General features: G+C 35.8%; 111 protein-coding genes, 3 tRNA genes and 2 pseudogenes (1 of these 116 running past the window's edge). 74 read left to right on the top strand and 42 right to left on the bottom strand.

The window, feature by feature from the left end; genetic code table 11:
* Positions 1 to 451: the 5' portion of a ribosome biogenesis GTP-binding protein YihA/YsxC gene (yihA, locus tag LB452_RS08825; protein WP_224461371.1), read on the bottom strand. Its footprint begins 149 nt before the window's first position; only the first 451 of its 600 coding nucleotides appear in the window; it begins with the start codon at positions 449 to 451; its stop codon lies beyond the left edge, outside the window.
* A gap of 11 nt (positions 452 to 462) precedes the next feature.
* Positions 463 to 1,227 (bottom strand): alpha/beta fold hydrolase, encoded by a 765-nt coding sequence (locus tag LB452_RS08820; RefSeq protein ID WP_224461370.1) that lies wholly within the window; start codon positions 1,225 to 1,227, stop codon positions 463 to 465.
* Positions 1,228 to 1,573: 346 nt separating this feature from the next.
* On the opposite strand from LB452_RS08820, the gene mraZ reads away from it, so the two are divergent.
* Genes mraZ through ftsZ form a run of 13 tightly spaced genes read left to right on the top strand, consistent with a single transcriptional unit; the run spans position 1,574 to position 16,944 of the window.
* Positions 1,574 to 2,029 carry a division/cell wall cluster transcriptional repressor MraZ gene (gene mraZ, locus LB452_RS08815; RefSeq protein ID WP_224461369.1) on the top strand — a complete coding sequence of 152 codons (456 nt, stop codon included), beginning with the start codon at positions 1,574 to 1,576 and terminating at the stop codon, positions 2,027 to 2,029.
* Positions 2,022 to 2,924, top strand: coding sequence for a 16S rRNA (cytosine(1402)-N(4))-methyltransferase RsmH (gene rsmH, locus LB452_RS08810; RefSeq protein WP_224461368.1), 903 nt, complete (start codon positions 2,022 to 2,024; stop codon positions 2,922 to 2,924). Before mraZ ends, rsmH begins: the two co-directional genes overlap by 8 nt.
* Before the next feature lie 2 nt (positions 2,925 to 2,926).
* Complete coding sequence (locus tag LB452_RS08805) at positions 2,927 to 3,241, top strand: FtsL-like putative cell division protein (protein WP_224454677.1); 315 nt, start codon at positions 2,927 to 2,929, stop codon at positions 3,239 to 3,241.
* Position 3,242: 1 nt separating this feature from the next.
* The gene (locus LB452_RS08800; protein WP_224461367.1) at positions 3,243 to 5,210 is read left to right on the top strand and encodes a penicillin-binding protein; all 1,968 of its coding nucleotides are present in this window, start codon (positions 3,243 to 3,245) and stop codon (positions 5,208 to 5,210) included.
* Positions 5,207 to 6,670, top strand: a complete 1,464-nt coding sequence (locus LB452_RS08795) for a UDP-N-acetylmuramoyl-L-alanyl-D-glutamate--2,6-diaminopimelate ligase (RefSeq protein ID WP_224461366.1) — start codon at positions 5,207 to 5,209, stop codon at positions 6,668 to 6,670. The genes LB452_RS08800 and LB452_RS08795 overlap by 4 nt, the downstream gene beginning before the upstream one ends.
* Positions 6,671 to 6,673: 3 nt before the next feature.
* The gene (gene mraY, locus LB452_RS08790; RefSeq protein ID WP_224461365.1) at positions 6,674 to 7,894 is read left to right on the top strand and encodes a phospho-N-acetylmuramoyl-pentapeptide-transferase; all 1,221 of its coding nucleotides are present in this window, start codon (positions 6,674 to 6,676) and stop codon (positions 7,892 to 7,894) included.
* Positions 7,895 to 9,238 carry a UDP-N-acetylmuramoyl-L-alanine--D-glutamate ligase gene (gene murD / locus LB452_RS08785; RefSeq protein ID WP_224461364.1) on the top strand — a complete coding sequence of 448 codons (1,344 nt, stop codon included), beginning with the start codon at positions 7,895 to 7,897 and terminating at the stop codon, positions 9,236 to 9,238. It begins immediately after the preceding gene.
* A 6-nt stretch (positions 9,239 to 9,244) separates the two neighbouring features.
* Complete coding sequence (locus tag LB452_RS08780; RefSeq protein ID WP_224461363.1) at positions 9,245 to 10,486, top strand: FtsW/RodA/SpoVE family cell cycle protein; 1,242 nt, start codon at positions 9,245 to 9,247, stop codon at positions 10,484 to 10,486.
* Positions 10,483 to 11,580, top strand: a complete 1,098-nt coding sequence (gene murG, locus LB452_RS08775; protein WP_224461362.1) for an undecaprenyldiphospho-muramoylpentapeptide beta-N-acetylglucosaminyltransferase — start codon at positions 10,483 to 10,485, stop codon at positions 11,578 to 11,580. The genes LB452_RS08780 and murG overlap by 4 nt, the downstream gene beginning before the upstream one ends.
* Entirely contained in the window at positions 11,577 to 12,929 is a 1,353-nt protein-coding gene (gene murC / locus LB452_RS08770; protein WP_224461361.1) for a UDP-N-acetylmuramate--L-alanine ligase, read from the top strand. Before murG ends, murC begins: the two co-directional genes overlap by 4 nt.
* Positions 12,916 to 13,635 carry a cell division protein FtsQ/DivIB gene (locus LB452_RS08765; protein ID WP_224461360.1) on the top strand — a complete coding sequence of 240 codons (720 nt, stop codon included), beginning with the start codon at positions 12,916 to 12,918 and terminating at the stop codon, positions 13,633 to 13,635. Before murC ends, LB452_RS08765 begins: the two co-directional genes overlap by 14 nt.
* Before the next feature lie 12 nt (positions 13,636 to 13,647).
* Positions 13,648 to 15,042, top strand: coding sequence for a cell division protein FtsA (ftsA, locus tag LB452_RS08760; protein WP_224461359.1), 1,395 nt, complete (start codon positions 13,648 to 13,650; stop codon positions 15,040 to 15,042).
* A 27-nt stretch (positions 15,043 to 15,069) separates the two neighbouring features.
* Entirely contained in the window at positions 15,070 to 16,944 is a 1,875-nt protein-coding gene (gene ftsZ / locus LB452_RS08755; protein ID WP_224461358.1) for a cell division protein FtsZ, read from the top strand.
* A 150-nt stretch (positions 16,945 to 17,094) separates the two neighbouring features.
* Here the strand turns inward: ftsZ and LB452_RS08750 are convergent, their stop codons facing one another.
* The 16 genes and pseudogenes from LB452_RS08750 to LB452_RS08675 form a co-directional block, all read right to left on the bottom strand.
* Positions 17,095 to 17,259, bottom strand: coding sequence for an SHOCT domain-containing protein (locus LB452_RS08750; protein WP_224461357.1), 165 nt, complete (start codon positions 17,257 to 17,259; stop codon positions 17,095 to 17,097).
* A 24-nt stretch (positions 17,260 to 17,283) separates the two neighbouring features.
* Positions 17,284 to 17,397: pseudogene (locus LB452_RS13695) on the bottom strand (NINE protein); the annotation flags it as partial.
* A gap of 91 nt (positions 17,398 to 17,488) precedes the next feature.
* On the bottom strand, positions 17,489 to 19,195 hold the full coding sequence (locus tag LB452_RS08740) for a DUF885 domain-containing protein (RefSeq protein WP_224461356.1): 1,707 nt from the start codon (positions 19,193 to 19,195) through the stop codon (positions 17,489 to 17,491).
* A gap of 68 nt (positions 19,196 to 19,263) precedes the next feature.
* Complete coding sequence (locus LB452_RS08735; protein ID WP_224461355.1) at positions 19,264 to 19,449, bottom strand: hypothetical protein; 186 nt, start codon at positions 19,447 to 19,449, stop codon at positions 19,264 to 19,266.
* Positions 19,450 to 19,764: 315 nt separating this feature from the next.
* Complete coding sequence (locus LB452_RS08730) at positions 19,765 to 20,631, bottom strand: TraB/GumN family protein (RefSeq protein ID WP_224461354.1); 867 nt, start codon at positions 20,629 to 20,631, stop codon at positions 19,765 to 19,767.
* Between the two features lie 24 nt (positions 20,632 to 20,655).
* Positions 20,656 to 21,081, bottom strand: coding sequence for a hypothetical protein (locus LB452_RS08725; protein WP_224461353.1), 426 nt, complete (start codon positions 21,079 to 21,081; stop codon positions 20,656 to 20,658).
* A gap of 16 nt (positions 21,082 to 21,097) precedes the next feature.
* Positions 21,098 to 21,382, bottom strand: coding sequence for a hypothetical protein (locus LB452_RS08720; protein ID WP_224461352.1), 285 nt, complete (start codon positions 21,380 to 21,382; stop codon positions 21,098 to 21,100).
* A 400-nt stretch (positions 21,383 to 21,782) separates the two neighbouring features.
* Complete coding sequence (locus LB452_RS08715) at positions 21,783 to 22,346, bottom strand: hypothetical protein (RefSeq protein WP_224461351.1); 564 nt, start codon at positions 22,344 to 22,346, stop codon at positions 21,783 to 21,785.
* A gap of 70 nt (positions 22,347 to 22,416) precedes the next feature.
* Positions 22,417 to 23,274, bottom strand: a complete 858-nt coding sequence (locus LB452_RS08710; RefSeq protein ID WP_224461350.1) for a hypothetical protein — start codon at positions 23,272 to 23,274, stop codon at positions 22,417 to 22,419.
* A 90-nt stretch (positions 23,275 to 23,364) separates the two neighbouring features.
* Positions 23,365 to 23,511: a hypothetical protein gene (locus LB452_RS08705; RefSeq protein WP_224461349.1), complete on the bottom strand. Its 147-nt coding sequence runs from the start codon at positions 23,509 to 23,511 to the stop codon at positions 23,365 to 23,367.
* Between the two features lie 75 nt (positions 23,512 to 23,586).
* A complete protein-coding gene (locus tag LB452_RS08700; protein WP_224461348.1) occupies positions 23,587 to 24,051 on the bottom strand; it encodes a DUF423 domain-containing protein in 465 nt (154 codons plus the stop codon).
* An 88-nt stretch (positions 24,052 to 24,139) separates the two neighbouring features.
* Positions 24,140 to 25,003 (bottom strand): redoxin domain-containing protein, encoded by an 864-nt coding sequence (locus LB452_RS08695; protein ID WP_224461347.1) that lies wholly within the window; start codon positions 25,001 to 25,003, stop codon positions 24,140 to 24,142.
* 134 nt (positions 25,004 to 25,137) lie between these two features.
* A complete protein-coding gene (locus tag LB452_RS08690) occupies positions 25,138 to 25,356 on the bottom strand; it encodes a hypothetical protein (RefSeq protein ID WP_224461346.1) in 219 nt (72 codons plus the stop codon).
* 351 nt (positions 25,357 to 25,707) lie between these two features.
* Complete coding sequence (locus tag LB452_RS08685) at positions 25,708 to 26,463, bottom strand: TlpA family protein disulfide reductase (protein ID WP_224461345.1); 756 nt, start codon at positions 26,461 to 26,463, stop codon at positions 25,708 to 25,710.
* A 630-nt stretch (positions 26,464 to 27,093) separates the two neighbouring features.
* A complete protein-coding gene (locus LB452_RS08680) occupies positions 27,094 to 27,429 on the bottom strand; it encodes a hypothetical protein (protein WP_224461344.1) in 336 nt (111 codons plus the stop codon).
* 211 nt (positions 27,430 to 27,640) lie between these two features.
* On the bottom strand, positions 27,641 to 27,853 hold the full coding sequence (locus LB452_RS08675; RefSeq protein ID WP_224461343.1) for a hypothetical protein: 213 nt from the start codon (positions 27,851 to 27,853) through the stop codon (positions 27,641 to 27,643).
* Between the two features lie 1,027 nt (positions 27,854 to 28,880).
* Here LB452_RS08675 and ltrA point away from each other — a divergent pair.
* Positions 28,881 to 30,143, top strand: a complete 1,263-nt coding sequence (gene ltrA, locus LB452_RS08670; protein WP_224461342.1) for a group II intron reverse transcriptase/maturase — start codon at positions 28,881 to 28,883, stop codon at positions 30,141 to 30,143.
* Positions 30,144 to 30,471: 328 nt separating this feature from the next.
* Here the strand turns inward: ltrA and LB452_RS08665 are convergent, their stop codons facing one another.
* Both LB452_RS08665 and LB452_RS08660 read right to left on the bottom strand, forming a co-directional pair.
* Complete coding sequence (locus LB452_RS08665) at positions 30,472 to 30,687, bottom strand: PLD nuclease N-terminal domain-containing protein (RefSeq protein ID WP_224461341.1); 216 nt, start codon at positions 30,685 to 30,687, stop codon at positions 30,472 to 30,474.
* A gap of 538 nt (positions 30,688 to 31,225) precedes the next feature.
* On the bottom strand, positions 31,226 to 32,029 hold the full coding sequence (locus LB452_RS08660; RefSeq protein ID WP_224461340.1) for a sulfite exporter TauE/SafE family protein: 804 nt from the start codon (positions 32,027 to 32,029) through the stop codon (positions 31,226 to 31,228).
* 133 nt (positions 32,030 to 32,162) lie between these two features.
* On the opposite strand from LB452_RS08660, the gene LB452_RS08655 reads away from it, so the two are divergent.
* The 3 genes from LB452_RS08655 (at position 32,163) to LB452_RS08645 (ending at position 33,062) form a co-directional block, all read left to right on the top strand.
* Complete coding sequence (locus LB452_RS08655; RefSeq protein WP_224461339.1) at positions 32,163 to 32,612, top strand: GatB/YqeY domain-containing protein; 450 nt, start codon at positions 32,163 to 32,165, stop codon at positions 32,610 to 32,612.
* 141 nt (positions 32,613 to 32,753) lie between these two features.
* Entirely contained in the window at positions 32,754 to 33,011 is a 258-nt protein-coding gene (locus LB452_RS08650) for a GIY-YIG nuclease family protein (RefSeq protein ID WP_224461338.1), read from the top strand.
* Positions 32,989 to 33,062 (top strand) — tRNA-Arg (locus tag LB452_RS08645). Before LB452_RS08650 ends, LB452_RS08645 begins: the two co-directional genes overlap by 23 nt.
* 351 nt (positions 33,063 to 33,413) lie before the next feature.
* Here LB452_RS08645 and LB452_RS13690 read toward each other — a convergent pair.
* The gene (locus LB452_RS13690) at positions 33,414 to 33,761 is read right to left on the bottom strand and encodes a hypothetical protein (protein ID WP_224461337.1); all 348 of its coding nucleotides are present in this window, start codon (positions 33,759 to 33,761) and stop codon (positions 33,414 to 33,416) included.
* Between the two features lie 272 nt (positions 33,762 to 34,033).
* Positions 34,034 to 34,267 carry a hypothetical protein gene (locus tag LB452_RS08635; RefSeq protein ID WP_224461336.1) on the bottom strand — a complete coding sequence of 78 codons (234 nt, stop codon included), beginning with the start codon at positions 34,265 to 34,267 and terminating at the stop codon, positions 34,034 to 34,036.
* 690 nt (positions 34,268 to 34,957) lie between these two features.
* Here LB452_RS08635 and LB452_RS08630 point away from each other — a divergent pair.
* The 13 genes and pseudogenes from LB452_RS08630 (at position 34,958) to LB452_RS08565 (ending at position 47,536) form a co-directional block, all read left to right on the top strand.
* Positions 34,958 to 35,233: an acetyltransferase gene (locus LB452_RS08630; protein ID WP_224461335.1), complete on the top strand. Its 276-nt coding sequence runs from the start codon at positions 34,958 to 34,960 to the stop codon at positions 35,231 to 35,233.
* A 308-nt stretch (positions 35,234 to 35,541) separates the two neighbouring features.
* Entirely contained in the window at positions 35,542 to 35,865 is a 324-nt protein-coding gene (locus LB452_RS08625; protein WP_224461334.1) for a hypothetical protein, read from the top strand.
* Between the two features lie 58 nt (positions 35,866 to 35,923).
* Positions 35,924 to 36,280 carry a hypothetical protein gene (locus tag LB452_RS08620; RefSeq protein ID WP_224461333.1) on the top strand — a complete coding sequence of 119 codons (357 nt, stop codon included), beginning with the start codon at positions 35,924 to 35,926 and terminating at the stop codon, positions 36,278 to 36,280.
* A 116-nt stretch (positions 36,281 to 36,396) separates the two neighbouring features.
* Positions 36,397 to 36,993, top strand: coding sequence for a beta-class carbonic anhydrase (locus tag LB452_RS08615; protein ID WP_224461332.1), 597 nt, complete (start codon positions 36,397 to 36,399; stop codon positions 36,991 to 36,993).
* Positions 36,994 to 37,476: 483 nt separating this feature from the next.
* Positions 37,477 to 39,261, top strand: a complete 1,785-nt coding sequence (locus tag LB452_RS08610) for an SLC13 family permease (RefSeq protein WP_224461331.1) — start codon at positions 37,477 to 37,479, stop codon at positions 39,259 to 39,261.
* Positions 39,262 to 39,576: 315 nt separating this feature from the next.
* Complete coding sequence (locus tag LB452_RS08605) at positions 39,577 to 40,173, top strand: DNA polymerase ligase N-terminal domain-containing protein (RefSeq protein ID WP_224461330.1); 597 nt, start codon at positions 39,577 to 39,579, stop codon at positions 40,171 to 40,173.
* The gene (ligD, locus tag LB452_RS08600) at positions 40,170 to 41,177 is read left to right on the top strand and encodes a non-homologous end-joining DNA ligase (RefSeq protein WP_224461329.1); all 1,008 of its coding nucleotides are present in this window, start codon (positions 40,170 to 40,172) and stop codon (positions 41,175 to 41,177) included. The genes LB452_RS08605 and ligD (LB452_RS08600) overlap by 4 nt, the downstream gene beginning before the upstream one ends.
* A pseudogene (gene ligD / locus LB452_RS13570) lies at positions 41,174 to 41,988 on the top strand (non-homologous end-joining DNA ligase). The gene ligD (LB452_RS08600) and the pseudogene ligD (LB452_RS13570) overlap by 4 nt, the downstream one beginning before the upstream one ends.
* 205 nt (positions 41,989 to 42,193) lie before the next feature.
* Positions 42,194 to 43,357, top strand: coding sequence for a baeRF7 domain-containing protein (locus LB452_RS08585; protein ID WP_224461326.1), 1,164 nt, complete (start codon positions 42,194 to 42,196; stop codon positions 43,355 to 43,357).
* Between the two features lie 101 nt (positions 43,358 to 43,458).
* Positions 43,459 to 44,526: an AI-2E family transporter gene (locus tag LB452_RS08580; RefSeq protein ID WP_224461325.1), complete on the top strand. Its 1,068-nt coding sequence runs from the start codon at positions 43,459 to 43,461 to the stop codon at positions 44,524 to 44,526.
* Positions 44,527 to 44,558: 32 nt separating this feature from the next.
* Complete coding sequence (locus LB452_RS08575; protein WP_224461324.1) at positions 44,559 to 45,086, top strand: macro domain-containing protein; 528 nt, start codon at positions 44,559 to 44,561, stop codon at positions 45,084 to 45,086.
* A gap of 81 nt (positions 45,087 to 45,167) precedes the next feature.
* Positions 45,168 to 46,403, top strand: a complete 1,236-nt coding sequence (locus tag LB452_RS08570) for an APC family permease (RefSeq protein WP_224461323.1) — start codon at positions 45,168 to 45,170, stop codon at positions 46,401 to 46,403.
* A gap of 113 nt (positions 46,404 to 46,516) precedes the next feature.
* A complete protein-coding gene (locus tag LB452_RS08565; protein ID WP_224461322.1) occupies positions 46,517 to 47,536 on the top strand; it encodes a sodium:calcium antiporter in 1,020 nt (339 codons plus the stop codon).
* A 138-nt stretch (positions 47,537 to 47,674) separates the two neighbouring features.
* Here the strand turns inward: LB452_RS08565 and LB452_RS13630 are convergent, their stop codons facing one another.
* Both LB452_RS13630 and LB452_RS08555 read right to left on the bottom strand, forming a co-directional pair.
* Positions 47,675 to 47,860 (bottom strand): dodecin family protein, encoded by a 186-nt coding sequence (locus LB452_RS13630; RefSeq protein ID WP_323670376.1) that lies wholly within the window; start codon positions 47,858 to 47,860, stop codon positions 47,675 to 47,677.
* Positions 47,861 to 48,201: 341 nt separating this feature from the next.
* Positions 48,202 to 48,405, bottom strand: coding sequence for a hypothetical protein (locus tag LB452_RS08555; RefSeq protein WP_224461321.1), 204 nt, complete (start codon positions 48,403 to 48,405; stop codon positions 48,202 to 48,204).
* Between the two features lie 16 nt (positions 48,406 to 48,421).
* Here LB452_RS08555 and LB452_RS08550 point away from each other — a divergent pair, with 16 nt between their 5' ends.
* Together LB452_RS08550 and LB452_RS08545 are read left to right on the top strand one after the other, a co-directional pair.
* Positions 48,422 to 49,708 (top strand): APC family permease, encoded by a 1,287-nt coding sequence (locus LB452_RS08550; protein WP_262902992.1) that lies wholly within the window; start codon positions 48,422 to 48,424, stop codon positions 49,706 to 49,708.
* Entirely contained in the window at positions 49,705 to 50,334 is a 630-nt protein-coding gene (locus tag LB452_RS08545; RefSeq protein WP_224461320.1) for a hypothetical protein, read from the top strand. The genes LB452_RS08550 and LB452_RS08545 overlap by 4 nt, the downstream gene beginning before the upstream one ends.
* 186 nt (positions 50,335 to 50,520) lie before the next feature.
* Here the strand turns inward: LB452_RS08545 and LB452_RS08540 are convergent, their stop codons facing one another.
* Positions 50,521 to 51,123 carry a 3'-5' exonuclease gene (locus LB452_RS08540; protein WP_224461319.1) on the bottom strand — a complete coding sequence of 201 codons (603 nt, stop codon included), beginning with the start codon at positions 51,121 to 51,123 and terminating at the stop codon, positions 50,521 to 50,523.
* The gene (locus LB452_RS08535) at positions 51,120 to 53,039 is read right to left on the bottom strand and encodes a DUF294 nucleotidyltransferase-like domain-containing protein (protein ID WP_224461318.1); all 1,920 of its coding nucleotides are present in this window, start codon (positions 53,037 to 53,039) and stop codon (positions 51,120 to 51,122) included. The genes LB452_RS08540 and LB452_RS08535 overlap by 4 nt, the downstream gene beginning before the upstream one ends.
* A 197-nt stretch (positions 53,040 to 53,236) precedes the next feature.
* Here LB452_RS08535 and LB452_RS08530 point away from each other — a divergent pair, with 197 nt between their 5' ends.
* The 21 genes from LB452_RS08530 (at position 53,237) to LB452_RS08430 (ending at position 74,392) form a co-directional block, all read left to right on the top strand.
* Positions 53,237 to 53,410: a hypothetical protein gene (locus LB452_RS08530; RefSeq protein WP_224461317.1), complete on the top strand. Its 174-nt coding sequence runs from the start codon at positions 53,237 to 53,239 to the stop codon at positions 53,408 to 53,410.
* A 64-nt stretch (positions 53,411 to 53,474) separates the two neighbouring features.
* Entirely contained in the window at positions 53,475 to 54,323 is an 849-nt protein-coding gene (locus tag LB452_RS08525) for a TolB family protein (RefSeq protein ID WP_224461316.1), read from the top strand.
* 697 nt (positions 54,324 to 55,020) lie between these two features.
* Entirely contained in the window at positions 55,021 to 55,440 is a 420-nt protein-coding gene (locus LB452_RS08520; RefSeq protein WP_224461315.1) for a hypothetical protein, read from the top strand.
* Positions 55,441 to 56,098: 658 nt separating this feature from the next.
* The gene (locus LB452_RS08515; protein WP_224461314.1) at positions 56,099 to 56,269 is read left to right on the top strand and encodes a hypothetical protein; all 171 of its coding nucleotides are present in this window, start codon (positions 56,099 to 56,101) and stop codon (positions 56,267 to 56,269) included.
* 3 nt (positions 56,270 to 56,272) lie between these two features.
* Positions 56,273 to 56,695: a hypothetical protein gene (locus tag LB452_RS08510; protein ID WP_224461313.1), complete on the top strand. Its 423-nt coding sequence runs from the start codon at positions 56,273 to 56,275 to the stop codon at positions 56,693 to 56,695.
* Position 56,696: 1 nt separating this feature from the next.
* Complete coding sequence (locus LB452_RS08505; RefSeq protein ID WP_224461312.1) at positions 56,697 to 57,116, top strand: hypothetical protein; 420 nt, start codon at positions 56,697 to 56,699, stop codon at positions 57,114 to 57,116.
* Between the two features lie 184 nt (positions 57,117 to 57,300).
* Complete coding sequence (locus tag LB452_RS08500) at positions 57,301 to 57,972, top strand: peroxiredoxin (RefSeq protein WP_224461311.1); 672 nt, start codon at positions 57,301 to 57,303, stop codon at positions 57,970 to 57,972.
* Between the two features lie 287 nt (positions 57,973 to 58,259).
* The gene (locus tag LB452_RS08495; protein WP_224461310.1) at positions 58,260 to 59,261 is read left to right on the top strand and encodes a c-type heme family protein; all 1,002 of its coding nucleotides are present in this window, start codon (positions 58,260 to 58,262) and stop codon (positions 59,259 to 59,261) included.
* Positions 59,254 to 60,027, top strand: coding sequence for a carbonic anhydrase (locus LB452_RS08490; RefSeq protein ID WP_224461309.1), 774 nt, complete (start codon positions 59,254 to 59,256; stop codon positions 60,025 to 60,027). The genes LB452_RS08495 and LB452_RS08490 overlap by 8 nt, the downstream gene beginning before the upstream one ends.
* Before the next feature lie 80 nt (positions 60,028 to 60,107).
* Positions 60,108 to 60,467, top strand: coding sequence for a zinc ribbon domain-containing protein YjdM (locus tag LB452_RS08485; protein ID WP_224461308.1), 360 nt, complete (start codon positions 60,108 to 60,110; stop codon positions 60,465 to 60,467).
* A gap of 25 nt (positions 60,468 to 60,492) precedes the next feature.
* On the top strand, positions 60,493 to 61,170 hold the full coding sequence (locus LB452_RS08480) for an aspartate/glutamate racemase family protein (protein WP_224461307.1): 678 nt from the start codon (positions 60,493 to 60,495) through the stop codon (positions 61,168 to 61,170).
* 56 nt (positions 61,171 to 61,226) lie between these two features.
* Positions 61,227 to 61,967, top strand: a complete 741-nt coding sequence (locus tag LB452_RS08475; protein WP_224461306.1) for a ZIP family metal transporter — start codon at positions 61,227 to 61,229, stop codon at positions 61,965 to 61,967.
* A gap of 205 nt (positions 61,968 to 62,172) precedes the next feature.
* Positions 62,173 to 63,429 carry an NAD(P)/FAD-dependent oxidoreductase gene (locus tag LB452_RS08470; RefSeq protein WP_224461305.1) on the top strand — a complete coding sequence of 419 codons (1,257 nt, stop codon included), beginning with the start codon at positions 62,173 to 62,175 and terminating at the stop codon, positions 63,427 to 63,429.
* Between the two features lie 388 nt (positions 63,430 to 63,817).
* Complete coding sequence (locus LB452_RS08465) at positions 63,818 to 64,624, top strand: HAD family hydrolase (protein WP_224461304.1); 807 nt, start codon at positions 63,818 to 63,820, stop codon at positions 64,622 to 64,624.
* A 242-nt stretch (positions 64,625 to 64,866) separates the two neighbouring features.
* Positions 64,867 to 66,351: a sodium/pantothenate symporter gene (locus tag LB452_RS08460; protein ID WP_224461303.1), complete on the top strand. Its 1,485-nt coding sequence runs from the start codon at positions 64,867 to 64,869 to the stop codon at positions 66,349 to 66,351.
* Positions 66,348 to 67,877, top strand: a complete 1,530-nt coding sequence (locus LB452_RS08455) for a class I adenylate-forming enzyme family protein (protein WP_224461302.1) — start codon at positions 66,348 to 66,350, stop codon at positions 67,875 to 67,877. The genes LB452_RS08460 and LB452_RS08455 overlap by 4 nt, the downstream gene beginning before the upstream one ends.
* Positions 67,852 to 68,778, top strand: coding sequence for an alpha/beta fold hydrolase (locus LB452_RS08450; RefSeq protein WP_224461301.1), 927 nt, complete (start codon positions 67,852 to 67,854; stop codon positions 68,776 to 68,778). Before LB452_RS08455 ends, LB452_RS08450 begins: the two co-directional genes overlap by 26 nt.
* 2 nt (positions 68,779 to 68,780) lie before the next feature.
* The gene (locus LB452_RS08445) at positions 68,781 to 70,211 is read left to right on the top strand and encodes a hypothetical protein (protein WP_224461300.1); all 1,431 of its coding nucleotides are present in this window, start codon (positions 68,781 to 68,783) and stop codon (positions 70,209 to 70,211) included.
* Positions 70,212 to 70,336: 125 nt separating this feature from the next.
* On the top strand, positions 70,337 to 72,826 hold the full coding sequence (locus tag LB452_RS08440) for a TonB-dependent receptor (RefSeq protein WP_224461299.1): 2,490 nt from the start codon (positions 70,337 to 70,339) through the stop codon (positions 72,824 to 72,826).
* Between the two features lie 8 nt (positions 72,827 to 72,834).
* A complete protein-coding gene (locus LB452_RS08435) occupies positions 72,835 to 73,629 on the top strand; it encodes an alpha/beta fold hydrolase (protein ID WP_224461298.1) in 795 nt (264 codons plus the stop codon).
* Positions 73,622 to 74,392 (top strand): 3-hydroxybutyrate dehydrogenase, encoded by a 771-nt coding sequence (locus tag LB452_RS08430; protein ID WP_224461297.1) that lies wholly within the window; start codon positions 73,622 to 73,624, stop codon positions 74,390 to 74,392. Before LB452_RS08435 ends, LB452_RS08430 begins: the two co-directional genes overlap by 8 nt.
* A 390-nt stretch (positions 74,393 to 74,782) precedes the next feature.
* On the opposite strand, the gene LB452_RS08425 is transcribed toward LB452_RS08430, so the two are convergent.
* From LB452_RS08425 to LB452_RS08400, 6 genes are all read right to left on the bottom strand, one after another.
* Positions 74,783 to 78,013, bottom strand: coding sequence for an efflux RND transporter permease subunit (locus tag LB452_RS08425; protein WP_224461296.1), 3,231 nt, complete (start codon positions 78,011 to 78,013; stop codon positions 74,783 to 74,785).
* Positions 78,014 to 78,018: 5 nt separating this feature from the next.
* Positions 78,019 to 79,089 (bottom strand): efflux RND transporter periplasmic adaptor subunit, encoded by a 1,071-nt coding sequence (locus tag LB452_RS08420; protein ID WP_224461295.1) that lies wholly within the window; start codon positions 79,087 to 79,089, stop codon positions 78,019 to 78,021.
* Positions 79,079 to 80,407 (bottom strand): TolC family protein, encoded by a 1,329-nt coding sequence (locus LB452_RS08415; protein WP_224461294.1) that lies wholly within the window; start codon positions 80,405 to 80,407, stop codon positions 79,079 to 79,081. The genes LB452_RS08420 and LB452_RS08415 overlap by 11 nt, the downstream gene beginning before the upstream one ends.
* 189 nt (positions 80,408 to 80,596) lie before the next feature.
* Positions 80,597 to 81,298: a superoxide dismutase gene (locus LB452_RS08410; protein ID WP_224461293.1), complete on the bottom strand. Its 702-nt coding sequence runs from the start codon at positions 81,296 to 81,298 to the stop codon at positions 80,597 to 80,599.
* A 336-nt stretch (positions 81,299 to 81,634) separates the two neighbouring features.
* On the bottom strand, positions 81,635 to 83,932 hold the full coding sequence (locus LB452_RS08405; protein WP_224461292.1) for a TonB-dependent receptor domain-containing protein: 2,298 nt from the start codon (positions 83,930 to 83,932) through the stop codon (positions 81,635 to 81,637).
* A gap of 48 nt (positions 83,933 to 83,980) precedes the next feature.
* Positions 83,981 to 84,412, bottom strand: a complete 432-nt coding sequence (locus LB452_RS08400) for a hypothetical protein (RefSeq protein ID WP_224461291.1) — start codon at positions 84,410 to 84,412, stop codon at positions 83,981 to 83,983.
* Positions 84,413 to 84,503: 91 nt separating this feature from the next.
* Here LB452_RS08400 and LB452_RS08395 point away from each other — a divergent pair, with 91 nt between their 5' ends.
* The 3 genes from LB452_RS08395 to LB452_RS08385 all read left to right on the top strand — a co-directional run bounded on the left by LB452_RS08395 (position 84,504) and on the right by LB452_RS08385 (position 86,068).
* Positions 84,504 to 85,100: a Crp/Fnr family transcriptional regulator gene (locus tag LB452_RS08395; RefSeq protein ID WP_224461290.1), complete on the top strand. Its 597-nt coding sequence runs from the start codon at positions 84,504 to 84,506 to the stop codon at positions 85,098 to 85,100.
* Between the two features lie 77 nt (positions 85,101 to 85,177).
* On the top strand, positions 85,178 to 85,576 hold the full coding sequence (locus LB452_RS08390; protein ID WP_224461289.1) for a group III truncated hemoglobin: 399 nt from the start codon (positions 85,178 to 85,180) through the stop codon (positions 85,574 to 85,576).
* Positions 85,577 to 85,606: 30 nt separating this feature from the next.
* Positions 85,607 to 86,068 carry a hemerythrin domain-containing protein gene (locus tag LB452_RS08385; RefSeq protein WP_224461288.1) on the top strand — a complete coding sequence of 154 codons (462 nt, stop codon included), beginning with the start codon at positions 85,607 to 85,609 and terminating at the stop codon, positions 86,066 to 86,068.
* Between the two features lie 109 nt (positions 86,069 to 86,177).
* Here the strand turns inward: LB452_RS08385 and LB452_RS08380 are convergent, their stop codons facing one another.
* Complete coding sequence (locus LB452_RS08380) at positions 86,178 to 86,462, bottom strand: cupin domain-containing protein (RefSeq protein ID WP_224461287.1); 285 nt, start codon at positions 86,460 to 86,462, stop codon at positions 86,178 to 86,180.
* A 343-nt stretch (positions 86,463 to 86,805) separates the two neighbouring features.
* Here LB452_RS08380 and LB452_RS08375 point away from each other — a divergent pair, with 343 nt between their 5' ends.
* The 4 genes from LB452_RS08375 to cydB all read left to right on the top strand — a co-directional run bounded on the left by LB452_RS08375 (position 86,806) and on the right by cydB (position 90,673).
* Positions 86,806 to 87,732, top strand: a complete 927-nt coding sequence (locus tag LB452_RS08375) for a DnaJ C-terminal domain-containing protein (RefSeq protein ID WP_224461286.1) — start codon at positions 86,806 to 86,808, stop codon at positions 87,730 to 87,732.
* Complete coding sequence (locus LB452_RS08370) at positions 87,719 to 88,018, top strand: chaperone modulator CbpM (RefSeq protein ID WP_224461285.1); 300 nt, start codon at positions 87,719 to 87,721, stop codon at positions 88,016 to 88,018. Before LB452_RS08375 ends, LB452_RS08370 begins: the two co-directional genes overlap by 14 nt.
* Positions 88,019 to 88,244: 226 nt before the next feature.
* Positions 88,245 to 89,630, top strand: a complete 1,386-nt coding sequence (locus LB452_RS08365) for a cytochrome ubiquinol oxidase subunit I (protein ID WP_224461284.1) — start codon at positions 88,245 to 88,247, stop codon at positions 89,628 to 89,630.
* Between the two features lie 5 nt (positions 89,631 to 89,635).
* Positions 89,636 to 90,673 (top strand): cytochrome d ubiquinol oxidase subunit II, encoded by a 1,038-nt coding sequence (gene cydB, locus LB452_RS08360; protein ID WP_224461283.1) that lies wholly within the window; start codon positions 89,636 to 89,638, stop codon positions 90,671 to 90,673.
* Between the two features lie 273 nt (positions 90,674 to 90,946).
* Here the strand turns inward: cydB and LB452_RS08355 are convergent, their stop codons facing one another.
* Positions 90,947 to 91,831, bottom strand: coding sequence for an AraC family transcriptional regulator (locus tag LB452_RS08355; protein ID WP_224461282.1), 885 nt, complete (start codon positions 91,829 to 91,831; stop codon positions 90,947 to 90,949).
* 217 nt (positions 91,832 to 92,048) lie between these two features.
* On the opposite strand from LB452_RS08355, the gene LB452_RS08350 reads away from it, so the two are divergent.
* Positions 92,049 to 92,633, top strand: a complete 585-nt coding sequence (locus LB452_RS08350) for a T9SS type A sorting domain-containing protein (RefSeq protein WP_224461281.1) — start codon at positions 92,049 to 92,051, stop codon at positions 92,631 to 92,633.
* Between the two features lie 182 nt (positions 92,634 to 92,815).
* The gene (locus LB452_RS08345; RefSeq protein ID WP_224461280.1) at positions 92,816 to 93,541 is read left to right on the top strand and encodes an energy transducer TonB; all 726 of its coding nucleotides are present in this window, start codon (positions 92,816 to 92,818) and stop codon (positions 93,539 to 93,541) included.
* A gap of 65 nt (positions 93,542 to 93,606) precedes the next feature.
* On the opposite strand, the gene LB452_RS08340 is transcribed toward LB452_RS08345, so the two are convergent.
* Positions 93,607 to 94,005 (bottom strand): PUR family DNA/RNA-binding protein, encoded by a 399-nt coding sequence (locus LB452_RS08340; RefSeq protein WP_224461279.1) that lies wholly within the window; start codon positions 94,003 to 94,005, stop codon positions 93,607 to 93,609.
* A gap of 75 nt (positions 94,006 to 94,080) precedes the next feature.
* The gene (locus LB452_RS08335) at positions 94,081 to 95,841 is read right to left on the bottom strand and encodes an ABC transporter ATP-binding protein (RefSeq protein ID WP_224461278.1); all 1,761 of its coding nucleotides are present in this window, start codon (positions 95,839 to 95,841) and stop codon (positions 94,081 to 94,083) included.
* Positions 95,842 to 96,026: 185 nt separating this feature from the next.
* On the opposite strand from LB452_RS08335, the gene nusB reads away from it, so the two are divergent.
* The 7 genes from nusB to LB452_RS08300 all read left to right on the top strand — a co-directional run bounded on the left by nusB (position 96,027) and on the right by LB452_RS08300 (position 100,007).
* Positions 96,027 to 96,968: a transcription antitermination factor NusB gene (gene nusB, locus LB452_RS08330; protein ID WP_224461277.1), complete on the top strand. Its 942-nt coding sequence runs from the start codon at positions 96,027 to 96,029 to the stop codon at positions 96,966 to 96,968.
* A 45-nt stretch (positions 96,969 to 97,013) separates the two neighbouring features.
* Positions 97,014 to 97,487 carry a DUF1573 domain-containing protein gene (locus LB452_RS08325; RefSeq protein WP_224461276.1) on the top strand — a complete coding sequence of 158 codons (474 nt, stop codon included), beginning with the start codon at positions 97,014 to 97,016 and terminating at the stop codon, positions 97,485 to 97,487.
* Between the two features lie 5 nt (positions 97,488 to 97,492).
* Entirely contained in the window at positions 97,493 to 97,798 is a 306-nt protein-coding gene (gene yajC / locus LB452_RS08320; protein WP_224454573.1) for a preprotein translocase subunit YajC, read from the top strand.
* A gap of 80 nt (positions 97,799 to 97,878) precedes the next feature.
* Positions 97,879 to 98,439 (top strand): thioredoxin family protein, encoded by a 561-nt coding sequence (locus tag LB452_RS08315; RefSeq protein WP_224461275.1) that lies wholly within the window; start codon positions 97,879 to 97,881, stop codon positions 98,437 to 98,439.
* A 95-nt stretch (positions 98,440 to 98,534) separates the two neighbouring features.
* The gene (gene trxA / locus LB452_RS08310; protein WP_224461274.1) at positions 98,535 to 98,852 is read left to right on the top strand and encodes a thioredoxin; all 318 of its coding nucleotides are present in this window, start codon (positions 98,535 to 98,537) and stop codon (positions 98,850 to 98,852) included.
* A 67-nt stretch (positions 98,853 to 98,919) separates the two neighbouring features.
* Positions 98,920 to 99,849: a DUF58 domain-containing protein gene (locus LB452_RS08305; RefSeq protein ID WP_224461273.1), complete on the top strand. Its 930-nt coding sequence runs from the start codon at positions 98,920 to 98,922 to the stop codon at positions 99,847 to 99,849.
* Between the two features lie 84 nt (positions 99,850 to 99,933).
* Positions 99,934 to 100,007 (top strand) — tRNA-Asp (locus LB452_RS08300).
* 113 nt (positions 100,008 to 100,120) lie between these two features.
* Here the strand turns inward: LB452_RS08300 and LB452_RS08295 are convergent.
* Together LB452_RS08295 and LB452_RS08290 are read right to left on the bottom strand one after the other, a co-directional pair.
* A complete protein-coding gene (locus LB452_RS08295; protein ID WP_224461272.1) occupies positions 100,121 to 100,573 on the bottom strand; it encodes a ribonuclease H-like YkuK family protein in 453 nt (150 codons plus the stop codon).
* A 295-nt stretch (positions 100,574 to 100,868) separates the two neighbouring features.
* Positions 100,869 to 102,017, bottom strand: coding sequence for an aminotransferase class V-fold PLP-dependent enzyme (locus tag LB452_RS08290; RefSeq protein WP_224461271.1), 1,149 nt, complete (start codon positions 102,015 to 102,017; stop codon positions 100,869 to 100,871).
* A 156-nt stretch (positions 102,018 to 102,173) separates the two neighbouring features.
* On the opposite strand from LB452_RS08290, the gene LB452_RS08285 reads away from it, so the two are divergent.
* The gene (locus LB452_RS08285; RefSeq protein ID WP_224461270.1) at positions 102,174 to 103,310 is read left to right on the top strand and encodes a serine hydrolase domain-containing protein; all 1,137 of its coding nucleotides are present in this window, start codon (positions 102,174 to 102,176) and stop codon (positions 103,308 to 103,310) included.
* 309 nt (positions 103,311 to 103,619) lie between these two features.
* Here LB452_RS08285 and LB452_RS08280 read toward each other — a convergent pair whose 3' ends face one another.
* Positions 103,620 to 103,895, bottom strand: a complete 276-nt coding sequence (locus tag LB452_RS08280) for a YciI-like protein (protein WP_224461269.1) — start codon at positions 103,893 to 103,895, stop codon at positions 103,620 to 103,622.
* 211 nt (positions 103,896 to 104,106) lie between these two features.
* Here LB452_RS08280 and LB452_RS08275 point away from each other — a divergent pair, with 211 nt between their 5' ends.
* Positions 104,107 to 106,077 (top strand): hypothetical protein, encoded by a 1,971-nt coding sequence (locus LB452_RS08275; protein WP_224461268.1) that lies wholly within the window; start codon positions 104,107 to 104,109, stop codon positions 106,075 to 106,077.
* Positions 106,078 to 106,334: 257 nt separating this feature from the next.
* Here the strand turns inward: LB452_RS08275 and LB452_RS13685 are convergent, their stop codons facing one another.
* Positions 106,335 to 106,535 carry a PLDc N-terminal domain-containing protein gene (locus LB452_RS13685; protein WP_224461267.1) on the bottom strand — a complete coding sequence of 67 codons (201 nt, stop codon included), beginning with the start codon at positions 106,533 to 106,535 and terminating at the stop codon, positions 106,335 to 106,337.
* Positions 106,536 to 107,450: 915 nt separating this feature from the next.
* Here LB452_RS13685 and LB452_RS08265 point away from each other — a divergent pair.
* On the top strand, positions 107,451 to 108,047 hold the full coding sequence (locus LB452_RS08265) for a hypothetical protein (protein ID WP_224461266.1): 597 nt from the start codon (positions 107,451 to 107,453) through the stop codon (positions 108,045 to 108,047).
* Here LB452_RS08265 and LB452_RS08260 read toward each other — a convergent pair.
* Positions 108,044 to 109,210, bottom strand: a complete 1,167-nt coding sequence (locus tag LB452_RS08260) for an ATP-grasp domain-containing protein (RefSeq protein ID WP_224461265.1) — start codon at positions 109,208 to 109,210, stop codon at positions 108,044 to 108,046. The genes LB452_RS08265 and LB452_RS08260 overlap by 4 nt on opposite strands.
* A gap of 422 nt (positions 109,211 to 109,632) precedes the next feature.
* Between LB452_RS08260 and LB452_RS08255 the strand changes: the two genes are divergently transcribed.
* Entirely contained in the window at positions 109,633 to 112,917 is a 3,285-nt protein-coding gene (locus LB452_RS08255) for a PAS domain-containing protein (protein WP_224461264.1), read from the top strand.
* Positions 112,918 to 113,776: 859 nt separating this feature from the next.
* On the opposite strand, the gene LB452_RS08250 is transcribed toward LB452_RS08255, so the two are convergent.
* A tRNA-Ser gene (locus LB452_RS08250) sits at positions 113,777 to 113,861 on the bottom strand.
* A 337-nt stretch (positions 113,862 to 114,198) separates the two neighbouring features.
* On the opposite strand from LB452_RS08250, the gene LB452_RS08245 reads away from it, so the two are divergent.
* Positions 114,199 to 115,209, top strand: a complete 1,011-nt coding sequence (locus LB452_RS08245) for a M28 family metallopeptidase (protein WP_224461263.1) — start codon at positions 114,199 to 114,201, stop codon at positions 115,207 to 115,209.
* The last annotated feature ends 134 nt before the right edge of the window (positions 115,210 to 115,343 follow it).

The raw sequence follows: 115,343 nt of genomic DNA, 5'->3' as shown, positions 1-115,343 counted from the left end.
CATTGGGTTTTAATTTATCAGCTTTTGTAAATACAATTGAAAAGGGAATGGTGTTCATACCCATCCATTCTAGAAACTCTAAATCGATGGGTTGAGGCGAATGCCTGCTATCTATTAAGATAAAAGTATTGACAAGTTGTTGTCTTTTTTCAAAATAGGCCGTTATATATTTCTGAAACGTTTTTTTCTCTTTTTTGCTTACTTTAGCATAACCATATCCTGGTAAATCTACCAGATGCCAATTCTCATTAATTAGGAAATGGTTAATTAGACGTGTTTTTCCGGGCTTACCAGACACTTTGGCTAAAGCCTTTCTGCCCGTAAGCATATTGATGAGTGAAGATTTTCCAACATTACTTCTTCCAATAAATGCATATTCTGGTAATTGTGTACTCGGGCATTTAGTAACATCCGAATTACTCATCACAAACTCTGAAGTTTTAATTTTCATGGCTTGAAGTTTTATAATTTTCTTTTCTCAAGCCAGTCAAACAAGATTTGGTTGAATTGATCCGGATGTTCCATCATAGCAGCATGGCCACATTTATCTATCCAAAACAATTCGGAGTCTGGAAGTAGTTTATCGAAGTCTTTTGCAACTTGTGGAGGAGTAACTTGATCCTGTCTCCCCCAAATGATGCATGTTGGCGTTTCCATGTTTGGAAGATCTTTTGACATATTGTGTCGTATAGCACTTTTAGCGATAGAGAGAGTTCTTATCAATTTACTTCTATCATTCACAACACTGTAGACGTCGTCTATAATTTCTTGCGTAGCGACTTCAGGATCATAAAATACATCCTGGGCCTTTTTTTTGATGTATTCATAATCACCACGTTTTGGATAGCTTTCTCCCATTGCACTTTCGTAAAGACCGGAACTGCCCGTGATGACAAGCGCTTTAACAATTTCTGGGTATAATTTCGTGGTGAGTAATCCTACATGACCCCCAAGGGAATTCCCGACCAAAATCACCTTTCCATAAGATTTGAAGTCTATAAATTCCTTGATGTATTTTGTAATGTTTTTGATATTGGTCTTAAGCAATGGCAAATCGTAAAGAGGTAATTCTGGAACTACAACTTTATAACCTTTTTGAGGGAAATAAGACATAACACCATCAAAGTTGCTCAAGCCACCCATAAGTCCATGTAAAATTACAATTGGAGTGCCTTCACCTTTCTCAAAGTATTTAAACTTGCCGTCTTGCTTAATATGTTCTTCCATCAGGTTTTTTAGAATTTCAAAATTCAAATATAAAGATATTTGAATAAGAAAACCTTACAGTTTTTGGGACTTGTTAATTAAGGGTGTAAATGTTTATAAATAAGACTTTTAAAGTTGTTTTCGTCAGCTAAAATTAACAATATACCTTTCAAAGTTTATCAAATTATAGAATTATTCTCTTTATCCACAGCTATCAAGCTTATTTTAAACCACGTCAAAACTTAGGTTATTGCTGCTTTGAACAAGTCTTAAAGTGTTCTAGTGGAAAAAGTTATCCACAATGTGGTAGAAAGTGGTAAAATGTGGTAAAAATTTCGATATATTTGAAATTGAAATCAAACCTATCATGAACACCCTCATAGGATCTTACGAATGCAAAGTTGACACAAAAGGTCGACTTATGCTACCGTCTAGCTTGAAAAAGCAGATGCTTCCTATCCTTGAAGAAGGCTTTGTTTTGAAACGTTCTGTGTTTCAGCCATGTCTGGAATTGTACCCTATGAGTCAGTGGAATTTACTCATGCAGAAGATGAACGGCCTAAATCGATTCAACAAAAAGAACAATGATTTTATAAGGAAATTTTCCGCTGGAGTCAAAATGATTGAGGTTGATGCAAACGGGCGATTATTGATTCCTAAAGACCTGATCAGTTTTGCTTCTATAGATAAAGAAATAGTCGTCTCTTCTGCAATCAACATTGTAGAAATATGGGATAAAGATAAATATGAATCTGTCGTTAGTGAATCTGAGGATTTCGCAGATTTAGCTGAAGACGTAATGGGATTTGATACTGATGAGTGAAACTTACCACATTCCTGTGTTGCTTAAAGAAAGCATTGATGGTATGTCTATAAAGCCAGATGGCGTTTATGTGGATGTGACCTTTGGCGGTGGTGGGCATTCCAGAGAAATCCTATCCCGACTTGGTGAACATGGAAAACTTTACGCTTTCGATCAGGATCATGATGCTCAGCAGAATGTAATCGAAGATTCTCGATTCACACTTATTCAGGCGAATTTCAGATTTATAAAGCGTTTTTTAAAATTGGAGGGAGTCAAAGAAGTAGATGCCATACTTGGAGATTTCGGTGTTTCCTCCCATCAATTTGATGAAGGGGAGCGAGGATTCTCCATAAGGTTTGATGCTGAATTGGACATGAGGATGGATCAGCAGACAGGGATAAGTGCTTCAGAATTAATCAATACCTATTCTGAAGAGCAATTGTCTCAATTGTTATGGCAGTATGGCGAAATCAAGATGTCTAGAAAACTTGCAAAAGCCATTGTTGAAGAGAGGTCGGTTAAGCCTATTCAATCCACTTCAGAATTGAATGCTTTGCTTACGCCTTTTTTTCCACCAACCAAAGTGAACAAGTTCCTAGCTCAGGTGTACCAAGCTATTCGCATAGAAGTGAACCAAGAGATGGAAGTGCTTAAAGAGTTTTTGCTCCAAACTCCAGATTTGATCAAAAAAGGGGGAAGGCTAAGTTTAATCTCTTACCATTCATTGGAAGATAGACTGGTGAAGCGATTTATAAGAGACGGTAAATTTTCTGGAGCTCCAGAAAAAGATTTTTACGGGAATATGCTGGTGCCTTTTAAAAAAATAGGGAAACTCATTACTCCAGCTCAAACCGAAATGAAACAAAACAATAGATCCAGAAGTGCAAAATTGAGAATTGGCGAAAGGTTATAATCATGACAAATGGCTTAAGAAACATATTAAAAGGCAAATTTTTGGTAAGCGAAGGCGCTTTTACCAACTGGGCTTTTATTGTGTTTTGCGCATTGCTGGCGATTATAATGATTGCGAGTTCTCATAGTGCAGAAAGGAAAGTATATCAGGTTGCTGAACTCAATCAGCAATTGAAAGAATTGAGAAGTGAATTTGTTGACACCCGCAAAACAGTGATGCAGCAAAAAATGGAGTCCAATGTTGCGAAAAAAATGAAACAACGCTCCATCGGCTTATCGGATAAGCCGCCCTATAAAATCATAGTAAAGTCCAAATAAAATGACAACAGATAAAAGCATTTTAAGAAGGTTTTACATCATAGCTGCAATCTTCGTAGTTGTGTTTTTACTTATGGGCTATAAACTTTTTGATATTCAGGTAGTAGAAGGACAGAAATACAGGAATTTAGCACAAGAAACGGTCTACAGAAATTTCAGTATAGAGCCAAACCGTGGAAATCTCTACGATACAAACATGAATTTATTGGCGACTTCCGTGCCTAAATATGATATCAGGTTTGATGCAGTAACTGTTTCAGAAAGTAATTTTCAGAAATATGCTTCTGCATTGGCTTCAGAATTATCAAAAAAACTTGGTGGCTCCAAAAATTATCATCTTCAGAAGCTGAAGAAAGCGAGACAAATTAAAAACAGATACGTGCTTATTGCAAAACAAGTCGATTATTCAGACTATGTTGCCATAAGAGAGTTTCCGCTTTTCAATCTGGGACCCTACAAAGGAGGTTTCATAGCTGAACAATCTACAGTTCGCGAAAACCCGCTTGGAAAAATAGGAGAAAGAACGGTTGGTTTTGGAAATGTAGGCTTGGAAGGTGCTTTTGATGAATTTTTAAAGGGTAAAAAAGGAAGAAGATTAAAGCAAAAAATAGCTAAAGGTCAGTGGAAACCGATAAGCGACATCAACGAAGTTGAGCCTGAAGATGGCTATGATGTTATTTCTACAATAGATGTCAATATTCAGGATGTTGCTCATCATGCCTTGCTGGAACAGTTAGAACATTTTGAAGCCGATCATGGAAGCGTGGTGGTCATGGAAACTAAGACTGGAGAAATCAAGGCCATATCCAATTTAGGGCGTATTAAAGGCTCCAATAAATATTACGAAAAACTCAATTATGCGGTTTACGAACCCCACGAGCCAGGCTCTACATTTAAATTGATGAGTATGGCTGCTGCTTTGGAAGATAAAGTCATTGATACCAGTACAGTATTCGATACTGAAAAAGGTATGGTTCAGTTTTTTGATAGAAGAGTTTACGATTCCAAACGTGGTGGGTATGGTAAAATTTCAGCAGCAGAGGCATTTGAGGTGTCCTCAAACACGGCTTTTGCTAAAATGATTTATGAAAATTACAAGGATAAACCAGAGCGATTTGTCAATCGTCTTTACAATATGGGGCTAAATGAAAAGATAGGACTTCGAATTAAAGGAGAAGGCAAACCTCACATTCCTCATCCTCAGGATTCCAATTGGTATGGTACCACTTTGCCCTGGATGTCATTCGGCTATGGAGTTTCCTTAACCTCATTACAAACTCTGACCTTTTATAATGCTATTGCCAATGATGGGTTGAAAATCAAACCAAAATTCATTAAGCAGGTAAGAGATAAACATACACTTATTGAGTCTTATTCAGACCCAATAGTTGAAGGGAGCGTATGTTCTAAAGAAACGGCTTTAAAACTCCAGGACTTGATGAAGAGGGTTGTGGAAAAAGGAACTGGAAGCAACATCAATAATTCAAATTTTTCCATGGCAGGAAAAACAGGAACTTGTCAAACTGAATATTGGATAGAGTCCGGAAGATATGTTTCATCATTCGTTGGGTATTTTCCTGCAGATGAGCCAAAATATTCTTGTATCGTCGTCATCCATAAGCCAAATCCAAAAATCGGTTATTACGGAAGTACTGTCGCAGCACCAGTGTTTGAAAAAATTGCTCAAAAGATTTACATCGATACGCCGCTTAAAGATGAAATATCAAAGGAGGATGCGTTTAATACTAAAATCGCTAACGAAAAGTATGAGAATTATTTTGACGTTTCTCAAAACTATAAAACATTGATGCCAGATATTACGGGTTATCCAGCTATGGATGCTGTTTCGATTTTAGAGAATTTAGGATTGAAAGTGAATTTAGTGGGCAACGGTAAAGTTCAGAAGCAGTCGATCAAAAGCGGAACAAAAATTACAAATAACCAACGCGTAAATTTAATTTCAAGTTGAAAGTTTTAAAAGACATACTATATAAAGTTTCTATTGAATCTGTAAAAGGTTCATCAGCAATAGAAGTGAACCATATTCATTTTGACAGCCGTTTGGTTGCAACGCAAGATGTGTTCGTGGCCATTGGAGGTGCAGCAGCAGATGGTCATTTGTTTATTGATGCAGCAATTTCAAAAGGAGCTACGGTTGTTGTTTGTGAAGATCTTCCTTCTGAATTGGCTCCTGGAATTACTTATGTTCAGGTTAAAGATACCAGAGAGGCAATTGCCTTTATGGCGTCAAATTATTATGATAATCCTTCCTCCAATCTTAAACTGGTAGGAGTTACCGGAACTAATGGTAAGACTACAGTAAGCTCATTGCTTTATCAATTATTCAAGGCCCTTGGTTTTAAAGTGGGTTTGATTTCTACGGTAACTATCAAAGTGAATGATAAGGAGTTTGCCACCAAGTTGACAACACCAGATTCTTTGACCATTAATTCTTATTTGAAAAGGATGAATGACGTAGGTGTGGAGTTTTGTTTTATGGAAGTCAGTTCTCACGGAATTGCCCAGCATAGAACCTTAGGACTTGATTTTGTCGGCGGTATTTTTACCAATTTATCTCAGGATCACCTGGATTATCACAAATCCTTTGCTGAGTATAGAGATGTCAAAAAGAGATTCTTTGACCAGTTGTCTAAAAAAGCTTTTGCTCTAACAAATATTGATGACAAGAATGGCAACTATATGCTTCAGAACACCAAAGCTAAAACTTACGGTTATGGAGTGAAAAATCTAACAGATTATAAAGTTAGAATACTTGAGAAAAGCTTTTCAGGATTAAAACTGAATGTCAATGGTAATGAAGTTTGGTCAAGATTTATTGGTGATTTTAATGCTTATAACTTATTGGCAGTCTATGCTTCTGCCGATTTACTTGGAGTTGAGCAATTGGAGAACTTACAGATTTTAAGTCAGCTAAAACCAGTTGACGGAAGGTATCAGCATCATATTTCGGACTCAGGAATTCACGTGATTGTCGATTATGCACATACTCCAGATGCGTTGAAGAATGTGTTACAAACCACCAATGATATCAGAACTCGAAATGAAGAACTCATCACTGTTGTCGGTTGTGGAGGTGATCGCGATAAGACTAAGAGACCCTTGATGGGTAAAATTGCTGGAAACTTAAGCACTAAAGTCATTTTAACAAGTGATAATCCACGGACAGAAGATCCGGGGAATATCATAAACGATATAGAAAAAGGGGTTGAGCCACAGGATGTATATAAAACGCTGAGCATAACTTCAAGGCAACAAGCTATAAAAACGGCTTGTAGTATGGCTAACAAAGGAGACATTATTTTGATAGCTGGAAAAGGACATGAAACCTATCAGGAAGTACATGGAGTGAGATCAGATTTTGATGATTTCAAAATCGTAAAGGAACTACTAGCTCAATTTAATAAGTAAGATATGTTATACCATTTATTCGAGTTTTTGGAAAGTAACTACGATCTCCCAGGGGCGCGTTTGTTTCAGTACATATCTTTCAGGGCTGCTTTTGCTATCATTCTTTCACTATTGATTTCCACCATTTTTGGTAAGCGTATTATTTTATTTCTTCAAAGAAAACAAATCGGAGAAAGTGTAAGAGAACTTGGTTTAGAGGGCCAAAAAGAAAAGGCTGGAACCCCTACGATGGGTGGACTCATCATTATATTTTCTACATTAATCCCCGTTTTGCTGCTTTCTCAACTCAACAACATTTATGTCATTCTATTAATTGTGACTACCATTTGGATGGGAGCTATTGGATTTTTAGATGATTATATTAAAACCTTCAAAAAGAATAAAGAAGGATTGAAGGGTAGATTTAAAGTAGTTGGACAGGTAGGTCTGGGAATTTTCGTTGGCGCTGTGATGTATTTTCATCCCGATGTTACGGTGAGACCCGATAATAAAGTAACGACTACCAATAACGTGCAGGTGATTTCAGAAACCTCCCCCGAAGAAAAATCAACTACCACGACTATCCCGTTTTTCAAAAATAACGAGCTGGATTATTCTAAAGCAATTTCATGGATAGGTGAAGGTGCAGCATCTTATGCCTGGATCATATTCATTCCCATTGTGATTCTTATTGTCACAGCAGTTTCCAATGGAGCTAACCTTACCGACGGTATTGATGGGCTTGCTGCGGGAAGCTCTGCAATAATAGTGCTCACTTTAGGAATTTTTGCCTGGGTCTCTGGCAACGTCATTTTTTCAGATTATCTCAATGTGATGAATATTCCCAGATCTGGAGAAATGACAATTTTCATTACTGCATTTGCAGGGTCTCTAGTTGGATTTTTATGGTACAATACCTATCCCGCTCAAGTATTTATGGGAGATACAGGTAGTTTGACTATCGGCGGAATTATTGCTGTAATAGCCATTGCAACGCGTAAGGAACTTTTGATTCCTATCCTCTGTGGAATTTTCCTGATCGAAAATTTATCTGTCATTCTTCAGGTAGGTTGGTTCAAATTCACAAAGAAAAAGACAGGAACAGGAAAGCGTGTATTTTTAATGGCGCCATTGCATCATCATTATCAAAAACTTGGTTTTCACGAGTCAAAAATTGTAGTAAGATTCTGGATTATTGGGATCCTGCTGGCCGTTATAACCATCGTCACACTAAAAATTAGATAAATGGAAAAGCTAGTTATTTTAGGGGGTGGCGAAAGTGGAGTAGGAGCTGCAATTCTCGGAAAGGATAAGGGCTATGAAGTTTTCTTGTCAGATTTTTCTGAGATCAAGCCTAAGTTTAAAACTAAATTAAATTCAGAAGAAATTGAATTTGAAGAAGGTGGTCACACCTTATCTAGATTGGAATCTGCTAACGTAATTGTCAAGAGTCCAGGTATATCTGATGATCTACCACTGATTCAGAATTTAAGAAAAAGTGGAATTAAGGTTATTTCTGAAATTGAATTTGCTTCCTGGTTTACTGATGCTAATTTGATTGGAATAACTGGTTCCAACGGTAAGACTACCGTTACTAACATGGTGTTTTATATTTTGAAAAATGCGGGTTTATCAGTTTCAATGGCTGGAAATGTAGGCTTCAGTTTTGCAGAACAAGTAGCGAGGAAGAATGTCCATAATTATGTCCTGGAATTGAGCAGTTTCCAATTGGATGGAATCGAGACTTTTAGACCTCATATCGCTATTTTAACGACTATTACACCAGATCATTTAGACAGATATCACAATAATTTTCAAGAATATATTGAAGCGAAATTCAGAATTACATTAAATCAAACGGAAGACGACTACCTTATTTATAACAAAGACGATGAAGTGATTACAGGGTGGTTGGACAAGAATCGAATTAGATCAAAATTAATTCCATTCACCATGTCAACAATCATTGAAGACTTGTCAGCATTCATTAAAGACAACAAAATAAATATCAATTTAAATCATAATCTATTTACTATGTCAGTAACAGACTTAGCTCTAAAAGGCGATCATAATACAAGAAATGCAATGGCTGCTTCCACTGCAGCCAGATTGCTGAAAATAAGAAAGCAAACGATACGTGATAGCATGGAAAGTTTTCATGGTGTCGAGCACAGACTTGAGCAATTAAGTAAAATTAATAAGGTGAATTTCATCAACGATTCTAAAGCTACAAATGTGAATGCAACGTTCTACGCACTGGATAGCATGAATGCTCCGACAGTTTGGATCGTTGGAGGAGTAGACAAAGGCAACAAATACGAAGATTTACTTGCTTTGGTGAATGAAAAAGTGAAAGCTATCGTATGCTTGGGAATAGATAATCAAAAAATCTATGAGGTGTTTAGTAATTGTGTTGATACAATTATTGAAACTTCCAATATGGCAGATGCGGTTTCCAGAGCTTACGAGCTTACAGAGGATAACGATGCAGTTCTTTTATCTCCCGCCTGTGCTAGCTTCGATTTATTCGAAAACTACGAAGACAGAGGGAGACAATTCAAAAACGCAGTTCAAAGTCTTAAAAAATAAAAGAAAATGTCAACTGAAACAGGAATAAAACAATTTTTCAAAAGCATAAAAGGCGACAAGATGTTATGGTCTGTGGCTGCGCTTTTGGCTATTTTTTCTTTTATTCCTGTGTATAGTGCCTCTAGTAACCTTGCTTATCTCAACGGAGCAAGCGGAAGTACATTTGCTTATTTAGTTAAGCATTTCATTCATTTGGTATTAGGCTTTTCTATACTCTATGCTACACATAAAATACCGTATCGCTATTTCAGGGGGTTGTCCATTATATTACTTCCTGTAGTCATTGTGCTTCTAATTGTAACCCTGTTACAGGGTACTACCATGCAAGGAGCCAATGCCAGCCGTTGGATACACGTGCCTATTGTCAATTTTTCATTTCAAACCTCGACCTTGGCCTCTGTAGTATTATTGATATATGTTGCTCGCTATTTGTCCAAAATTAAAGATAAAGCCTACACATTCAAAGAAACAATTCTGCCACTTTGGGTTCCGGTATTTCTAGTGGTTGGACTTATTCTTCCTGCCAATCTGTCTACAGCGGCTATTATCTTTTCAATTGTATTGCTGCTTACATTTGTTGGGGGCTACACTTTCAAATACACTGCAGCAATTGTAGGTTTTGGGATGTTGGGCCTAGTTTTATTTGGTCTTACAGCAAAAGCCTTTCCGGATTTATTCCCCAACAGAGTGGATACCTGGATCAGCAGAGTAGAATCATTTACTCAGGATGAACAAACCCGTGAGCAATATCAGGTTGAAAAAGCCAAAATAGCAATCGCCACCGGCGGAATCACAGGAAATGGAATAGGAAAAAGTGTACAGCGTAACTTCTTACCTCAATCTTCTTCAGATTTTATTTATGCAATCATTGTGGAAGAGTTGGGAATGGTAGGAGGTATCGGAGTGATTCTGGCCTATTTATTTATGTTGTATAGGATAGCAATTATCGTCACAAAATCTGAAACTGCTTACGGCAGATTACTGGTTGTAGCTGCTGGAATTCCGATCATTTTACAAGCCTTTGTAAATATAGCGGTAGCTGTTGAATTCTTGCCCGTTACAGGACAAACTTTGCCTTTAGTAGGAAGTGGAGGTACTTCCATTTGGATGACCTGCCTGTCACTAGGCATCGTTATAAGCGTCAGTGCAAATAATGAAGTGAAAGCAACTGCTGAAGCCAAACAGAAAGAAAGAGATGATAACCTTGCGATAGAAAACCCACTTGAAGTCTTAAGCGAAACAATATGAGTGTGAAACGATACATGATTTCTGGAGGAGGAACCGGTGGACATATCTACCCGGCTATCGCTATTGCTGAAGAATTAAAAGAAAGAAATCCAAATGCTGAATTTCTTTTTGTTGGAGCAAAGGATAAAATGGAAATGACCAAAATCCCCGAAGCTGGTTTTAAAATTGAAGGCTTGTGGATCTCTGGTATTCAAAGAAAATTGACTTTATCCAACCTCATGTTCCCTTTCAAACTGCTCAGCTCTATGGTGAAAGCAAGAACACTGATCAAAAAATTTAAGCCTAATGTGGTTATCGGCACTGGAGGTTTTGCCAGTGGACCGCTATTGAAAATAGCGTCGATTTTAAATATTCCAACATTGATTCAGGAGCAAAATGCTTACGCTGGTATTACCAATAAATGGCTCGCTAAAGATGCCCATTCTATCTGTGTGGCTTATGAAGGCATGGAGAAGTTTTTTCCAAAGGAAAAATTAGTACTCACAGGAAATCCAATTCGTAAAGATTTACTTGAAGTGCGAAGTAAAAAGGAATTCGGACTGAAGCATTTTCAGTTAGATCCTAAGAAAAAAACACTCTTGATTGTCGGCGGTAGTTTGGGTTCGCAGCGCATCAATGAATTGATAGCTGAAAAGCTTTCATTTTTTGAAGACCAAAATCTTCAGGTTCTGTGGCAATGTGGAAAGCTGTATTACGATAGATACAAATCTTTGGAAACCAAATCTATTAAAATCCTCAAGTTCATTTCCAAAATGGATTTAGCTTACGCTGTTGCAGATGTGATTATATCGAGAGCTGGAGCAGGAGCGGTAAGTGAATTGAGTTTGGTTGGGAAACCAGTGATCTTCATTCCGTCACCAAATGTTGCTGAAGATCATCAAACCAAAAACGCTAAATCGATTGAAGATAAAGAGGCGGCGGTAATGCTAAAAGAATCAGAACTGAATGAAAAATTCGAGTCTATATTCAGTGATTTGATCACCGATGCAGAACTTCAGGAAAACTTATCAAAAAATATTTTGAAACTCGCCAAACCCATGGCTACAAAAGCCATAGTGGATGAGGTTGAGCGCATAGAAAATGAAGTAAGATGAAAGAGTTAAAGCAATATACACATGTATTCTTGATTGGTGTCGGTGGCATCGGTATGAGTGCTTTGGCTAGATACTTTAATCAAAAAGGCTTGGTAGTTTTTGGGTACGACAGAACCAAAACCGAGCTAACAAAAACTTTGTCAGAGGAAGGAATAGAAATCTCTTACTCCGAAGACATTACAAATCAAGTTCAGAAATTATCTAGAGAACAAACTCTTGTCATTTATACGCCTGCGATATCAAAGGCTTCAAAATTCTTTGAGTATTTTAAAACGAATGATTTTGAACTTTATAAGCGTTCTGTTGTTTTAGGGGAAATTACAAAACATTTACCAACTTTGGCGGTTGCGGGAACCCATGGTAAAACGACAACTTCAGCGATTCTGGTTCATATTCTTAAAGCCAGCGGTATTAACTTGACGGCCTTTTGTGGTGGAATTTTACAAAATTATAAAACCAACTATATCGGTGACGGTGAAGAGGTAGTCGTTGTGGAGGCAGATGAATTCGACAGATCTTTTCTCCAATTACATCCCTCTGCAGCGGTGATCACCTCCATGGATGCCGATCATCTGGATATTTATGAAACCTCTCAAAAGTTAGTAGATACATTTCAGGAGTTTTCAAGATTGGTGCCAAAAGGACATCTTTATGCTAAAACAGGTCTGGACCTTGAAGCGAAATTTATTGGGATAGAGATAGAAGTTGATATTCAGATTACAAATATTTCAGTTGAAGATGGTACTTATTGTTTTGATTTTCAGAAAGGAAATCTTCAGCTAAAAAATCTGAAATTTTCTCTGCCAGGACATCACAATTTATTAAATGCTGCTTCGGCCTTGAGTTTAGCAATTGATTTCAGGCCAGAGCTTGCCGAAACCTTTGGTAAAGCCTTAGCCAGTTTTAAGGGTGTGCAAAGACGTTTTAATTATATCTATAAGTCCGAAAATCTGGTGGTGATTGATGATTATGCTCACCACCCTAAGGAAATTGATGCTGTTTATCAGGCGATTTCTGAAATGCATCCAGAGAAAAAATCCGTGGTGATTTTTCAGCCTCATTTATTCTCGAGAACCAAAGATTTTGCTGAAGACTTTGCAAAAAGCTTAGCTCAATTTGATGAAGTCAATTTACTGGACATTTATCCGGCAAGAGAAGAACCTATGGCAGGAGTAACTTCAGAATTTCTTCTGAATTTGATACAGCACCCATTAAAAGAATTAATAACTAAAACTGATATTCAAGATAGAATAACGAGATCTAAAAATAAAGTCATTGTTTTGCTAGGCGCGGGAGACATAGGAGTAGAAGCTATTAAAATTTCAAATTATCTGCATGAAAGCATTTAAACTACATAACATAAGATTGGTTCTGATCCTGGGAGTGCTCTTCTTTTTGGTAGGGTTTGCTAATTATCGCCAAAACCTGAAGCCTGTAAAAACTCTGAAGGTTGAATTATTGGATGCCTCCAAAATTTTTATTACAGAGGTTGAAGTTGAAAAGTTGCTAGGTGAAGTTTTAGAAGTTAATGGTGATTCATTGATCAATGAAAATCGTTTGGCCACTTTTGAAAAGATTTTGGATGCCAACGAAATGATAAAGACCTCTGAAGTTTATTATACCCTGGATGGAACCCTTTCAGCTAAAATTATCCAAAGAGAACCCATTGCCAGAGTAACCGATAAAGGGTTTTATTACCTGGATGCGGATGGTTTGTCAATGCCATTATCTGCAAACTACTCATCTAGAGTGCCTTTGGTCTCTGGAGTTAGCCCGGATGAGCTTAAAGAAGTTTATCCACTTTTGATGAAAATAGAGGCCGATGATTTTTTAAAAAAACATATCATTGCAATCCGAAAAAAATCAGAAAAAAACTTTGTTTTAGAGGTGAGAGATAGGGAATATTTAGTCAATTTTGGTCAAATTTCTTATCTTGACAAAAAGTTGACTAACTATAAAGTTTTTTATTCAAAGGCTTTGGAATACAAGAAATTAGACGACTATAAACGCATAGATTTGCAATTTGGTAATCAGGTAGTGTGTACAACAAAGTAATAATCTACAAAGATGGAAGAAGATAATATTGCAGTAGGCTTAGACATAGGAACAACAAAGATTGTTGCCATGATTGGTCGCAAAAATGAATATGGAAAAGTAGAGATTTTAGGCATCGGAAGAACCAAAAGTCTGGGTGTACATCGGGGTGTCGTCAATAACATTACGCAAACTATACAATCTATACAACAAGCCATACAGCAAGCAGAAGCAAATTCCGGGATAGATGTCAAAGGAGTCACCGTAGGAATTGCAGGGCAACACATTAGAAGTTTACAGCATAGCGATTACATCACTAGAAATGATGTTGAAGAGGTAATAGAAGATGATGATATCGACAATTTATGTAACCAGGTTCACAAGTTGGTTATGTTGCCAGGAGAAGAAATTATTCATGTGTTGCCACAAGAATATAAAGTAGATGGTCAGTCTGAAATCATGGAACCCAGGGGTATGTCTGGTGGACGCCTAGAAGCTAACTTTCATGTGGTCGTAGGACAGATTTCCTCCATTAGAAACATTGGGAGATGCGTAAAGAACTCTGGATTGGAGTTGAATGGAATGACACTAGAACCATTGGCATCAGCAAATTCAGTATTGAGCCAGGAAGAAAAAGAAGCAGGTGTAGCCCTTATTGATATAGGTGGAGGAACGACAGATTTAGCCATTTTTAAAGATGGAATTATAAGACACACTGCTGTAATTCCGTTAGGTGGTAACGTAATCACAGAGGATATCAAAGAAGGATGTTCTATTATCGAAAAGCAAGCTGAATTACTGAAAGTAAAATTTGGATCAGCTTGGCCCGGAGAAAATAAGGAAAATGAAATTGTTTCTATTCCAGGACTAAGAGGAAGAGATCCTAAAGAAATATCACTTAAGAATTTATCTAAAGTGATTCACTACAGGGCAGTAGAAATTATAGATCAGGTTTATTTAGAAATTAAAAACTACGGTCATGACGAACAAAAGAAAAAGTTAATTGCCGGAATCGTTATTACTGGTGGAGGTGCTCAATTAAAGCATTTAAAACAGCTAGTAGAATATGTTACTGGTATGGATACCAGAATTGGTTATCCAAACGAGTATCTCGCCGGGGAAACCGACAAAGAAATTGCAAGTCCACTTTACGCTACAGCAGTAGGTTTAGTGATGGACGGCTTGGAACGGAAAGCTTTCGATAAAGCAGAACGAATAGAACAGGAAGAACTGGAAAACCCTGATAATGTCGAACAGCCCGCTGAAACTGCAATGGAACATAATGTAAATGGAGTTACAGAAGAGTCTCCAGATACAGAGCAGAACAAGGGAATTCCAGAGCAGCCCAATCAACCAGCTCGACCAAGCAGAAATGTGGTCGAAAAATGGTTTGATAAATTAAAAGATTTTTTAGATAACGCAGAGTAGGAAGTATACCAACCAAAATTAAGAATTATGAGTCAGCAAGAATTTGAAAATATTTCATTTGATCTCCCAAAAAACCAATCCAACGTGATCAAAGTTATTGGAGTTGGTGGTGGAGGTTCCAATGCCATCAATCACATGTTTAGTCAAGGGATTAAGGGCGTTGACTTTGTGATATGTAATACAGACGCACAAGCACTTGAGAACAGTCCGGTGCCCACCAAAATACAACTTGGCGTAGATCTTACAGAAGGACTTGGAGCAGGTGCCAATCCAGATATTGGTAAGCAAGCGGCAGAAGAAAGTAGAGAAGACCTTAAAGGCTTATTGAGCACTAACACCAAAATGGTATTCATCACCGCAGGAATGGGTGGTGGTACAGGAACAGGTGCTGCACCAGTTATAGCAAGACTTGCAAAGGAAATGGATATACTTACGGTTGGTATCGTTACCATTCCATTTCAATTTGAAGGACGCACAAGAAATGAACAGGCTCAGTTGGGAGTTGAAGAGCTTCGAAACAATGTGGATTCACTCATAGTTATCAATAACAACAAATTGAGAGAAGTGTATGGAAATCTTGGCTTCAAATCCGGGTTTTCAAAGGCTGATGAAGTTTTAGCCACTGCCTCCCGAGGTATTGCAGAAGTTATTACTCATCACTACACTCAAAACATTGACTTACGTGATGCTAAAACTGTTTTAAGTAACAGCGGAACTGCTATCATGGGATCTGCAGTGGCTTCAGGAACCAATAGATCTCAAATCGCAATAGAAAAAGCATTAGATTCTCCTCTATTGAATGATAATAAAATTAAAGGAGCTCAAAATGTATTACTACTTATCGTTTCAGGAACCGATGAAATCACATTAGATGAAATTGGAGAAATTAACGATCATATTCAGGCAGAAGCTGGTAACAGCGCTAACATCATCATGGGTGTTGGTGATGATGAAAGCTTAGAGGATTCAATTTCAGTAACAGTCATAGCTACGGGGTTTAATACTGAGCAACAAGACGAAATCGTAAATACAGAGACCAAAAAGATTATTCACACACTTGAAGATGATCAGCGTATCGAACAAAATCTATCGACTGGCAGATTCAAAAAACAGTCTTCTATAGATGTTCCACAGTCCAGAAGACAAACCCCGGAAACAAATGAGCAGTCTAAAGTTGTACATAATTTAGATTCTGAAGATGAGCCGAAAGACGTGTCAAACGAAACGACGGATCAACCAAATGTTAATCATCTAGATGTGGATTTCGAGATCGTCAATGCTCATGAAGATGATTTTGAAATCATTGAAGACAGTCCTGTAAAAGACGAAGACAATTCCTCTGGCATGCTAAGTTTTGATTTTTCTGAAAATGAGGACGACGATGAACAATCGCCATCTTCCAGATCTGTAAAGAACATCGAAGTTAACGAGCCTGAGGAAGTAAATTCATTTAAAGGCCTTTCACCTTCTGAAGTTAAAAAATACGACTTATCTGAGTTTATGGATGAAGATGAGCCGATGCAAACTTCATCATCTCGCAAGCCACAGTCAAAACCTAAGGAAGAAGAGCCGGAAGAAGTCAAATTTACAAGACGAACCGTTGAGCCTTCCAGAACTGAAAACAGTAATAACGATGAAATAGATCCTATGAACACTCCTTTGTCTGAGCTTGCTTCCCGAGCAGCGGAACGAAAGGCTAAGATGAAGCAGTTCAATTATAAATTCAGAAATACCAACAATATTGATGAGATTGAAAAGCAACCTGCTTACAAGCGTGCTGGTATTGATATAAATAATAACCGCTCTGAAGGAAATTCTCTGTCGAGAACCAGTGTAGAAGGAGATAAGGATAATTTGAATTTCAGGTCTAACAATTCATTTTTACATGATAATGTAGACTAGAGATAAGAATTTTTCAAAGTAAAAAGGCCAGCAATTTTGCTGGCCTTTTTACTTTGATCATATCCTAATTAGCGTTTTAAGAAGGAGTCAAAAAATTATAATTGTGAGAATTCTCAACTTCGGAACTGCTCATCAACTTCAGGTGTTGATTTATAAGAGTTCTCTTTTCTTCCTGTCGAATTCTTCCTGACTGATGATTCCTTTCATTTTTAAGTTGTAAAGCTTTTCAATCTCTTCGCTTGCACTGGTTTTGTAGTAATTATTACGAGTTGAATACTCCTTATTATATTTTTGATCGAAGTTTCTTTTATCCATAACCAGAAAAACAATTAAGTCAATAAAAGCTACAATAAACGGTATGAATGTCCAGCTAAACAGAAGGTATAAAAATCCTAAGCCAACCTGGATTAAATAAAATCGGTGAATTCCTATGTCTCCTAAGAAAAATGCTAAAAGTGCCGCGGCAGCTTAGTTTTTCATATGGGTGGATTGTGATTATGCATTACTTTAAAACTATCTTAAGTTTGAATATAAAATTTGAATATTATTTCGACCGCTCAATAAAAGCATTCACCCGTTGTTCTAAAATAGGTAAGGTAACAACTCCTTGTTCTAGGATAATTTCGTGGAAATCCCTTATGTCAAATTTTTTACCTAGAGTTTCTTCCGCTTTTTTTCTCAATTCCCTGATTTTGATTTCTCCGATTTTATAGGAAACGGCCTGTCCTGGCCAGGAAATGTAGCGATCGACTTCAGTATTTATGTTATGCAAAGAAAGGGCTGTGTTTTTGGTAAAGTAGTCGACAGCTTGTTCCCGTGTCCATCCCATAGCATGAATACCCGTGTCAATCACAAGTCGGCAGGCACGCCACTGCTCGTAGGTTAATTTTCCAAATTTCTCGTAAGGTGTAGTATAAATGCCCATCTCATCCGCTAAAAACTCAGAATACAAACCCCAGCCTTCTCCGTAAGCAGACAGATAAGTATTTTTTCTGAATTTGGGGATGCTATCTCCAAGCTCGGCATTTAGCGCATTTTGTAGGTGATGTCCAGGAACAGCTTCGTGAGCGGTTAAGGAGGGCAGTATATAAAGTGGCCGATTAGGTAAATTGTAAGTATTCACCCAATAATAACCAGGCTGAGTATCGTCTGAAGCGCCGATGTAACGACCCGTGGTGTATTTGGGAGCAATGGCATCGGGAACTTTGGCAACGCCGTAGGGCCGCCTAGGAAGCGTTTTGAAATACGCAGGAAGTTTGGCATCGATGCGTTTGGCAATATCACGCGCCTCTTTCAACAGTTCTTCCCCAGTTTTGGCGTAAAATTGCTCGTCAGTTCTTAAAAACTGAATGAATTCCTCCAAGTTGCCGTCAAATTTAACTTCATCGACGATGGCTTTCATCTCTGTATTGATCCGGTTAACCTCTTCCAAGCCGATGTTGTGAATTTCTTCCGCAGTGAGATTTAAAGTTGTGTAGTAATTAAGTCGGTTCTGGTAATAGGCTTTACCTTGCGGTCCTTTTGAAACCCCTAAAGTAGTTTTGGTGTTGGGTAAATATTCAGTTTCAAAAAAGGTTTTTACACGTTTAAATTGCGGAATAACATTGGTCTTAATAGCTGTTTTAGCAGCTTTGATAACGGAGTCTTTCTGTGTTTGAGATAGAGTAGAAGGCAAGTTTTCAAAAGGCTCGTAGAAAAAACTTTCTTCTGGAGTTTCAACAATCTGAGAATTGTATGTAGATTCATAGCCTTCAAAAATTACTCGAGGTTGGGTGATGCCTTCTTTTAAACCTTCGCGAAGTAAGACAAAATGCTGATCAACATAAGCAGGAATCGCATTCAACTTATTGAGGTAAGACTTGACTTGATCGTAAGTGTTGAGGTCTCTTACCTGGTAAGAAAGACTTAAGTGAAAACCAGAATCTGAAAGTAAGGGGTTGAGATAGGATTTAAATTCGTACCTGTCAACAGATTCCTGTAGCTTAAACTTTAGAAGTTCTAAAGAAATGTAATCGGTTTCCTTAAGTTGATCTGCATCAATTTTAGCTAATTTTTTTAATAAATCTTCAGAGAACTCAGCTTCCTGTTTGTAGTAGTCTTCTGTGTAAAGGCCAAGTGGATAAGCTTCCCGATCATAGCCTTTATAATCTTGATAGGTTTGTATAATAGAGTCTAAGCTTTGACTCGGTGTTTGACTCCAAAGTGAGTTGCAAACTATAAAAATGATAATTACACTTAGATTTGATTTCATAACATGAATATTTCGATTACAAAATAGGATAAAATAAACAGGAACAAATTTTATATCAAATTGGTTTTTTAGTTTTTGTTCTTGAGTTTTAAAATCTGATAGATAAATACCCCTAAATAAAAAGCTGCTAAAACAAACCAGATATAGCCAAACCAATTATCCTGACCATTGAAGCCTACCTTGAAAAAGCCTGCCGACAGCCAGATGATACCGAATACCAAATTCAAATATACATAGCGCTTTGCCTTTTTCATTGGTTAAACATAACAATAATTTATATTTTGATACTGATATTTCAGCTTATATAAAAGTTATGGTAGTATATACAAATCTAAGTTCAACTTATAAGACCTTACAGGTTTTTAAAACCCGTGAGGTCTAAGTTTTTAATCCGGGTTTTCTACCTATCAATTTTAGTTCAACTTAAACCCTTCAGTTGAAACTTTTCATAAGACTAGAACATCAAGTTAAATTCGCGCTTTAAGAAATGTATCGAAGAGTATCAATCTAACTTGAGCAAAGTCATTTTAACTGATTTTGATAAGAAAATAGTCACTTCAAATCTAGAATTATTCCACAGCTTCAACCTTATATCCCGCTCTCCTCAACAAATTGATCACTCCATTTTGACCAGCTAAATGTGCGGCGCCAAAGGCAAAAAATGTCGGGGTTTCCTTGGCTTTTTCTTCGATGACTGGGATCCATTTTTTATTACGATTATCCAGGAAATCTTCGGCGTATAAGTTCATGCTAGATTCCTGTTCTGTCATAAATTTCATGAGTCCGTCCAGGTCTTTTGCTTCGTATTTTTTGAGCATTTCTTCGTATATACGGCTATTTTCCTCTGTGGATTTGCTTGCCATCTCCAGGAGTTCATCAACTTGTTCCTCGTAAGGAATTTTATCAATCATATTGACTTGGTCCATTAAGGTCTCAAGGCCGATGATGGATTTTTCTTCTGCTTTCGCTTGTTCCATAAAATACATATCATAACCTTGTGGAGTTGAGCAGCTCATAAAACTTGTTACAGCCATTGCGCTTAGAAAGAATGGCTTTATGCTTTGCATCATGCCAAAATTCATCCCCTGTACTTTCCCTTCAAAGAATGCTTCGAGTTGCTTCAATTCTTCATCGTTGGCAAAATCGGATAGTTTTTTGCCGTCTTTCATGTACATGTTTTGCATCATGACTGTCATCATGGTGGGATCTGCCATATCGATTTCCAAAGCGAGTTGCTCGGTGGAGTCGAAAGCTTGTTGCATGTCGTCGGTGATATTTACATCACAGGCCAGGTGAATGGTGCCGTAGAGGTAAGAGTCGGCTGACAAACCATTACCGCTCACTTTCCAGAGCAAGGCATTTTCTGTGGATTGTGAGTGTGCTGATATTGGTAATGCACAGATTAAAAATAGAAGAAATAAGGATTTAAGATTCATAAGGATTGATTTTTAGTTTTTAATTTAATTGAGTTTTAAATTTTCTGAAAAGGTTTTTTTCCACCGGATATTTATGTTTTTCAGGCATTGAGTTAAGTCTGGCATCGATTCTTCATCAATTACTTTGGGGTTAATCTTTAGATTTCCTTTTTCAGATTTAAGCAAATAACCATTACGGGTGCCTTTTATTTCAATAATATCCTCGATAAGTATCTTGTTATTCCAACTGTAAAGTTTGTTCTTTTTGATGATGCCATTCTCAATAATAAGGTAATGGTGTTTTTTATCATAAAGGTAGTGGAAAGTCATACTTAGACCAGCTACCAAATATAAATAGCCGGATACGATTGGACTTGCATCGAAAATGAAATATGCCGAACCTAAACACGTCATTAGAATACCGATATTTAGGTTGTAACGTAATCGTTTTTTCTTGAATTTGATTTTCATGACTATAAATTCTGAGCTATTGATTCATTATCAAGTTTGCTGAAGAGGTTTTTTCTGAAGGTAAATCCAGTTGTCCTAAAAAATGGATCAGTTTTTTTAGCGATTCTTCATCAATTAAGTTGGGGTCAAATCTTAAGTTAATGTCTTCGGCTTTGAGACGATAATCAAGGCCAATTTTTTCAATTTCTGTGATCGCATTGATCTGAATTTTAGTGTTTGAGCTATAAATATTATTTTTCTGAATTACTCCATTTTCAATAGTGAGGTATTGATTCTTCTTCTTATAAAAATATCGCAACACAAAATTGGATATAGGAATGAAATGTAGAAATACAATTAATGGCTCAAATCCTTTTACAAGCAAATAAACTATGGTAAGTCCAACTCATAAAATCGCATATAGTAGGTTGTTTAAAATGTGTCTTTTTTTGTATTTGATGGTCATGATAAGTTATACTGAGTTTTGCACTATTTTTTTACTCCTTTAAATATATTCAAACTTCCGTACACCAGGAGACCAATGCCAATGGCAGTCGAAACTCCTAATAGCGAGCTATACTCGCTGGATCCGATTAAGAGATGAGTCAAGTATGCAGAAATAGCAATAATAATTCCCAGTATTCTGACTTTATTTAATTTCATAATTAATAATAGTTGAGTTAAATTTAAAATAAATTAAATTGCTTTTACGAAAAAGTAGATTAAAATTGGTAACCCACACGCAAATGGAGATTCAGGGCAGCTTCACCCTCGTTTTCTGCAAAGCCAGAGTTTTTGGCGAAAAAATAGCGGTACCCAAAACCAATACCAGTTTCATAGGTAAAATGCTTGCCGATATTTCGTTTGATCCCCCAGGTGGGAATGAATGAAATATCACTCACAACACGAATATTATTTTCATTGGCAATGACAAACCAGTCAGGATGGAAACTTGTTTTCAAAGACAGGAAGTTGCCACTGTTGCCCTTTATGGTTTTAGATTTGGACAATCTTTTCTTTAAATTATAATACCAGCGTGGTTCGGCAGTGAGAACTGGTATGAGTAAAAATAAGGTCTTTCTGTAAAACGTGCCTCCAGAAATAGAACTATCAAAGCCAATTTCACCTCGGAGTACAAATTGGTCTGAAAGTCGCTTTTCATTATGGAGCCATACGCCTAGAAATCCAGTTTGTAGGCCTCCAGTCGACTCTTCAACACTGGCGTCTTGAGCTTTAGCAGTAAAACTGACTAGGTAAAGGGTAAGCATGAAGATAAGTTTGCTCATGATTGTTTTGTTTCAATTTCTTCTGTTTATGACGAAAGAGTCTAACTCGTTAAACCCTGTCGATTAATGTTTAGCTCTTGTTTACAGGCGTCAATTTGAACTTTGTTCTTTTGTTTCCATTCATACCTAAAGGAGAAAAGTTGGTTTCTGTGTCCATTTCTCCGTCATATAAAATCCAATAGCCTTTATCAATATCAAATTCCGCAGTTGCTTTGTGAGAGATCTTCATAAATGTTTCTTTATTGGCGGATTCTTTTGAAAACATGGACATGACTTTACTATCAAATTCTCCGGAAACGAACTCTTGCAAATCGTATTTTAGGACAGCAATTTTATTCCCATTCAGGATTTTTATTTCACTAAGTTTTACTGTATTTTTCATGTAAATCGAGTCAGCTTTGAAATTTTGGTCCATCGAAATCATGTTTACATCCAAACTCCATTCGTCTCCGACCTTAACTGGGGAGGTTGGCAATTCAAATAAAATTGAAATGATATTGTTTTGTTCCGTTTTATAGTACCGGCTTAACAATTCTCCTTCTGGGCTAACTTTACCTCTTAATGCTACATTACCGTTCATTTTTGCAATTCCTGAGAAAATCGATCTTGTAGAGTCAGTTTTATTTTCTTTTAGCATCATAGCGATGTCAACATTTCCATTTTTATCTGGAAACAGTTTTGTTTCATAGTTCAGGTCGAAAAATTGCGTTTGCATGGCCTGCAATAAGTCATCTATATTGTTTGTGACGGAATCGCTTTCAGTTTGTGATTTATTGTTTGCATAAATGGTATCCCTCATAGCAGTATGGTATGTTAACGTATCTGTTATTTTCCATTTTAAATATACAGATTCTTCTAAACTGGTGGTTTGCGCATAAGTAAAAAGACTTACTAGGTAAAGGGTGAGGATAAGGATAAGTTTGATCATGATAGCGAAAAAGATTTTTAGTTTAGTTAGTAGGATGTTACTGTTTATTTATGTTTCGATATAAATTTCATGACATAGAATTCTTCTAAGTTAATTTGGTGACTCAACAAAACGTGCATTTCTATAGGCTTCATTATAAGCCTCTTTTGTTCCTTCCCAATCCAATACTGCGTTAATTGTAATAAGGAAGAATACGCCTAAAAAGAAGAAGGCAACGTCTCTGGATTTGATTTTCATACTTTCAATTTTTCAAAAATTTGTCTTTTTCATTTTACTTAAATTCAATTCCAAACTTTAAACCGGATTATATAATTAGACGCCAAGTGTTTCCGAAATTAAGGTTTTGTAATCTTGAACATCTTTTGAATATTTCTTCTGAATTCTTAACCCTAACACAATTCCAACCGCTAAAATCAGAGCTGCAACGCCGTAGGTTAAGCTACCTTCAATTTTACCTGAAATGACTGCAATAAAAAGCGCTGTAACCAGAATAATATCTGTAGCGATCACTAATACCCATAGAAAATGCTGGTTGAATGAAATTTCCACCTGAGCCTTGTCTGGAGCTTCAGCCTTTGATAATTTTCCTTTCACAATGATACTATTGAGAAAAAACAGATACCAGGGGTATAAAATCCTCCTTCGCATTTTGAAGGTGATCGGATTCTTGTTCTGGTTCATGTTGAACACTAAACCTGAAACAGGTCTGAATGCTGTTTCTATTTTTTGACTTACCTCTTTGGGGTGGTCATCAATCTTAAAATTCCAGGTTTTCATAAGGTTGGTTTAAGTATGAGTTTCAGTCAGGGATATGAAATTTTAAGTGAAAATAGGAATTTATTTTAATTGACGCTGAAAACTGAGTTTAATTCAAAATCTCTTTAAGCTTATCATTTAGCTTTTCTCCGCGTAAATTCCGTCCAACGATGATTCCGTTATTGTCAATCAGGAAATTATCAGGAATACCATTTACTCCATAAATCATGGATGCCATATTGTTTCCTTTCAATTCACTTACATGAAGCCAGGGTAAATGGTCTTCTTCAATAGCTTCTAACCATTTCTTTTTTTGGATATCTTCAGACACCGCAAAAATTTCAAATCCTTTGTCTTTGAATTCGTTATAGGTTTTCACTAGATTTGGGTTTTCCTGTCTGCAAGGTCCACAATTTGAAGCCCAAAATTCCAACAACACCAATTCTCCTTCAACTTCCGATAAACGTCTCATTTCGCCATTTGTATTTGGTATTTCTAAGTCAATGTACTGGTCTCCGATTTCCAGGCTTTGATTCAGCTTTATATATTTTGAAATCCTTTTTCCGTAGTCAGAGTTTTTGTTTTTATCTGAAAAGTTGTCAAAAAGCTCTTTCGATTTCTTTTTGCCCCAGGTTGATGAATAGACAGATAGAAGGTAAGCCGCATGAAGACTATTGGGATGATTGTTTACAAACTCCAGGTCTTTTTGCAAACGTTCACTTCTGGGTAGTGAATCGGCGAGTTTGTTTAATTGCTGACTTAAATCTTCCTCTTTTGAACCGGTCACCATTGCTTTCTTCAAGTCTGAATCTGTAGCTTTAAAAGTCATTGGACTATCTTCCAACCACAAGAAGCGATAGTGAGAAAAGTCCTTTGTTTTTAAAAGAGCTAATAGTGGAGCTTCTGATAAATCGGTTGTGAAAGTGAATGTATTGTTCTCAATCTTGGTGGAGTCGATAAGATTCTTCTCCACCTCTAATTAAAGCATCGTCCCGTTTTCCATTTTGTGAGTGGTCCCAATCAATGAAAATTCTGTTTTAGAAATTTCATTACAGGAAATTAAAAGTAAGGCTGTAATTACTAGGAGTAGTTTTTTCATGGTTTTTATTATTCAGTTAATATTAGATATCTATTTTTTCCGAATGTGATAAAATACATCGGGTATAAAAGAAGAATCACTGGGATAAGAACCAGGTAAATCAATTTAATTTCAAGTTGGTAAGTCAATGAAAAGTAAATTACTAAAAATCCTAACATAGCAGGTAGAATCCAAGTACCATATTTATAACCACTCAGTTTTAGTGTTGTTGTTTTATTCTCCTTCATATCCCATTTTTTGTTTTGAGCTAAAACACCTATCTATTTTTCCATAGATTTAATGTTTTCCATGTTCTATTTAATAATATTTATTTTGACTATTAACTATAGTTCCGACCTTTTTTCCATCCATATAAACACCTATTTATATGAGCTTAATTATTCCATTATGAATTTCTTTGTATAACTAATTTTGTATTTGTGTTAGCTTCAACGGTTTTTTGCATGGATAGTAGCTTTCAAATACAAGCTTCATTTAAAAGTTACTTATCCAGCGGGCGGTGGAGGTGGGGTTAAATTTGTTTTCTCATCTTTTATCATTAATTTATCTTGATCAATGTAGGTGATGATTTGAGAAGCTTAATTAAAAACCTTTTTAATTATCCCTTTTTCATTCACTACTAAATGAGTTGGATATGCAGTAAGCTTAAGTTCATTTTGAATTAAATCCTTTTGATTTGGTAAAACATCATATTTAAATTCATTTTTCTTCAGAAAATTTAGTAGTGGTTCTTTTTCATCTGTTGCAAGACTTAAAAACTGAACATCCTTATTTTTATACATGTCGACCAATTTATTTAATTCTGGCATTTCAGCTATACATGGTTTGCAATTTATAAACCATGTTTTAATGACTGTCGTTTTCCCTTCAAATTTTTCATTATTATATTTTATTCCATTGACGTCAGTCACCGTAAAATCAGGAAATTTAGTTCCCTCTAGTTTAAATAGCTCAAAAGCTCTGTAAGAATCATTTTTTATAACCTTTGAAATTCCATTATCTAGATCTTTCGGTAACCTATAAAGCTTATAGGTGGTTATGTCATTTTCAGACTCGACTTCAATAGCGATGTAGTCTCCAGTTATTAACTTTTTTAAAAAATCTTCTTTTGATATTTTTTGAGAGTCTTTATCCAGCGCTTTAAAGTCAGAGGTTAATGCTATTTCATTGTAATGATAAGAACACCATTTGTCATAGTCGGATATTAGATACTCGTAACTCATTATTGGTTTAATAATCTGCTCTTTTTCATTTACGGTTTTTTCTTCTGGACTCTTTTTGCAAGAAATGAGTGAGATGACAAAGACTGATAGAATAATGATTAGGTTTTTCATAATGATGGTATTAATTTTTAGTAAACCTATTTATGGCGATATTTTTATAAAATAATTATTATTTTGTAAAATTCGATTTTTTGGGGAAGCTTACACTAGCGGTTCTTTAGACCGGCCTGGAGCGTTCAAAAACTAGCTTTATCTTCAGATTATCCTTTATTAGCTTTAACTATGAAATGTAAATAGGCTTTCACTTAAGACCTAAAACTATGTTCATTAGAAACTTAAATTATAAAGACTTTTAAAAAGATTTTAATATAGCCTATGTTTTCATTCTGTTATTATTCTTAACCGGTAATTTAACTCTATTCTTGACCATTGATATTCCAGCTCCAAACAATAACAGTCCCATATAAATAAATTTATTCTCCATATCGCTTAAAAATAGCATTCCAGAGAAAAAAGTCATTATTAAAATAAAAATCATTTCTAACCAATCTAGCCTAAATTCTATTTTATATTTAATATTTACTCGCAATTTTCGGGTTTCACGATGAATGCCAATGGTTCTCTAGTGTGGCCAGTAGCTTGCAAATACTAGCTTTATATTCAGTTTATATTTTATATTCCTAAATATACCAAAACTTTTGGTTTAGTAAAGCTATGCTTTGGATGTATGTATATCATTTTTTATTTCGTTTCTAAATTCAAATTTTCTAGAACCGCATCTAATTTTGTAAGAGAATTTTCTTCAATCAATTCCGTGTTGATTTTTAATTCAGTTTTGTGTGTTTTAAGGGTATATTCTCCGGCAAACTTTTTTACTCCTTCTATTTCATTTAGATTGACTGTTTTTGGTATCAAGTGATTTTTTGAGATAGTTCCATTCTCTATAGTTAGGTATTGCTTACTATTTTCAAATAGGTAAGTTCCGAAAAACAAAATCCCTATGATTATATAACCATAACTAAAAATATTGTGTGAATCCAATACAACTGCGGCTGTTCCAAGGATCAGCCATATCATTCCGAATATTAAATAATAGTTCAGTCGCTTTCTCTTGAATCTAATTTTCATTTCTTATTTAGTGTATGACAACGTTCTTGGTTATGACTTCGTTGAGGAAAAATCCTTAGGATTATTTCCGCCGTACTCGAAAGATAGTAAAATAGCGTTGAATTTTGCTAAGGAATTCAACCGCAATGAATCATAGTCTGTGTTGTAAAACGTTTTTTTATTATTTAAAAGACGGTGGTGGTGGAAGTATTTCTTTTCTGCCATTTAGTTGAATATATATCGGCAAAGGCTCTGATAATTCTTTCTGAATATCTTCAAAAGTTGTTAAGATTTTGACCATTAAGTTCTCTAATTCCTCAATATTGGAAGTAACTGATACTATTAGCTTTTCCGGAGACTCAGAAAACTTATCATCCTTTCCATTATTTAGCATATCCTTTTTCAAAACCTCTTTTAAATCCTCAATAGGGTAGGTTTTGTTCTTTCTAACGCTATCGTTGCTTATAAAAATTATGTTTTTTAATTTAATTATCGGAGGATGGTCTTGACCAAAAAAAGTAGAAGCTAAAACGTGGTAATCTACTTCGGCCGTTTCAATTTTTAAAGCTGCATCTTTTGAATGGTACTTTAAATTTCAATTCTATCAACTAATTTCTCAAAACTCGAGAAAGAGTCCAAAGTAATATATTGATAATCACTATTTAAAAATTTACTTTGCTTAGGTAAATAGGATGCCTTTCGCTCAAATTCCTTTTGATTAGATTCCTTTCGCTCATTTTGACACGAAGGCAAAAGAAAAATAAAAAGCAGAAGGATGAATATGTTTTTCATTTTAGGTTAATTAAATCTACTACGGTCCCCGCATATGGCTTGTGGCGATTATATGCAAACAAGTTTTTCAGTTGAAGACTAATTTCTATAAAAATACAATAAATTTTGATCTGACCTAAACCCTAGCCATAAGCTATATGTGATGTGTGTGCCTTGAATGGTAAATATAGTTCTTTTACAAGAATGTCCCAACGGGTGAAAGTCCCCAATGCGCGGAGGTAACGTTCTGAAGCATTAGTAAGTCGCAAGCTTGTTAAGGGTGACCTTAGAAGTGAAGTAAGCGAGACTACAAAAGTCTGAACCGACGAACAGGAACAGGATACGAGGCATAGTTGCTCGGGTAAGTAAGCACATCTTTACAAAGCCCAAAGCTTTAAAGAGCATCTATGTAGATTCTGCGGGCTTAGACTGAAGGGTATTTATCTTACCAAGGGAGATCTCTGTAATCACGAGTTTGATATAGCAGAGAAGTCAGCCGAAGTCATAGTAGTTAATGAGCTGAACATTAATGAAGGACTGAACAATAATGGTCTTTAATAAATAATGGAGCATTGGTATGCTTTAAGGGCAGCTGCCTAATACCAAAGTAGCCATTGATTAAGCGAGACAACAAAACGAATGAAGAATTAATGATTAAACAATTAATATCAAAAGAGAATCTAAACGCAGCCTATTTACAGGTGTACCGCAACAAAGGAGCAGGTGGAGTAGATGGCAAAAGTGTGCAAACACTTAAATCTACACTACAAGCTAACGGGAAACGGTACATTGAGCAAATAGAATGTGGAGTTTATCAGCCATCTCCAATACTAGGTGTTGAAATACCTAAAAGCAACGGTAAAACGAGGTTACTCGGGATACCAACGGCTACAGATAGGGTTTTTCAGCAAGCACTGCATCAAGTATTGCAGCCTATATTTGAGGTAGACCTCCAAGAGCACAGCTACGGATTCCGCCCACAGCGCAATGCATCACAGGCGATTGCACAAAGCTTAAGGTATATCAATTCAGCTTACCGACATATTGTAGATATTGACTTGAAGTCTTTCTTTGATGAAGTAGAACATTATGTGTTGCTAGAGTTGATTTACAGAAAAGTAAAATGCAAGCAAACCCTAAAGTTATTGCGTTCATTTCTTAGAGTACCAATACTCATTAATGGCAAATTACAAAAGCGAAGGAAAGGAGTCCCGCAAGGCTCTCCTCTAAGCCCTCTGCTGTCAAATATTTTGCTCAATGAGCTGGATAAATTACTTGAAAGTAGAAACTTACGTTATGTAAGATATGCTGATGATTTTAGTGTATATGTTAAGAGTAAGAAAGCTGCAAAACGAGTAGGAAATAATCTCTATTTGTATTTAAAGCAAAAACTCCGATTACCAATAAATCGAGAAAAGAGCGGTATTCGTCGTCCTCTAACTTTTAGTTTACTAGGACATTCCTTTGTTGCATCTTATAAAAAGGGTTTAAAAGGGAAATATCAATTAGTCGTAGAAAAGTCAAAATGGAAAACCTTTAAAGCAAAGCTTAAAATGTTAACCAAGAAGACTATTCCTGTCGAATTTAATGAGCGAATCCACCGCATTAACCTATTGGTTCGAGGTTGGATAAATTACTACAAACAAGCATCCATTCAAGCCAAACTTAAAAAGTTGGAAGAATGGTTAAGAAACAGACTGCGATATTGTATTTGGCATCATTGGAAAAAGCCCGAGCGAAAGAGGAAAAACCTCATTCGTTTAGGAGTAAATCAAGGACAAGCTTATGCTTGGAGTAGAACAAGAATGGGAGGATGGGCAGTAGCCCAAAGCCCAATTCTTGGTACGACCATTACAATTGAACGGTTGAAAAAGAGGGGTTATATTGGTTTGGTAGAATACTACAAACGTTGATGTATCATTATTGAACCGCCGTATACGAGACCCGTACGTACGGTGGTGTGAGAGGCGCAGTGGCGACTTTGAGTCGTCACCCGTCTACTCGATTGGCTTTTAGTCCTTTTTTCCTAATTTTAATTTATTCAATTTTCTTTCCACGATTAATTAAATTCAGCGGTTATCAATTCCGTTAAGTTTTTCGACGGAGATGAAGTACTTCGTGATTTTTTTTGACATTATATTTAGTCTCTACATTTTTGTCAAATTTCGCTCAGCAATTCAGTCAGATTTCATGTTAGAATTTCAAGATTAATATTTTTACTTTTCTATAAAATCCAAAATCTTATTTTGATGCATTTATTTTCTGTTTTCTACCAATTAAGAAATATAAAATTGCACCAAAAAAATTGGTTAATAAAACCACTAATACCCAAACAATTTTATTACTCCCATTGAATTCATTTCTTAAAATATCGATAAGAGCAATAATTGTTGGTAAAATTCCAAGTAATAAAATTATAATTAGTTGCCAAGGTCCAATCATTCCATAATAAATCATTTTTTTCAGTTTTTATTGTTAGTTCAGTTTTTTAGCATTAAAGCCAACTAGTTATACGATTGACAAATCAATCATTATCCCATCTAAGATAAGCGATAAAAACAGATTTTATTAAGATTCGTTAGTTATTTGATAGCTAAACTAGCGTATTCTTATGATAAAAGATAGAAGATGACATAAAAGTTTTAGACAAGTTATCCCCAAAACTGTGAAGAAAACTCAGTAGAATTTTGGGTAACTCCTTTTGGTATGAATCTGTAAGCAAATCAAATTCTGCTGTGAATCCAATTTATAATTAAGTCGTAAAACTTAGTTTTAAGCGGTGAATTTAGATCGACATTAATATTTTAAATCTCAAATTTTGAAACCTAAAACACCCTAGCCCCGATAGAAATGAAAAGCCCGAGGTGCAGTTGCGCTGCAAAACTCAAGACCCAAAAGCGATTTTATGAGCTCTTTGGGTCTTGCTAGTTTTTGCCAGCATCTGCGGCTGGACTTGAAATGGATAGCGGGAGTAGCTCCTAAAACTTATTCTAAATTAAGCGGAAAATTCTTTGTAAACAATGTAGATGCCCATAAGGAGGACGAACCATCCAAAGCCTTTTTTAAGCTTTTTGCCGTCGATAAATTTGTTGAGCCAGATGCCTAGAAAAATTCCAATAACTGAGATTCCGGTGAAAATTCCCAGGAAGGACCAATCGATGTCTATGTTTTGGACGTCACCCAGAAATCCGATTAAGGACTTGACGGCGATGATAAGCAAAGAGGTGGCGACAGCTTTTTTCATAGGAAGTTTGGCGAGTAATACCAAAGCTGGAATGATAAGAAATCCGCCTCCTGCGCCTACGATTCCAGTAAGGAATCCAACGACAATACCTTCAACTATAATGAGTGGATAATTGTATTTGACTTCCACTTCTACATCTTTCAATTCTTCTTTTTTGTTTTTGATCATGGAATAAGAGGCCAAAAGCATAATCAATGCGAAAAATAACATAATGCCTATGTCTTTGGTCACTTCGAAGTCGGCAATGGTGAAAAGGGAGTCAGGAATGGCTGGCACAGCGTATTTTCGGGTTGCATAAACGGCAATAAACGCCGGAATGGCAAAAACGGTGGCTGTTTTGAGATCCACCAAACCTTTTTGCATGTTACGGACGGCCCCCACCAAACTTGCGGTACCCACGACGAAAAGCGAATAGGCGGTAGCAGTGACCGGGTCTTCCATAAGTAAATATACCAGCACGGGAACTGTAAGAATTGAGCCACCGCCACCTATGAGTCCTAATACTACTCCTATGATGAGTGCTCCAAAAAAACCTAATATTTCTATTATTTCCATGAGGTAAATTTCATTTTCTAAAATACAAATGTAGAACGCAACTTAAGCTGAGGCAGTAACTTTGGTTACATTGAAAGTAGGGCTTTCAATTGATTTTGAAAGATTATTAATTATCTTAGCCAAAAAATAGATAATGGCACTGGAACAAGAAGTAATGACTAAAATGAAAGAAGCGATGAAAGCAAAAGATTCTGTTGCTCTAGCTTCTTTACGATCTATTAAAAGTGAAATTTTGAAGGCTAAAACCGCATCGTCCAATAAGGAGGATATGAGTGAAGCGGATGAGTTGAAGTTGGTTCAGAAACTGGTCAAACAAAGAAAAGATAGTGCTGACTTGTATCTGGAGCAAGACCGTAAAGATTTGGCTGAAGCAGAATTGGAAGAGGCTAAAATCATAGAACAATTCCTGCCAGCACAGCTGAGTGAAGAGGAAGTGGGTAAGGAGGTAAAAGCTATTATTGCTGAAACTGGCGCTGACTCGATGAAAGACATGGGAAAAGTCATGGGCTTGGCCACGCAGAAGCTGGCTGGTAGAGCTGATGGCAAAACTATTTCTAAAATCGTTAAAGAGAATTTGTCTTAAGATAGATTAGTATTGTAATTTTGAAATCTAAACATGGATTTCCGCTTTTGCGGGAATTTGAGGCCGAGTGGCGCAACTGAATACCCGCCCGATCCGAACTGACGTTAGTCTCGTTCGGGCAGGGCGCATAAGATTTAGGAAATGTTTTACGTTTACGTTCTTTATAGTGTTAAATTTGACAAGCATTATGTTGGCATGACAGAACGCTTGGAAGAAAGATTAATAGAGCACAATCAAGGTAAAAACAAATCAACAAAAGCTTTTTTGCCTTGGATTAGAGTTCATCAAGAAGTTTTTCAAACTCGAAATTCAGCAAGATTAAGAGAAAAGTATCTTAAATCTGCAGCTGGAAGAAGGTGGAGAAAACAAAATATTAGGCCGCGTGGCGCAACTGAATAGCGCATCAGATTTCGGCTCTGAGGGTTGGGGGTTTGAATCCCTCCGCGGTCACGAATAAATCAAAACACCTCATTTAAAACCAAGCTTGCTTGAAGTTTTAAATGCGGCGTTTTGATTTTCAAAGCGGAACGCTTTGGGATGCACGGAGTGAATCCTTGTTTTTGTCATTAATCGAGAACACGTTTGTTCTTAATCTAAAACCAAGCTTGCTTGAAGTTTTAAATGCGGCGTTTTGATTTTCAAAGCGGAACGCTCTGGGATGTACGGAGTGAATCCTTGTTTTGAGGCTCGTGTCTGCTCCTAAAAAACCAAGTTCGCTTGAATGTTTATATGTTTTTGACATCAGTAATTTTTATAATCGTCAAATGTATTTGCATCTTGGAACGCAAAAGGATTTACTACTTAAAAAACTTTATATCCAAATACTAAAGTAATTGAATTTGAATACTCAATATTTGGTCCTATGTTTTTATTGGCATAGATTCTCAATTCTCCACTAAAGCGATCAAAAGCTCTTACACCTGCACCAAAATACTGACTTTGATTTGATTTTAAATTAGTAAACCCTCCTAGGTTAGTACCATCTGCTCTACTGAATTCAACAGATGAATCATCGAATACATTATCGAAAACGTAAGCAAAATTTAGAAATATTTGGGTTGCCTCATTGATATAATAATAATATCTAATGCCAAGTGGTAACTCTAATGAGCTGTATTTATAGTTGACATTCTTAAGATTGCCTGTCAATCTTTCATCAGGAATAGAAAGTGAGAATGAAATTGAGCGATAACTCGGATCAGAAAAAAAAGTAAATTGCTTGTCTAAAAGTGGTAAAATTACTTCAGCCTCAACCCCAAAACGAAATGATTCATTGCTTCCTAAATCTGTGTTTAAATTTTCTCTAAACGCGTTTACAACCTTGGTTGAGCCAACTTCAACTCCTCCTTTTAGAGAAAAACTAATGTAATTTAAGGTTTTACTTTTTGTTTTTTATCCAAGAAATTAATTTCTGCACCTATTCACTCATTGTATTCTATAAAATATTTCTTAAGACTAATTTCACTGTACCTCAATTTCTCAACATCACTTAGTGACTGGTCTTCACACTTCAAATTATTAAATAACCATTGTTTATAGGCCTCATTTTGGACTATTTGTTTGTTTCCCCCTCTTCTTAAATATTTCTTGTATACCAACTGCTTAATATCAGAATCTCCAATTTGATAGAAGTAGCGTTTTATATTTTTCCCCATTGTGTAATCATAAAATTTGACTTCACCGTCGACAATTAATCTTAAGAAGACTTTTTTCTTTTCAAACTCAGGTTCTCTGTTATAGTCTAAATTATCAGTGTCCCATTTACTTTAGTCGATATCTACATCAGCACTTATAAATTTAAAATACCCATTCAACCCAAATTCACTAGTATTAAATTTGTTTCGTGTTTTGGTAGGGCTGTCTTCATCGAGTTTGTAAACAAATTCATCAGGGCTGGAGCTCCAAGATTGATTCTCAATTAAACAATCTGTTTTAATTCCATCAGCAATGAAATAGCCTGGTCTAAAATCTGTTTGTGCAGTCGTGAAAAAAAGAAAATAATAGGAGGATTGAAATTTTGTAAGTCATTTTGTAAATTGTTAATATTTTTAGTTAGTAATATATTATATAACGGTTAAGAACATATGGAGATTTAATATTTTTATGAACACTTTTCATTCTGAGCAAAAGACTATTTACAACTCCTTAATTAGATAAACCTAAAATAATACTGAAACTACACATGTGATATTATTAGTTTTGAATGAAGTTCAAAATAATAGGGAAATAAACGAATTTGTCGACGATCTAAACCTAATCGAAAATTAAGGAAATTAATTTCATTTGTTTAACCACGTAAACTACGGCATTAAATTATTTTGCCTCTTGAAGAATAATGTTTGGCAATGGATTCAGAAAAGAGAGAATTATATTTTAGCCTGGGGAATGAGTTACCAAAAATATACAGTCACTTAAATTTTGCTAATCATTGTTATTGGCGTATTGCGTTGGACAACACTTTGCATGCGAAATGGAAAGATGTCATACCAGCTCCTGCGTATAAAAACATAAGTGAGGAGCAATACGATCATGTCATTCACCTATTAAAAAGCTACAAGGAAGATGAACAGTTACTTCTAGATCACAATAGAATTTCCTTAACCTATAGAGGCAAGAAATAACTTTTAAGACTTATGGAATTGTAATCAATTTCGCTTTTAAATGTAATAAATAGCTTAATGCGTTTAGTTCAAGTTATAGACACAGTTGTGATCAACAATAAAGCTAAAAGTATCAGAAGAGAATCGACTATCACTAAAATATGATTTCCTAAACCCTAAAGGACATTAATTTTAAAAAATTCAATAAAACTACTAAATCGGTTATTCATTAAAATTTATAAAAAAGTACTTTAATTTTTAAAGCCTAAAAAGTCCATACCGCAATTATTTTCAATATTACGTTAAAACAGAAAATAAATTTTCAAACTATGCTGGTAAAGCTTAAAATTCAAGATGGAAATCGATCTTTTAATGATTTTTATTATAGCCATGATGATTTACTAGATTACCTGAACAGGTTTAAAGGATATTTAAATATGGATAAGGGGTTATGGTGGACTTTTGAATATGAAGCCGAACATTTAAAAACAGGAAATCAATTGCTCTTACTCACCAATGACTTTAATGAAATCATTGGTCACGTAGATGAAAAGAAAATACCAGCAACGTTTTTAAAAGATGATTTTTATAACCTTTACCTGAAAAGTTTCTCATCAAAGGAGCATGCGGAAAAATCAGTAAAGAATATATAGTTATAATATATAAGTTAAATAATTTCAATAATCCGATTTCATAATCCATTGAAACTAAATGCTTTTTAAAAAAGAAATTTATCTAAATATTATTGATTTAGACGGCTATCACATTCCAGAAGAAATTAAAGAAAGAATGAAAAGCTGGTATGTGATTACTAAATCACCTTACAGTGAATCTTTTTATTCCAGTGATCAAATCGATTGGAGTTTTAAACCCGAAGGGAGTTATAGAGTATCAGACCATTGGAATTTTAACAGAAAAAATGGTAGAATCCATTGTGTGACCGATAAGGAAGTTATTGACAATGAAGAGGTGTGTATGGCTCAATATAGAAATGGAATTTATCGAGTACTTGCTCGTTATAAAAAACCAACTGAACCAAAGCATAAAAGAGAGAACGGAGAACTTTGAAATCACCTGGGGAGTTTTCAGATAAACAAATGGAAACAATAACTTATTTCTTAACGCTCTAAAGCCGATGAGATGACTTGTTTCATAAATCAGACCTTAAATAAAAAATCACTGATATGAGTAATGAAACAAAGAGTAAAGTAGTGAATGAAGTCCTAAAGGCTAACTCTGAATATGCAAATAATTTTGGAGATAAAGCAAATATTCCTATGCCTCCAGGAAGAAAGTTCTCCATTCTTACATGTATGGATGCACGTCTTGATCCAGCAAAATATGCTGGACTCGCAGAAGGTGATGCACACGTGATTCGCAATGCTGGTGGAAGAGCAACAGATGATGCAATTCGCTCATTGGTTATATCCTACAAGTTATTGGGGACTCGTGAGTGGTTTGTTATTCATCACACGGACTGTGGTATGTTAACGTTTACCAACGAAATTATGGGTGATTTACTCTCTCAAAGTCTAAAACCAGCTACAGTTGACGAGAACGGTTGGCATGATACGGGTGCTGAAGACGGAACCGATGAAGGACGATTTATAAATTGGTTAACCATAAGCGACAATGAAAAAAGTGTAGTTGAGGATGTCAAACGTATAAGGGAAAATTCAATGGTACCCAACGACATTGCTATTTATGGTTATATTTATGACTGTCACACTGGAAAGTTAAATGAGATTTCTCAGGCTACTGAAGTAGGGAGACCAAGCTAGTAAGTTCTAAAAGCAATTATTTTAAAAACTCCATTAAAGATGTAAAATCAACCTTTACATCTTTAATGGAGTTTTTTTATTGTAGAATTTTAGTTAAAATAATTATTCTCTAAAACACTTTGATTTTTTGAAGAAGCTTTGACAATCAAAATCCTCTCTGATTTATAGTTCTTTAGGTTTCAAATCAGATTATCACCTAATTAAAGGCTAGCTCAGAGTGATCGCTCCAAACCACCCCATCAAAACTAAAGTAACACTTGTCAACCTTTTGTTGGATACTCTAAAAATTTAGTGAGCCAAATTTTAAGAATCACAATTTCTTCAATTATATTTTAAGTATTCTTAAATATAATGCGAAGGACTATTTAGTTAATTTCTTTAGTTTCGCAATCCAATGTGAGTTGATTTAACGGTTTTATAAAACACAATTTTAAAGTCAAAAAAAGCCGTTTACAATTTAATTAAATATCAAAATTCTTTTAGATGACTATTGATGCTTACATTACACTAGCCATTATTGCGATAAGCATGGTTTGTTTCATCAAAAAAAGCATTCCAGTAGATTTGGTAGCCTTGGGTATTATGGTAAGCCTTGTCGTTACAGGAATTGTCGAGGCCGATGAAGCCATATCTGGCTTTGCAAACCAGGCCACCCTGGCAGTAGCGGCCATGTTTATTCTTAGCCAGGCATTGATCAAATCGAATTTGATTGACTTTTTAAGTCCAATAATGGAAAAATTGCTCAATAAAAGTTACCGGGTTTCTATAATAAGTATAGCGGCTATGGTGGGCGGTATATCGGCATTTATAAACAATACACCTGTTGTGGCCACATTTATTCCAGTGGTCAATAGAACCACAAGAAAATTAAAACGTTCTCCTTCGAAGTATCTAATTCCGCTTTCTTATCTGGCAATCATTGGAGGGAGTTGTACCTTAATAGGAACTTCCACAAATTTATTAGTGAGTGGAATGGCTTCAGATCGAGGATTTGATGATTTCAATATGTTCACCATGGCTCCCGTTGGCCTCTGCTTATTTATCGTTGGATTATTATACATCATTTTTGTAGGTAGATATCTGCTCCCCAATACTGGCATCGAAGATTTGATGGAAGAGCAGGAAGCAACCAAAAGATTTTTGGCTGAGGTAAGAATTAAACAAAAGCCAGAAGAAGAAGAAATGAACTTGAATAATTTATTTGATAATAAGGATATAGAAATAAAATCTCACAAAAGAGAAGACCAAACGGAAGAGAAGCCAGATGACTCAAAGCGGTTAAAAGAAGGGGATTCATTATTGATTGAAGGTACTCTAAAGGAAATCAATAAATTAATTAAAGATGATTATTTCAGTCTGACAGAAGATTTTGAAGATAAAGAATTCCCGGACGAAGAAACTCGCATGGTAGAAATTATTTTATTACCCAATTCTGAAATTTTAGGATCAAAACTCACTCAGGTTGATTTCTTGAATCGCTACAATGCCAATGTTATAGGGATACGCCAACGCGGTAAAAAGCAGCTTTCAGATTTGAAGGAAGTTAAGCTGCAAGCTGGTGATGTTTTAGTTTTGCTTACCAACAAGAAAGGCTATCAGTTATTGAAGGAAAGCCAGGAAAAGCAGAATTCACCATTTATTTCAGTTAGCGAGCAGGTGCTAAGTGACCTCAATCCCAGAAAGCTTTATATTACAGCTTCAGTTATACTTTCCGTTATACTTTTGGCAACTTTCAACGTGCTTCCTCTAGTCATTTCAGCATTTGGTGGAGTTATTATTTTAAATAGCGCCGGAGTTATTTCGATGCAGGAAGCTTATCGATCTATCGACTGGAAAGTAATTTTTTTATTAGCAGGTTCTTTAAGCTTAGGCTCGGCAATGACGAGTAGCGGTCTTTCTGAAAATATCAGCAACTTACTAGTCAACATCAGTAGCGATTTCAAAAGTCAGATCTTTATTATTGCCGTTTTTTATCTGTTTACAAATTTACTGACAGAAACCATGAGTAATAATGCATCCGCAGCCCTTATGGTTCCTATTGCCTTTTCTGTATCCTCTAGTTTAGGCATCAATATTTTGCCGTTTTTAGTGACTATTGCAGTAGCTGGGAGTGCAAGCTTTATGACCCCCATAGGTTATCAAACCAATACCATGGTATTTAGTGCCGGTAAGTATCAATTTCTAGATTTTACAAAAGTGGGAGCGCCACTCAATTTATTATTTCTGATCACAGCCAGTATCCTAATTCCTTATTTTTATCCGTTTTAGGCCTTAAATACTCTACTCGTATTGAAATAAGAATCTATTTTATCAGGCAATTTCAAAGATAAATACTTCCTTAAAATTCAGCCTTATGGCTATGAATACATATCTTTTAATTGAATAAATTTTGAGGTAGTAATGCACTTCTTAACCATTCCAAAAATTTCAATTTGCTAGATTACTGAATTGGGTTTCTCCTTATAGTATTCTTAAAATCACCTTTACTCATCCTTCTATTTACTAACTTAAACAATCAATAAAAAAACTAAAAAAGCTTTAGTTTTTTTAAATACAATTGATCAGTTTTTGAAGGTAAAAATTATGAGCAGTAAAGAATATAAAGAAAAAAGAGACTTTAATAAAACTAATGAGCCGGTGGGTAACAAAGAAAAAAGTAGCGGAGATCACCCCATTTTCGTTATTCAAAAGCATGAAGCGACTCAACTTCATTATGATTTTAGAATCGAAATTGAGGGGTCTTTAAAATCCTGGTCCGTTCCTAAAGGACCAAGCACCGATCCCAGTGAAAAACAAATGGCTATTCCTACCGGTGATCACCCTCTGGAATATGCCGATTTTGAAGGTGTAATTCCAGAAGATGAATATGGAGGTGGAACTGTGATGATATGGGACAAAGGAACTTTTGAAAATATCAAAAAAGATGAGGATGGTAACCCCATGAGTCTTAAAAAATCTTATGAAATAGGAACTGTGGAAGTCAGATTAAAAGGTAAAAAAATCGAAGGCGGCTATGCTATGGTTGAGATGAAAAGTGGTAAAATGGAAGGCAACTGGCTACTCATCAAAATGGATGATGATGAAGCCGATGCCCGCAGAAACCCAACCAATACTGAGAATAAAAGTGTAGAGTCTGGAAGGACTTTAAATGAAATTGAAAAAGAAGAAAGCGAATCATGAAGTCTTTGAAAGCTATTGTTAAGCCCGAGACGATTCAAAAAGCAGAAAACAAAGTATTTCCTGGTTTTGTAAAACCAATGCTAGCCACGCTTACCGACGATTATTTTGACGATCCTAACTGGATTTACGAAAGAAAACTGGGTGGTCAACGCTGTGTGATTTCAATTGAAAATGGTGAAGTTTCCCTGTATTCCAGAAATGAAAAAAAATTAAATGTGACCTACCCGGAGTTTGAAGAAGCTCTCCAAAAGGAAAATTATCCGGATTTAATTTTAGATGCAGAAATAGTGACATTTGATGACAAGGTGACCAGCTTCAGCAAATTGCAAAACCGAATGCAAATAAAAGATCCTGAGCAAGTCAAAAATTCTGAAGTAAAGGTCTTTTTATATGTATTTGACATTATGTATTATGATACTTACGCTTTGAATGACGTCTCTTTGAAAGAGAGAAAAAAGATTTTAAAGGAAATTATCAACTGGAAAGATCCCATCCGATATGTGCCACACAGAAATGAAAAAGGTAATGACTATCATAGCGAGGCTTGCAAAAAAGGCTGGGAAGGAATTATAGCAAAAGACGGAAAGTCTACTTACAGTCATAGCAGAAGTAAAAAATGGTTGAAATTCAAATGCGGTAAAGGCCAGGAACTCGTCATTGGAGGATTTACAGATCCACAAGGTGAACGGGTTGGTTTTGGGGCTATGCTTGTTGGTTATTACAAAGATGATTCTCTTCGATATGCCGGAAAAGTAGGAACCGGATATGACGATGATTTTCTTGAGAAATGGCGAAATAAATTTGATAAGATCGAGATAGAATCCAGTCCTTTTGAAGATTTTGAGGATGACCATAAGGGCACTTACCACTGGGTAAAGCCAAAGTATGTAGGAGAATTTGGTTTTAGAGAATGGACTGATGATGATAAATTACGACATCCCCGATTTTTAGGCATGCGTGATGATAAGGACCCAAAAGATGTTGTAAAAGAAGAACCCAAATGAAAATAGAAGAAATCGAAATATCCAATCCGGATAAGTTCATTTTTCCAGATAATAAAATCACCAAGTTGGATATGGTGAAGTATTATGAAAAGATCGCTGATAAGATGCTGCCTTTCCTGAAGGATCGTCCGCTCACCTTACAACGGTTTCCAGATGGAATAGATGAGGGAGGTTTTTTTCAAAAAAATGCTTCAGATTATTTTCCGGATTTCATAGAAACGATTTCAATCGAAACTGAAGACGGAAGCAATCAGCAGGTGATTTGTAATAACAAGAAAACACTTATTTATTTGGCAAATCAGGGAACAGTCACTTTCCACGTTTGGTTAGCAAAAAAAGATGATTTATATAAGCCCGATAAAGTCGTTTTCGATTTGGACCCACCGGAAGATTCATTTAAAAAGTCAAAGAGGCTGCTGAAGTAATTGGAGACTTTTTACGAAACGAAAACAAAGAGCCTAAACTCTTGACTACTGGCAAAAGTGGTTTTCATGTTTGGTATTCAGTAAAACGAACTAAAAATTTTGATGACCGCAGAGAGGAAGTTAAAGATCTGGCAGAAAAAATGAGAAATAAACACCCCAACCTTCTTACGACTGCAACCAGAAAAGAAAAGCGAGATGACAAGGTTTTTGTGGACTACCTCAGGAATGCTTACGGACAAACTTCAGTAGTTCTTTACTCATTAAGGCCAATAGCTTCAGCTGGGGTAGCTACTCCTATTGAATGGGAAGAATTATCTAAAATAAATCAAGCAGACCATTACTCCTTCTCCAATATTTTCAGACGACTTGGTCAGAAAGAAAATTAAAATCTTACATAAACGAATAATTAATATAGCAAAACCTAAGTAGCCTTTATTAAGATTTTAATTGTACTTTAAATTTTAGAATCATAATTTCTTCAATTATATTTAAAGTATTCTTAAATATAATGCGAAAGACTATGTGTTTCATAGTTTGAAGTTGTCAATTATCACAAGAATAATTTTAATAATTACTATAAACCTTACTAATATGGCAATGATAACAAAACAAGAAGTTCTAAAATTAGCAAACGAACAAAGTTCAAATTATGTTTCTATCTATATACCAACTCATCGTGCTGGTGCAGAAACTTTGGAGGGTCAGGATAAAATCAAGCTAAAAACTCAGCTTAAAAATGCAAAAGCCAAGTTAGAAAAACGTGGTTTGAGCGATAAAGAAATCGAAGAGCTTGTCAAGCCTGTGACTGACCTTGTAAATGACAGTGAATTTTGGAGACATCAGTCAGATGGATTGGCTATTTTTCTTTCAGAAAATACTTTCAAATCATACACAGTTCCTGTTCATTTTGAGGAGTTTAACTATGTATCCGATGAGTTTTATCTCAAGTCATTGATGCCACTTTTTAATGGAGACGGGTTGTTTTACCTCTTATCGCTTAAAAATGACATGGTTAAATTTTATGAAGGAACTCGTCACACCATGACTGAAGTTATTACACCAGAAGACGTCCCATCAAGATTGGAAGATGTTGTTGGGTATGATTTTGAACAGAAAAATCTTCAGTTCCGATCTGGGCAACAAGGTGACAGTAAATCTGGAATGTATCATGGAGCCGGAGAGGGGAAAGCTGAAGAATTAAATGAAATGAAACGTTACTTCAGAGCGGTGAATGATGGTATCATGACCATGCTTCATGACGACCAAAAGCCACCATTGATAATGGCTTGTCAGGATTTTCAATTTCCTGTATATAAGGAAGTAAATACCTATCAAAATCTTCATGATGAGCATGTGTCCGGAAATCCAGAGGACAAAGACATCGATCAACTTCACGAAGAAGCCTGGAGTTTATTAAAGCCTCATTTTGAAAAAACACGTAAAGATAAATTGGATTTATATTCAGAATATATTGGAACTGGCAAGGCTTCCGCAGATACAAATGCAATTATAAGGTCGGCTATTGAGGGAAGAATTGACAGCCTATTTGTACAAAACGGTGCTGAAGTCTTTGGTCATTTTGACAACACCAGTCAGGAAGCAAATATTCAAGAAGGTCTGACAGATAATAATATCTCCTTGCTTAACCTTATCGCGATAAAAGTTTTTGAAAAAGGCGGCACCATCTTTATTATGGAAAAAGAAGATATGCCAGATGAGCATCATAAAACAGTAAATGCGGTGTATAGATACTAATTCATTTTAAGTTTAAATTTTAAATGGCAGGTAGTCATTATGTGATTGAAGAACATGTGTTACCTGCCATTTTTCAGTTTTATGTATTCAAAAATTAAATAATGGCCTCAAGCAGTAAACTTCAAAAAATCAACTCTGTTTTATTCTTTTGTTTTCTTTTAATTATTGGCTTATACTATGGCTCATCTTTCCTGATTCCATTGACGTTTGGAATATTTTTCACCACCTTGGTTCTCCCCATCAGCGCTTTTTTTGAGAAAAAATTGAAATTTGGGAGAATGCTTTCATCTTTTGTCAGCACTTTTATTTTGTTCTTGGTAGTTGGAGGGCTCTTCTTTTTATTAATTAGACAATTCAGCATGTTCGTGAGTGATCTTCTAGAGAGAAAAGAAGATATTTTGGGGTTTATTGATAATTTACGTGAGCAGGTTGTGCAGTTAACAGGGATTACTCTGGAGCAGCAGGAAGAGGTTTTTAAGGATCGAATTTTTGGAATGATCCAGGAGTTACAAAAGCATTTATCCAATCTGTTCAACAATTTTGTTGATATTCTGATGGATTTTCTCGTGATGCTGATATATGTGTTTTTATTCCTTTTGTACCGGGATCAATTTTTCAATTTTTTCATGAAGTACGCTTCTAGTAATAATAACAGCAGTGCAGAAAAAATCATCAATGAATCAAAAACGGTAGCCAATAGGTATTTGTGGGGCAGAGTGCAGGTGATGATAGCCCTGGCAATCATGTACCCCATTACTTTCCTTGCTTATAACCTGGAATATTCAGCCCTACTCATCATTTTTGGCGTCCTTATTACAATTGTTCCCTACATCGGACCTTTTGTAAGTGGGTTACTGCCTGTACTATTTATGGTTGTGTTTAGTGATAGCTCTGCAGAAATCATTTCATTTGCAGCTATAGTGCTGGTGATACAACTTGTTGAAAGCTACGTGCTGGAGCCGATTATAATCGGGTCTGAAGTCAAGCAAAGTCCACTGTTTATTATTATAGCAATTGTATTGGGTAGTGTGATATGGGGATTTGCAGGTTTAGTCTTATTTGTCCCGTTGTTTGCTATCATGAAAATAATTTTTGACCACACTCCTGGATTAGAACCACTAGGAGTTTTAATAGGTTATAAAAACGATAAACCCTCAGAAAAAAATTAGTTGAAGAAAACTTCTATATGGAATAGGTGAGTATGGAAAAAGCAATTTCAGGAGTAACAATAGAGTGTATAAAAGGAGATATTGCATCCCAAGCCGATGTAGTCGCTGTTGTTAATGCAGCAAATGCAGAATTGAAAACGGGTGGTGGAGTCGCAGGTGCTTTACATAGAGCTGCGGGTCCAGGTCTTGAGGAGGAATGTAGACCATTGGCGCCAATACAACCTGGTGAAGCAGTTGTAACAGGAGGTCATGAATTGCTGAATGATTATGTTATTCACTGTTTAGGTCCGGTTTATGGCAGAGACCAGCCAGAAGATGAACTTTTAGCAAATAGCTATCGTAATGCTTTGGAAATTGCTGAAGATAAAAAAATCGACTCCATCGCCTTTCCGGCCATATCCACCGGTGCCTTTGGATATCCCACAAAAGAGGCCGCCAAAATAGCTTTTGAAACTATTTCAAACATAATACCTGAATTAAATACTGTCAAAACAATTCGATTCGTACTCTTTGATGAGGACGATTTAAAAATACACGCAGAGGAATTGTCTCAACTTTAATCTAAGCTGATAAATCACCAAAAATTGTCATCAACTCAATTTATTTAAAAGTACAGATGGACATAAAATTGAAAAATAGATATGGGTAAAAGAAAGCTCAAGAAAACACTAAATCTATGGGATATATTGATGTTTGGGATAGGCGGAATGGTAGGGGCTGGTATTTATGCTATTATTGGGGAAGCTGCAGCTCTTGGAGGGAATATGCTATGGCTTAGTTTTGCAATAGCTGCTTGTGTAGCGCTTCTTACCGGTTTAAGCTATGCTGAATTTGTGAGCAAATTTCCAGATTCTGGTGGAAGTTTTGAATACATCAAACAAAGTTTAGGACATAAAGCTGCTTTAATGATGTCTATCTTGATGATGTTTACTGGAGTAGTAGCAGCCGCGGCAATTGCTATTAGCTTTGCTAGCTATTTAAGCAGATTAATACAATTTCCCACCTGGATCATTGTCATTGCTATCGTTGGATTGATGGCTTTATTCAACATTTTTGGAGCAAAGTATAGTTCATATTACAATTCGGTTGCTACCATAATAACGTTGTTGGGTCTCGCTGTTATCATCGTCGCTTGTATTCCAGATATTGGTACTACAGATCTTACGCAATTAAATGATTTTGGATGGAACGGCATTTTAGCGGCTAGCGCTCTTATCTTCTTTAGCTATGTAGGTTTTGAAGATTTAGTAAAAATGGCCGAGGAAACTAAAAACGCCGAAAAGGTAATGCCCAAAGGCGTTCTCCTGAGTGGTGTAGCTGTTTTAATCATTTATGTGCTTATTACCATAAGTGCGGTAAGTGTTTTGGACTGGAATGAACTTGCACAAGCTGAGGGTCCATTGGCAGTGGTTATCAAAACAAAGCTTGGTACAATTGGTGCAACAGGACTAGTGGTTGTTGCACTATTTGCAACAAGTAAAACAATACTGAGCAATATATTGGGGACCTCCCGATTGCTATATGATGTTGCCAGAGATAGTGATATTAAATGGCTTAAGAAGTTTACTACCGTTTCTGGAATAGGAAATGCTCCAAATTATGCCATCATTGCTATAGCTCTTGTTGCTATTGCTTTTGGTTTATTAGGAGATTTAAAATTAGTAGCCAGTATAAGTAATATTTTCATTTTCATCGTATTTGGAATGGTGAATTTCTCTTTACTTATATACCGATCAAATCATAGGGGTGAAAAAAAAGCTCCTTTTCATATACCCTTGAATATTCAAAATATTCCGATTCCTACAATTGTGGCTTTAGTCACAATTCTTATTCTTTTCGGTTACAATATTTACAATCTAACCCAAGGTAATTTGTAATTTTACTTTTAGAGCCAGATAGAATTATATTCTATATTAATTAATAATTACCACCGATATTTGAGGAAATAATTATTTATATTTTTAATTCAAGCCAAAACTTACTTTGACCAATGAGTTTAACGTTATCCATTATCACTTTCGGAATTGCAACATTGATCATTGTTTTTGCAGGGACTTCATTAACAAAATACGCCGATCAACTAGCAGATAAAACAGGATTAGGCGAAGCGTTCGTTGGAGCCATATTTTTGGGAGGAGTGACTTCTATCGCTGGCATCATAACCTCTGTCTCAGCCGCCTATAACGGGCATCCAGAATTAGCCATAAGCAATGCGATTGGCGGAATAGCGGCTCAAACTCTTTTTCTTTCCATAGCTGATATCACTTATAGAAAAATCAATCTGGAACATGCTTCAGCTTCTTTAACCAATTTGATGCAAGGTGTTTTACTCATGGGTTTATTAGCTATGGTAATTTTGGGTGTAGCGAGTCCAGACGTTACACTATTCAATGTACACCCTATCTCTATAACCATTATTGTAGCTTATCTTCTAGGTTCAAAAATGATATCTACAGCGAAAGACAAGCCTATGTGGAGTCCAAAAATCACGATGTCAACAGTAGAAGACGAGCCAGAAGAAAAGAACATCAAGAAGACTAAATTGAGCAGCCTTGTTTTAAAGTTTGTTTTCCTCTCTGTTCTGGTTGGGCTTTCTGGATATGCTATTGGAATGTCGGGCATAAATATTTCCAATAACACGGGTCTGAGTGAAGGTTTTGTGGGTTCTCTATTTACAGCTGTTGCAACATCTCTTCCAGAACTCATTGTTACTCTGGCAGCAGTAAGACGGAAAGCTCTTGCGCTTGCAGTAGGAAATATTGTAGGTGGAAATTCATTTGATGTACTTTTTGTAGCCTTTTCTGATTTCGCCTATCAGGACGGGAGTATATTACACAATATCACAACTTATCAATCTTTTATTGTTCCTATGACAATGCTTATGGTTAGTGTTTTGATCATGGGATTGCTTTTAAGACAACGAAAAGGCATCGGTAATATAGGGTGGGAGAGCGCTTTGATTATTCTGATTTATATCATTGGTAATATTACTTTATACTTCTATTTTTAAATGGCTTAGGGATTTGTTTAAAATACAGGAGAACTGATCGAATTTTACGGAACATCAAGATTCCTATTGATATTAAAAACTCAAAAAACGCGCTTGGATTTCAAAATCCAAGCGCGTTTTTTGAGTTTTTAATCAAATCTAACTAGTCACTTCAAAAGAAATTTTTGCGTTTACTGCGTAAGAAACTATTTCGTTATTCGTTACGTTAGCGTTCATCTCTTTGATATAGATAGACTTAATATTTTTGACGCTTTTGGAAGCTTCCTTCACCGCATTTTTTGCAGCATCATCAAAATTTGTTTCTGATACTCCTATAACTTCAATTACTTTAACTATGCTTATAATGTATTAATTTATTGATTCATAATAATTTAATAAAATAATACAGACATTTGTAGTAATCAACAATATTTAACAAAAAGTTAAATATCTGCTTTAAAAAATGAATTTCTTTCTCAATTTTAGATCCGCAAATAATGATTTATTAATTTTTAAGTAAATACACTTAATTTCAATTGAATTCTGTTTTATGAAAATGGTGAAAAGGAGATTTATATCTATTTGCATTAAAAACGCTTCCAAACCTTTATTTTCTGAAATCAATATGATATTCAAATGAACTTGTTAATATTTTTTTTGTTCAGGCTCTGAAATGAAATCAGTATTTATTCATAATTTTGACCAATATCCATAGTCTTGAGTAACACTAATAAAAACAAATCATTCTTATCTAGAACGCTTTCACTTAGTGTAGCAATCAGTATTGGTGCGGGAATCATGGTGGGTGCTGGAATTTTTGTTTTTCCAGGCATTGCCTCAGGGCAGGCAGGACCGGCAGCGATGTTGTAGTTTCTACTAGCGGGTATCATTGCTCTTATAGTCGCCTTGTGTACTGCAGAGCTCGCCACGGCTATGTCTTCCAGTGGTGGAGGCTATTATTTTGTGTCCAGAACTTTTGGACCTTTTTGGGGCATCCTCATAGGGGTTGGCCAATGGATAGGCCTCGTCTTTGCTAGTGCTTTTTATCTCTATAGCTTTGGCAGTTATTTACTCGACTTACTCAAAGAATTAGTTTACCGACCAGGAGATCCAGTGATTCTAGTCGGCTTAGCTTCAGCTATTCTTCTTACAGCGATAAACATTCTGGGTACAAAAAATGCAGGAAAAGTACAAAGCAGTGTGATGTTGGTCCTAACAGGGATTTTATCGCTGTTGTTTGTTTATGGTGTACTCCAGGCTTTTGGAATCATCGGTGAAAATAGTCTGCCAACTCCTTTTGCTCCCAAGGGCCTGACTCCAGTTTTTGGTGTATCTGCCCTTATTTTTACTTCTTATCTTGGTTTCGTTCAGATTGCAACGGTGGGAGGTGAGATTATAAACCCACAGCGTAATATTTCAAGAGCCTTGATTATAAGCGTTCTGATTGCGATTACCCTTTACGTATTGGCTATTTTTGTTTCTAACAGTGTACTATTTATAGATCAACTAAAAGAATATGGAGAAACTGCCATTGTTGAAGTCGCTCGAAAACTCATAGGCAACATCGGTGCTTTAGTTGTGCTTTTTGCGGGGCTATTGGCTACTTTTTCCAGTGCTAACGCTTCCATACTTAGCTCTTCCAGAACTATTTTTGCCTTAAGTAAAGATGGATTAGTACCAAAATGGCTATCCGCAGTGCACGAACGTTTCGGCACTCCGCATCGGGCGATCTTTTTGGTAGGCTTACCCGTTGTAGCTGTTTTATTTGTTGGAAATCTTGAAGTTCTGGCAGAAACCGCTTCTTTGCTCCATTTAGTAATTTACGGATTAATTTGTGCATGTGTAATTAAGCTGCGCAAAGAGAAACTGATATGGTATGTGCCAGGTTTCAAAACCCCTGGTTATCCAATAATTCCTGCTATTGGGTTGATTGCTGGATTCGTACTCATATATTTTATGCAGACCAGGTCTTTGATTTACGGTGATGTTGTACTCGTTGCTAGTGCGATATTCTATTTTGCCTATGCTCGTGGAAAAACTCTTGAAAATCCATCTCCACCACACATAGAACCGAAATTGCGTAGACCTAAAATATTGCTTCCGGTTTCTCTTCCAATGGAAAAAATATACCCTTTGCCATCCTTAGAGCTTTTACTGACCTCGAAGTGCTTTTACTTGGTTACAAAGAATTGAAAGAACAAACTGATCCCGAACAGTATGAAGAAGAGGATGATGGAAAATCTGAAGAAGAATTAAATACAGTAAAACAACAACTGGATAATGAGGACTTTGATGTTGAAACACAATTGGTTTTCACTCCAGATGTCGCTCAAACCATAGATAATGCCATTATAGACTATAACTGCTCAGCCTTACTTATTGTTAAACCTATAAGTGAACTCAGGCGACAACTGATTCCCGTTTATGACTTAAACCAGTTGAGCAAACGTTTTGCAACAGTAATTTATGAACTCACTCAAGCCAGTGACTTGCCTGCAGAATTATTGTTTATAGAAAGCCCTGAAGAAGAAGCTGATGAGGAGGAAAATGAAGGTCGAAAAGATCTTTCTGCAATGAAAGAAAAGGCATTTGGAAGACTTAAGCAGTCTGGGGTGGATTTGAATCAGATCAAATCAAGCTCTATACAAGTGGAAAATATTTCTGAAGCTGTAGAGAAAAACAGTAAGGAGGAAGATCTTCTCATCCTTGTTGAAGCCAATGCCAAAGAAAGAGAGGACTTGATCAACAGGATACGAGAAGAAATTACTGAAAAAATTGACTGCCCACTTCTCGTTGTTTTAGAAGAACGGGATGCCTAAGAAAATGCATCTCCTGAAGATAGCCCCGCAGAAGAGGTTAACAAAAAAGAGAGTGATAACGAATAAGGCTATTTTGAACTTGAGCTTAATCAAATGAATCTAGAATGCCAGAATCTTCTGATTTTGATTTAGTTTCCATAATTAATTGAGTTCCAAAAAATCCACCTTTTGATATTGGATTTTGTGCTAAACTGAAATCACTAAGCGCTGATAGACTTGAGCGGTTAAAAATGCATCGCCTAAAGCCGTATGCCTGTCCTTTTTGGGAATATGGAATTCATCGCACAATTCATCTAAACTTTTGTGCATCGATTGATCCACTCCTTTAAATTTTGAATATAGGTCGTTGGTATCGGCTACTTGGTTTTTCAACTTTGGAAGTCCCATAGTTGCGAGGGCTATATTAATCATTTGGATATCAAACTGGATGTGATGCCCCAGGATTTTAGAATTGCTCAGGAATTTTAGTAATTGCTTAAGGGCATCACTTTCAGAAATCAAGGAATACGGCTTGTTTTTTACAATGCCGTGTACAGCAATACTTTCTGGTTTATTCAGTTTTTGATTGAGGAATACATAAAAATGATCTTTGACATGGATCACGTTATCATGTAAAGCGACTGCTCCAATCGATAAAATTTTATCTTCTCCAGGGGTGAGTCCAGTGGTTTCACAATCTAAAACGATGACTCGGCTACGATCAGATTGTTTAAATTTTGCGGCGTAAGCTTGCCAAAACTCCGGGTAATCTTCTTTCTTTTTAAATAAGTTATCGAGCCAGCGCATCATAGAAAGTAGGCGAGTTGAAATCGGTTTTTTAATAAACGTTGAATGTCTTTGATGGGTTTAAAGGCACGCTTCAACTTCATTTTGTCACTTTTGCTCAATGTTGACAGTTCCAAATACCTGCCTGTAGAATTGTGCTGAAAGCCTTCAATGGCTCTAAACCTTGATAAGACATGAAAACTTTTGATACATCCCGCGTAGATGTCTTCGTTTTGCGGTTCGAGTTCTATCAGTTTTTCAAAGCGTTCAATCGTATTGTTTTTACCTTCTATGCCTTCAGATAAAATTAAAACCCGGGCCGCCTCCACCAACGGCTGAATGGCTCTGGCTTTGACATCAAATTCATCTTTATGTCCGCCATCCTCTTCAATTATAAATTGTCTGAAAAACCCTAAAGGCGGCGGATTTTTTACCGCATCTTCACCTAGATAAGCGAAAAAACGTTGATTGCCTTTTAGTTTTTTGAAAATATGCGCACTCAGTTGTTTCGAAAGCTCATCTTCACCATACACCTTAGCGTAGTCAAAAAAGATATTACACATCATGATGCTTTTAGATGAAGGCTTATCTATCCAATTGGAAAACTTCTGTTTCCACTGACTCAGACTCAAGCAATACTCCGGATTGCTGGCCATCATGTCTGCAGGACAAAACACATAGCCAAGTTCATTGAAAATGCGACTTACCTCCTCAGCCAATTTTAAAAAGTAGGCCTGGGTATGTTCAAATTTTTCATCGGGAACGTCTTCAAAAACCAATGCATGATCCTGATCTGTTAGCAACAATTGTTCGCCCCGCCCTTGACTCCCAATTCCCAGCCAGGCAAATTTGACTGGAGATTCTCCAAGTTTTTGTTCGCTTAATTCAATGACCCGGTGCATCAAAGCTTGCATGATCAATCGGCTTACTTTCATGACGTAGGGCATCGGCAAGCCCGTGTTGAGGTAGGCCTGTAAGAGACTACTCAGTGATTCCCGAATTCTGATTAGATCTTCTTGTTGGTCCACCCGTTCAATTTGCTTCAGAAGTGCGATAGGATTATTGGCTTGCACCGTAACAATATCATGCTCTGATAAAATTCCTATAATTTCTGAATTTTGAGATCCATCTTTGGTAACGCACAAATGACCAATTTTATGCTGTAAGAGTAAGCCCTGTACATCGGCTAAATGAACATGCGGAGGAACGCATTTTACAGGTGAAGACATGATTATGCTTAACTTTTCTTCATTATTCATGCTACCATTGGCGACCCACCGGCGAATATCTTTATCGGTGACGATACCAATCGGGAGCTTATTCTCTTCAATAATTAGCGAGCTGATTTTGTGCTTATTCATAATATAAGCCGCTTCCTGTATCGTCTTGGTAGGAGAGAGGCAAATAGGATTTTTGGTGTAAAATGCCTGCTGAAAAAAATCCAATTCTGAAGTTGCCTCTTCGCCTGAATTGTAATTGCTGGATAGCAGTTTACCTTTAGATTCTGAAGATTTTGGATTTCTGGTATTGGAGGCAAAGCTCTCCAGGAGAAAATCCATCACCATTTTGTTATTCAGTAATAATTCTTTAAAAGCCTCAAAAGGAATGGCATACAATACGCATTCTTCTCTTGCCATGGCTTCCATAGCGTAGGTTTGATCTGCAAACAATGGGCGTAAGCCCAGAATATCGCCTTCGTCGCATATATCGATCCAGTTGGATGAGCTCACGTCTTTTGACCGTAATCCTACTGCTCCTTGTTGCACCACATAAAATTCCTTGTGCGCTGCGTCCCCTTGTTTAAATAAAAAGTCTCTTTTAGGAATATAATGAACTCTAACTTGTGTAGCTAATCGATGTAGGTCAGCCAAACTCAAATCCTGAAAGGGCGGATATTGCTTCAGAAAATCAGCAACACGTTCTACAATGACATTTTCCATTTCAATGAGGGTTTGAACTAGTTGTAAAAGTTAAGCAAAAGAAACCATTTGCTGAAATTCATATGTGTTTGCTTTTCTAAAATTAAATATTTACAACTTGAATTGTAATTTTTCATTGCTAAACAAAAAACAACGTTGTGCTGATAAGATCTTTTTGTTTAAATTAAAAATAATACTTTTAAAGAAAAAATGATATTATGATCAAGCAACACATGGTTTTATTTTGGGCAAGCGGATTGTTTTTAGGTTTAATGGTCGGCGCTTATTTTTCCTGTCCGCTTTGGAAAGTCGCTGTTCCTACTATGTTAGTTCTGTCAATTGCTGCAGGGGTGACTGGTTATAATCAACTGAAAAAGTCTGATGAGGATTAATGAGAAGTAAGGCTTCTTAAGTTCTGAGTCTTACTATTAAGACAAGCCTTCAAATTACTTTAAAATGAAATCCATACTAGAAATTTACAATCTCAATACTCACCAAAGGGAAGTGATCTATACTGAAAATGGTCATTTTGAGGCGCCCAACTGGAGTCGAGATGATAAATATCTTCTTTTAAATAGTGATGGAAAACTTTTTAAACTGAATTTGAAAACCAAAGCAAGAACAGATCTAGACACAGGTTTTGCAAAACATCTGAACAATGACCATGGCATTTCGCCAGACGGAAAACAGATAGTTATCAGCTCTGCTGATGCATTCCCACCCAAGGATAAAGAACAGTGGCTCACTTCCAAAATTTATAGACTTCCAGCCTCTGGTGGTACTCCAGAATTGATCACGCCCAAAGAACCTTCCTTTTGGCACGGTTGGTCCCCAGACGGGAAAACTCTGGTTTATACAGCCAAACGTGATAAGAGTCTTGATATTTACAATATTGACATTGCTAGCGGTCAGGAAACCAGACTTACAGCCGGAGAATGGCTAGACGATGGTCCAGATTATTCCCACGATGGACACTACATTTATTACAATTCCATACGATCTGGAAGCATGGAGATCTGGAGGATGAAAGTGGATGGTAGCGAAAAAACACAACTTACACAAGATGTCTACTCCAACTGGTTTCCACACCCGTCGCCAGACGGTTTTTCTTTTGTATTTCTATCCTATCTCAAAGATCAGGGCGATGCCCACCCACCATTGAAACAAGTAGCCCTAAGACTTTTCGATTTGGAAACCCAAGAGATCACTACTTTATGCGAATTTACCGGCGGACAAGGCAGCCTCAATGTGCCCTCCTGGTCACCTGATGGGAAACGCTTTGCTTTTGTTTCTTATGAAAAGTAATTCGTCCTTAAGTTGTTTTGCCTATTAAGTCAAACCATATCTGCATGAGTTATCCTTTAAATCACTCACGGTGATGTGGATAATTTATTTTTGTCAAATTGCATTTTATTGAATAAGATGCTTTAATTTGGAACTTAAAAAAACGATAGTAATTACATGTTAATCAGATTTTAAAAGCTGGCTTTGAAGTTATAAATAACCAATTACTATAGATTAAGAAATGGAAACTACTAAAATTAATTATTTACAAATCCATCGAAAAAAACTTTAATTTCATTTTCACTTCTATGGTTTTTAGGTACATCATGATCTATGTCCTGATGATTGGTTCGACTATAGTAATAGGAAAACTTTACTTTAATTATCAAAAAAAAATAAAATCTAAACGAATTTAAAGCGAAAATAATTTTAGAACTTTAATTAACTTAAGAGTTGTACTCGGCAATATTTCAATCAGATACAAGAAAGATATACATGTCTCTTATTACAGAATTCTTTAAATTCAAGATTTATATTAAATCCACTAACTATGATGAAAAACACATCAAGAAGAGATGTAAAAGTATTTATCCTTGGATTTTTCAGCTTTTTTGTAGTCAATACACTTTACGACTGGGAGGCGCTAAAGAAGCGATCATAAGCGGAGGGAATGCTTACAAAAATTCATTAAAGCCATAATTATTAACTTTTCTATCTAATGAAAATAAAATTTTCAAATTACAGACTTTACATCAACTTAGGCTTAGGGATCACTTGGATAATAATGGGTACCTATTCTTTAAATGAAAGCGATTCTAGCATATGGAAAGGTATCGTATATATGATTTTGGCCGTTCTCTATTTAGGGCATTATTTATACGATCTAAAACATGGCTATCTCGAAATCGAAAACGGGATCATCACCAAAAACATACTTTACGGTTTTAAAAATAAAATGGAGTTGGATGACATTCAACAGATTGAGAAAGTAAAAGGGAATTACATCCTAAAATCAGCATCCAAAACGATGAAAATTAAGATCGATCTCATAGATCATTCTTCGTTAAACAAATTGCTAGAGCTTTTAAAAGGTCTTGATCTACCTTCAGAAAAATCCTTTTTAGCCAGTTGGAAATGAAAATCAATTTTCAAAAGTTTAGACTCTACATCAACTTAACAATGGGTATACTGTTGTTTTCAGCAGGAGTCTTTTCTCTGTATGAAAGCAATTTTACTAAATTGTACGGCTTTCTTTTTACGATTTTAGGGATACTATATTAAGGACATTATTTTTATGATCTAAAACATGGCTATCTCATAATCGAAAACGGGATCATCACTAAAAACATACTTTACGGGTTCAAAAATAAGATGGAGTTGGATGAGATTCAACATATTGAGAAAGTAAAAGGGAATTACATTTTAAGATCAGGATCTAAAGCGATGAAGATTAAAATTGATCTCGTTGATCATTCCTCGTTGAATAAATTGCTAGAGCTTTTAAAAGGTCTTGATTTACCTTCAGAAAAATCCTTTTTAGCCAGTTGGAAATGAAAATAACATTCACTAAAAAACGCCTTTACACAGATTTATACTTAAGTCTTTTTTGGTTTGTGCCGGGGGTTTATTACCTATTCTTAAACGACAATTTCACAGAGCTTTAAAATTATTTCTATGTAACAGCTGGTCTAGCAATCTTTACAGTTTTTCTTTACAATCAAAAGCATCAATACCTTCAAATCAATAATGAGAAAATCGAAAAAAACACTCTCTATTTATTTAAAAATAAAATCAATGTGGATGAAATCGTAGAGATAGAGAAAGTTAACGATAAGTATATTCTGAAATCCGACACCAAAAAACTAAAAATTAAACTCAATTTCATCGAAAAAGAATCTATTAACCAATTGAATGAATTTCTAAAAGATCTAGATTTACCATCTGAGAATACTTTTTTGGCAAGCTGAATTATGAAAATAAATCTAAAGAAAAGAAAACTCAACACCCATCTCACTTTAGGATTGGTATGGATAGCTTTTGGTATTGGCTATTTTCTCATTACCAGTGAGAATATATATTGGTTTGGATTCGGCTTTATAGCCATTGGCTTTTTGGATATTCTCCACTTTCTCTATGATACTAAACATCAATATCTGATTATAGAAAACGGGGTGATCAAGAAGAATTTTCTTTATGGATTTAGTTTTACGAATGAGATACATATAGACCACATTAAGGAGATCAAAAGAATACACGGTGACTTTATCTTAAAGTCGGGAAATAAAACTTTAAAGATTGAACCAGATGTCATCGAAAAAGAATCTCTGGACCAATTAATTCATTTTCTTAAAAACCTAAACCTTCCTCCGGACAAAAATTTTTTAACCAGCTGAAATGAAAATCAATTTTTATAAAAAAAGAATTTACTCGCCTTTGATCATTGCCTCATTATGGATCATAGTTGGGTTTTATTTTTTATTTACTGGAGAGGACTCTTTTAACTGGAGTGCTTTCGTCTATCTGTTTTTAGGTGCTGGCCACTTGTTCGATTTTTTCTACTCCAGCAAGAATCTCTATTTGTTGATCGAAAACAATAGCATTGAGGAAGTCAAGTTACTTCGATCAAATACCAAAATAGATTTTAATGAGATTCAGGATATTCAAAAAATTGAGGGAAATTACATTGTGAAGTCAGAAACGAAAACAATACAGATTGATTTCAATTCTATTGATAACACGTCTCTAGTCAAATTAATCAAGGTATTTAAGACGCTTGATTTACCTTCAGAAAAGAACTGCTTCAGTAAGTTTTAAAGCATTTCAGAAGCCTTTTTCTTGATTTAAAAAACTACTTCTAATGTTTCACGCTTTTAAGGCTATCCAACAATGAAAATAGTTTTTTAATTATTTCGACATTTTACTATTCTGTGTAACTATCGTTACTTTCAAAACTATAGTTTAAACTTATATTTTTACCATCATAAAAAACAAATTAACTATGGAAGATTTAAAAGAAATAAACAACGCAGAACAACCAGCTCAGATGCCAAGAATCGGTGATCAAGCTCCAGATTTTGAAGCAGTAACCACTACAGGTAAAATGAAAATGTCTGAGTTTGCTCCAGACAAATGGACGGTAATGTTTTCTCACCCTGCAGATTTTACGCCTGTATGTACCACCGAAATGAGTGGATTTGCAGTCAGAAAAAAAGAGTTTGAAGCTCTTAACACTGAACTTTTAGGATTGAGTATTGACTCCATTCACTCTCACATTGGTTGGGTAGATAGCGTTAAGCAAAACACCGGAGTCTATATGGACTTTCCAATTATCGCAGATATCGATATGAAGGTATCCAAGCTATACGGAATGTTACAGCCCAACGAAAGTGAAACTGCAGCTGTAAGAGCCGTATTCTTCATCGATCCGAGCAAAAAAATAAGATTGATCATGTACTACCCGCTAAATGTAGGTAGAAACATGGATGAGATCTTAAGATGTTTGGAAGCTCTACAATTCTCCGATGAACACGGTGCAGCTTGCCCATTGGATTGGAAAAAAGGTGAAAAAGGCATTGTACCACCACCAAAAACATTGAAGGCATACGAAGACAGAGTAGCAGATGAGTCTATCGAGAAAACAACTTGGTATCTGGCCAAGAAACAATTTTAGTAAGTAGTTTTGTTGATTAATGAAAGCGGAGATGTATTCTCCGCTTTTTTTGTTTTAAGCTATTTCTTGTTTTCATTGTTTTCGGTACCTGGGAGATTTCAAATTTATCATTCCGAACTTGTAATTTCAAAATTTTGATCTATAACTCACGACTTACAGATCAAAAATTCATAATTCGAAATTCGAAATTTTTCACTCCCTAAAACCTACCTCCTCAGATTCCTGTAACTTTAGTTACCATTCAATACATAGACTCTGCCTAAATTGCTTTATTAAATTTGAATATCATGAAATGGACCTTAATTGCTTTAGTTATAGCTGTGAGCCTGACCTCCTGCAAAAAATCTTCTGAAGAAAATAAAACAGATTACATAAAATTAAAGTCAACTGAATTAAATTCAGAAGAAATAGCAGCGAGAGGAAAGACCCTGATGCAGAACAAATGCTATCTCTGCCATAGTCCCAAAGCCGCTGAAGAATCCATGATAGCACCACCGATGATAGCTTTGAAAGCGAGATACTCCCGAGATGCAGATTCCAAAGAAGAATTTATTGCTGATCTATGGAATTTTGTCGAAAAACCGACTCATGAAAAGGCAAAGCTTAAAGGCGCTGTAAAGCGTTTCGGATTAATGCCTTACCAGCCTTACAAGCAAAAAGATATTGAAGCTATCGCTGCATTTATGTATGATTACGAAATTGAACAGCCAGAGTGGTTCCAGGAGCACTGGGAAAAGAAGCACAAGAAAGGATACAGGCAAAAGGGAAAATCTGTTGGGAGCTTACCTGAGCCTGAGCAAAGCTATGCGGAAATTGGTATGTCCTACGCCAAATCTACCAAGCAAACTTTGGGTAAAAACTTGATGGGAGCGATTCAAAAGGAAGGCGTCTTGCATGCTTTATCCTTTTGTAATGTTCAGGCGATGCCACTTACCGATTCTATGGCAACCAAGCACAACGCTGCTATAAAACGAGTTTCTGACAAGTTTAGAAATCCAGAAAATGAAGCTAACGCGGAAGAGTTGGAATATATTTCACTGTATAAGCAGATTTTAAAAAATGGAGAAGAGCCCGAACCTACAGTGGTGGAAGATGGTGAAAACGTGAATTTTTACTATCCTATAGTCACCAATGGCATGTGCCTGAAATGTCATGGAACACCAGGCAAGGAAATCGAAAGAGAAACCTACGATAAAATCAAAGAATTGTATCCTCAAGATAATGCTATAGGTTACGGAGTGAATGAAGTCAGAGGAATGTGGAGTATAAGCTTTGAGAAAAATGAATAGATTTCTTGTACTTACTTCCGTTCTTGTTTTGGTTTTAGGTTGTAAAAATCAATCTAAAGAAGAGGTTGATACTAGTGATAAATCAGTTCATTGGAGTTATGATGGGGAGACAGGTCCGGAGCGGTGGTCAGAGCTGGAAGGTGAAACCCATTGTAATGGAAATTTTCAATCGCCAATCAATCTTGTCAACTATAAAGTTTCAGAGGATCTTGAGCCTATAGACTTACATTATTCAGAAAAAACAATACTCCATGATGTTGCAAATAATGGGCATTCCATTCAGTATGATTTTGAAGAAGGAGATTTTTTGATTCACGAAACCGATACTTTTCATCTCAAACAATTTCATTTCCACGAACCCGCAGAACATCTTATTGAAGGTGTTCGCTATCCTTTGGAAATTCATCTGGTACACCAAAACGAGTCCAAAGAATTTGTGGTGCTTTCAGTGATGGCTAAGGAAGGAAAAAACAGCAAACCCTTTGAACTTCTAGAAAGTTACCTTCCTATTCAAAAAGGAGAAACGAAACTGATACAACGTCCTTTTGATATTTCTCAAAATCTACCACAGAATAAAGGTTACTTTTCATATAATGGTTCGCTTACCACGCCGCCTTGTTCTGAAGAAGTGACCTGGATTGTGTTCAAGCAGGCTATAGAAGTTTCGCTTGAGCAAGTAGAATTATTGAAATACTTGATGCCAATCAACAATTATAGGGAAGAACAGCCTCATCATGGTAGAGTCATTTATTCGACTTCTTTTTAGACTAGAATAAAATCTAATCGATGCCTAAGAAGTAAAAGGTTCTTCGTATTTATGAGCTTAAAATAATATTTAAAAAATCTATGTCAGAAGAACTGAAAGAATGCCCAAATTGTAAATCACCTTATGGTTATTCCGTAGGGCAAGGTTCATACAATTGTCCGCAATGTAGTTTTGAGTGGAATATCGAAGAAAAGAAACCAGAAGGAAACGAAGCGGAAAGCAAAGAACCCCTTATAAAAGATGCTAATGGAAACGTACTTGAAAATGGGGACAACGTCGTTATCGTAAAAGACCTTCCGGTGAAGGGGTTTCCAAAACCGTTGAAAGCAGGAACCAAAGTGAAAAATATTCGTCTGACAGATGGCGATCACAATATCGATTGCAAAATTAAGGATTTTGGAGCCATGGCATTAAAATCTCAATTTGTTAAAAAAGCATAACTCATAACGAACTCAATTGTTGCTTATGAAACTACTTGGACTTATTGGAGGAACATCTTATCACTCCACACTAGAATATTATCGTGATATCAACGCCAAAGTATCCGATAGAATCGGAGGCTCGCAAAATCCAGAATTATTGCTGCATAGCATCAACATTGATGTGATGAGAAGGCAAGATGAAGATGAAATCAATCAAACTTACCTGAGAGTTGCTAAGACTTTGGAGCAGGCAGGCGCAGAGGCTGTCTTGATCTGTGCCAACACCCCGCACATGGCTGTCGATTTTGTCCAGCCTAAAATAGGTATTCCGTTCCTCCACATTGGAGATTCTGTAGCTAAAGAAGCAAAGAAGAACAACTTCAAAAAGTTGCTCTTATTGGGTAATAAACCAACGATGACCAAAGGTTTTTTAAAGGATTATCTAACAAGCAAACACCAACTTGAAATCGTGATTCCTGGTGAAATTGATATTGAAAAATCACATCATTTTGTCTCCAAGGAATTAACTCAGGGTAAATTTACTGAAGAGGCTAAAGCTTTTTACAAGGAACTTATCACCACTTTTGAAAATGATGTAGATGCCGTGATATTAGGGTGTACTGAGCTACCAATTTTACTCAAAAATGAAACATCAACTTTGCCATTTCTAGCTACTACAGATTTACACGTACAGACTGCTGTTGATTTTATTGTTGATTAACATAGGTGAAAAATCACTAATCATAAGAAACTTTATTTTACATAACAACGAGAATTATGTTCGATGAGCCAGTTTTAAAAGTCCTTTTGTATGCATTAATTACTGCCATAACAACTGGATTTGGAGCAATCCCTTTCTTTTTTGTCAAAAAGATGCCTAAAAAATGGCTAGGCTGGGGAGGTGCCGTCGCATCAGGAATTATGCTAGCGGCAAGTTTTAGACTGGTAAATGAAGGGATTGGTTATAATTTGTATAGAACGATTATCGGAGTTTTAGTAGGCTTGGTTTTTATTCTACTTAGTCAGAAATGGCTTTCCAAGCATGATGATCTTCATGTCGGTAAATTAAAAGGAGCTAATGCCAAAAAAGCATTAATGATTATAGGGGTGATGACTATACATTCCTTTGCCGAAGGTGTCGGAATCGGAGTTTCTTTTGGTGGTGATGAAGGATTTGGCGTGTTCATGTCTGCGGCTATTGCTATTCATAATATACCAGAAGGTTTAGCCATTAGCCTTGTTTTGATTCCCAAAGGGATGAGTACCTGGAAGGCAGGAGTATGGAGCATTGTTTCTAGTTTGCCGCAACCTCTTCTGGCAATTCCGGCGTTTCTATTTGTTTCGGCTTTTAAACCATTTCTGCCGGTAGGTTTAGGTCTCGCAGCTGGAGCTATGGTATGGATGGTGTTTTCAGACCTTATACCCGATGCTTTAGAAAATTCAAAAAAACAACACGTCGCCACCATAGTTACAGTTTCTATAGCGATGATGATGCTTTTCCAGGTTTTGATGGAATGACATTGAATGTTTATTGCTTCTCATCAATCAAAATACTTGAATGCCTGCATATCATAAGGTCATTCTTTAGCTATGGGTAATAAGAGCTCAGATATTGTTCTTATTTTTTCTCATATGCTGGTAATTAAGCTTACTGTAAAATCTGTGTAACTTTTGTAACATTCTAAATTAGGCTTATTAGTTATTTTTAAAAAAAACAAAAGACATGAAATCAAAATATTCAGTTTTAATCATTGGAGGAGGTACAGCGGGAATAATGACTGCTGCACAACTCCTCAAAAAGGATTCTGGTCTTTCGATTGGAATTATAGACCCAGCAGATACTCATTATTATCAACCTGCATGGACGCTAGTTGGAGCAGGAACATACGATTATGAAGATACCGCCAAACCTATGAAGGATTTAATTCCTGAAGGTGCTGATTGGATACAAGATTACGCCACTGGATTTGATGCAGATAACAATTTAGTCAAAACAAAAAACAGTGGTGAGGTCAGTTATGATTATCTGGTAGTCGCTCCAGGTTTAGTCATGGATCTTTCTTTAATTGAAGGTTTAGAATCTTCTTTGGATAAAGGAGTGGTATGTAGTAATTATACAGATCCTAAGCACACCTGGGAGGTGGTAAAAAATTTCAAAGGTGGAAATGCCATATTTACACAACCTACAACACCAATTAAGTGCGGTGGTGCTCCTCAGAAAATCGCTTATTTAGCGGCAGATTATTTCCAAAAAAATAAAATTGATGCGCGAGTTGTATTTGCAACTCCTGGTTCCGTTTTGTTCGGTGTAAAAGAAATTCGGGATACACTTACCAAAGTAGTCGATCGTTACGGTATGCACTTTAAGCCTTTTTATGCACCGGTTAAAATTGATGCTGACAAGAAAATTGTCACGTTCAAGTACGTTGGAGACGATGAAAATCAATGTGTAGAAAATGAAAGTAAAAGCATTGGTGAAAAAATATCTGGTGATGCCATTATTGAAATGCCATTTGATATGTTGCATTTAGCACCACCTCAAACTGCTCCAAAATTTATTAAAGAATCAAATTTAGTAACCAAAGAGGGCTGGCTGGACGTGAACATCAATTCTCTCCAACATAATGAATATCCAAATATTTTTGGTTTAGGAGATGTCGCCGCCCTGCCAACTGCCAAAACAGGTGCTGCCATTAGAAAACAAGTACCTGTGGTGGTAGAAAACCTCATGTTTATGATGAACAATAAACCAGCAAGCAATAAAAGCTATCAAGGTTATTCCTCATGCCCATTAGTAACCGGTTATGGCAAAATGGCCTTGGCAGAATTTGATTATGAAGGCAACTTCACACCAGATCCAAAACTAAAACAGATGTTAGTATTCAATTCAGCTAAAGAACATTGGAGACTATGGATGTTGAAAAAGTATGGTTTACCGTATTTATATTGGAATAAAATGATGAAAGGGGAAGCCGTATAAATCATAAATAGTTTTAAGTTCACGAAAGCAGAGTCTCAATTGGGTTCTGCTTTTTTTTTGGAGCTATTCCCGCTATCCATTCCAAGTCCGTTCCCCAAAGCTTTGGGGATTGCGGGCTTTCCATTTCTATCGGGGCTGGGAAGATTTAGGATTTTAGATTTTTGGTTTCAAATTTTCAATAAACCTGAATAATAAATATTTTATGCTGTTTACCGAACATCGAAATTATTCTTCTTAATTTCAACTCACGCTTCAGATTAGCATTAATTGATGTAAACTTTAGAATTTAAGGTCAAATCAATTTTGGGATGATATATCTTTTAATAGATTAGTGGAACAATTTTATTACCAAAAACACTTTTCAAAAGTTACAAATACAAAATAAGCAATGGATTTTTCTAAAATTAAACTCGTAGTTTCAGATATGGACGGCACTTTATTGAACAGTGAACACCAAGTGAGTTCTCTGTTTTTAAGTCAGTTTGAGCATTTAAAAAGAAACGACATTCATTTTGTAGCAGCGAGTGGAAGACAGTATCAAAGTATTTTGGAAAAACTGTCTTCCATCAAAGAAGATATTAGTGTGATTGCAGAAAATGGAGCCATCATGATGTTTAATAAAGAAACCAATGTCCTATTGCAGCTGAATCTTGTCGAAATTTCAGAATGTATTTCACGTTTGAGAAAAATAAACGACTGTTATATCGTTTTATGTGGTAGAAAAACAGCTTATATCGAATCGGAGGATTCAGAATTTATTTCTATACTCGGTAATTACTATTCAGAGGTGAGCCATGTAAAAGATTTGACGCAAGTCGACGACGATCAATTTGTAAAGATTGCCGTGTTTCATTTCAAGTCTACAGAAAAGTACGTTTATCCAGGTGTTGAAGATATAACCGATCGATTTCAGGTTACGGTTTCTGGTCAGAATTGGATGGATATTTTGCATAAAGAAGCTAACAAGTCTTACGCTTTGAAGCAAATTCAGGATCATCTCAACATTACTCCCAAAGAGACTATGGTCTTTGGTGATTATAATAATGACATTGAAATGTTGAAATTAGCTCAGTTTAGTTACGCCATGTCCAATGCGCATCCCAATGTAAAAAATATAGCCAATTACCACACCTCGAGCAACGATGATCTTGGAGTAGAGTCCATTTTAAAACAAGTGATTTCAGCTAATTCTTGATCTGGATTCGCTGATGATATGATTTGAAGATTATAGGATTTGAGGATTAGTTGATAATATGATTTGTTATAATGGCTAGATGTATTCTAAAGTTTAGTCGCACTTAGGTCTTTATTTATTATTATAAGGGTTAAATATATATTTAAGTATAAATATTAATAAGTCACACTTTCATATTCACTAAGTGATGCTGTGGAATCAGCTTATTAAATCTAATTTCACGTTTGAAATTTATACTACTTATGTTCGCAAGCGATACTTGGTCAACTTACGTCACGATTTTACTTGTCATATATGCGATAGTTATCATTTTTTTTGTAATCAGAGGAATGATTAAAACTAAAGACATTAATGATTTTGCAATAGGTAGTAAAGGATTTCCTGCCTGGGCCGTTGGTTTGTCTTTGGCAGCTTCCATGACTAGTGCTGCAACGTTTATTATTAATCCTGGGTTTATTGCGCTATATGGATTTTCAGGAATTATATCTTTTGGGTTTGTCATGCCGATTGCGATTTTTGCATCACTTATCTTCTTTACTAAAGCCTTTCAAAAGTATGGTTCGACGGTTAAGGCAGTAACGATGGCACAATGGATCGGTAAACGTTACGATAGTAAAGCCATGACCATATTTTTTGCAATTCTTTCTCTCTTACTTATTACTTTTATTGTTCTCATTTGTGTCGGACTCACTCAGATTATTTCCAAGTCACTTAATTTGGAACCCTTCTGGGTACTTTTAGGGTTGGTGGTGTTTGTATTTGGATACATGATGTTTGGAGGAGCCAATTCTATGGTATACACCAATTCTGTTCAGGCAATTCTTATGTTTATAGTTGCTGTGATGCTTCTCGCCTCAGGTGCAGACTACTTCACCGAAGGCTTTGAGGGATTTGTGGCTACACTTAAAGCTATCGATCCGAATCTTGTAAAGCCTACTAATGAGGAAAGTTTTTTGTTCAGAGACTATTTTGAGATTATTTTCTGTCAGATTGTAATTGGTATTGCGATTGTTTGTCAGCCACATATCATTACAAAAACTTTATTTCTGAAGAGTGAGAAATCAGTGAACCAATATCTCATAATCGCCATTATATGCATGATCCTTTTCTTCATGGTCGTCTTTGTTGGCTTGTACGCCAGAATATTATTCCCAAATCTCACATTAGGTGGTGTACCGCTTCAAATGGATGAGCTGGTTTCTGCCTATGTTGTTAAGACTTTTACAGCCGGAGCTGGTGTCATAATCGTTGCAGGATTGATTTCAGCTGGACTTTCAACGCTGGAAAATTTAATTCAATCACTTTCTACTACAATAAGTACAGACCTTATCACACCCCTTTTTCCTTCAGTTAAAAAAATAAGTGGTGTGGCATTAAATAAGATCGTTATTGTGGCGCTTGCCATAGCAAGTTTTTCACTAAGCTACGATCAGATAATCAATCCAAATGTAAGCGTTGCTATTTTTGCTCAAAATGGCGTATATGCCTATTTTGCTGCTGCTTTTGTACCTGTGCTTTTTGGAATATATTTTAAAAAAGTGAAAAAAACAGCCGTCTTTATCGCCAGTTTTTCTGCTGTGGCGCTTCATTTTATTATTTATTACGGGAGAATCACAGAGTATATGCAAGAGCCCGTTAATAATCCGGGAGTCTCTGCGGCCATAGCCATTGTAATATCTTTTATTGTCGCTAATTTTCTATATTCAGTCAGTAAGAAGAAAGCATGAATTATCTGGACTGGATATCAAAATGGTCATCGTACACGCCTCATAAAAAGGCGGTTTTTTGCACGGAAACCAAACAGTCCTTTTCTTACTTACAACTTCATCAGAATTCACTACAGATTGGCAGCTATCTTACGAATAGATTTCATCTCAAAAAAGGAGATCGATTGGCGGTGATCGCTGAACACTCTCCGCAATATCTTATGCTCTTTATCGCTGCGCAGCGTTTGGGTATTATTCTGGTTCCACTTAACTACAGGTATTCAACATCTGAAATGCTTCATTGTTTGAAAGATGTAAGCCCTTCTCTAATTTTAGCTGATGATTTCAAATTTGAAACACAAATTCTTGATCTAAAAAAAAGAGCCGAAGCTCAGATTATCTCTCTCGAAAGTTTTTTTGAAAAAGCTAAAACAATAAGTTTAGATGATTTTGAACCAGATTTTGAAATAGAAAAGGAGCAGCCTGTTTTTATTTTTTTCACCTCAGGTACTACAGGTAAACCTAAAGGAGTCATTTATACCAACCAGATGATGGTTTGGAACAATCTCAATACAGCTATTCAACTTGAAATAACTTCTTCAGATCATACCCTTAATTCATTGCCTCCTTACCATACTTCAGGATGGAATGTTTTATTGTTACCCATGCTTCATCGAGGAGCGAGAGTAGATTTTATAAGCAAATTTAAACCTGGAAAAGTTTTAAGCTACCTTCAAGAACAACCGATAAGTTTATTTTTAGCAGTGCCTACAATGCTTCGCATGATGGTAAATTCTAAAGCTTTTGAGGCATTCAAGCCGAAAAAATTAAATTATTTTATAGTAGGGGGAGAAGATTTATCCATCCAATTAATAGATGCCTGGGCAAAAAAGGGAATTCTCATCAGTCAGGGATACGGACTTACAGAAGCTGGTCCTTCCATTACTTCTCTTCACCGGCATGAAGCTTTGTGGAAAAAAGGCTCAATTGGAAAGCCCAATTTTTATGTGGATGTTAAGATCATAAATGATGAGAACGAAGAAGTGAATAATAATGAACCAGGAGAGTTCTGCGTTAGAGGTCATATCGTCACTCCGGGATATTGGAATAACACTTCTTATACACTCGGAAAAATTAAAGATGACTGGTTACACACCGGAGATGTAGTCACCAAAGATGATGATGGGTTTTTATACATTCTTGGAAGGAAAAACCAGATCTATATTTCTGGTGGAGAAAACATTCATCCTTCAGAAATAGAAAAAACACTTTATAAAATAGACGGAATTATGGAGGCAGCAGTCGTTGGAGTTGAGGATGAGAAGTGGGGTGAAACTGGAGTTGCTTTTGTTGTACTTGACAATCAAAAACTCCATGAAAAAGACATAAGATCTTTTCTGAAAAACAACCTTGCTTCCTATAAAGTTCCAAAGGAGATCATTGTTATGGAGAAGTTGCCTAAGTCAGGATTAGGAAAAATCAATAAAAAGAAATTGAAAGTCGCATTTAAAAAAATGAATAATGTCAAAAATAATTTTTTGCAGTAGCCTATTATTGTTCTGGTTAAGTGCTCTTAGTCAGAACCAGATTAGTGATATTTTAAACTATGATGAAAACGTGGAAAAGATTTCAATAGAAAACGAAAAAATTGCTTTTGTGGATGTAGGTTCGGGACAAAACACACTCTTGTTCATTCACGGACTTTCCAGCAATTTGCAGTCCTGGAAGAAAAATATTTCAGAACTCAAGAATGAGTACAGGTGTATAGCCTTGGATCTTCCAGGTTATGGAAAATCCACAAAAAACAGTACGACCTATTCCCTGAAAGATTACGCTGATTTTCTAAATAGCTTTATCGAAAAAAAGAATCTTCATGATGTGATTCTGGTAGGTCACTCTATGGGAGGACAGGTCGCTATGCACACGCTGTTAGCTGCTCAGGATAATTTCAAAAGTCTTGTGCTGATAGCTCCTGCTGGTATTGAAACATTCTCTGAGAATGAAGCAGTTGTAATGAAAGCTTCTTACACTGCTGAAATGGTCGAAAAATCTACTCCAGAACAAATCAGGAACAATTTTAAAATGAATTTTCACCAATTTCCCGAAGATGCTGAATTTATGATTCAGGAACGAATCACAATGAAGGAAGCTGATGATATGAAGATCTATTCTGAAGTCGTAGTGAATAACATTCATGCGATGCTGGATGAACCGGTCATTGATAGGATGTCTGATATCGAAATTCCTGTCTTGATGATTTACGGAAAAAATGATCTTTTGATACCTAATAGATATTTTCATCCTGCTCAGAATATTACTTCTTTAGTTGAAACAGCCAAAGAAAAAATAAAGAACCTAAAAATTGAATTGATTGATGAAGCGGGGCATTTTGTAAACTTTGAAAAGCCAGATCAAGTGAATACTGTGATCACAGAATTCTTAAACTAATAATGAAATCTAAACTTAAAATATTCAATGATTTTGCTGAGGGGATTCTCCCTCACGAAGCTTCATACCTCTTGAAGGATCATAAAATAAGAGATGATGAAAAAGAATCTATTCTTGATAAGGTTTGTTCCAATGCCACTTCATTGTTAGTTTCTTATGATTTTGATGAAACTATTGACAAAAGAAAATACACTTATATAAAAAAATGGATAGCTAAAAAACTGCAGACTAAAGATGTGGACGGACATCTGAACTACCTTTCCGCAATAGAGAATAAGATTTTAACCGATACGATAAAGCCCTCTGAAGAAAAGGATCTATTAAATGAGATTACAAGTTATACCCATACTTCCTTCTATTTTCAGAAATTCTATGAGTTGGTAAGAGAGTATCAGGATTTTCTTTTGATTCGTTTTCGATATAAGGACTGTAAATTGACAGAATCCTTTTTGAAAGAAAATCGAAACTATTACCTAAAGGCTGTTGAAGTCAAAGAGCAACTTTTTTTTGCAACCAAAGACCTTACACGTCAATACACGAGCGGCAGCCATGATACCAAACACTGGGAGGAACAGCTTCTGGAGTTCATGCGAAGTGAAAACCTTGACGGACTCAATAGATACAATGCTTTTATTAGGCTGGTGTTTTTGTATTTTAATTACAAGGAATATGAAAAGGCCACTTCTATTTTTGACCAAGTCGATAAATATTTCCAGGAAGGATTGATGTATTCCCGTCGCATTTTGTTCAATTATTACGCAAATCGGGTCATACTTCATTCCAATCTTGAAGATTTAGAAAAGGCAGAATATTATGCTTACCTCTCTATAAAACAAGAGAACAGTGATAAACTTTTCTATCTCAATAATCTAATTGCTATTTTGTTGAAAAAGGACAAAAACAAGGAAGCTTTAGAATTGATGGTAGAAAACTACGACTTATATAAAAAGACTCACAATCATCACCACAAGCTCGGATTTGCAACACATTACATACGGACATTAGTTAGAAATAAGCGACTTAATGTTGCTGAAAACTTTGCTAATAACTTTCTGAATGATAATAATGAGGATGTCTTTGAGCACCGATGGAGGCATTTTTTTTCAAGTTATTTGATGTTATTGATTACTAAAGAGAAATACTCTGAAGTTTTGAAAATCATCAAAAAATACAACTTGATTGAACGAGAAACTGAAGTGATGCATCTTGAAGATTTTATTCCTAAAATTCACTGGTATCATACACTTTCCAACTATATGGTTGGTAATTTTTCTGAAGAAAAATTAAAAAAAGAGTTTATACTAACTGCAGAATCTGCTGAAAATTTCAGCAAAAAAGGACGTTTGGACTTCTCTGCGTTTGTGGAAAGACTTTCATTTACCTTCCCAGGACTTTTTTCCTCTATAAAGTCGCACTTGGTATCAGAGCAGTAAATATAATATGTCCTTAACCTGTAGCAGCTTTTTATTTCATGAGTCACATGAATGAATTTTTTTTCTTCATATCACAGGCTTAAGTCAATTCTTAATTTCGTCTTAAACAATTAAAAATCTATGTTATGAAGATACATATGTCAATGTTCCTTTGTCTGTTGATCAGTATGGCTGCTTATGCTCAAAAAGGCAGTGTAAGCGGAACTGTTACAGATGCAAGTACTCAAAAACCGCTTCAAGGCACTAGCGTTGTGCTAAGAGGAACCAATATAGGTGCGGTTACAGATGCCAACGGTAAATATTTGCTCAAAAATATTGATACTGGCGAATATGCCTTAGATGTCTTTTACATTGGTTACGGAACCATTTCCCGTGACATAGTCGTAAATGATAAAGATGTTCTTGTTGAAAATTTTAGTTTATCTGAATCTTCAGCAATGATCGATGAGGTGGTGATTTCTGCCAACAGAAGGCCACAAAAAGTAACGAGAGCTCCTGCTACAGTCAATATTATTAATTCTGAAGATATTGAAAGATACGCTGGAAATCCTGCAGAGTTGGCTGCAAGGCAAAAGGGTGTGGATTACGTTAGAACTGGAGTGCAGGGAATTGGTATCAATATTCGTGGTTTTAATTCTGCTTTCAATAGTAAAAACCTACAGGTAGAGGACGGTAGAATTTCCTCTCTTATTGCTACTGGCTTACCTTTTGGAAGTTTTACTACAATTATTAGGGATGATATCGAAAGAAATGAAATCATTTTAGGTCCTAACGCTGCCTTATACGGTCCGAATGCTCATAATGGTCTGATAAGTACAATTACTAAAGACCCTAGGTCTTCAGAAGGAACTACAATTGCTCTAGCCGGAGGAAATCAAGAACAATTTAATATACGCGCTCGCCATGCTCAGGTTGTAAACGACAAATTCGCTTTCAAAGTATGGGGAGAAAGACAACAAGGCGAAGAATTTAACTATGTAGATTCTGTTTATGTCGGAACAACAGCCTATCCTGAATTGGAATTGGACAGAGATTTTTCAGTCACTAGGTATGGAGCAACTACCTATTATTCATTTAATGATAGAACAGATCTTATTGCTTCTTATGGCCATAGTAACAATAATAATATTGGTGTGACCAACGCTGGTAGAAATCAGATCAAAGACTGGAGCATTGATTACGCGCAATTGAAATTTGTTTCTCCACGTGTTTATGCTAATGTGTATCATCACTGGAGTAATACAGACGATACCTATGCGATGAATCAAAGAACACAAAATTATGTGTCTTTCATCGAAAATGGTTTTGGGGAACAAGAAGCTAGAAGTCGTTCTTTTACTGAAGCTTTCTTCCCTATCCAAGGTGCCCCAGGTGGTGGTATAACACTTCCAAGAGGTGCAGTGTTTAAAGATGCGTCGCGAAGATTGAATGCAGAGGCACAGTATAACAACCAAATTGGTAATCTTCTCTATGTTGCGGGTGCTCAATTTCAACAGGATAGAGCCGATTCACAAGGAACTTATTTGTTGGATCAGGATGGAGCAATAATTATTGACCAGACAGGATTCTACGGTCAGTTGGAGTATAATTTTGAAGATATTGACCTTGATGTTCTGCTGGTAGGAAGATATGATGATCACGAACTTTATGGCGGAAACTTTATTCCAAAAGCTGCACTTGTTAAAAACTATGATTTCGGAAGTTTTAGACTTACTTATGGAAAGGGTATCGCAGCTCCATCAATCCTTAATTTAAGCGGAAACCTTTTTGGAGGTCTAGTATTGGGTAATGGTGAAGGATTTACATTACAAGATGGCACTCAAATTCCTGAATTGAAGGTAGAGACAATACGTTCTTTAGAAGCTGGTTATAAGGGGAAACTTTTTGGAGATAAACTCCTTATTGACGCTAATGCATATTATAATGTTTCTGAAGATTTCCTTAGCCCATTATTAAATATTGCACAACCTGACAACCCTGTTGTAAGTAGAGGTGGTACACCGATCAATGATGTTACTCCTGGAGCCAATGGTGGATTTGTACTTACTTACTTGAACTTTGGAAAAGTGGATACCTACGGAGCAGATCTTGGATTGAATTATTACCTAAATGACAGAAACAGATTAGCTTTTAATTACTCTTATTTCGACTACGATCTCGACTTGAACGATTCAGCTAATGATGCGAACAGAGATGGAGTGGTGACCAAAACAGATCTCCCAATTAATACTCCAAAGCATAAAGCAAACCTGGGTTATTATTATACTGGTGACAAATTTTTCGGATCCATTTTTAGCAGATGGGTTCAAGAATATGACTTCTTCTCAGGTATCAATGTCGCTGCAGAAACTCAGGATCTTAATGGAGATGGAGTCAATGAAATTGTTGAAAATGCCAGAGTTGGAAGAACATGGAACTATGGTCCACTCGGAGGCTTTGTAAACTTCGATATCAATGTTGGATACAACATCAATGAAAATTTAAGCCTGGGTGCTTCTGTTACCAACATTTTCGATTCTGAGGTCAGAGAGTTTGTAGCCTCACCAGTTATCGGAAGATTATATCTAGTAGAATTGAAGTATCAGTTTGGTCAAAACAAAAGAAACAAAATGTAAACCTAGCTATGATCCGAAGTATAAAACTTAGCAACGGCATTGAACTGGAATACCTGGACATAGGTGAAGGAGAAGCAATTCTTCTCCTTCACGGTCTGGGTTCTACAAAAGCCGACTGGAACATGCAGATTGAAAGCTTTTCTAAACATTATCGGGTTATTGCACCAGACCTTCGGGGCCATGGGAATTCATCAAAACCTAAAACCAGGGATGAATATGGTATTTCTCTTTGTGCAGAAGATAATGTGCTCTTGCTTCAGGAATTAGGAATAAAACAATTTGTGATCGTTGGATTTTCTATGGGTGGTGCCATTGCTTTTGAAATAGCGATAAAGCAACCTAAATTGATTTCTAAACTAATTGTTGTCAACACAGCTCCAGATTTTAACAATTTAGGAGAAATGGGAGAAGAAATGATTAAGGACAGGACCAAAATTTTGGAAACAGTAGGAATAGAGCCTTTAGCCAAACAAATTTCAGAAAGCATGTTTCCAGAAGATGAGCAGCTAAAACTTAAAGAAGCTTTTTATAAGAGAGTAAGAAAAAATCCTGTTGGCAGCTATTTCAATTCCTTCATCACGCTGATGGAATGGGGGATTGGAGAAAAGATCAAAGACATAAAAGTTCCCACATTAGTCATAGCTTCAGACCAGGATTACACCCCTGTTTCATTGAAAGAAGCCTACGCCAAACAAATGGAAAATTCCAAAGTTGAAGTGGTTAACCAGTCAAGACACGGAGTAACTATGGATCAACCTGCACAATTTAATAAGATAGTTTTAAATTTTTTAAAAAATGACTAGAACAGCACTCATAACAGGAAGTACCAGCGGAATTGGATATACGATTGCCAAAGCGTTTGCAAGTAAAGGGTATAATGTGATGTTTCACGGTTTGGAAACAAATGGTGCAGAAATAGCGAGAAAAGTAGCAGAGGAATACAATGTAAAAACAGATTTTTCTAATGCCAACCTCATGCATCCGGAAGAAATTGAAAAGCTTGTGACAGCAACCCTGGAAAAATTTGAAACTATAGATACCCTTATTAATAATGCAGGAATTCAATATGTATCTCCTCTAGAAGAATTTCCTCTGGAAAAATGGAACGCTATTATTGCGATCAACCTAACAGCAGCCTTTATAGCCTCCAAAGCAGTTTGGACCAGCATGAAGAAAAATAAATTTGGTAGAATCATAAATATTTCTTCTGTTCATGGTTTAAGAGCATCAGAGTATAAATCGGCTTACGTCTCTGCAAAACATGGTATGATAGGACTTACAAAAGTTTTAGGCTTGGAAGGTGCAGGTTCAAATATTACCTGTAATGCCATCTGTCCTGGGTATGTCAAAACGCCGCTGGTTGAAGGACAAATCAAAGATCAAAGTAAAGCCCATGGATTAACAGAAGAGGAAATTGTCCAAAAAGTTATGCTAAAAAAGCAGGCAGTAAAAGAATTTATACCAGAAGAAAAGATTTCAGAATTAGCCCTCTTTCTGGCTGCGGAAAACTCATCTGCCATCACGGGCTCCTCTTATACGCTCGATGGCGGCTGGACCGCGCAATAAATAGATTTTTTACCTAATTATAAGGATAGAAGGTCATTTACTGTTTTTGAAGCTCATCCTAGTTTCCATTTCAAGTCCTTTCCCCAATCCCCAAAGCCTTGGTGAGGGGATTGATTGCGGGCTTTCCATTTTTATCGGGGCTAGTGATTGAAAAAATTATATTAAAAGTGAAAAGTACGATACACTGAGCATGGGGGATAGAAAATCGAATAAATATTCCAAACATTAAATAAGTAATACATAAGTTATTTTATTAAACTTCCACTAACCACTCATTTAAAGTCCGTTGTTTCTTAGTTTTTTACCTCATACTTCTAATATTGTACTTTGTGCTTCAAAATTTGGTCTACCGTGATTATTAAGTTCAAAATATTTCAGTCTTAGTTAATCCTAATTATATTTCTTCTTCATCACCACATAAAACACAAGAGGAACTAAAATCAGCGTTAAAAACGTGGAAACAATGGTTCCACCCATCAATGATAGCGCGAGTCCTTGAAAAATGGGATCAAAGAGTATGGCGACGGCACCGATGACCACAGTTCCAGCAGTTAATAATATAGGTGTGGTTCTTACGGCTCCTGCTTCAATAATAGCCTGCTTAAAGGCAATGCCTTCGTTAAGACGGATTTCTATAAAATCGATTAACAAGACCGAATTCCTAACCATGATTCCCGCCAAGGCAATCATCCCTATAAATGAAGTTGCTGTAAAATAAGCGTCAAAAAGCCAGTGCGCCAAAACGATGCCAATCAAGGAAAGCGGTATCGCAATCATCATCACAATAGGGGATCGGAAACTTTGGAACCAACCAACAATGAGCATATAGATGATGAAGATGACTCCTAGAAAAGCAATTCCCAGATCCCTAAAAACCTCTAGTGTAATCTGCCATTCACCATCCCATTTCACGGAGTAATCATCGGTATCTACAGGAATGTCGGTGTACAATTCTTCTATGGAATAGCCTTCTGGCAGGTGCATATCTTTTAAGTATTCTTCCATGCCTAAAATAGCATACACCGGACTTTCAAGTTCTCCAGCCATTTCAGCAGTGACGTAAACTACGCGGCGTTTGTTTTTTCTGTAAATGCTTTTTTCTATAGGTTGCTCAACTAGATTGACCAGTTCGCCAATATTCACCATGTGGCCTTGCTGTGATCTCACTTTCAGTTTGTATAAATCTTCAATAGATGATTTATCCACATTTGGAGTGTAATAAGTGATGCTGACTTGTTCACGTTCATTTTCTCTATAAGCCATGCCGACAGATGCATTACCAAGACTTAACCGCATGGTTTCAGCTATTTGCTGAGCGCTCAATCCTTCCAAGTTGGCTCTCTCGGTATCAACCATAAATTCAACTTCGGTTTGGTTGGCTTCTACCCGCCAATCAATATCGACCACACTTTGAGTCTCCTGTAAAATGTCTTTTACATTTTGAGCAATCTTGATTTGTTCTTCATAATCTGGTCCGTATACCTCTGCAACAATGGTAGATAATACTGGTGGTCCAGGTGGAACTTCAACAATTTTGATAACTGCTCCATAGCGATCAGCTATCGATTTTACATCTTTTCTGAATGACTTGGCGATATCATGACTCTGCTCACTACGTTCATTTTTGTTGGTGATATTGACCTGGATATCGGCTAAATGAGCGCCTTTTCTCAAATCGTAATGTCTCACCAAACCATTAAACGTAATGGGTGAAGCGGTTCCAACATAGGTCTGATAATTCACGACTTCCTCTCTGCTTTTGACGTATTCTGCAATTTCTAAAGTCACTGCCTGAGTGCGTTCTAGAGTCGCCCCTTCCGGCATGTCGATAACAATTTGAAATTCATTTTTGTTATCAAACGGAAGCATTTTTACCAAGACAGATTCATTCAAAAATAAAAGCAACGAGGCGATAAGGATGACAAATGTACTGCCTATAAAAAGCCAGCGTTTTTTTGAACTTTCAAGAAGTGGTCTTTGAATTTTCTCATAGAGTTTATAAATCCGGGTCTGTTTTAATTTTTCGTCTCCAAGTTTGTCTGCTTCTTTAATCGCTTCCTCATCATCTTCTTCATCGCTTTCCGGCTTACCATCACCTTTTAAAAAGTGATAGGCCAAATAAGGCACAATGGTAAGCGCGATAAATAAGGAAAGAATCATGGTTATGGATGCACCAATAGGCATCGGACTCATATAGGGCCCCATCATCCCACTCACAAAAGCCATAGGAAGTACGGAAGCGATAACTATGAAGGCTGCCAAAATGGTTGGATTACCAACTTCGTTGATCGCATAAATAGCAGCCTTTCGCAGGGACCTTTTCTTCATTTTGAAATGCCGGTGCATATTTTCTGTGATGATAATAGAGTCATCCACTACAATTCCGGTAATAAAAATGAGAGCAAATAGCGTGATTCTATTTAAGGTATAATCAAACAGGTAATAACTCAGCATGGTCAAAGCAAAGGTGACCGGGACTGAGATAAAAACCACAAGACCGCCACGCCAACCCATAGAGATCATAACGACCAAAGTCACTGCTATGATAGCACTGAGAAGGTTAAATAATAAATCCGACACTTTTGCGGAAGCGGTTTCACCATAATTTCGAGTGACTTCAAGCTCTACATTTTCGGGTATAATGAATTTTTCCCAGCGTTCCTTTTGAGCTAAGATTTGGTCGGCTACCTGCATCGCGTCCGAACCTTCTCGCTTGGCGACGGATAGAGTTACGGCTGAGTAGGAGGACGGTCTTTTTGCTTGTTCTGCACTTCCAGCCCCAAAACCGAATTCTACGTAATTTTTTGGCTCTTCAGCACCATCTTCTACTGTGGCAATTTGATCTAAATATACCGGTTGGTTCTGGTAGGTTCCAACAACAATTTGTCTTAAATCTTTTTCGGTTTCGATGAATTTTCCAGTGGTAATGAGAATGTTCTCATCTTGATTTTGAATAGTTCCACTTTCAAATTTTGTATTGTTAGCTTGTATTGACTGCGTCACTTTTAAAATATCCAGATTGTATGACGCCGCTTTCTGGTGGTCAAAATAGATTTTTAGTTCCCTGCTTCGGCCGCCTATCACTTCAGTGGAAGCTACATTTTCAACCTTTTCGATTTCCATAATTAATTCGTCTGCAATCTGCTTAAGACGGAAATCATCAAATTTTTCGCTATGCAAGGTCAATCCTACAACCGGGACATCGTTGATAGAGCGCGTCTTGATAAGCGGTTGTGAAACTCCTTTTGGGATTTGATCCATGTGACGCATGATCTCATCATGGAGTTTTACATAAGACCTTTCTATATCTTCACCCACGTAGAACTGAGCGATAAGCATGGCTTGCCCTTGCATGGAATTGGTGTGAACATACTCAATTCCGTCAATATTGGAGATAACACGCTCCAGGGGAATGATGACTTTGGACTCAATTTCTTTGGGACTTGCACCGGGATAGCTCACAAATATGTCTGCCATCGGTACATCAATCTGCGGTTCTTCTTCTCTTGGAATCAGTAGGGTAGCATAAATACCTACACCCATGAATACCACCATCAATAGAATAGTAATTTTTGAAGTAAGGAATGCGTTGGCTAGTTTCCCGGCAATACCATTTTTCATAAGATCTAGTAGTTTACGTTTATACCGTTGTAAAGCTTGGAGTCTGAGGAGGTAATGATGCTTTCATCAGTCTGGATACCAGATAATATTTCAACATGCTCTCCGTAATGAGCTCCAACTTCTACCCATCTTAGCATGGCTTTTTGTTCTGAGCTCAGCACATATAGGCCTTGTAAACCCCCACGTCTTATCAGAGCAGATTCAGGAACAAAAATTCCCTGATCCAACTTATCTGTTACCAATTGTATTTCACCTTGCTGTCCGGAAAACAACTCAATGTTGTCATTATTTAAAAGTTTGGCTTTTATGATGTATTGTCCACCTGAACTGAGCGACGATGAACTTATTTCTGAAATTTGCGCATCAACTTTTTGATGATCGTTCGAAATTTCAACCTTAGCAAGTTGTCCTTTTCTCAAAGCTAAAATTTCTCGCTCTGAAACTGAAAAGTGAAATTCAAAAGCCTTGTTCGCCTCCATTTGAAGAATAGGCATCTGTGGATTGGCTAAGTCTCCTTCTTGTATATGTTTTGCAGTCACTACGCCATCAAATGGTGATTTTATATCAAAATATTTTAATTCTGACTCAATGCCTCTTAACTGACTTTCGACTGCAGCCTTTTGACTTTGTGCAGACCTGTATTTCAAACGGATGGATTCAAGTTCCTTTTCTGAAACACTGTTTTTTTCTCGCAAATTTTGATAGCGTTCATAGTCTCTTTCAGCATTTTCCAGGCTTGCCTCCACTTCTTCAAGTTGAGCTAAAAGTTGAGTTCGTTTTGAAGTGATATCTACACTATTTAGTTTAACGAGTAATTGATTTTTATTCACTACATCACCAACATCTACAAAAATTCGTTCTACATAGCTTGAACCTCTGGATTGAATGTCAACAGATTTTGAAGACTGAATTTTTCCTTTATGACTCAAGCGCTGAGGCAAAGTAGTAGTCGGGTTTTGAACCTTGACGTTAACGGCTTTTGGTTCAGTATCTTTGCTTTGAGTCTTTTCATCGCAACTGGCTAAGCTTAATGTAAGCAATGAAATAAAGAATATAAGTAATAGTTTAGTTTTCATAAGTAGAGGTATTTGCTAAAAATTGAACGTATAGCTGAGCGTAATTAAATTCGAATATGGATTGGTTATAAGTGAGTCTCATAGCCGATTGCTTTTGTTCTGCCTGAAGTAAATCTGTAGTTCTTTCCAGACCTTCATCAAATCTATCTTTTCTTATTCTGTAAGCTTTCTCAGCTTGTTCCAAGGAGAGTCTATTTCTGTTGAGTTTCTGCTCTGCTTCCCGAAATTGTCGTCTGGCTTTTTCCAATTCCAAATAAGATTGAGAAGTGTACATAGAGGCTTCCAGTTGCGCCTGTTCCAGACCTGCACTTTCTTCCTGCAGTTTTGCAATGTTTTTTCCGCCCTCAAAAATATTCCAGTTCAGTGATGCCCCTACAAGAAAGTTTCTGGATTTGGTCGTAAAAACCTCATCAGCAAACCATTGCACATTTCCAAAAGCGTTGAGCGTTGGGAGAAAAGACAACTTGGAAGCCTTCTGTATTTCAGATTGTGCTTCTGTTTGAAGATTGACCGCTAAGACGTCTTCTCTGGTTTCAATTTGACTATTTTCTTCCAATGCAACCACGTTAAGTTCGAGTTTTGAATCTGGTTTTATAACCGCATTAGAATCCTTGTTCATGAGGAAGAGAAGATAGTCTGAAAGATTTTTGAGCTGGTTAGAGGCAGCGATGTATTCGTTTTCAACTTCGTTTAATCTTACTTCTGCATTCAATACATCTGGCATCACTAGCAATCCTTCTTCATAAAAATTCTGAATGCTTTCAAAATTTTGTCTGGCAATTTTTCTAGTCTGTTCAAGGACTTCAACACCTTTATATGCCAATTGAAGTTGCATATATAATTTTTCTACTTCGACGAGAAGTGCTTTTTCTTCAAATGTATTCTGGTACTCTTGTGCCTCCTTTTGAGCATTTAGCGCCGAACGCTGTGCCCACTTGTCCAAATTGATAAGCGGTTGTTGTATGCTTAAAGCGGTAGTAAAGTTGGAAATGGCACTCGGATTGTTCAGGTTGTCGATCTGAAAATCCTGCTCTGTAAAAATCCCCTGATTCAATAAAGTTCCAAAAGCCTGTACAGGATTATTGGTTCTGTAAAAACTGTGAGAAGCACTTAGCTGAGGTAAAAATGCCGCATTGGTTTGACGGTAGCGCGCCCTTATTTTTTTGAATTTATTTTCGTTTACTTGAAGCGATCTGTTGTCTTGAAGGACTTGGTTCTTCAATTCTCCCAACGTATATTTCACTTCTTCCTGAGCTTGCATAACCCCTAGATTTAAAAGGATAGCTGTGAGAGAAATTAATTTTATAAATGCATTCATTTTTCTTCTGAATTTGATTGTGCAAAATTAGAAAGTAAGATCCATACTGAATGTAACAAATGTTCAATACAGGATATAAGTTAAATTATAAACTTCTTGCGTTCGGGATGGTATTGTCTGATTTGAAGATTATTGAATTAAAACATCAAAATGTTTAAAATTTTTTCTGTAAATAAATTTTATTTTTCACTACTGTCTGTACCTATTTTCAACAAATTCCCAGTTCAATATATTAAAAAAAGCTTCAATATAATCGGACCTTTTATTTTGATAGTTGAGGTAATAGGCGTGTTCCCAGACGTCAATTCCCATTAAGGGAATGCCTTTTTCTTTTGTAAATGACATCAATGGATTGTCCTGATTGGCTGTACCAACAACTGCCAGTCTACCAGTTTCATCTTTGATCAACCACGCCCAGCCTGAGCCAAATATTCTTCCAGCTGTTTTGGAGAATTCATCTACAAAAGTCTCGTAAGAACCAAAATCCCTTTCAATGGCTTCCATCAATTCACCTTCAGGCTTTAGTTTCGGTTTTGGAGAAAGACTCTCAAAAAATAATTTGTGGTTGTAATAACCGCCGCCGTTATTTCGAATCGCAGAAAAATCTGGATCAACCGATTTCAAAATTTCAGTGATCGAACTTTCCTTTAGCTCTGTGTTTTCAATAGCTTTATTGAGCTTATCGGTGTAGCCTTGAAAATGTTTGCCATGATGAATCCTCATAGTGAATTCATCAATATAAGGTTCTAAAGCATCATAAGTGTAAGGCAGATCGGGTAATTTAAATTTACCTCTGCTATTGATAGCACTTCTCGAAAATCTCAGGTGTGGGGCCGTTATGATTCCAGCAGTAACAAGTGCTGTTTGGCTAATAAACTTTCGTCGTTCCATGATATTGGTTTTTTAGAAATTTGATTAAGTATTGAAAAATTAATAAAATCACTAATATTTTTAAATTATGCAGCTAATTAATTTTTAGTAAGTAATAAGTTTAACTAAATATAGTTCATCTTTTCTTTTTAAAATTCATATTGCGTTCTGGATATCTGTGGCTGTTTTGATTTGAAGAATTAAGAATTAGTTGATTATATAATTTTGAAGATTACTGAATTAAAACATCAGTCAATCATATCAACAAAACATCAAACCTTGTAATTAAAAAAATCTGTGGATTAATAACGGGCAGCCTACCTTTGTTAGCAGACAGCCCGTAAAACGACAGAATATTTAAAATGCATACTTCACAAATACAGTGAAGTTTTGTCCAGGATCGGTTAAACGCTCCATTCCACTTAATCCTGCATTAGCCTGATTTCTGAAAGCAAAATTAAGGTGATCATAATACTGCTGATCAAACACATTCAAAACTGCTGCACCCAAATCCAAGCCTGGAAGTAATTCATAGCCCAAACGGAAGTCCACCAATTCGTAGCCTGGTGTCGCCTGGTTTTCACCGAATGAAGTTGCTAGCTCATCTTGCTGAGATACCAATCTTACATCGGTCGCTGCCCAAAATTTGTTTTTATTGTATTGTAAACTCAACCTAGTTCGTAAAGGCGGCGTAAGCGGTAAAGATTCACTTAAGTCTTCATTCCTCGCGTACACATAAGCGGTTTCCGCATCCAACTGAAAGTTGTTGAAGAAGTTGACGCTTAAATTGGCTTCAAAACCTGTTTTGTAAGCATCGTTCAGATTCCTGAATACTTTAGGGTTGATAGGTTCCTGATTAGGCATAAACTTTCTAGTTTTAGTAGGGTCTATGATAGCAACGATATAGTTTTCGAAATGTGAAAAATACACTGAAGCACCCCAATCTAATCTTTTGACGAAGCCATCAAGGTTTTTCTTGCCTGTATAAGCCACTTCAAATTGGTTGTTAACTTCAGCATCCAGATTGGGATTACCGATGTATTCAAATGGATCTTGACCTACCTGAAAATGATTTATAAATCGCTCTATCATATTAGCTGAACGAACCCCGCGACCAAAAGCAAATTCCAACTGATTATCGGCATCCAGCAATTTCTTGAGAGAAAGAGTTCCGCTAAAATTATGCTCGGTTCTGCTACCGAGACCTGGATAGTAAGCTTGAAAATCTGCTTCAGGATCCTGAATATCGGAGTTGACCAAATCATAACGAACACCAGCATTAAGAACTGTAGAAGAATTAAGCCTATATCGGGATTCTGCAAAAAACCCGTAGTCGTTGATGTATGAATCCTGCCAGATTTTATCGGTCAATTCAAGCGGTGGATTGATCGGCATGCCCATCATATTTTGTTTGATTGTTCGATTTCTGGTTCCATCTCTACTGATTAATAGGGCATCGGTTCCTGTGAACAAGGTCCAAAACTCGGCGAGTTTCCATTCCAGTTCAAATCGGCCACCCGCTGTTGTTGCTTCTACTGGTGAAAACGCTTCAGCCGTCGCAAAATTGCTACGTCGGGTGTTGCTCATCAAGTGATCGACATAGGAATAATAAGTTTTAGCTTGAATCTTTTGAAGCGTTTTACCTGGTCTTTTCTTGAAATAATCCAGGGACAACATAGAGGAATCGTCATAATCTGAATCCATGGGTAAGGAAGCGTGAAGTACATCTCTACCGAAGGATTGTCTCCAGTGTAATTGCAAACGCTCCAAACTAGTAAAGTTATAGCCTATTCGCAGGCTGTAATCTATACTTCTAAATGAAGAAGGGATTTCTCGACCAGCACCGTCTTCGTAGTTGCCAAAATCCCGGTAGCCATACATACCTACAACATCAAACTTTTCTTCAGCATACTGAAGACGAACCATATTGACCATAGAATTTCCATTGGTTTCGTACCCAGTTGAAGCACTTCCAGATAAACCATATTTCCCTAGTTCTGGTCGTTTGGAAACCATGTTGATGAGTCCGCCAAATGTAGCGCCGTAGCGCATGGTGTAAGGTCCGCGAACCACTTCTATCTTTGCAATATCTTCTGGCATGACGTGCGTAGTAATAGGATCCATTCTATTGGGACAAGCATTCATCACTTTGGTTCCTCCGTCGTATTGAATGTTCAACTGCTCATATTGTGAAGCTCGGAACGATGGATCGATGGCATAATTCCCCCGTTTGATGAGACCAAATCCATTGATGTCTCTGAAAAGATCAGCTACATTTTTGGGCTGACTTACTCTTTCGGTTAAGTCTGGCGTGGTGATGTTCATCACTGGATCCTGGAAGATTTTCCCTGTGACTAAAACCTCAGCCAACTCTGTGTTTTGAGCTTCCAGGTAAATAACTTCTAGAGTTGAAGCTTTTACTTTCAAAATCTGAGAACTGTAGCCAATGTGACTGATGCGGTAAGTTTTACCGATGTCAAGTTTCAGAATCTTGTTTTCTGTAATGCGGTAATCATTTTTGTTATTTTGATCGATGGCATAAACGCCAGTAAGGGTTTCTTTGGTTTGCGCGTCTTTTACTTTTATGGTCTTTGTTTGTGCAATGAGCATTACAGAACTAGCCACAAAGAATATGGCGCTTAGAATAAATTTCATGTTTAAGCATTTGATGTTTAACTATTATTTTTTAATTAAAATGTGGTGTTAAACAACAACTGAAGGAGGCTTAAAACTGTTTTTTAAATAGTGAAATTTATAAAGTGAATTATAAAAATAGGAATGTTGTTGTTTTGAAATAAGCGCATCTAAAATAAGATCTGTTTCATATTCGGTAGTTGTGAAAAGAAGTTCACTTTCCAGAAAAATGTTAGCGTTTTTGGGAGTGTCTGTTTCTTTTTTATCGAGAACGTCACTTAAAAAACATTTTCCATCACATTCCAGTTCAGGTTGATCTGTATTCTCACAATAGCTTTCAATAAAGTTATCTGTAAAAACCACATAATAGGATAGCCAAAACGCTGACTTAACAGTGAATAGGAGCACAGTAAGACTTAATGCCAGAGCTATATTAAATTTGATGTTTTTCACACTGCAAAAATAAGTAGAACATTTGCTTTGGTTTGTGATTGAAGTCACATTAGCGAATTAATTTTAATTGAAACTGATGTTTATCATCTGTAAACTTCAGAAAAATCAGCATCTTTAACTATCACTAAAAGCGAAACCAATGATTGAAGCTAATTTATTGTTGCAGTATAATGCTGAAATCCTAAATGTTGAGAAGGATACCAGTATTTTCGATTACGGAAGTAAGGCTCAGTTTTATTTTCAAATAAAATCTGGTGAAGTCAAGATGAATAACATCAATCGAGGGGGAAAGGAATTCATACAAGGAATTTTTTACGCTGGCCAAAGTTTTGGAGAGCCTCCTTTATTTGTAGATGTTTCTTATCCAGCTGGTGCTGAAGCGATCACAGATGCAGAAATTTATCGATTACCCAAAAGTGATTTTTTTAATCTGTTACAACAACATCCTGAAGCTCATTTTAAACTATCAGAGGTTTTAGCCTCCCGGCTTTACTACAAAGCAATTATGGCTTCAGAAATTTCATCTCAGGACCCTGAACATCGTATCATCAGGTTGCTGGACTATACCAAAAAATATATTCAAAAGATGGAGACCTATGAGACTTTGCAAGTGGATCTTACGCGTCAACAGATTGCAGACCTTACTGGTTTACGCGTAGAAACGGTAATAAGAGCTTGCAAAGCTCTGGAAAAAATGGGCAAATTGAAAATTAGAAAGGGAAAAATATTTAGGTAAAATCAACCTGACTTAAGTCATAAAGTAAAAGGCTTTCCAAGTTTACCTTTCAGCTTTAATAAGTATTTAAAGTTGATATGGTAAAAGACATCAGTACTCGAGAAGATATTTCATTATTGGTTACTAGATTTTATTCTAAAGTAAGAGCTAATGAAGAAATAGGTTATTTTTTCAATGAAATGATAAAGGACTGGGGTGAACATCTTGAAAAACTGACCGATTTCTGGGAGAGCAATTTATTCTTTAAATCTAAATACAAAGGCAATCCAAAACTAGCTCATGAACGTGTTGATACTCATTTTGATGGAAGTATTGAGCAAAAACACTTCGGAATTTGGCTAAATCTTTGGTTTGAAACCATCGATGATAATTTTGAAGGTGAAAAAGCGGATAGAGCCAAGAATAACGCCAGAAACATGGCTTCGCATTTATTTATAACCATGTATATGGACAGAAACATATGTGCTTCAGATTAGTTTCTTGCTTATTTTTACTTATTTTGAAATATGAACAATACACCAATAAAACGTCATGACGCCTTGAAAAACTTAAGTAGAGAACATCATGATGGGCTTATTTTTGCCTTGCGTTTACAAAAAGGAGTAGCGAAAAAAGCTGAACTTCAAAAAATGGAAAACTATGCTTCCTGGTTTTGGAAACATCACTTGGTTCCGCATTTTGAATTGGAAGAAAAATACTTATTCTCCAAATTTGGTGATGAGCAGCTTCTCGTTCAAAAAGCAAAACAACAACACCGGGAATTGGAATCTTTGTTTGAAATTGAATCTAAATCTTATTCCGATTTCAAAATTATCTACGAATTGTTGCAAAAGCATATTCGTTTGGAAGAGCGGGAATTGTTTATGAAAATCCAAACTGAATTGGAGGCATCAAAATTGGCCGAATTTCAAGCCATACATAAATCTCAAAACAGCTGTGAAAATTGGCCAGATAAATTTTGGAAGTGATTTTTTTATGTTGAAGTTCTTAAGGACTTGATAAGCTTTATTGGATATTCTCTTATTCACCAACAACATCCTGAACCCGTTCAGATTTATCCTGCTTGGTCAACGTTAATCATACGATGCTGTCTTTTTTGGCTATCAAATCGTGAGGCACATTGGCTTCTAAGGCGATAAGGTCTCCTTTTGTCAGATTCTTAATTTCACCATCAACTCCGAAATCTATTTCGCCGTCATGGATTTCTACGACAATTGGAAAAGATGTTTTGTGTTCTTTCATCGTTGTGCCTTTGTGCATGGCAATTCTGATTTCCTTAGTAAAATCAGTTTCGAATAAAACAGTGATAAGTGGTTTTTCGTTATGGAATTCGAGGTGTTGAATTAAAGAGGCAGTTTTCATAGGTTTTATTATTTATAAACAATTAAAATTAAAAAAACTAGTCCTATTCAAATATGACTGAGGTCATGTCACAAAAATTGGACTAAAATTAACTATTGTAATTTTTAATATGCGGGGGAATAAAATCCAAGACCTTACAGATTCAATCAAATATTCACAAAAGGCTTGGGAGCAGTCATTGTATCTGTTTAGGAATCAGTTAATATTTCAAGTCAAACGCAATCCATTTTAAATCTTAGGATATCTTAATCTCCTTTGAATTTTAAAGAGTACATGTTAGATTTTTTCATAAAAAGTCAATAACTTAGTAAATGTCATTAAAGGTTAAGCTCAACTATAAACTATGGAATTTGTTGATTATTATAAAACTTTAGGCCTTACTAAAAAGGCTACTCAGAAGGAGATAAAAGCTGCTTATCGTAAGTTGGCTCGAAAATACCATCCAGACTTAAATCCCAACAATCAGGAAGCGGAAAACACGTTCAAACAAGTAAGCGAGGCGCATGAAGTACTGAGTGATCCTGAGAAAAGAAAAAAGTACGATGAGTTTGGTAAGGACTGGAAACATGCCGATGAATTTAAAGAAGCTCAGCGTCAACAGCAGCAAAGGCAACAGCAACAGACTTACGGCAATGCTGGTGGATATTCCAATCAGCAAGAATTTTCAGGAGATTTTTCAGACTTTTTTGAATCGATGTTTGGTGACCAAGGTAGAAGTAGCCAGGGAAGAACTAGACAAAACAAGTTCAGAGGACAGGATCTGAATGCTCATCTAGAACTCAACTTAAAAGATGTTTATACCACTCAAAAGCAGACCCTTACTGTCAACGGCAAAAAAATCCGACTAACTTTCCCTGCAGGCATTGAAGATGGCCAGGTTATAAAAATTAACGGGCATGGTGCTCCCGGAATCAACGGCGGTCCAAATGGGGATTTATACATAACCGTTTCGATCAATAACAACACAGACTTTAAACGAGATGGAAGTCATTTGTATACCACAGCAGATGTAGATCTTTACACTGCCTTGTTGGGTGGAGAAGTTTTGATAGATACTTTTGATGGTAAAGTCAAATTGAAAATTACACCAGAAACCCAATCCGGCACCAAAGTTAAATTGAAAGGGAAAGGCTTTCCTGTTTATAAAAAAGAGAATGAATTTGGTGATTTAATTGTAACCTACAACGTGAAATTACCAACCAATCTTTCAGAAAAAGAAAAGCAATTGATTAGCGAATTACAAAATATAAGACCTCATGGAAACAAATAAGTTAATACTTGTCGAACACTTCTGTTCGAACTGCGACATCAATTTTTCTTTTATCAACGCTCTAAATGAATATGGTGTGATTGAAATCGTTGTTGTGGATGATAAAAAATACATTTTAAACGAACAGCTAAAAACGCTCGAAAGAGCTATTCAGTTTCATTATGAACTAAATATTAATATTGAAGGTATTGATGTGATCCATAATTTATTACATCAAATTGATGATTTACACGAAGAATTGAGGATGACTAAAAGCAAGTTGAAGGCATATAAAATAGACGAATAAGTCAGAAAAGGTTCATAAGTCAGAAAAAGTTCACTTGGAAGACAAGGGAAATAAATGATAAAACGATTTTTCTAAAAGACTTTTAAGCTCCTAGTATGGATTAACATCTTCAATATTTAAAATTCGCAAGCGCACAATTAAATTAGACATGATTAAAATCAGCTAAGGGTAACCCAAGTAGCAAACCTTTCTATTGGTTTCGCCCTATTTTTGCAAAAAAAGAATTATGGATGTAGAAATTCTCTCTCGTATCCAATTTGCCTTCACTGTCGCTTTTCATTATATCTATCCGCCATTGAGTATTGGTATAGGATTGATTATGGTTGTTTTTGAAAGCATTTACATACGAACGAAAAACAAACAATATGAAGTATTAGCCAAATTCTGGACCAAGCTATTTGCCATCACCTTTGGGATAGGTGTTGTAACAGGAATTGTTATGGAATTTGAATTTGGAACTAACTGGGCCACTTACTCGCGATATGTTGGCGATATTTTCGGTAGTGCCCTTGCCGCCGAAGGTATTTTTGCTTTCGCTCTGGAAAGTAGCGCTTTAGGTATTTTGCTTTTCGGATGGAACAGAGTAAAACCATGGGTGCATTTAGTCGCCACCTGGGCCGTATTTTTAGGCTCTATGTTTTCTGCCGTTTGGATTGTCGTCGCCAATTCCTGGCAACAAACTCCAGCGGGTTATCACATTGTCGGCGAAGGCATGCAGGCCAGAGCGGAGATTGTTGATTTCTGGGCGATGGTGTTCAATCCGTCTTCAGTAGACCGATTAACGCACGTTTGGCTAGGCGCATTTTTGGCAGGAACATTCCTGATTCTTAGAGTTCACGCTTATTATATTTTAAAAGGCCGTTATGTTGAAATTTCTAAAAAGGCTTTCAAAATTACCTTAGTTGTTGCCGCTGTTTGTTCTCTGGCACAACTCGCTACAGGCCATAGTTCAGCTGAAGGGGTATCAGTCAACCAGCCCGCTAAATTAGCCACAATGGAAGGTCATTTTGATGCCGAAGCCCCAGCCGATTTGTATTTACTTGGCTGGGTAGATAAAGAAAATCAGGAAGTAACCGGTTTGAAAATCCCTGGAGGTTTGTCTTTTATGCTGCATCAGGATTTTGAAACTCCGGTAACAGGTCTTAATGCTTTTCCAGAAAGGGACCGGCCTTCGCAAGTTAATGCTGTATTTCAATTTTATCACATTATGGTAGCTATAGGAATGTTTCTTATCGCTATAAGTTTGTTCGCTTTGTTTCAATGGAAGCGGGGCAAATTATTTCAGAAGAAATGGTTGCTTTGGACTTTCGTTTTTACAGCTTTATTGCCACAAATAGCTAATCAATTCGGTTGGTTTACCGCAGAAATGGGAAGACAGCCATGGGTGGTTTATGGTTTATTACGAACCTCAGATGCGCTTTCCAAAAGTGTACAAGCCAATCAAGTACTGTTTTCTTTAATCTTATTCTTTATCGTTTACTTTATACTTTTTCTTCTTTTCATCTACCTTATGAATAAAGGTATCAAAAAGGGTCCATACGATGAACATGATTTTGAGGAAGGCTCATTGAATAAAGAGATAACTGAAGCAATAGCAAACGAAAAAAACTAATTCATATGGAAACGTTTTTAGGTTTAGATTACCCCACCTGGTGGTTTTTGGTAGTAGGAGGTTTATTTTCTGGATATGCTATCTTGGATGGCTTCGACTTTGGAGCAGGCGCCTGGCATATGTTTTTTAGGCAGAATTCGAGTAGGGAAACCGCTTTGAAGGCAATTGACCCTACCTGGCACGGAAATGAAGTCTGGCTGGTGATTGGTGGAGGAACCTTATTTGCAGGGTTTCCTGTATTTTATGGAACGCTTTTTTCTGCGATGTACACACCTTTCATCTTATTTTTATTGTTTATTATTTTTAGAGGGATCTCCATCAAATTCAGAAATATGGAGGATATGCTGTGGTGGCGACGCATGTGGGATTGGGGTTACTCCATTTCCAGCATTATGCTTGCTGTCTTGCTCGGTGTGGTTCTCGGTAATATCTTGAATGGCATGCCGCTGGATCAGAATTACGAATATACGGGCCGAGGCTTTTTTGAGTTTCTCAATCCATTCTCTATCCTTGTTGGCGTCACTAGTTTAGCTCTGTTTATGATGCACGGTGCCATTTATTTACTGTTAAAAACGGAGGGCAAATTATACACAAGAATTCAGCAGTTTTTGAAAATTGGCATTGCCTTTTTTATCATTTCCTATGTAGTAACGACTGTCTATGGATTCTTCAATCTTGAACATTTACTATTAGTTTTTAACGAGAATAAAGTGCTTTATGTAGTTCCATTTTTGGTATTTTTAAGCATAGCTAACGTTCCAAGACTTGCCAGTAAAAAGAAGTACGGTTGGGCATTTATTTTTACAAGTCTTACCATTGCACTATTACTAGTAATTGTAGCTTTTGAATTATACCCTCGTTTATTATTATCCAATTCAGAAATTGAAAACAGTATTACTATCTACAACGCCGCTGCTTCCACTAAAACTCTCAAAATCATGATGGGATTTGTCGCTATTGGTGGACCTTTAGTCATTATGTATAGCTATTTTGTTTACAAAACATTCTGGGGAAAAGTCAAAACAGATGCAGAAGGCTATTAAATAAATGAGTAGGTCTGAGTTACTTTTTTAATGATTAAGTTAAGTTTTAGGAAGGAGCTATTCCCGCTATCTATTTCAAGTCCGTCCCCAAAGCTTTGGGGCGGGCTTTCTATTACTATCGGGGCTAGGCTAGGGTTAAGTTCGATATTAAAAAATACAATTTAAGAAGTAAAGATTTCATAATATCGAATAAAGAATACTGAATAATAAATATGTAAGCTATTTTTTAAATTTCGTCTACCGTCTACCGTCTACCGTCTACCGTCTACCGATTTAAGATTCAGTGACAGAATAAACCAGTTCATTTCTGTATTGAGTGGGGGTGCGACTTGTAAAAGCTTTGAACTTTTTATTGAAATGGCTAAAATTATTAAAACCACTTTCGTAACAAATATCCAGAATACTCACTTGTTTTTCGTGAAGCATTTTAGCTGCATGAGTTAACCGGTAATCATTGACGAATTCTATAAAGGTTTTTCCTGTGATTTTCTTGAAATATCTACAAAATGCAGGTTTTGTCATATTCACCAGTTCTGAAATTTCATCTAAGCTAATGGTTCTTTTGAACTCTTCTCTTACAAAATTGAAAATTAAATTGATGCGTTGGTTGTCCTCTATTCTGGTTTCAAGCATATAGCCCTCTGCATTTAATAAGGTGTAGTTTTTTGCTTCAGACAATTCTTTTAAAATATATATTAGTCCAAGTAATCGCGAAAGTGGAGGTTGTTCGTTAAGATTTTCAATTAATGCCCCAATTCTTCGCTTATCTTCACCATGGAAGACGATTCCATTTTGGGCACGTTGTAATAAATTTTTAACCTGATGAAATTCTGGCAATTCAAAAAAAGTATCTCCGAGGAATGTAGGCAACATCTGTATAACGGTTTCTCTTTGATGTTTTTCCAGCGTATCTGTAAATCCGCAATGCGGAAGATTAGATCCAATTAAAATTAAATTTCCATTTCTGTAAAATGAAGAATGACTTCCCACTAGACGTTTACCCGAACCTTCGTTGATATACACCAACTCAATCTCTGGATGATAATGCCAGAACGTATCATTTTTATTTTGATGATCAACATTGAAATGTTTGTAGGTAAAAGAAGTGCCAAATCCGGCTTCAAGTTTTTCTAATATGGGTTTAGTTTTTTTACTCATGTTTTTGATTAGAAATAAATCAAAATCAATTTACATTTTTTTGAAAAAACGACACCACTAAATGTGCAATATAATTTGAATTGACGACTGCTATGATCAATTAGGGTTAATATAGCACATATATGTGTTTATTTTGAATTTATTCCAGCCGTTTATGCTATATATATTTGTAGTGTATTGTTTAAGGATATTATTTATTAACATAAAAAAGAAAATTATGAACACTATTTTTAAAATAAGCTTATCATTTATATTATTAATTGTGAGTTTTAGTGTAACTGCAGCGAGACAATTTGAAGTAAAGGTAAACTCAGAAAATGTGTTGGAAATTCAGATTACTGGAAATGATGATGATAATAAACTTAGTTTTATTGATGCAGAAGGAAAACTTTTATTTGTAGATACAGAGTTGTCTCAACCTTACCTTAAGAAAATAAGTTTGAAAACACTTCCAAAAGGCACTTATACAATTAGTTTGGAAAACTCAAACCTCATTACATACAAATCAGTGTTGAAAACCAGTAAAGGAATACAAGTTGAAGATTATGGTGTTGTTTTCAAGCCAAAATTTAAGGTGATGAATACCAACAAAAGAAAGGTAAGAGTTTCGTTTACAAATCCAACTAAGGATTTTACTCAAATGAAAATATACGATGCTAAAGGGCATCTTATCATGAACGTTAAAGGTAAAGACTTAGTCTTTAAAAAGACTTTAGATTTTTCTGAGGCGCCAGCAGGAGAGTATTCTGTGGCGATTAATAGCAGAGGAAACAGTTATATGGAAAAACTTTACATTAAATAAATAATTAAGTTTTTTGTATTAATCCCTTGTAAACTTGGTTTGCAAGGGATTTTTTATGCTCTGGCATTATTATTGGTTTTGTTGAAAAAGCTAGCAGATAGACGAATTCGTTTTTGACCCTAAAGCATATAAGTTTTTATACTTATAACGCTTTCGACTATTCACACACAAAAAAACGAAGAATGAAACCAAAAAAGTATTCCAATAAAAATCTGAATCAAAAGAAAACTCTGTTTTTTCAAATTGGTTTAGTAGTAGCACTTAGTATGATATTGATTTTAGTAGAATGGAAAACAGAGGCAAAATTAACATCAGATCACAAAGTTGTTTCTCATGTCATGCTTGAGGAGGAAGAAATACCCGTTGTTAATATTCCAAAACAACAGCCTGAACGAATCCCAGAGCCTAAAATAGATTCTAATGATTTCATCATTGATGAAGAATTACCAGAAAATCAAGAGGTTATTCCGGAAGCAGAGAAAATAGATTCGGATGTGCCATCTTTAGAAATTGATGAATTAGAAAAAATAGAAGATGAGCCGATCACAGAAATAGGCTTTGAGTTTATAGAAGACGTTCCCATTTTCCCAGGCTGTGAACAACACTCAGACAACAAACAGAGAAAATCATGTATGAGTGAGCAAATTAGAAAGTTTATCAACAAGGAGTTTAATTCAGGTTTGGCTTCCGAGTTAGGCTTGCAAGGAATCAACCGCATTTACACATCTTTCAAAATTAAGGCAAATGGTGAAGTTGAATTTTTAAATGCAAGAGCTCCACATCCCAAATTGAAAGAAGAAAGTCAGCGAGTTATAGAAAAACTTCCTCGAATGCAACCAGGGAAACAACGTGGACATCCAGTCGATGTTATCTTTGCTTTGCCTATTACATTCAAAGTTTCTGATTAACCATAAAAAAACCCTCTAAAACTTATATTTAGAGGGTTTTCCATATCAAATAGTTTGATAATATTTTAAATATCGTCGAAGCTTATGTTTGTGAAGGCAGTCGCACTAGTTTTTGCTTCATGCTCTTCGTTTTTTGTAGAGTCATTTGTCTCTATTTCTGATGGCTTCGTAAAATCTTTCTGATGTCTGTCGCTTATTACTTCTTCGCCCTTTTTGTCAATGATGAAATTGGTAGTTTCATCCAGAGCTTCTTTAAAGTTTTCAAAATCTTCTTTGTATAGGTAAATTTTATGCTTTCTGTAAAAGAAAGAGCCGTCTTCATTTGTGAATTTTTTACTTTCTGTAATCGTTAGATAATAATCGTCTGCTTTTGTAGACCTGACATCAAAAAAGTAAGTCCTCCTACCAGCTCTTATCACTTTTGAAAAAATGTCTTCATTCTTCATCGACCCTTGTTCACTCATAATACTTTTGTTAAATAAGATTAATATAACGTTTGTTCAAAAGTCTTAAAAAAAATCAAAAACGCAAATTTATTTTCAACTTTCTTTTTCTGAAAGTTGTTTGTTATACAAATCTTTATAGTAACCGTTTTGAGCGATTAACTCTGAATGTGTTCCTTCCTCAAGGATTTCACCATCATCAAGAACAATGATGTGGTTTGCATTTTTGGCTGAAGATGCACGGTGACTCACAACAACTGAAGTCTTATTGTTCGAGATTTTGTTGAGTTTGTTGAAAATTTCTTCTTCCGTTTCTGTATCTACTGCAGATAAACAATCATCAAACAATACAATCTGAGGATCTTTTATAATTGCTCTTGCGATAGACACTCTTTGTTTTTGACCTCCCGAGAGGGTAATTCCGCGTTCTCCAAGAATAGTATCATATCCTTTACTGAACTCAATTATATTACTGTGAACCGCAGCGTTTTTAGCAGCATTGATAATGTCTTCTTCGGTAGCATCTGCTTTTCCGAATTTAATGTTATCACGTATCGAACTACTGAATAGGAAAGCATCCTGTGGCACATATCCCAGTTGCTGTCTTAAGTTATCCAAATTAAAACTTTCAATGGGTTTTCCATCTATTAATATCTCGCCTTCATCTACATCATATAATCGGCCTATTAATTCTAAAATCGTTGATTTACCAGAACCAGTTTTACCCATAATAGCCAGGGTTTCACCTTTTTTTACTTTAAAGGACACATTTTTTAAAGCAACAATATTGGTGTCTTCATAAGTAAAACTAACGTTCCTGAACTCGATTTCACCCTTAATAGATTCAGAATAATTTGTAGAATTATTTTTAACATTGGGAACTTCACTTAAAAATTCATTGATACGTTCTTGAGAAGCTTCAGCTCTTTGCACCATAGAGGTGATCCATCCTACAGAAGCGACAGGCCAGGTAAGCATATTTACATAAAGTAAAAATTCTACTATAACCCCTACGTTTTCAATTTTTCCATCGATGTATTGCATTCCGCCAAAATAGATCACAAACAGATTACTAAAGCCAATAAGTAAAATCATAAGCGGAAAAAAGAAAGCTTCAACTTTCGCCAGATTGACATTTTTATCCTTGCTTTCGTGAGATAGTTTTTCAAAATCTGTATTAAATTTCTTTAAAATTCCGTAAGATTTAATAACCGCAATGCCACTAAAGCTTTCCTGAGTATAGGTATTAAGGTAAGATAAAAATCGCTGGATCTCCGCACTTCTCTTATTAATAGCTACACTTAATTTGTAAATAGCAAAGGATAAAATAGGGAAGGGCACCAATGTGTACAAGGTAAGAGTTGGAGCTGCCTGAATCATAAAATAGATCACTACTACAAAAAGAGTAAGTGTTTGCACTCCATACATAAGAGCCGGACCAACATACATTCTTACTTTTGAAACATCTTCAGAAATCCTGTTCATCAAATCTCCCGTCCGGTTTCGTTTGTAAAAATCTAAAGATAGGTTTTGGTATTGTGTGTAGATTTCATTTTTTAAATCATATTCAATATATCTGGAGACGACTATAAAAGTTTGGCGCATCAAGAATGTAAGGATTGCAGAAGCTAAAGCAGCACCAATAATAAGACCTATATTGATAAGTAACTCTTCTTTAACTTCGGCAACACTGGCTTCATTACCATTTACATAATCCTCTATAGCGTTTGTAGAATTCCTAATAAGTTGAGGTGTAAAAACAGCAAAAACACGTGCACCGATGGTTATAATAAAGCCAAGAAGCAATCTGCCTCTGTATTTAAACAAATATTTATTTAGACTTTGTAGGGCCTTCATCCACATTTTACTTTGAGGATGCAAATGTAATCAAAAGACTGTATTGCCCTTTGTAATAACAAAAGTTTAAAGGTCTATTCATCAGTGGGATTTATAGTATTTCATTTTGTTTCTAAAAAAACCAAAATAGGGTTCAAACTCTTCTTTTAAATATTATTTTTGCGCTAAAATTCTAGAACTTACAGATGTTAACAAGAAGACATATTCGTGCCAAAGTAATGCAATCTCTTTATGCGTTCCATCAGGGAAGTAAAGACTCTATGCAAACTGAAGAGAAATTTTTGAAAAAGAGCACAGAAGACATGTACAATCTTTTCCTGCTCAATTTAGAACTCTTGGTTAGCATAAGAAGTCAGGCTGAAGACTATTACAATATTGTAAAAAAGAAGTTTCTTGCTACTCAGGAAGAGAAAAATCCTAATACAAAATTCATCAACAACCAGCTTCTGCAGAGAATAACCAGTAGTCATGCATTAAGCGAACTTATTGAAGGTAGAAAATTAAACCACTGGTCTAAAGATGATGAGTATCCGAAATTAGTTTGGAATAAAATTCTGGAGTCAGATCTTTATGCAGATTATATTTTTACAGAAACGACAAGCTTCAAGGAAGACAAAGATTTCATTGTAAGCATATTCAAAGAAATTATAGCACCCAACGATGATTTGTATGATTATTACGAAGATCATAATTTGACGTGGATAGATGATTTTCCTATTGTAAATACAACTTTCTTAAAATTCCTCCAGAAACAAAAAGAAGCAGACGAGTCACTATCAATTCCTCGTTTGTATAAAAATGCAGAGGATGAAAATTTTGCTCGGGAGCTTTTTACAAAAACACTTCTTGCAGATGAGCAGTTTTCTGAAATTACTAAAAACAAAACCCCCAACTGGGATCAGGATAGAATAGCAGAAATTGACAGTATTCTCATGAAAATGGCTTTATGTGAATTTATGAAATTCCCTTCCATTCCTATAAGGGTAACTATTAATGAATACCTTGAACTTGCTAAAGAATATAGCACTCCGAAAAGCAGCACATTCATAAACGGGGTTTTGGATACAGTGTCCAAGGAATATCAAACCAATGGTAAAATTAATAAAGTAGGTAGAGGCTTAATGTAATTGCCTAATTTGTCATATTTTTGTAAAAATTTAAATTTAATACTCATGAAAAAATTAATGTTTGCACTAGTTGCCTTAGCAACATTGTCGTTTACAGCTTGTAAAGAAGATGCTTCAGCAAAAGTTGATGAATCCAAGAAAGAAATTGCTGAAGAACGTGATTCTAAAACTCAAGCTTATCCAGTGATGGAGTTTGAAGAGCAGGAATTTGATTTTGGTACAGTAGAAGAAGGAGAAGTTGTAGAACACACTTTTGTTTTTACAAATACGGGAGATGCACCTCTTATAGTGTCTAATGCAGTTGCTACATGTGGATGTACAGTTCCAACATGGACAAAAGAAGCTATCGCTCCAGGTGACAAAGGGGAGATGCTAGTCAAATTCAATACAAGAGGAAAGCCTAATCAACAAATGAAGGCTGTAAGAATTACAGCTAATACACAATCTGGAAGGGAAACGCTTAGAATAAAGGCTTTCGTTAACCCGCAGAACAGCAACGCTGGTTCACCAGTAAAATAACTTTTATGGATCAAATAGGAAGTTTATTACCTCTAGTTTTAATTTTTGTAGTGCTTTATTTTTTTATGATAAGGCCTCAAATGAAGAAACAGAAGAAAGAAAAAAGTTTTATAGAATCCATCAAGCGTGGAGATAAAATTATTACCAAAAGTGGGTTGCATGGAAAAGTAGCTGATATCAGTGAAAAGTTAGACGCTGTGATACTTGAAACAGGATCTGGGAAAATGACTTTTGATAAGTCTGCTTTATCCTACGAGCTTACTCAAAAAATAAATGCTCCTGTAAAGGAAAAGAAAGAAGAAAAGAAATAATTTTCTTGGGAATTAAGTGATTATAAAGCTATCGGAAACGATAGCTTTTTTGTTTAAATTTGGTATCAAAATAAAAAATAATGTCTTTAACTCCTTCTAAAATGTTGAAGCTTGGTACACAAGCTCCAAATTTTGAACTTCCAGACAGCATTTCTCGTTCCCTTCTTTCTTTAGAAAAACTTCGAGGAGAAAAAGGAACAATTATCATGTTCATCTGTAACCATTGTCCTTATGTAAAACACGTCAACGATGAGGTCGTTAGGTTAGCAAACGATTATAGAATTTTAGGATTTAGTTTTGTAGCGATTTCAAGTAATGACGTAAAGGCTTATCCACAAGATCATCCAGACCAAATGTTTAAAACGGCAAGGCAGCTCAATTATCCATTTCCTTATCTTTATGATGAAAGTCAAGAGGTGGCAAGAGCATATAACGCCGCCTGCACTCCAGATTTTTATGTGTTTGATGAAAGTCTGAAATTAGTCTATAGAGGTCAGCTTGATGACTCTAGGCCAAAAAATGGAATCCCAACTTCTGGGAGAAGTATAAGGGAAGCTCTAGATGCACTTTTAAACAATAGACCAGTGCCTGAGCACCAAAAACCAAGTATGGGCTGTAATATCAAATGGAGAAGTTATTAACATAAGGCGCACTGATTCTTAAATAAGATTAATTAATATATTATTAAGTTGTATATCCCACGACAAAACCTAATTTTGTATAAAACATTATAATTATGACACTAGAAGTAACAGATAAAGATTTTCAAGAGAAAGTATTACAAAGCGATAAGCCGGTTTTGGTTGATTTTTGGGCAGCTTGGTGTGGACCATGTAGAATGGTAGGTCCAATTATAGATGAACTAAGTTCCGAATATGAAGGAAAAGCAGTAGTTGCGAAGATGGATGTTGATCAAAACCAAGAATTTGCTGCAAAATATGGTGTAAGAAATATACCAACAGTTCTCTTATTTAAGGATGGAGAAATGGTAAATCGTCAAGTAGGAGTTGCACAAAAACATACTTACAAAGAAGCTATTGAAAACCTATTGTAATTTTCAATAAGGTTATATAATTTAAAGGCTTGGTAAATTTACCAAGCCTTTTTTATTTCTGATAACTATGGACCTTAAAAATTCTCTTCGAGAGTCAAACATTGCCAATCTTCCTCTATTAGCTTCTCAAGTTGTTGAGGGTTTCATTTCTGGTATTCACAAAAGTCCGTTTCATGGATATTCTGCTGAGTTTGCTGAGCATAAGCTTTATAATACAGGAGAAAGTACCAGACATATAGATTGGAAGCTGTATGGTAAGACCGATAAGCTCTACACCAAGAAATTCGAAGAAGAGACCAACCTTAGATGTCATTTCATTCTAGATCAATCGGCTTCCATGTATTATCCAGAAGTTTCATCTCCATCTATATCCAGTCTGGATAAGCTAAGCTTTTCTGCGCTATCGATAGCAGCTATCATGCAACTGCTCAATCGGCAGAGAGACGCAGTAGGCTTGTCTATTTATGATGAAGAGCTAAGGTTTCAGGCAACAGAAAAGGGGAGTGGCCTGCACTACAATATGATCTATAATGAGCTTGAAAAAAGTATTAATACACAGCAGCAAAACACAAAAACCAATACTTATCAATTTCTCCATGAAATTGCAGAAAAACTTAAACGGCGTTCGCTTGTTTTTTTATTTACAGATTTATTTCAGGCAGATTTATCCAGAGGAGATTTATTTGAAGCACTGAGGCATCTTAAGTACAATAAACACCAAGTGATCCTATTTCACACTTTAGATCATAAAACAGAAGTCAATTTTGAATTTGATGAAGCTCCAAAGCGGTTTTTTGATCTTGAAACTGGATCTAAAATAGATTTGCATACGCAGCAAATCCAAAAAGAATATGTAGAAAAGATGTCAGAATTTATTCAGGAAGTAAAGCTGACTTGTGCAAAATATAGAATCAGATACGTTGAAGCAGATATTCGAAAAGATTTTGAAAAAATTTTATCGACTTATTTAGTTGAAAAACAGAAGCTAAAGTCTTAGCATCAAATTTTGCCTAATTATTTTGTCAAAACATGTTTGTGTAATCAAAAATTGGGTTTATATTTGCACTCGCAATTAAGCAACGGTCTGGTAGTTCAGTTGGTTAGAATACCTGCCTGTCACGCAGGGGGTCGCGAGTTCGAGTCTCGTCCAGACCGCTTTTTTTGAAGAAGTTGTGTTGTGAATGTGTAAAAGCATTCTTAGGTTTAGAAAATTAAACCGCTAGAAGTCTTTCCCAACAGGAAGGGCTTTTTTATTTTGAACATTTTTTTTACCCTACAATATGGTCTGCGGCATATACCGCGGGAAGGAGGTGAGGCTTTATTCTTGCTTTAAAACCAAGCGATTCTACATAACCTACAGCAGCAGTGACCAATTTATTCGATTTGTATTTAGGATTTTCGTTATAATCCAGGTCAATTGTATCGATTTCTATATTGTGTTCCCGCAAATACAAAGCGGTTTCCACAGAGCGCTCCGCCTCACCCCAAAGCCTTGTCCACATATCAGTAATCATTGGAACGACCTCTTTCCTATAGATGACATGGCAACCCGTTGAAGCCACATTAAAAACTAAAGTCGTTGCATAGGTAGTTTGTAAACGATTTTGGCTATCACAGCCAAGAAAAAGCTCAATTTTTTCATTTTTATACTTGGAAAAGTATGCCTGCACATAGTCAGCAACATCAAAAACACGCTCGTCAGTCAATTTTTTAAAATGCATTTTTATGAGTTTAAATCTTATATGAATATCCATTCAATTCCTCAAATAGCTTTTAAATCGCAGTGTTTTTTTATTTAGTTTATGAGTTAATCAATGCGATCTCACCAGCTATTAAATGTTGTGTATTTTCTATTTTTAATTTCTTATGATTTTGACACCGTTCACTTCATCAGTCACAATACATTGCTTAATGCTTTTCGTTGATGTAAAGTCTTCAGCTTTGATAGAAGATCAACTAAAGTTATTATCGATCAATTAAAGTTTTAAAATATATTTTCTGAAATTAAAATCACACTCAAATGTGCTTGCCCAAAACTTTAATCAATTCACTTATATCATGGTTATCGTTATAAACATGAGGCGAAATTCTGATGTAATCCTCTCTGGTGGAAACATGAATCTTATGAGCCTTGAAGTCTTCTTTTAGTTGGGAAGTCTTAAGTTTGGGCGGCAGGTACATGCCATATAAATGTGAACTAACCCTAGCATCTTCGTCCTTTTCTAGATCTTTTTCTTTCAGAAAGTCTCTTAAAGGCTTAAGCAAGTCAAAACAATAGGTTTGAATACTTTCAACACCCCAATCGAGAATCTGCTCCAATGCGGACTTTAGCATCGGCAAGGCAATAAAATTACTAAACTCACCAACATTATAGCGCATGGCACCCTCTCCATATTCTCTGGGATAAGCCGTGAGTTTTCTAAAATCATAACTGCCTTTCCTGGTCATCCATGAATGTTCTATAGGTTCACCATCATTATATTTTTCACTGTAATAAGCCAAACCAGAGGAGTAGGGACCCAAAAGCCATTTGTAGGTCGCACAAATTAAGGCATCAATTTTAAACTCCTGAACATCCAGGGGCAGCGCTCCTACAGATTGCGATCCGTCAACTATAAAATAAGTATTAGTCTGGCGACACTTTTCTCCAATGGCTTTCAAATCGAACTTTAGACCTTCCATCCAGTGAATAGCAGACATAACGACCACGGCAGTATCCTCATTGATATGTTCTAGAATATCTTCTGTCCATTTTTGAGTTCTTCCTACAATGGATTTAGGGGGATCTATAATTTTAAGTTCAGCATTTTTCTTTTCGCAGAATTTTCTCAAAGCCAAATGATCACTCGGAAACTCTTTACTCACCGTGATCGCATGCTGACCTTTCTTGATTGGGACGTTTTGAATAGCATTCATCAATCCGTAAGAAGCTGATGGAATTAGAGCAATTTGGGAAGCTGAGCTATTGATTAATTTTCCAAAAAGCATTTTAACCTCTTCAGCAGGTTCAAAGAAATCATGTTCTTTGATGGAAGTTGGATCAGATTTTCTCAAGATTCCCTTAATTCCTGCCTGTTCGACAGATTTAAGGTTTGGAGACATGTATGCTCCATTTAAGTAATGCAAGTCTTTAGGCAGATCAAAAAGATGTTTCTGGTTTTTCATGTTTGTTTCTTTTTTAGGAAAACTCAAAATACATAAGAACAGTTAAGCTTAATTATATTTCGTATTATAAACTTCATCATAAATATTTACAAACTGAGATTTAGCTAATTCAAATTTTATGAATAATTTCAACTCCTAACTTATTTTAAACTTACGATGAAATTTTTACTCACTTTTATAAGTCTTCTACTTTTTTGTTCAAATCTTGTATCAGCTCAGTATTATCCAAATCAAGACTGGGAACGGAAGTCGGCTAAAGAACTAGGATTAAATCCTGTTTTGTTAGATAGCGCTGTAACAACAGCTTCTGAATATGAAAACTCAGTTAATAAAGATTTGAGAATAGCCATCATAAAGGCTTTTTCCAGAGAACCTGATTTTGAAATTTTAGGCAAAACCAAAGAAAGGGGTGGTACAGCAGGTTTGATTATTAAGGATGGATATATCGTTGCGGAGTGGGGAGATGTTGAGCGTGTGGATATGACCTTTAGCGTCGCCAAAAGTTATTTGTCAACTGTAGCAGGATTAGCTTTGGATCGTAAGTTAATTCGTAATGTAAATGATAAAGCTCGAGATTATATTTGGGATGGTACTTTTGAAGGCGAACACAATCAAAAGATTACTTGGGATCATTTATTGACTCAATCTTCAGACTGGTCCGGACAACAATTTGGACTTTATGATTGGGCCGACCGACCTCCTAAAGAAGGTTCTGCTGACGATTGGAGAGCTCGGCAATTGTATGAACCCGGAACGCATTACAAGTACAACGACGTCAGAGTTAATGTTCTGGCTTACTCGCTTTTACAGGTTTGGAGAAAACCATTACCTCAGGTCTTGAAAGAGGAAATTATGGATCCGATTGGTGCTTCCACCACCTGGAGATGGCTGGGCTATCCTAATTCTTACGTTAATGTGGATGGTTTGCAAATGCAGTCGGTGAGTGGTGGCGGACATTTTGGAGGTGGGATCTTTATCAATACTCTGGATCATGCCAGGTTTGGTTTACTGTTTTTAAGAAATGGAAAATGGAAAAACCAGCAGTTGATTTCAGAAAACTGGGTAAAAAGCGTTCAAAAGTCTTCTCGGGCAAAACCAGATTACGGATATCTGTGGTGGAACAACAGTCAAGGAAGCTGGGAAGGCGTTTCTAAAGAGGTTTATTATGCTGCAGGTTTTGGTGGTAACTATATCGTCATCGATGAGGAAAATGACTTAATAGTCGTAACCCGCTGGATCGATAATTCAAAAATTGATGATGTGATGAGGTTATTGCAGCAAGCGTCTAACTAATTCGTTAAGCAGTGAGATTTACCAAAATGCTTTAATTGTGTTAATGCTTTATTTGTAGAATTACTTAAATTTTAAAAAGATCAAATGACTGGTATGGAATTTTTAAAAGAAGAACATTGGCTATTTAAATGCATTTATTTAATTGGGCTGGCATCACTTAGTATCCATTTTTATTACTCATTCTTTCTTCCTGAAGAATCCTCTAAACCTTTCACTTTTATAGGATTTTCAATTTATAGTTTATTTTTCTTTAGGATGTTTTGGGTTACACATAAAAAGAAATATTAAACTTCATTAACCTAATTAATTTCAACTACCAATGACTACAGTCCAGGGACGAACTTCCCATTCGGTTATCAGTCCGTTTTTGACATAGGGATCTTTGTTGGCAAATTCCTCTGCTTTTTCTGTGCTATCTCCTTTGAAGATAAATGCACCACCGGTAGCAGGATCATCAAGTGCTCCTGCCATGAGTAAATCCCCTTGACTGTAAAATGACTCTATCAGTTTTAAATGTTCCTCTCTGTAGGGTGCTCGCTTTTCAATATAATTTTCAACAGCTTTGTAAAATAGGATATAGTGCATAAGAGTTTTTTAAAGTTTGGTATACTTGCAATCCAAAAGTTATTAACTAAAGTACAATAAAAACTCATCTTGTCTGCCTTAATAAAGTGAGAGATGCATTTTCCTTTTTATTAAAATATTAGGAGGAACTGAAAACGAAAAAAATTTAAGGGCTTCTGAATAGTCTATAGATAATTTTGGAGACAAACATTGAATTATATAGAATAAACTTATGAATAAGATTAAATACGCAATCGAGAATAATTTTTTATTATTTGTTATCGTCCTCGCTGTGGTTGGCATGTCATTTTTAGGATGTGATGAATCTGTTGACAAATCATTCAAAATTCAATTTGATAGTACTAAAACTGTTTCGGGAGAAAAATTTGCATTAAAAGATATAAATCCTGAATTAGAGACAAACTGGAGCGATTATAATTTTGTTTTACTTGAAATGATGATTAGTACTCCGCAGCGATTTCAGGTCGGCTTTACTACAGATTCTGGATACAACGATCTTCGAGTTATGAGTTATGCTCCCGGTGGCTGGATTAAACAGGCGATTCCATTACGTTTTTACAGGCAACTTCCCGATGCAGCAAATGATATTGCCGGAACCATGAATAAGCCACGCTATACCGGTTGGTTTAATTTAGGTGGAGACCGTGTACCTCTCAAAGGGGTAGATTCTATTGGAATCAGGATGCACGCTCCAATTGGAAACCCGTCATTTGAGTTGCGGTCCATAAGTTTACACAAAGAAGATCCTGGTGATGAATATCTTGGTGAAACACCTATTGTAGACGAATTTGGTCAGTCCAATCTATTGCACTTTGATGAGAAAATCAAATCTCTAGAACAGTTAGAAACTGCCTGGAAAACTGAAGAAGAGAGCTTAAGTGAAAAAGAGAATTTTAATTATTCCAAATATGGCGGCTACCTGAATGCAAAAGTAGAAGGCACAGGTTTTTTTAGAACACAAAAGGTAGATGGAAAGTGGTGGTTTGTCGATCCGGAAGGTTATCAGTTTTTGTCTCTTGGTGTAGATTGTGTAGCCCCAGGAAATGGAGGTCAGGTGAATAGACTGGATAAGCGTGACCGTTCTGGTTTCATAAAGAAACTACCTCCGGAAGGTATGGGTTACGATCCGAAAACCCCTAATACAGTTTCCTTTGGAACCTGGAACTTGCATCGTCGCTTTGGAGATGAATATCCTATCAAATCCCGAGAAATGATCATTAAGAGAATGTCTAACTGGGGACTTAATACCATAGCTAACTGGAGCAGCAAGGAGGTGATAGATATGAATCAAAAACCATTTATGCTACAACTTTCTGGCCTTGGTATAAACGAAGGGGTAATGGGACTTGTAGATGTCTATGCATCGGACTTTCAAATCAAAACCGAAGAGGCTGTTAAGAAGACAGTTTCTCCATACATGGATAACAAATGGTTGATAGGCTATTTTACCGGAAACGAGCCCTCATGGCTAGGTCAGGAATCGAGATTATGTGACTTGATTCTAGCCGAAAATGATGATAAGCCTATTAAGCAAGCTTTGATAAACCATCTAGCTGAAGGGGATACCCCAGAAAGGCGTAAGGCCTTTATCTTTGACACGTTTAAAATATTTCTCCAAACCGTGGAAGCTTCGGTAAGAAAATACGATCCCAATCACCTCACTTTAGGAATACGATTTGGAGAAGTTCCGGAGAACGAGATTCTAAACATGTGTAAAGACGTTTTCGATGTGTTTAGTTTTAATGCCTATGAAGTTGTTCCTCCAGTAGAAACGATGGATAGAATTAGTGAAGTGATAGATTTACCCATGCTTATAGGGGAATATCACACAGGAAATGTCAATAGAGGAATGGCTCAGGCTTTGGTACAAGTCAAAAATCAAGAGGAGCGCGGTGTTGCTTACAGACATTATACTGAACAAGCTTTTAGTCATCCTGGCTTAATCGGTGTTGGGTATTTTCAATGGGCTGATCAGGATTTAACCGGAAGAAGCTACGATGGTGAAAATTATAATTGCGGAATCATAGATGTAACCGATCGTCCTTATCCACATATGGTTGAAGCGATTAAAAAAACAGCAAAGCGATTGTATGACGTACATACAGAAAAATTAAACCCCTACGATCAAAAACCTTTAGGCGCTACCGGGTATGAACTTATTCCCGATCTTTGGAATGAATAAGGAATGAAATGATATGAGCATCAACTCTATTAAATCCCTTGAATAAGACTCCAAATTTACCAATAGAAATTTTAAAATCTTTTTTCTAAAAATGGTGGGTAATTGTATTGATTTTAAAGTTATTTATTACAAATACAGATAGTCTCATTAAACTAGCTTGCTAAATTTTTTAACATCCAGACCTTTATAAAAGGCATCCATATGAGACATATGTTCAGGTTAAAAAAACAGAAGTTGGCTTTATCGTTTTTATGTAATTAATGACTCCTATTTTTAAGGGGGGCGAGTAATAGATAAAAAATCCATGCAAACCATGAAATAAAAATTACTGCAAGTATCCAAGCAAATTTTTCACTTCCTGAGGTTTTACTTGAAAATAGGATTGATATTATTGGCAATAACCATATAAATCCGACAGCCAATATTAGTAACAATATAAATATTGATGAATTATCCATTTATATTCTTTTTTATTTTTACGTTTCTAAAATACACAAAACTAATGATCTTCCATGTCATCGGTTTTATTGACTTATAAACGTTGATTATTCCTTAGTAAAAAGATAGCTCCATTTATTTCCTTACAGAAAAAGTATGTATCTCTAATTTCAGATTTGCAGCGTTGAAAAAGAGATTCTTATTATTTCATTTTTTTAGCGTAATAGTTTAATTTGGTAAAATACCATTCACCAATAGGCCACTAACAAAACCTCCTTAGAAAAATTCTAAAATCCTGATATATAATTTTATCGTTTTACTAGAATTCAGGAATAAGCCCCATGCTAATAAACAGGAGTAATGTAATGGTGAAGTGAACAGTAATTTTATAGAGTTTAGTAGTTGTTTTATCTAATAAGCCAGATAGATAAAAATATCCATCCAGTTTTTGGCTGTTTCAAAATAGAAGTCAGTAGTGGATTACTTATTAATTCTGTTGATAAATTCTATTTCCTGAGACCATTTTAGTGATAAAGTTATTGATTATGTTTTCACTATCATCCTATGAACAACCAACTTTGCAATTGTTTTTTAAACTATCATTCATAGTATCAGAAGGATTAAATCTGAACTAATTTTCAATAGCCTTATTTAATTTCATCTTTTTTATGGCTGTTTCAGTTGTGATTTATTTCATGTGTTTTATATTTTTAATTTTTATCATGACAAGAATAATCTCTACATTCAAAATTGAACGATTATGTGTCATCGCAAAAAAAAGCAGTTGTAAGTGCTACTTCAGTTTATAACCTTCTTTATTAAAAGTAAAGTTTTGTTGAAGATTTAATTAGTAAGTTTAAACAAATCAATAATTAATGAATTTCAATAGCTTTATTAACTGATCAATAAGTATGAAAGAAAAAGAAATAAGGACATTGTTTTCAAGAGACCACAATGCGGTATACCCAAAGCTAGGTGTTTTCTTGGGTGGTGTTTCACCTCCTGATGGTGAGATGAAAACAGGTTGGAGGCGTAAAATCATATCAGTATTACAACAAGATGAACGCTTAGATCCAAGCATGCTACTTGTATCACCCGAGCCGAAAAGCGGATACTGGGAAGAGCTGGAGGGTGCTGGCGCTAAAGTTACTGATAAGGACTTAGAAGTAATCAGAGATCCTCAAATGCTCTGGGAACATCACTACTTAAAGCGTTGTGATATCACCACCTTTTGGCTGCCTGCTTATTGGACCAAAGAAAAATCAGAGGTGTTTGCGCCCAATATTGGCCCTTCAAGTAGGTGGGAATTCGGCTATTTCCTGCAGGAATATCTAAAAGACAGGCGAAACAAAGATTTTATTGTAGGCAGCCCCGAAGATGCTCAGGGTGTTGATTGGGCCCGAGAAATTTCTCAAATGCATGGCATTAAATGGCATACCTTAAGAAAAGAGGATAAACCAAAACTAGTTGCTGATTCGTTCATTGAAGAAATAGCTGATACGCTGATTAAAAATAAAAGAGAATTATTCTAATTAATTTTAATATACTTTCTCAAATCAGAGTTTAGGATCTCTTTTAGTTCTTCTCCATTGTCTTGACTGGTTTCAGTAAATACGATTCCAAAAGCAGGATATTTATTAAAATTTAATTCTCTGATGACTAAAATGTGTTCTAAATCTTGTTGAAGCTTTTCAAAATCAAAATAAGAGATTTCTGATGGCTTGATACCTGAAGAATTGTTTAGTAAAACAATACTATGGATCTCATCTTTTTTGTATTTAAATATTTCATCCCAGTCAGGTTTCTTATTCTGAAGGAAATACTGATATGAATTGAATTTAAAGGCATACCAGGAAAGGTCTGCTGTCGTACACCAGCCTCCAAAGCGAAGTGGGTTGACTTCAATAGGCCTTATGATTCCTTGTTGATCAATTCTAACCTCCAGGTGTAAGGGGAAGTTTTTCAAACCAGCTTTTTCCCCAATGGGACTTAAAAACTTTTCAATGCTTTCTTTATGCCTGCGAATGATACTTTTTGAAGTCGAGTAGAGCCTGTCACTAACATCCGTTCTGGACGAAAACACATGGTGCATAATATTGAGGACAACGACTTCTCCTTCGTTATTAAAATAAGCATCGATGGCAAATTCTTTTCCTTCTATGTATTCTTCTATGATAAAAGTAGATGCATCCATCACCTCTTTTGGATAAATGCTTTTTAGATTATCATAAGTTAATTCCTTTTGAGCAACATGCCAGTCAGACTTGGTATGAATAATTTGAACTCCAATGCTGAAAAAACCTAAAGAAGGCTTAATGACAAAGGGTAGTTTCAAGGTATTAATATCAAGGTTTTGGATTTCATCGATTTTGATTTTTCTAAAGATAAAATCAGGGAAGATATCCCGGATCAGTTCTCTGAATTCGTATTTGTCCTTAAATAATTTGATCTGGTCAGGTAAGTCAGTTTCTTTCAGATATTCGAATACCCATTTCAACGAATTTTCAGAATTGGTATAAAGGAGAGGATTTGCAGTACTAAGCAGTTTATGTAATGCCTCATATTCAGAAATCCAATTCATTGCATCATCTTGGATTAATGATCTTGCTGCCTGAGTAGAAACAATTTCAAAATTATTTTCTTTAATCGTTTTTAGTAAAAAATCTGAAATATATGGGTGGTCTATTAGTATCATATTCTTCGAAGCTATTGAAAAGGATAAGACATAAATCTATGTGGTCTCCGTCATTTAAAATTATCCTTCAAAACTAAGACTTTCATTTAGAACACAACGCTCCTTCAAAAAGACATTGCTTTTTTTTCAAAAATCAGAACAATAAAATCGGCAGCCTATAATTAACTTCGATAAGCAAGATAGTCAATGCTAATATATTTTTTGAATGAGAATACCATGTTAAAGAGTCTTAGGTCAAATTAGAATATAAAGTTATTCTTATTAAGTTTTCTTCATTAATTAGAAAAACTAATAGGCTAAAAGCCCAAACTGAATTTTTCTTTAGCTAGCAATTTTTAGTTCTTTGTCTAAATATTAATTCAAATAAAACTAAAATATTAAATTTATTGCGTTAATTTTTTTTAAAATGCTAATCCTACAATATGAAAGACAATCATTATCTTATAAAAGAGCTTTACGAATTAATCAAAACCGATGAAAGCATTTTTGATTTTATCCAAGAAGCTCAATTAGACGGTATATGGTATTGGGATTTGGAGAATCCTGATGAAGAATGGATCAGTCCAAAATTTTGGAAAATATTGGGTTATAACCCTGATGAAATGCCACATAAAATATATGCTTGGCAAAATTTAATAAATCAGGATGATTTAAAAATTGCAATGGAGAAAGTTAAGCAACATTATGAAAATCCATCAATTCCATACGAGCAAACAATAAGATATACTCACAAGAACGGTTCTACAGTTTGGATTTATGCTCGAGGAAAAGCAATACATGATAAAAATGGTAAAGCTGTGCGAGTATTGGGCGCTCATATAGACATAACAGAATTCAAAAAAAATGAGCAAGAGTTAATTAAATACAATACGATACTTAAGGAATCTGAAGAGTTAACAGATACGGGGAGTTTTGAATATCTTATACCTGAAAATAAGTTTACAACCTCAGATAATTGGCAAAAGATTACTGGTGGAAATGAGACGATGAGCAAAGATGAAATTATGCTCATTTCCCACCCCGATGACAGAGAAAAAATTGAAAATGCCTTCGATAATGCTTTAAAAAATATTGCAGCTTACAATATTAAACACCGATTAATTAGACCAACTGATAATGAAGTAAGAATTGTAAAAGCTAGAGGGAAAGTTATTTTTGATGAAAATGGCAAACCATTAAAAATGCATGGCTCTGTCATGGATATTACCGAAAGGGAAAAAACAAAAGAAATACTAATAAGGACTAATACGATACTGGAAGAGGCTGAGAAAATCAATAAAACAGGGTCCTGGGAATTGGACATTGAAACAGGCCAGACCATCTGGAGTAAAGAAGTGTATTCAATTTATGAAGTTGAAAAAGAATTCGATCATAATAAAGAAAATGGTATTGATTTTTACCATCCTGATTTTAAAAAAGTAATTACCGATGCTATTTCTAAATCAATTTCAGAGGAAATTTCTTTCGACGTTAGCTGTAAGTTTATTTCTGCAAAAGGTAATGAAAAGTGGGTACGTTCGACTGGCCAACCAAGTTTTCAAGATGGGAAAATGACTAAACTATTTGGTGTGATTACCGATATAACAGATCAGGTGTTAGCATCAGAAAAACTAGAAAAGCTCAATGAAATGCAATCGCTACTGATGAAGAGTGCATCAACTTATATTAATGTACCTCTCAATTCGGTGGATGCCACAATTAATAATTCCTTAAAAGAGATTGGAGAATTTGTTTCAGCAGACAGAGTTTATGTGTTTAGTTTTGATTGGGAGAAAGATACATGTAGTAATACTTATGAGTGGTGTAATAATAACATTGAATCCCAAATAAAAAACTTACAAAACTTAACAAATGATTCTATATCTACAATTGTAGAGGCTCATAAGGATGGTGTCGAAGTATATATTGAAGATATAATGCAATTGCCAGCAGGCGATAATCTGAGAAAAATTCTTGAAACGCAGGAGATAAAAAGTATTCTTACAGTTCCAATGATGCTTGAACGTAAGTGTATTGGTTTTATTGGGTTTGACTATGTACGATCCACTTATATGTTTACAGATCAAGACAAAAAATTATTGAATATTTTTGGTGGCATGATTGCTAATCTAAACAGTAGAAAAATAGTTGAAAAACACTTAATTGAAGCCAAGGAAGACGCTCAAAGGGCAGATAAAGCTAAGTCTGAATTTTTAGCCAATATGTCTCATGAAATTCGTACCCCCATGAATAGTGTGATAGGATTTTCAGAATTATTGAAGAGTACTCAACTCAACGAAGTACAAGAACAATACGTTGATACAATTCATGATAGTGGCTTAGGTCTTTTGAACATTATTAATGACATACTCGATTTTTCAAAAATCGAAGCAGGCAAATTGGATATTGAAGTAATTGAAACCGATATAATCGATTTAGTTGAGCAGACGGCAGGTTTAGTAAAACATCTAGCCTTAAATAAAGATATAGAGCTTAAAATTAGTATCGACTCCAAAATACCAAGGTTTGCTCTGTTAGATCCTACTAGGGTTCGTCAAATACTCACCAATTTATTGAGCAATGCTTTAAAATTCATAGAGAAGGGAAAAGTTGAGCTCAAACTATCTTTGCTTGGAAGAAAGGGGGGATTTGGCCAAATACAATTTTCAGTTTGTGATACAGGTATTGGTATCTCAGATGCTCAAAAAGCAAAGCTGTTCAAAGCATTTTCTCAAGCAGATAGCTCTACTACACGCAAATTTGGAGGGACAGGACTTGGACTGGTAATTTCAGACCAACTTGTTCGAAAAATGGGAGGGAAACTAGACGTTAAATCTAAAGAGGGTGAGGGCAGCGAGTTTTATTTTACGCTTGAGACTGAACTGAGGAATATCGAAATAAAACGACCAAATATTTTAAGTGAAAAAATAAAAAGTAAAGCAAAATCAGATTTCATCAACTATTCAACGTTTAAAGTTCTTATCGTTGAAGATAATTTAAATAATATGCTTTTAGCTTCTTCTCACATTAAGCGTGTTTTGCCAAATATTGAATTATTTAAGGCTGAGAATGGAAAAGTAGCACTAGACAAGATTATCTCACTCAAACCAGATCTTATATTTATGGATGTTCAAATGCCAGAAATGGACGGTAATGAAACTACTTCTAAATTACGAGAATATGAGTCAAAGAAAAAGATTAAAAGAACAATCGTGATAGGCCTTACTGCAGGAGCTTCAATAAACAAAAAAGATAAAGCGCTTAATAGTGGAATGGATGATTTTTTAACAAAGCCCATTGAAACAAATAAACTAGAATCTATTCTAAACAAATATTTAATTAATGGAAGCAGGCAAGTAAATACTGAAAGTGAAAATGAACTTTCATTTATAGATTTGAATCATTTTGATCGAAAAGAGCTTCTTTACCAATTAGGTGGTGACATAGAAACTTTAGAGTTCTTAATACCTAATGCTATTGAAGATGTTGAAAAGAAACTATCTGACTTGGAGATAGAACTAAACAAGTCTGATCTTAAAAAAGCCGAATCAATTGCACACTCATTAAAAGGAACTTCTTTAAATCTTAGATGGGGTATTTTTTCGGAACTTTTGATAACTATTGAAAAAGAAATTATTTCAAAAAACAAAGAGGCATACTTCACACTGTTTCAAGAGTTAAAACAAGAATGGGATATTCTATTGGATATTTTGAAAAAAAGAGCTTAGGTCTAGAATCGTGAATAATCGTTTTTCTCATGACTTATGCGAACCATTTAAATTGTAGTCTTTTTTTAGCTGTTGCTTATTTTTTGTAATTGATGGATACCATTAAAATAGTAGATAAATGGTATATCTATCCAGAATAGTCTATTAAAACGTTTTTTTCAGAAAGCCTTGAAGGACTAAAGCTTTTTAGTAAACCATTTTTAATAATTTTTTCTAAGGTTTTTTGTTTATAATTAAAAATTGCTTGATGCTTTTCATCAGATCTTACTTCTCTTATTTGTGTTAGGATACTTATAATTACAATAGTTGAGATGATGATTAAAGCGTTTGGGTCTTTAATTTTTTTAGTGATTATTAATGCCTGGTTACAACACTTGTTAACAGTGAAATGTAGATTGAGATTAATGATTTCGAAAGCTTCTGATATAAGTTTAAATTTGAGCAAGATTAATTTAAAAACATCTCGAGTTCCAGTAATATCGGCGAATTCGCTCCGAATCTTTTAAATTTAGTTACCCTATTTTAGGAATCGAACCTAAAATTTCAATAGGGTAACTAATAGGGTAACTAAACTTTGATATTCTATGTGCCTTTTGAAAATGTCTAGAAAATGAAAAACCCTTTAAAGACTGACTTTAAAGGGTTTTTTGATTTTTGAAGTTTCGTTTGAAACTCAATGAAGCGGAGTATGAGGATTAACTGCGTTGATCGCTGAAAGGGTGTTCTGTGCAAGCATGGAAACCCCAATCAAGCTGGCGCTTGCTTTGCTTTTTTAATACCCCGCCTCTTACAAAAGCTCCGCTTTCGACGCGACCGGATATTAAAAAACCCACAACGAAAGTTGTGGGTTTTCCTTTTGCGGAGAAAGAGGGATTCGAACCCCCGGAGGTGTGACCCTCAACAGTTTTCAAGACTGCCGCATTCGACCACTCTGCCATTTCTCCAGATAACAATTTATGGTTTTCTTTAGCGGTTGCAAATATACTAACATTTTTAGTTTGACAAAATTATTCCCTTCTGTTTTTTGCAAAATTGTTTTCACATTGGTCATTAGAAGATTTTCTCTTTATAAAGTAGTATTTTTTTAAAATCATGGTATTTTAATGTATCGAAATCATCAGTTAATCATCGTTCAAGACTGGATCGTAAATTTAACTAGAGCAATAAGCAATGTATCTGTGAGTATTGAAATTAGCAGCAAACAAAATCAAAATGAATTTTCAGCTTTAATATTTCAAAGTCATGGCTTTTACTAGTATTTTAGCGACAAATAAATAATTTATGAAAAAAATAATATTACCATTAGTTGTGATTTTGGGTCTTGTTGGCTGCAAAACACAAATGAAAGATGTTAAAGATGTTGACCCTGTTCGGTTTTCTAATTCTATAACATCTTCAGAATTAAGTGATTATCTGTATACGTTCAGTTCAGATGAATTTGAGGGACGCGATACCGGAAGTCAGGGTCAAAAAGAAGCTGCTCAATACTTGAAGAATTATTATAAAAGCCTGAATATTCAAGGGGGTTCCGAAGAGGAAGATCCATATATGCAAACTATTGATTCTTCTTTTTTTAATGGTAAATTACCTTCAAGTGAGAATGTAGTCGCCATGATAAAAGGGAGTGAGCTTCCTGAGGAGTACCTTATCATCACTTCGCATTACGATCATGTCGGGATGCGTAACGGTGATATTTACAATGGAGCTGATGACGGAGGCTCCGGATCTATGGCTATGATGGAGATTGCAGAAGCTTTCAATAAAGCTATAGAAGAGGGTTACAGACCCAAAAGGTCTATAGTTTTTCTTCACCTTACAGGCGAGGAGAAGGGTCTGTTAGGATCTAAATATTATACTCAAAATCCTATTTTCCCTCTTGAAAATACTGTGGCCAATCTCAATATGGACATGATAGGTAGGGTGGATGAAGCTCATAAAAATAATCCAGATTATATCTACCTTATAGGTAGTGATAAATTGAGCACAGAACTTCATGAAATTTCTGAAGAAGCCAATTCTAAGTACGTAAATATGAATTTAGACTACACGTATAATGATGAAAATGATCCAAATAGATTTTACTACAGAAGTGATCATTATAATTTTGCAAAATTTGATATTCCGATCATATTCTATTTTAACGGTGTTCATGAGGATTATCATAAACCAACGGATACCGCAGATAAGATCAACTATGAGGTGCTTAAAAAAAGAGCAAAACTTGTGTTTTTTACAGCTTGGGAAATTGCCAATCGAGATGAAAGACCCTTTGTAGATAAACCAACTTTATAATTATTAATGTCTCGTCCTAAATAACCGATACAGATTATTAGCCATTAAATTTATAATTTAAACCTTAACGATGCTAGCATCGTTAAGGTTTTTTGATTTATACGATTTTCTTTTGAGTTTGTTTTGCTTGTGCA

Origin of the sequence: Psychroflexus longus (assembly GCF_020164595.1) — a bacterium.
GTDB lineage: Bacteria > Bacteroidota > Bacteroidia > Flavobacteriales > Flavobacteriaceae > Psychroflexus > Psychroflexus longus.
Note: the sequence above shows the minus strand (reverse complement) of the source record. Positions and strands in the feature narration are given on the sequence as shown.

What these genes read in the sequence shown, in the direction of transcription:
- LB452_RS08820 (WP_224461370.1), bottom strand. Translation starts at nt 1,227, where the DNA reads ATGGAAGAACATATTAAGCAAGACGGCAAGTTTAAATACTTTGAGAAA.
- mraZ (WP_224461369.1), top strand. Translation starts at nt 1,574, where the DNA reads ATGAACACCCTCATAGGATCTTACGAATGCAAAGTTGACACAAAAGGT.
- rsmH (WP_224461368.1), top strand. Translation starts at nt 2,022, where the DNA reads ATGAGTGAAACTTACCACATTCCTGTGTTGCTTAAAGAAAGCATTGAT.
- LB452_RS08805 (WP_224454677.1), top strand. Translation starts at nt 2,927, where the DNA reads ATGACAAATGGCTTAAGAAACATATTAAAAGGCAAATTTTTGGTAAGC.
- LB452_RS08800 (WP_224461367.1), top strand. Translation starts at nt 3,243, where the DNA reads ATGACAACAGATAAAAGCATTTTAAGAAGGTTTTACATCATAGCTGCA.
- mraY (WP_224461365.1), top strand. Translation starts at nt 6,674, where the DNA reads ATGTTATACCATTTATTCGAGTTTTTGGAAAGTAACTACGATCTCCCA.
- murD (WP_224461364.1), top strand. Translation starts at nt 7,895, where the DNA reads ATGGAAAAGCTAGTTATTTTAGGGGGTGGCGAAAGTGGAGTAGGAGCT.
- LB452_RS08780 (WP_224461363.1), top strand. Translation starts at nt 9,245, where the DNA reads ATGTCAACTGAAACAGGAATAAAACAATTTTTCAAAAGCATAAAAGGC.
- murG (WP_224461362.1), top strand. Translation starts at nt 10,483, where the DNA reads ATGAGTGTGAAACGATACATGATTTCTGGAGGAGGAACCGGTGGACAT.
- murC (WP_224461361.1), top strand. Translation starts at nt 11,577, where the DNA reads ATGAAAGAGTTAAAGCAATATACACATGTATTCTTGATTGGTGTCGGT.
- LB452_RS08765 (WP_224461360.1), top strand. Translation starts at nt 12,916, where the DNA reads ATGAAAGCATTTAAACTACATAACATAAGATTGGTTCTGATCCTGGGA.
- ftsA (WP_224461359.1), top strand. Translation starts at nt 13,648, where the DNA reads ATGGAAGAAGATAATATTGCAGTAGGCTTAGACATAGGAACAACAAAG.
- ftsZ (WP_224461358.1), top strand. Translation starts at nt 15,070, where the DNA reads ATGAGTCAGCAAGAATTTGAAAATATTTCATTTGATCTCCCAAAAAAC.
- LB452_RS08750 (WP_224461357.1), bottom strand. Translation starts at nt 17,259, where the DNA reads ATGGATAAAAGAAACTTCGATCAAAAATATAATAAGGAGTATTCAACT.
- LB452_RS08740 (WP_224461356.1), bottom strand. Translation starts at nt 19,195, where the DNA reads ATGAAATCAAATCTAAGTGTAATTATCATTTTTATAGTTTGCAACTCA.
- LB452_RS08735 (WP_224461355.1), bottom strand. Translation starts at nt 19,449, where the DNA reads ATGAAAAAGGCAAAGCGCTATGTATATTTGAATTTGGTATTCGGTATC.
- LB452_RS08730 (WP_224461354.1), bottom strand. Translation starts at nt 20,631, where the DNA reads ATGAATCTTAAATCCTTATTTCTTCTATTTTTAATCTGTGCATTACCA.
- LB452_RS08725 (WP_224461353.1), bottom strand. Translation starts at nt 21,081, where the DNA reads ATGAAAATCAAATTCAAGAAAAAACGATTACGTTACAACCTAAATATC.
- LB452_RS08715 (WP_224461351.1), bottom strand. Translation starts at nt 22,346, where the DNA reads ATGAGCAAACTTATCTTCATGCTTACCCTTTACCTAGTCAGTTTTACT.
- LB452_RS08710 (WP_224461350.1), bottom strand. Translation starts at nt 23,274, where the DNA reads ATGATCAAACTTATCCTTATCCTCACCCTTTACCTAGTAAGTCTTTTT.
- LB452_RS08705 (WP_224461349.1), bottom strand. Translation starts at nt 23,511, where the DNA reads ATGAAAATCAAATCCAGAGACGTTGCCTTCTTCTTTTTAGGCGTATTC.
- LB452_RS08700 (WP_224461348.1), bottom strand. Translation starts at nt 24,051, where the DNA reads ATGAAAACCTGGAATTTTAAGATTGATGACCACCCCAAAGAGGTAAGT.
- LB452_RS08690 (WP_224461346.1), bottom strand. Translation starts at nt 25,356, where the DNA reads ATGAAGGAGAATAAAACAACAACACTAAAACTGAGTGGTTATAAATAT.
- LB452_RS08685 (WP_224461345.1), bottom strand. Translation starts at nt 26,463, where the DNA reads ATGAAAAACCTAATCATTATTCTATCAGTCTTTGTCATCTCACTCATT.
- LB452_RS08680 (WP_224461344.1), bottom strand. Translation starts at nt 27,429, where the DNA reads ATGATATGGCTGATCCTTGGAACAGCCGCAGTTGTATTGGATTCACAC.
- LB452_RS08675 (WP_224461343.1), bottom strand. Translation starts at nt 27,853, where the DNA reads ATGCTAAATAATGGAAAGGATGATAAGTTTTCTGAGTCTCCGGAAAAG.
- ltrA (WP_224461342.1), top strand. Translation starts at nt 28,881, where the DNA reads ATGATTAAACAATTAATATCAAAAGAGAATCTAAACGCAGCCTATTTA.
- LB452_RS08665 (WP_224461341.1), bottom strand. Translation starts at nt 30,687, where the DNA reads ATGATTTATTATGGAATGATTGGACCTTGGCAACTAATTATAATTTTA.
- LB452_RS08660 (WP_224461340.1), bottom strand. Translation starts at nt 32,029, where the DNA reads ATGGAAATAATAGAAATATTAGGTTTTTTTGGAGCACTCATCATAGGA.
- LB452_RS08655 (WP_224461339.1), top strand. Translation starts at nt 32,163, where the DNA reads ATGGCACTGGAACAAGAAGTAATGACTAAAATGAAAGAAGCGATGAAA.
- LB452_RS08650 (WP_224461338.1), top strand. Translation starts at nt 32,754, where the DNA reads ATGTTTTACGTTTACGTTCTTTATAGTGTTAAATTTGACAAGCATTAT.
- LB452_RS08635 (WP_224461336.1), bottom strand. Translation starts at nt 34,267, where the DNA reads ATGGGGAAAAATATAAAACGCTACTTCTATCAAATTGGAGATTCTGAT.
- LB452_RS08630 (WP_224461335.1), top strand. Translation starts at nt 34,958, where the DNA reads ATGGATTCAGAAAAGAGAGAATTATATTTTAGCCTGGGGAATGAGTTA.
- LB452_RS08625 (WP_224461334.1), top strand. Translation starts at nt 35,542, where the DNA reads ATGCTGGTAAAGCTTAAAATTCAAGATGGAAATCGATCTTTTAATGAT.
- LB452_RS08620 (WP_224461333.1), top strand. Translation starts at nt 35,924, where the DNA reads ATGCTTTTTAAAAAAGAAATTTATCTAAATATTATTGATTTAGACGGC.
- LB452_RS08615 (WP_224461332.1), top strand. Translation starts at nt 36,397, where the DNA reads ATGAGTAATGAAACAAAGAGTAAAGTAGTGAATGAAGTCCTAAAGGCT.
- LB452_RS08610 (WP_224461331.1), top strand. Translation starts at nt 37,477, where the DNA reads ATGACTATTGATGCTTACATTACACTAGCCATTATTGCGATAAGCATG.
- LB452_RS08605 (WP_224461330.1), top strand. Translation starts at nt 39,577, where the DNA reads ATGAGCAGTAAAGAATATAAAGAAAAAAGAGACTTTAATAAAACTAAT.
- ligD (WP_224461329.1), top strand. Translation starts at nt 40,170, where the DNA reads ATGAAGTCTTTGAAAGCTATTGTTAAGCCCGAGACGATTCAAAAAGCA.
- LB452_RS08585 (WP_224461326.1), top strand. Translation starts at nt 42,194, where the DNA reads ATGGCAATGATAACAAAACAAGAAGTTCTAAAATTAGCAAACGAACAA.
- LB452_RS08580 (WP_224461325.1), top strand. Translation starts at nt 43,459, where the DNA reads ATGGCCTCAAGCAGTAAACTTCAAAAAATCAACTCTGTTTTATTCTTT.
- LB452_RS08575 (WP_224461324.1), top strand. Translation starts at nt 44,559, where the DNA reads ATGGAAAAAGCAATTTCAGGAGTAACAATAGAGTGTATAAAAGGAGAT.
- LB452_RS08570 (WP_224461323.1), top strand. Translation starts at nt 45,168, where the DNA reads ATGGGTAAAAGAAAGCTCAAGAAAACACTAAATCTATGGGATATATTG.
- LB452_RS08565 (WP_224461322.1), top strand. Translation starts at nt 46,517, where the DNA reads ATGAGTTTAACGTTATCCATTATCACTTTCGGAATTGCAACATTGATC.
- LB452_RS08555 (WP_224461321.1), bottom strand. Translation starts at nt 48,405, where the DNA reads ATGATACCCGCTAGTAGAAACTACAACATCGCTGCCGGTCCTGCCTGC.
- LB452_RS08540 (WP_224461319.1), bottom strand. Translation starts at nt 51,123, where the DNA reads ATGATGCGCTGGCTCGATAACTTATTTAAAAAGAAAGAAGATTACCCG.
- LB452_RS08535 (WP_224461318.1), bottom strand. Translation starts at nt 53,039, where the DNA reads ATGGAAAATGTCATTGTAGAACGTGTTGCTGATTTTCTGAAGCAATAT.
- LB452_RS08530 (WP_224461317.1), top strand. Translation starts at nt 53,237, where the DNA reads ATGATCAAGCAACACATGGTTTTATTTTGGGCAAGCGGATTGTTTTTA.
- LB452_RS08525 (WP_224461316.1), top strand. Translation starts at nt 53,475, where the DNA reads ATGAAATCCATACTAGAAATTTACAATCTCAATACTCACCAAAGGGAA.
- LB452_RS08520 (WP_224461315.1), top strand. Translation starts at nt 55,021, where the DNA reads ATGAAAATAAAATTTTCAAATTACAGACTTTACATCAACTTAGGCTTA.
- LB452_RS08510 (WP_224461313.1), top strand. Translation starts at nt 56,273, where the DNA reads ATGAAAATAAATCTAAAGAAAAGAAAACTCAACACCCATCTCACTTTA.
- LB452_RS08505 (WP_224461312.1), top strand. Translation starts at nt 56,697, where the DNA reads ATGAAAATCAATTTTTATAAAAAAAGAATTTACTCGCCTTTGATCATT.
- LB452_RS08500 (WP_224461311.1), top strand. Translation starts at nt 57,301, where the DNA reads ATGGAAGATTTAAAAGAAATAAACAACGCAGAACAACCAGCTCAGATG.
- LB452_RS08495 (WP_224461310.1), top strand. Translation starts at nt 58,260, where the DNA reads ATGAAATGGACCTTAATTGCTTTAGTTATAGCTGTGAGCCTGACCTCC.
- LB452_RS08490 (WP_224461309.1), top strand. Translation starts at nt 59,254, where the DNA reads ATGAATAGATTTCTTGTACTTACTTCCGTTCTTGTTTTGGTTTTAGGT.
- LB452_RS08485 (WP_224461308.1), top strand. Translation starts at nt 60,108, where the DNA reads ATGTCAGAAGAACTGAAAGAATGCCCAAATTGTAAATCACCTTATGGT.
- LB452_RS08480 (WP_224461307.1), top strand. Translation starts at nt 60,493, where the DNA reads ATGAAACTACTTGGACTTATTGGAGGAACATCTTATCACTCCACACTA.
- LB452_RS08475 (WP_224461306.1), top strand. Translation starts at nt 61,227, where the DNA reads ATGTTCGATGAGCCAGTTTTAAAAGTCCTTTTGTATGCATTAATTACT.
- LB452_RS08470 (WP_224461305.1), top strand. Translation starts at nt 62,173, where the DNA reads ATGAAATCAAAATATTCAGTTTTAATCATTGGAGGAGGTACAGCGGGA.
- LB452_RS08465 (WP_224461304.1), top strand. Translation starts at nt 63,818, where the DNA reads ATGGATTTTTCTAAAATTAAACTCGTAGTTTCAGATATGGACGGCACT.
- LB452_RS08460 (WP_224461303.1), top strand. Translation starts at nt 64,867, where the DNA reads ATGTTCGCAAGCGATACTTGGTCAACTTACGTCACGATTTTACTTGTC.
- LB452_RS08455 (WP_224461302.1), top strand. Translation starts at nt 66,348, where the DNA reads ATGAATTATCTGGACTGGATATCAAAATGGTCATCGTACACGCCTCAT.
- LB452_RS08450 (WP_224461301.1), top strand. Translation starts at nt 67,852, where the DNA reads ATGTCAAAAATAATTTTTTGCAGTAGCCTATTATTGTTCTGGTTAAGT.
- LB452_RS08445 (WP_224461300.1), top strand. Translation starts at nt 68,781, where the DNA reads ATGAAATCTAAACTTAAAATATTCAATGATTTTGCTGAGGGGATTCTC.
- LB452_RS08440 (WP_224461299.1), top strand. Translation starts at nt 70,337, where the DNA reads ATGAAGATACATATGTCAATGTTCCTTTGTCTGTTGATCAGTATGGCT.
- LB452_RS08435 (WP_224461298.1), top strand. Translation starts at nt 72,835, where the DNA reads ATGATCCGAAGTATAAAACTTAGCAACGGCATTGAACTGGAATACCTG.
- LB452_RS08430 (WP_224461297.1), top strand. Translation starts at nt 73,622, where the DNA reads ATGACTAGAACAGCACTCATAACAGGAAGTACCAGCGGAATTGGATAT.
- LB452_RS08425 (WP_224461296.1), bottom strand. Translation starts at nt 78,013, where the DNA reads ATGAAAAATGGTATTGCCGGGAAACTAGCCAACGCATTCCTTACTTCA.
- LB452_RS08420 (WP_224461295.1), bottom strand. Translation starts at nt 79,089, where the DNA reads ATGAAAACTAAACTATTACTTATATTCTTTATTTCATTGCTTACATTA.
- LB452_RS08415 (WP_224461294.1), bottom strand. Translation starts at nt 80,407, where the DNA reads ATGAATGCATTTATAAAATTAATTTCTCTCACAGCTATCCTTTTAAAT.
- LB452_RS08410 (WP_224461293.1), bottom strand. Translation starts at nt 81,298, where the DNA reads ATGGAACGACGAAAGTTTATTAGCCAAACAGCACTTGTTACTGCTGGA.
- LB452_RS08405 (WP_224461292.1), bottom strand. Translation starts at nt 83,932, where the DNA reads ATGAAATTTATTCTAAGCGCCATATTCTTTGTGGCTAGTTCTGTAATG.
- LB452_RS08395 (WP_224461290.1), top strand. Translation starts at nt 84,504, where the DNA reads ATGATTGAAGCTAATTTATTGTTGCAGTATAATGCTGAAATCCTAAAT.
- LB452_RS08390 (WP_224461289.1), top strand. Translation starts at nt 85,178, where the DNA reads ATGGTAAAAGACATCAGTACTCGAGAAGATATTTCATTATTGGTTACT.
- LB452_RS08385 (WP_224461288.1), top strand. Translation starts at nt 85,607, where the DNA reads ATGAACAATACACCAATAAAACGTCATGACGCCTTGAAAAACTTAAGT.
- LB452_RS08380 (WP_224461287.1), bottom strand. Translation starts at nt 86,462, where the DNA reads ATGAAAACTGCCTCTTTAATTCAACACCTCGAATTCCATAACGAAAAA.
- LB452_RS08375 (WP_224461286.1), top strand. Translation starts at nt 86,806, where the DNA reads ATGGAATTTGTTGATTATTATAAAACTTTAGGCCTTACTAAAAAGGCT.
- LB452_RS08370 (WP_224461285.1), top strand. Translation starts at nt 87,719, where the DNA reads ATGGAAACAAATAAGTTAATACTTGTCGAACACTTCTGTTCGAACTGC.
- LB452_RS08365 (WP_224461284.1), top strand. Translation starts at nt 88,245, where the DNA reads ATGGATGTAGAAATTCTCTCTCGTATCCAATTTGCCTTCACTGTCGCT.
- cydB (WP_224461283.1), top strand. Translation starts at nt 89,636, where the DNA reads ATGGAAACGTTTTTAGGTTTAGATTACCCCACCTGGTGGTTTTTGGTA.
- LB452_RS08355 (WP_224461282.1), bottom strand. Translation starts at nt 91,831, where the DNA reads ATGAGTAAAAAAACTAAACCCATATTAGAAAAACTTGAAGCCGGATTT.
- LB452_RS08350 (WP_224461281.1), top strand. Translation starts at nt 92,049, where the DNA reads ATGAACACTATTTTTAAAATAAGCTTATCATTTATATTATTAATTGTG.
- LB452_RS08345 (WP_224461280.1), top strand. Translation starts at nt 92,816, where the DNA reads ATGAAACCAAAAAAGTATTCCAATAAAAATCTGAATCAAAAGAAAACT.
- LB452_RS08340 (WP_224461279.1), bottom strand. Translation starts at nt 94,005, where the DNA reads ATGAGTGAACAAGGGTCGATGAAGAATGAAGACATTTTTTCAAAAGTG.
- LB452_RS08335 (WP_224461278.1), bottom strand. Translation starts at nt 95,841, where the DNA reads ATGAAGGCCCTACAAAGTCTAAATAAATATTTGTTTAAATACAGAGGC.
- nusB (WP_224461277.1), top strand. Translation starts at nt 96,027, where the DNA reads ATGTTAACAAGAAGACATATTCGTGCCAAAGTAATGCAATCTCTTTAT.
- LB452_RS08325 (WP_224461276.1), top strand. Translation starts at nt 97,014, where the DNA reads ATGAAAAAATTAATGTTTGCACTAGTTGCCTTAGCAACATTGTCGTTT.
- yajC (WP_224454573.1), top strand. Translation starts at nt 97,493, where the DNA reads ATGGATCAAATAGGAAGTTTATTACCTCTAGTTTTAATTTTTGTAGTG.
- LB452_RS08315 (WP_224461275.1), top strand. Translation starts at nt 97,879, where the DNA reads ATGTCTTTAACTCCTTCTAAAATGTTGAAGCTTGGTACACAAGCTCCA.
- trxA (WP_224461274.1), top strand. Translation starts at nt 98,535, where the DNA reads ATGACACTAGAAGTAACAGATAAAGATTTTCAAGAGAAAGTATTACAA.
- LB452_RS08305 (WP_224461273.1), top strand. Translation starts at nt 98,920, where the DNA reads ATGGACCTTAAAAATTCTCTTCGAGAGTCAAACATTGCCAATCTTCCT.
- LB452_RS08295 (WP_224461272.1), bottom strand. Translation starts at nt 100,573, where the DNA reads ATGCATTTTAAAAAATTGACTGACGAGCGTGTTTTTGATGTTGCTGAC.
- LB452_RS08290 (WP_224461271.1), bottom strand. Translation starts at nt 102,017, where the DNA reads ATGAAAAACCAGAAACATCTTTTTGATCTGCCTAAAGACTTGCATTAC.
- LB452_RS08285 (WP_224461270.1), top strand. Translation starts at nt 102,174, where the DNA reads ATGAAATTTTTACTCACTTTTATAAGTCTTCTACTTTTTTGTTCAAAT.
- LB452_RS08280 (WP_224461269.1), bottom strand. Translation starts at nt 103,895, where the DNA reads ATGCACTATATCCTATTTTACAAAGCTGTTGAAAATTATATTGAAAAG.
- LB452_RS08275 (WP_224461268.1), top strand. Translation starts at nt 104,107, where the DNA reads ATGAATAAGATTAAATACGCAATCGAGAATAATTTTTTATTATTTGTT.
- LB452_RS13685 (WP_224461267.1), bottom strand. Translation starts at nt 106,535, where the DNA reads ATGGATAATTCATCAATATTTATATTGTTACTAATATTGGCTGTCGGA.
- LB452_RS08260 (WP_224461265.1), bottom strand. Translation starts at nt 109,210, where the DNA reads ATGATACTAATAGACCACCCATATATTTCAGATTTTTTACTAAAAACG.
- LB452_RS08255 (WP_224461264.1), top strand. Translation starts at nt 109,633, where the DNA reads ATGAAAGACAATCATTATCTTATAAAAGAGCTTTACGAATTAATCAAA.
- LB452_RS08245 (WP_224461263.1), top strand. Translation starts at nt 114,199, where the DNA reads ATGAAAAAAATAATATTACCATTAGTTGTGATTTTGGGTCTTGTTGGC.